Annotated in this window: 99 protein-coding genes and 6 tRNA genes (1 of these 105 running past the window's edge); 49 read left to right on the top strand and 56 right to left on the bottom strand. The window is 67.9% G+C overall.

Annotation, left to right across the window (positions count from 1 at the left end):
• On the top strand, positions 1-294 hold a 294-nt coding region (locus GVV77_RS18190), incomplete at its 5' end, for a hypothetical protein (RefSeq protein WP_210252839.1).
• A gap of 69 nt (positions 295-363) precedes the next feature.
• Here the strand turns inward: GVV77_RS18190 and glgB are convergent.
• The 3 genes from glgB to GVV77_RS05165 are packed head-to-tail and all read right to left on the bottom strand — an operon-like array spanning position 364 to position 7,984.
• Positions 364-4,179 carry a 1,4-alpha-glucan branching protein GlgB gene (gene glgB, locus GVV77_RS05155; RefSeq protein ID WP_159617058.1) on the bottom strand — a complete coding sequence of 1,272 codons (3,816 nt, stop codon included), beginning with the start codon at positions 4,177-4,179 and terminating at the stop codon, positions 364-366.
• On the bottom strand, positions 4,179-5,945 hold the full coding sequence (gene treS / locus GVV77_RS05160) for a maltose alpha-D-glucosyltransferase (RefSeq protein WP_159617060.1): 1,767 nt from the start codon (positions 5,943-5,945) through the stop codon (positions 4,179-4,181). The genes glgB and treS overlap by 1 nt, the downstream gene beginning before the upstream one ends.
• Entirely contained in the window at positions 5,945-7,984 is a 2,040-nt protein-coding gene (locus tag GVV77_RS05165) for an alpha-1,4-glucan--maltose-1-phosphate maltosyltransferase (protein ID WP_159617062.1), read from the bottom strand. Before GVV77_RS05165 ends, treS begins: the two co-directional genes overlap by 1 nt.
• A gap of 134 nt (positions 7,985-8,118) precedes the next feature.
• On the opposite strand from GVV77_RS05165, the gene glgP reads away from it, so the two are divergent.
• Positions 8,119-10,731, top strand: a complete 2,613-nt coding sequence (gene glgP, locus GVV77_RS05170; RefSeq protein ID WP_159617064.1) for an alpha-glucan family phosphorylase — start codon at positions 8,119-8,121, stop codon at positions 10,729-10,731.
• 167 nt (positions 10,732-10,898) lie between these two features.
• Positions 10,899-11,759 (top strand): SGNH/GDSL hydrolase family protein, encoded by an 861-nt coding sequence (locus GVV77_RS05175; RefSeq protein WP_159617066.1) that lies wholly within the window; start codon positions 10,899-10,901, stop codon positions 11,757-11,759.
• Between the two features lie 130 nt (positions 11,760-11,889).
• Here the strand turns inward: GVV77_RS05175 and glgX are convergent, their stop codons facing one another.
• The 5 genes from glgX to GVV77_RS05200 all read right to left on the bottom strand — a co-directional run bounded on the left by glgX (position 11,890) and on the right by GVV77_RS05200 (position 18,443).
• On the bottom strand, positions 11,890-14,016 hold the full coding sequence (glgX, locus tag GVV77_RS05180; protein ID WP_159617068.1) for a glycogen debranching protein GlgX: 2,127 nt from the start codon (positions 14,014-14,016) through the stop codon (positions 11,890-11,892).
• A gap of 22 nt (positions 14,017-14,038) precedes the next feature.
• Positions 14,039-15,019 (bottom strand): 23S rRNA (guanosine(2251)-2'-O)-methyltransferase RlmB, encoded by a 981-nt coding sequence (rlmB, locus tag GVV77_RS05185; RefSeq protein ID WP_159617070.1) that lies wholly within the window; start codon positions 15,017-15,019, stop codon positions 14,039-14,041.
• 86 nt (positions 15,020-15,105) lie between these two features.
• Positions 15,106-16,548 carry a cysteine--tRNA ligase gene (gene cysS, locus GVV77_RS05190; protein ID WP_159617072.1) on the bottom strand — a complete coding sequence of 481 codons (1,443 nt, stop codon included), beginning with the start codon at positions 16,546-16,548 and terminating at the stop codon, positions 15,106-15,108.
• Positions 16,549-16,587: 39 nt separating this feature from the next.
• Entirely contained in the window at positions 16,588-17,811 is a 1,224-nt protein-coding gene (gene ispD / locus GVV77_RS05195; RefSeq protein ID WP_159617074.1) for a 2-C-methyl-D-erythritol 4-phosphate cytidylyltransferase, read from the bottom strand.
• Between the two features lie 149 nt (positions 17,812-17,960).
• Positions 17,961-18,443, bottom strand: coding sequence for a CarD family transcriptional regulator (locus tag GVV77_RS05200; protein WP_028280415.1), 483 nt, complete (start codon positions 18,441-18,443; stop codon positions 17,961-17,963).
• 252 nt (positions 18,444-18,695) lie between these two features.
• Here GVV77_RS05200 and GVV77_RS05205 point away from each other — a divergent pair, with 252 nt between their 5' ends.
• Complete coding sequence (locus GVV77_RS05205; RefSeq protein WP_159617076.1) at positions 18,696-19,226, top strand: hypothetical protein; 531 nt, start codon at positions 18,696-18,698, stop codon at positions 19,224-19,226.
• A gap of 95 nt (positions 19,227-19,321) precedes the next feature.
• Here the strand turns inward: GVV77_RS05205 and GVV77_RS05210 are convergent, their stop codons facing one another.
• Together GVV77_RS05210 and GVV77_RS05215 are read right to left on the bottom strand one after the other, a co-directional pair.
• Positions 19,322-20,002, bottom strand: a complete 681-nt coding sequence (locus tag GVV77_RS05210; RefSeq protein WP_159617078.1) for a response regulator transcription factor — start codon at positions 20,000-20,002, stop codon at positions 19,322-19,324.
• Positions 19,999-21,237, bottom strand: a complete 1,239-nt coding sequence (locus GVV77_RS05215) for a sensor histidine kinase (protein WP_246199658.1) — start codon at positions 21,235-21,237, stop codon at positions 19,999-20,001. Before GVV77_RS05215 ends, GVV77_RS05210 begins: the two co-directional genes overlap by 4 nt.
• A gap of 172 nt (positions 21,238-21,409) precedes the next feature.
• On the opposite strand from GVV77_RS05215, the gene phoU reads away from it, so the two are divergent.
• Positions 21,410-22,069, top strand: a complete 660-nt coding sequence (gene phoU, locus GVV77_RS05220; protein WP_159617082.1) for a phosphate signaling complex protein PhoU — start codon at positions 21,410-21,412, stop codon at positions 22,067-22,069.
• A 111-nt stretch (positions 22,070-22,180) separates the two neighbouring features.
• Here phoU and GVV77_RS05225 read toward each other — a convergent pair whose 3' ends face one another.
• Positions 22,181-22,930, bottom strand: coding sequence for a phosphoglyceromutase (locus tag GVV77_RS05225; RefSeq protein WP_159617084.1), 750 nt, complete (start codon positions 22,928-22,930; stop codon positions 22,181-22,183).
• A 68-nt stretch (positions 22,931-22,998) separates the two neighbouring features.
• Here GVV77_RS05225 and GVV77_RS05230 point away from each other — a divergent pair, with 68 nt between their 5' ends.
• Entirely contained in the window at positions 22,999-23,820 is an 822-nt protein-coding gene (locus tag GVV77_RS05230) for an O-methyltransferase (protein WP_159617086.1), read from the top strand.
• 23 nt (positions 23,821-23,843) lie between these two features.
• On the opposite strand, the gene GVV77_RS05235 is transcribed toward GVV77_RS05230, so the two are convergent.
• Both GVV77_RS05235 and GVV77_RS05240 read right to left on the bottom strand, forming a co-directional pair.
• Complete coding sequence (locus tag GVV77_RS05235) at positions 23,844-24,164, bottom strand: DUF2516 family protein (RefSeq protein WP_246018999.1); 321 nt, start codon at positions 24,162-24,164, stop codon at positions 23,844-23,846.
• A 4-nt stretch (positions 24,165-24,168) separates the two neighbouring features.
• Positions 24,169-25,335, bottom strand: a complete 1,167-nt coding sequence (locus GVV77_RS05240) for a trans-sulfuration enzyme family protein (RefSeq protein ID WP_159617088.1) — start codon at positions 25,333-25,335, stop codon at positions 24,169-24,171.
• A gap of 82 nt (positions 25,336-25,417) precedes the next feature.
• On the opposite strand from GVV77_RS05240, the gene tmk reads away from it, so the two are divergent.
• The 5 genes from tmk to GVV77_RS05265 all read left to right on the top strand — a co-directional run bounded on the left by tmk (position 25,418) and on the right by GVV77_RS05265 (position 29,872).
• The gene (tmk, locus tag GVV77_RS05245; RefSeq protein WP_246199659.1) at positions 25,418-26,065 is read left to right on the top strand and encodes a dTMP kinase; all 648 of its coding nucleotides are present in this window, start codon (positions 25,418-25,420) and stop codon (positions 26,063-26,065) included.
• Positions 26,062-27,222, top strand: a complete 1,161-nt coding sequence (locus tag GVV77_RS05250) for a DNA polymerase III subunit delta' (RefSeq protein ID WP_159617090.1) — start codon at positions 26,062-26,064, stop codon at positions 27,220-27,222. Before tmk ends, GVV77_RS05250 begins: the two co-directional genes overlap by 4 nt.
• Positions 27,219-28,787, top strand: coding sequence for an alpha/beta hydrolase (locus GVV77_RS05255; protein WP_159617092.1), 1,569 nt, complete (start codon positions 27,219-27,221; stop codon positions 28,785-28,787). The genes GVV77_RS05250 and GVV77_RS05255 overlap by 4 nt, the downstream gene beginning before the upstream one ends.
• Positions 28,788-28,895: 108 nt before the next feature.
• Positions 28,896-28,971, top strand: a tRNA-Thr gene (locus tag GVV77_RS05260).
• Between the two features lie 121 nt (positions 28,972-29,092).
• On the top strand, positions 29,093-29,872 hold the full coding sequence (locus tag GVV77_RS05265; protein WP_201291362.1) for a helix-turn-helix transcriptional regulator: 780 nt from the start codon (positions 29,093-29,095) through the stop codon (positions 29,870-29,872).
• A 211-nt stretch (positions 29,873-30,083) separates the two neighbouring features.
• On the opposite strand, the gene GVV77_RS05270 is transcribed toward GVV77_RS05265, so the two are convergent.
• The 7 genes from GVV77_RS05270 to GVV77_RS05300 form a co-directional block, all read right to left on the bottom strand.
• Entirely contained in the window at positions 30,084-30,923 is an 840-nt protein-coding gene (locus GVV77_RS05270; RefSeq protein ID WP_159617094.1) for an aldo/keto reductase, read from the bottom strand.
• A 74-nt stretch (positions 30,924-30,997) separates the two neighbouring features.
• Complete coding sequence (locus GVV77_RS05275; protein ID WP_159617096.1) at positions 30,998-31,447, bottom strand: hypothetical protein; 450 nt, start codon at positions 31,445-31,447, stop codon at positions 30,998-31,000.
• A gap of 6 nt (positions 31,448-31,453) precedes the next feature.
• A complete protein-coding gene (locus GVV77_RS05280; protein ID WP_159617098.1) occupies positions 31,454-32,110 on the bottom strand; it encodes a bacterial proteasome activator family protein in 657 nt (218 codons plus the stop codon).
• 157 nt (positions 32,111-32,267) lie between these two features.
• Positions 32,268-32,477 carry a YbdD/YjiX family protein gene (locus tag GVV77_RS05285; RefSeq protein ID WP_159617100.1) on the bottom strand — a complete coding sequence of 70 codons (210 nt, stop codon included), beginning with the start codon at positions 32,475-32,477 and terminating at the stop codon, positions 32,268-32,270.
• On the bottom strand, positions 32,477-34,753 hold the full coding sequence (locus tag GVV77_RS05290) for a carbon starvation CstA family protein (RefSeq protein WP_159617102.1): 2,277 nt from the start codon (positions 34,751-34,753) through the stop codon (positions 32,477-32,479). Before GVV77_RS05290 ends, GVV77_RS05285 begins: the two co-directional genes overlap by 1 nt.
• 131 nt (positions 34,754-34,884) lie before the next feature.
• The gene (locus GVV77_RS05295) at positions 34,885-35,097 is read right to left on the bottom strand and encodes a hypothetical protein (protein WP_159617104.1); all 213 of its coding nucleotides are present in this window, start codon (positions 35,095-35,097) and stop codon (positions 34,885-34,887) included.
• Between the two features lie 89 nt (positions 35,098-35,186).
• Positions 35,187-36,158, bottom strand: a complete 972-nt coding sequence (locus GVV77_RS05300) for an NAD(P)H-quinone oxidoreductase (protein WP_159617106.1) — start codon at positions 36,156-36,158, stop codon at positions 35,187-35,189.
• Between the two features lie 63 nt (positions 36,159-36,221).
• Between GVV77_RS05300 and GVV77_RS05305 the strand changes: the two genes are divergently transcribed.
• Together GVV77_RS05305 and GVV77_RS05310 are read left to right on the top strand one after the other, a co-directional pair.
• Positions 36,222-36,309, top strand: a tRNA-Ser gene (locus tag GVV77_RS05305).
• 482 nt (positions 36,310-36,791) lie between these two features.
• Complete coding sequence (locus GVV77_RS05310; protein ID WP_159617108.1) at positions 36,792-41,249, top strand: ExeM/NucH family extracellular endonuclease; 4,458 nt, start codon at positions 36,792-36,794, stop codon at positions 41,247-41,249.
• Between the two features lie 270 nt (positions 41,250-41,519).
• Here GVV77_RS05310 and GVV77_RS05315 read toward each other — a convergent pair whose 3' ends face one another.
• Positions 41,520-43,484 (bottom strand): FAD/NAD(P)-binding protein, encoded by a 1,965-nt coding sequence (locus GVV77_RS05315; RefSeq protein WP_159617110.1) that lies wholly within the window; start codon positions 43,482-43,484, stop codon positions 41,520-41,522.
• A gap of 97 nt (positions 43,485-43,581) precedes the next feature.
• Between GVV77_RS05315 and GVV77_RS05320 the strand changes: the two genes are divergently transcribed.
• Complete coding sequence (locus tag GVV77_RS05320) at positions 43,582-45,663, top strand: prolyl oligopeptidase family serine peptidase (protein ID WP_159617112.1); 2,082 nt, start codon at positions 43,582-43,584, stop codon at positions 45,661-45,663.
• A gap of 108 nt (positions 45,664-45,771) precedes the next feature.
• Positions 45,772-45,859: transfer RNA gene (locus tag GVV77_RS05325), tRNA-Ser, on the top strand.
• An 81-nt stretch (positions 45,860-45,940) separates the two neighbouring features.
• Here the strand turns inward: GVV77_RS05325 and GVV77_RS05330 are convergent.
• Entirely contained in the window at positions 45,941-48,055 is a 2,115-nt protein-coding gene (locus GVV77_RS05330) for a RecQ family ATP-dependent DNA helicase (protein WP_159617114.1), read from the bottom strand.
• Positions 48,056-48,153: 98 nt separating this feature from the next.
• On the opposite strand from GVV77_RS05330, the gene GVV77_RS05335 reads away from it, so the two are divergent.
• The 3 genes from GVV77_RS05335 to GVV77_RS05345 all read left to right on the top strand — a co-directional run bounded on the left by GVV77_RS05335 (position 48,154) and on the right by GVV77_RS05345 (position 51,228).
• Entirely contained in the window at positions 48,154-49,560 is a 1,407-nt protein-coding gene (locus tag GVV77_RS05335) for a phosphomannomutase/phosphoglucomutase (RefSeq protein WP_159617116.1), read from the top strand.
• A 64-nt stretch (positions 49,561-49,624) separates the two neighbouring features.
• Complete coding sequence (locus GVV77_RS05340; protein ID WP_159617118.1) at positions 49,625-50,638, top strand: pirin family protein; 1,014 nt, start codon at positions 49,625-49,627, stop codon at positions 50,636-50,638.
• Between the two features lie 209 nt (positions 50,639-50,847).
• Entirely contained in the window at positions 50,848-51,228 is a 381-nt protein-coding gene (locus GVV77_RS05345) for a thioredoxin family protein (RefSeq protein ID WP_159617120.1), read from the top strand.
• A 78-nt stretch (positions 51,229-51,306) separates the two neighbouring features.
• Here the strand turns inward: GVV77_RS05345 and GVV77_RS05350 are convergent, their stop codons facing one another.
• The gene (locus tag GVV77_RS05350) at positions 51,307-53,193 is read right to left on the bottom strand and encodes a phosphoenolpyruvate carboxykinase (GTP) (RefSeq protein ID WP_159617122.1); all 1,887 of its coding nucleotides are present in this window, start codon (positions 53,191-53,193) and stop codon (positions 51,307-51,309) included.
• 292 nt (positions 53,194-53,485) lie between these two features.
• Between GVV77_RS05350 and GVV77_RS05355 the strand changes: the two genes are divergently transcribed.
• Positions 53,486-53,558: transfer RNA gene (locus GVV77_RS05355), tRNA-Arg, on the top strand.
• A gap of 150 nt (positions 53,559-53,708) precedes the next feature.
• Positions 53,709-55,127 (top strand): dihydrolipoyl dehydrogenase family protein, encoded by a 1,419-nt coding sequence (locus GVV77_RS05360; RefSeq protein WP_159617124.1) that lies wholly within the window; start codon positions 53,709-53,711, stop codon positions 55,125-55,127.
• A 3-nt stretch (positions 55,128-55,130) separates the two neighbouring features.
• Here the strand turns inward: GVV77_RS05360 and GVV77_RS05365 are convergent, their stop codons facing one another.
• The 3 genes from GVV77_RS05365 to upp all read right to left on the bottom strand — a co-directional run bounded on the left by GVV77_RS05365 (position 55,131) and on the right by upp (position 57,503).
• Positions 55,131-55,670 carry a SixA phosphatase family protein gene (locus GVV77_RS05365; protein ID WP_159617126.1) on the bottom strand — a complete coding sequence of 180 codons (540 nt, stop codon included), beginning with the start codon at positions 55,668-55,670 and terminating at the stop codon, positions 55,131-55,133.
• 57 nt (positions 55,671-55,727) lie between these two features.
• Positions 55,728-56,549: a winged helix-turn-helix domain-containing protein gene (locus GVV77_RS05370; protein ID WP_159617128.1), complete on the bottom strand. Its 822-nt coding sequence runs from the start codon at positions 56,547-56,549 to the stop codon at positions 55,728-55,730.
• A gap of 318 nt (positions 56,550-56,867) precedes the next feature.
• Entirely contained in the window at positions 56,868-57,503 is a 636-nt protein-coding gene (gene upp, locus GVV77_RS05375; protein ID WP_159617130.1) for a uracil phosphoribosyltransferase, read from the bottom strand.
• A gap of 23 nt (positions 57,504-57,526) precedes the next feature.
• Here upp and GVV77_RS05380 point away from each other — a divergent pair, with 23 nt between their 5' ends.
• The 6 genes from GVV77_RS05380 to GVV77_RS05405 all read left to right on the top strand — a co-directional run bounded on the left by GVV77_RS05380 (position 57,527) and on the right by GVV77_RS05405 (position 64,220).
• Positions 57,527-58,039, top strand: coding sequence for a nucleoside deaminase (locus GVV77_RS05380; RefSeq protein ID WP_159617132.1), 513 nt, complete (start codon positions 57,527-57,529; stop codon positions 58,037-58,039).
• A 57-nt stretch (positions 58,040-58,096) separates the two neighbouring features.
• On the top strand, positions 58,097-58,582 hold the full coding sequence (locus tag GVV77_RS05385) for a pyridoxamine 5'-phosphate oxidase family protein (RefSeq protein ID WP_159617134.1): 486 nt from the start codon (positions 58,097-58,099) through the stop codon (positions 58,580-58,582).
• A gap of 74 nt (positions 58,583-58,656) precedes the next feature.
• Positions 58,657-58,746 (top strand) — tRNA-Ser (locus GVV77_RS05390).
• Positions 58,747-59,023: 277 nt separating this feature from the next.
• Positions 59,024-61,069: a tetratricopeptide repeat protein gene (locus GVV77_RS05395; RefSeq protein ID WP_159617136.1), complete on the top strand. Its 2,046-nt coding sequence runs from the start codon at positions 59,024-59,026 to the stop codon at positions 61,067-61,069.
• A gap of 6 nt (positions 61,070-61,075) precedes the next feature.
• Positions 61,076-62,575 carry a PIN domain-containing protein gene (locus GVV77_RS05400; protein ID WP_159617138.1) on the top strand — a complete coding sequence of 500 codons (1,500 nt, stop codon included), beginning with the start codon at positions 61,076-61,078 and terminating at the stop codon, positions 62,573-62,575.
• A 358-nt stretch (positions 62,576-62,933) separates the two neighbouring features.
• Entirely contained in the window at positions 62,934-64,220 is a 1,287-nt protein-coding gene (locus GVV77_RS05405; protein ID WP_159617140.1) for a hypothetical protein, read from the top strand.
• 93 nt (positions 64,221-64,313) lie between these two features.
• Here GVV77_RS05405 and GVV77_RS05410 read toward each other — a convergent pair whose 3' ends face one another.
• The 4 genes from GVV77_RS05410 to GVV77_RS05425 all read right to left on the bottom strand — a co-directional run bounded on the left by GVV77_RS05410 (position 64,314) and on the right by GVV77_RS05425 (position 67,267).
• Positions 64,314-64,778 carry a hypothetical protein gene (locus tag GVV77_RS05410; protein WP_159617142.1) on the bottom strand — a complete coding sequence of 155 codons (465 nt, stop codon included), beginning with the start codon at positions 64,776-64,778 and terminating at the stop codon, positions 64,314-64,316.
• Positions 64,779-65,286: 508 nt separating this feature from the next.
• A complete protein-coding gene (locus tag GVV77_RS05415) occupies positions 65,287-65,718 on the bottom strand; it encodes a hypothetical protein (RefSeq protein ID WP_159617144.1) in 432 nt (143 codons plus the stop codon).
• On the bottom strand, positions 65,715-66,467 hold the full coding sequence (locus GVV77_RS05420; RefSeq protein ID WP_159617146.1) for a hypothetical protein: 753 nt from the start codon (positions 66,465-66,467) through the stop codon (positions 65,715-65,717). Before GVV77_RS05420 ends, GVV77_RS05415 begins: the two co-directional genes overlap by 4 nt.
• Before the next feature lie 155 nt (positions 66,468-66,622).
• Positions 66,623-67,267 carry a hypothetical protein gene (locus GVV77_RS05425; protein WP_159617148.1) on the bottom strand — a complete coding sequence of 215 codons (645 nt, stop codon included), beginning with the start codon at positions 67,265-67,267 and terminating at the stop codon, positions 66,623-66,625.
• A gap of 497 nt (positions 67,268-67,764) precedes the next feature.
• Between GVV77_RS05425 and GVV77_RS18480 the strand changes: the two genes are divergently transcribed.
• On the top strand, positions 67,765-67,893 hold the full coding sequence (locus GVV77_RS18480) for a hypothetical protein (RefSeq protein WP_281350582.1): 129 nt from the start codon (positions 67,765-67,767) through the stop codon (positions 67,891-67,893).
• 87 nt (positions 67,894-67,980) lie between these two features.
• Here GVV77_RS18480 and GVV77_RS05430 read toward each other — a convergent pair whose 3' ends face one another.
• Positions 67,981-68,757, bottom strand: a complete 777-nt coding sequence (locus GVV77_RS05430; protein ID WP_159617150.1) for a type 1 glutamine amidotransferase domain-containing protein — start codon at positions 68,755-68,757, stop codon at positions 67,981-67,983.
• Between the two features lie 183 nt (positions 68,758-68,940).
• Positions 68,941-69,303, bottom strand: a complete 363-nt coding sequence (locus tag GVV77_RS05435) for a hypothetical protein (protein WP_159617152.1) — start codon at positions 69,301-69,303, stop codon at positions 68,941-68,943.
• Here GVV77_RS05435 and GVV77_RS05440 point away from each other — a divergent pair.
• A complete protein-coding gene (locus tag GVV77_RS05440) occupies positions 69,243-70,442 on the top strand; it encodes a cupin domain-containing protein (RefSeq protein ID WP_159617280.1) in 1,200 nt (399 codons plus the stop codon). The genes GVV77_RS05435 and GVV77_RS05440 overlap by 61 nt on opposite strands.
• Positions 70,443-70,449: 7 nt before the next feature.
• Complete coding sequence (locus GVV77_RS05445; protein WP_159617154.1) at positions 70,450-71,346, top strand: sucrase ferredoxin; 897 nt, start codon at positions 70,450-70,452, stop codon at positions 71,344-71,346.
• Between the two features lie 37 nt (positions 71,347-71,383).
• Here the strand turns inward: GVV77_RS05445 and GVV77_RS05450 are convergent, their stop codons facing one another.
• Positions 71,384-71,833: a DUF4352 domain-containing protein gene (locus GVV77_RS05450; RefSeq protein WP_159617156.1), complete on the bottom strand. Its 450-nt coding sequence runs from the start codon at positions 71,831-71,833 to the stop codon at positions 71,384-71,386.
• Between the two features lie 273 nt (positions 71,834-72,106).
• Between GVV77_RS05450 and GVV77_RS05455 the strand changes: the two genes are divergently transcribed.
• Positions 72,107-72,349, top strand: a complete 243-nt coding sequence (locus tag GVV77_RS05455; RefSeq protein ID WP_159617157.1) for a hypothetical protein — start codon at positions 72,107-72,109, stop codon at positions 72,347-72,349.
• Positions 72,350-72,399: 50 nt separating this feature from the next.
• Here the strand turns inward: GVV77_RS05455 and GVV77_RS05460 are convergent, their stop codons facing one another.
• The 6 genes from GVV77_RS05460 to GVV77_RS05485 form a co-directional block, all read right to left on the bottom strand.
• Positions 72,400-73,248 carry a phosphodiesterase gene (locus GVV77_RS05460; RefSeq protein ID WP_425483342.1) on the bottom strand — a complete coding sequence of 283 codons (849 nt, stop codon included), beginning with the start codon at positions 73,246-73,248 and terminating at the stop codon, positions 72,400-72,402.
• A gap of 58 nt (positions 73,249-73,306) precedes the next feature.
• The gene (locus tag GVV77_RS05465; protein WP_159617158.1) at positions 73,307-74,437 is read right to left on the bottom strand and encodes a glycosyltransferase; all 1,131 of its coding nucleotides are present in this window, start codon (positions 74,435-74,437) and stop codon (positions 73,307-73,309) included.
• The gene (locus GVV77_RS05470) at positions 74,427-75,770 is read right to left on the bottom strand and encodes a family 1 glycosylhydrolase (protein ID WP_159617159.1); all 1,344 of its coding nucleotides are present in this window, start codon (positions 75,768-75,770) and stop codon (positions 74,427-74,429) included. Before GVV77_RS05470 ends, GVV77_RS05465 begins: the two co-directional genes overlap by 11 nt.
• Before the next feature lie 117 nt (positions 75,771-75,887).
• Entirely contained in the window at positions 75,888-76,121 is a 234-nt protein-coding gene (locus GVV77_RS05475; RefSeq protein ID WP_159617160.1) for a hypothetical protein, read from the bottom strand.
• Positions 76,118-77,662, bottom strand: a complete 1,545-nt coding sequence (locus tag GVV77_RS05480) for a methyltransferase domain-containing protein (RefSeq protein ID WP_159617161.1) — start codon at positions 77,660-77,662, stop codon at positions 76,118-76,120. Before GVV77_RS05480 ends, GVV77_RS05475 begins: the two co-directional genes overlap by 4 nt.
• A complete protein-coding gene (locus tag GVV77_RS05485) occupies positions 77,659-79,113 on the bottom strand; it encodes a bifunctional cytidylyltransferase/SDR family oxidoreductase (RefSeq protein WP_159617162.1) in 1,455 nt (484 codons plus the stop codon). The genes GVV77_RS05480 and GVV77_RS05485 overlap by 4 nt, the downstream gene beginning before the upstream one ends.
• A gap of 151 nt (positions 79,114-79,264) precedes the next feature.
• On the opposite strand from GVV77_RS05485, the gene GVV77_RS05490 reads away from it, so the two are divergent.
• The 7 genes from GVV77_RS05490 to GVV77_RS05520 all read left to right on the top strand — a co-directional run bounded on the left by GVV77_RS05490 (position 79,265) and on the right by GVV77_RS05520 (position 89,267).
• Complete coding sequence (locus GVV77_RS05490) at positions 79,265-79,726, top strand: 23S rRNA (pseudouridine(1915)-N(3))-methyltransferase RlmH (RefSeq protein ID WP_159617163.1); 462 nt, start codon at positions 79,265-79,267, stop codon at positions 79,724-79,726.
• Between the two features lie 86 nt (positions 79,727-79,812).
• Positions 79,813-80,475, top strand: coding sequence for a DUF4232 domain-containing protein (locus GVV77_RS05495; protein WP_159617164.1), 663 nt, complete (start codon positions 79,813-79,815; stop codon positions 80,473-80,475).
• A 49-nt stretch (positions 80,476-80,524) separates the two neighbouring features.
• Positions 80,525-85,459: a DNA glycosylase AlkZ-like family protein gene (locus GVV77_RS05500; protein ID WP_159617165.1), complete on the top strand. Its 4,935-nt coding sequence runs from the start codon at positions 80,525-80,527 to the stop codon at positions 85,457-85,459.
• A gap of 47 nt (positions 85,460-85,506) precedes the next feature.
• Positions 85,507-86,331 carry a DNA-formamidopyrimidine glycosylase family protein gene (locus tag GVV77_RS05505; RefSeq protein ID WP_159617166.1) on the top strand — a complete coding sequence of 275 codons (825 nt, stop codon included), beginning with the start codon at positions 85,507-85,509 and terminating at the stop codon, positions 86,329-86,331.
• Positions 86,331-87,245: an RluA family pseudouridine synthase gene (locus GVV77_RS05510; RefSeq protein ID WP_159617282.1), complete on the top strand. Its 915-nt coding sequence runs from the start codon at positions 86,331-86,333 to the stop codon at positions 87,243-87,245. Before GVV77_RS05505 ends, GVV77_RS05510 begins: the two co-directional genes overlap by 1 nt.
• Before the next feature lie 56 nt (positions 87,246-87,301).
• Entirely contained in the window at positions 87,302-87,943 is a 642-nt protein-coding gene (locus GVV77_RS05515; RefSeq protein WP_159617167.1) for a DedA family protein, read from the top strand.
• Positions 87,944-88,388: 445 nt separating this feature from the next.
• Positions 88,389-89,267 carry a hypothetical protein gene (locus GVV77_RS05520; RefSeq protein ID WP_159617168.1) on the top strand — a complete coding sequence of 293 codons (879 nt, stop codon included), beginning with the start codon at positions 88,389-88,391 and terminating at the stop codon, positions 89,265-89,267.
• A 43-nt stretch (positions 89,268-89,310) separates the two neighbouring features.
• On the opposite strand, the gene GVV77_RS05525 is transcribed toward GVV77_RS05520, so the two are convergent.
• Together GVV77_RS05525 and GVV77_RS05530 are read right to left on the bottom strand one after the other, a co-directional pair.
• Positions 89,311-89,727: a DUF7793 family protein gene (locus tag GVV77_RS05525; RefSeq protein WP_159617169.1), complete on the bottom strand. Its 417-nt coding sequence runs from the start codon at positions 89,725-89,727 to the stop codon at positions 89,311-89,313.
• On the bottom strand, positions 89,728-90,534 hold the full coding sequence (locus GVV77_RS05530; protein WP_246199661.1) for a class I SAM-dependent methyltransferase: 807 nt from the start codon (positions 90,532-90,534) through the stop codon (positions 89,728-89,730).
• Positions 90,535-90,616: 82 nt separating this feature from the next.
• Between GVV77_RS05530 and GVV77_RS05535 the strand changes: the two genes are divergently transcribed.
• Both GVV77_RS05535 and GVV77_RS05540 read left to right on the top strand, forming a co-directional pair.
• On the top strand, positions 90,617-92,146 hold the full coding sequence (locus tag GVV77_RS05535) for a glycosyltransferase family 39 protein (RefSeq protein WP_159617170.1): 1,530 nt from the start codon (positions 90,617-90,619) through the stop codon (positions 92,144-92,146).
• A 32-nt stretch (positions 92,147-92,178) separates the two neighbouring features.
• On the top strand, positions 92,179-92,724 hold the full coding sequence (locus GVV77_RS05540) for a GNAT family N-acetyltransferase (RefSeq protein WP_159617171.1): 546 nt from the start codon (positions 92,179-92,181) through the stop codon (positions 92,722-92,724).
• 17 nt (positions 92,725-92,741) lie between these two features.
• Here GVV77_RS05540 and GVV77_RS05545 read toward each other — a convergent pair whose 3' ends face one another.
• From GVV77_RS05545 to GVV77_RS05560, 4 genes are read right to left on the bottom strand one after another with little or no spacing between them, the layout of a single operon-like run.
• Entirely contained in the window at positions 92,742-93,251 is a 510-nt protein-coding gene (locus GVV77_RS05545; protein WP_159617172.1) for a GNAT family N-acetyltransferase, read from the bottom strand.
• A gap of 23 nt (positions 93,252-93,274) precedes the next feature.
• Positions 93,275-93,706, bottom strand: coding sequence for a VOC family protein (locus GVV77_RS05550; RefSeq protein WP_159617173.1), 432 nt, complete (start codon positions 93,704-93,706; stop codon positions 93,275-93,277).
• A gap of 27 nt (positions 93,707-93,733) precedes the next feature.
• Positions 93,734-94,933: an acyl-CoA dehydrogenase family protein gene (locus GVV77_RS05555; RefSeq protein WP_159617174.1), complete on the bottom strand. Its 1,200-nt coding sequence runs from the start codon at positions 94,931-94,933 to the stop codon at positions 93,734-93,736.
• A gap of 42 nt (positions 94,934-94,975) precedes the next feature.
• Positions 94,976-95,752: an SDR family NAD(P)-dependent oxidoreductase gene (locus GVV77_RS05560; protein WP_159617175.1), complete on the bottom strand. Its 777-nt coding sequence runs from the start codon at positions 95,750-95,752 to the stop codon at positions 94,976-94,978.
• Positions 95,753-95,886: 134 nt separating this feature from the next.
• Here GVV77_RS05560 and GVV77_RS05565 point away from each other — a divergent pair, with 134 nt between their 5' ends.
• From GVV77_RS05565 to GVV77_RS05580, 4 genes are all read left to right on the top strand, one after another.
• Positions 95,887-96,972, top strand: a complete 1,086-nt coding sequence (locus tag GVV77_RS05565) for a glycoside hydrolase family 76 protein (RefSeq protein WP_159617176.1) — start codon at positions 95,887-95,889, stop codon at positions 96,970-96,972.
• 194 nt (positions 96,973-97,166) lie between these two features.
• Positions 97,167-98,216: an iron ABC transporter substrate-binding protein gene (locus GVV77_RS05570; RefSeq protein ID WP_159617177.1), complete on the top strand. Its 1,050-nt coding sequence runs from the start codon at positions 97,167-97,169 to the stop codon at positions 98,214-98,216.
• A 27-nt stretch (positions 98,217-98,243) separates the two neighbouring features.
• Entirely contained in the window at positions 98,244-99,809 is a 1,566-nt protein-coding gene (locus GVV77_RS05575; RefSeq protein WP_159617178.1) for an ABC transporter permease, read from the top strand.
• A gap of 16 nt (positions 99,810-99,825) precedes the next feature.
• Positions 99,826-100,929, top strand: coding sequence for an ABC transporter ATP-binding protein (locus GVV77_RS05580; protein WP_201291365.1), 1,104 nt, complete (start codon positions 99,826-99,828; stop codon positions 100,927-100,929).
• A 24-nt stretch (positions 100,930-100,953) separates the two neighbouring features.
• On the opposite strand, the gene GVV77_RS05585 is transcribed toward GVV77_RS05580, so the two are convergent.
• On the bottom strand, positions 100,954-101,538 hold the full coding sequence (locus tag GVV77_RS05585) for a YdeI/OmpD-associated family protein (protein WP_159617179.1): 585 nt from the start codon (positions 101,536-101,538) through the stop codon (positions 100,954-100,956).
• Positions 101,539-101,709: 171 nt separating this feature from the next.
• Here GVV77_RS05585 and GVV77_RS05590 point away from each other — a divergent pair, with 171 nt between their 5' ends.
• From GVV77_RS05590 to tgt, 3 genes are all read left to right on the top strand, one after another.
• A complete protein-coding gene (locus GVV77_RS05590) occupies positions 101,710-102,249 on the top strand; it encodes an NUDIX hydrolase family protein (RefSeq protein WP_120165723.1) in 540 nt (179 codons plus the stop codon).
• A gap of 99 nt (positions 102,250-102,348) precedes the next feature.
• Positions 102,349-103,200: a DUF6707 family protein gene (locus GVV77_RS05595; protein ID WP_201291366.1), complete on the top strand. Its 852-nt coding sequence runs from the start codon at positions 102,349-102,351 to the stop codon at positions 103,198-103,200.
• A gap of 47 nt (positions 103,201-103,247) precedes the next feature.
• Positions 103,248-104,525, top strand: a complete 1,278-nt coding sequence (tgt, locus tag GVV77_RS05600; protein WP_159617181.1) for a tRNA guanosine(34) transglycosylase Tgt — start codon at positions 103,248-103,250, stop codon at positions 104,523-104,525.
• A gap of 37 nt (positions 104,526-104,562) precedes the next feature.
• On the opposite strand, the gene GVV77_RS05605 is transcribed toward tgt, so the two are convergent.
• The 8 genes from GVV77_RS05605 to GVV77_RS05640 all read right to left on the bottom strand — a co-directional run bounded on the left by GVV77_RS05605 (position 104,563) and on the right by GVV77_RS05640 (position 111,441).
• Positions 104,563-105,225 (bottom strand): LytR C-terminal domain-containing protein, encoded by a 663-nt coding sequence (locus tag GVV77_RS05605; protein ID WP_159617182.1) that lies wholly within the window; start codon positions 105,223-105,225, stop codon positions 104,563-104,565.
• Positions 105,218-105,517 (bottom strand): type II toxin-antitoxin system VapB family antitoxin, encoded by a 300-nt coding sequence (locus tag GVV77_RS05610; protein ID WP_120165727.1) that lies wholly within the window; start codon positions 105,515-105,517, stop codon positions 105,218-105,220. The genes GVV77_RS05605 and GVV77_RS05610 overlap by 8 nt, the downstream gene beginning before the upstream one ends.
• A 97-nt stretch (positions 105,518-105,614) precedes the next feature.
• The gene (rbsD, locus tag GVV77_RS05615; protein WP_159617183.1) at positions 105,615-105,998 is read right to left on the bottom strand and encodes a D-ribose pyranase; all 384 of its coding nucleotides are present in this window, start codon (positions 105,996-105,998) and stop codon (positions 105,615-105,617) included.
• A complete protein-coding gene (locus tag GVV77_RS05620; protein WP_159617184.1) occupies positions 105,995-106,951 on the bottom strand; it encodes a ribokinase in 957 nt (318 codons plus the stop codon). Before GVV77_RS05620 ends, rbsD begins: the two co-directional genes overlap by 4 nt.
• Positions 106,948-107,889, bottom strand: coding sequence for a substrate-binding domain-containing protein (locus tag GVV77_RS05625; RefSeq protein ID WP_159617185.1), 942 nt, complete (start codon positions 107,887-107,889; stop codon positions 106,948-106,950). Before GVV77_RS05625 ends, GVV77_RS05620 begins: the two co-directional genes overlap by 4 nt.
• A gap of 41 nt (positions 107,890-107,930) precedes the next feature.
• Positions 107,931-108,902 carry an ABC transporter permease gene (locus tag GVV77_RS05630; RefSeq protein WP_159617186.1) on the bottom strand — a complete coding sequence of 324 codons (972 nt, stop codon included), beginning with the start codon at positions 108,900-108,902 and terminating at the stop codon, positions 107,931-107,933.
• Positions 108,899-110,431, bottom strand: a complete 1,533-nt coding sequence (locus GVV77_RS05635) for a sugar ABC transporter ATP-binding protein (RefSeq protein WP_159617187.1) — start codon at positions 110,429-110,431, stop codon at positions 108,899-108,901. The genes GVV77_RS05630 and GVV77_RS05635 overlap by 4 nt, the downstream gene beginning before the upstream one ends.
• Positions 110,428-111,441 carry a LacI family DNA-binding transcriptional regulator gene (locus GVV77_RS05640; RefSeq protein ID WP_159617188.1) on the bottom strand — a complete coding sequence of 338 codons (1,014 nt, stop codon included), beginning with the start codon at positions 111,439-111,441 and terminating at the stop codon, positions 110,428-110,430. The genes GVV77_RS05635 and GVV77_RS05640 overlap by 4 nt, the downstream gene beginning before the upstream one ends.
• Positions 111,442-111,555: 114 nt before the next feature.
• Here GVV77_RS05640 and GVV77_RS05645 point away from each other — a divergent pair, with 114 nt between their 5' ends.
• On the top strand, positions 111,556-112,425 hold the full coding sequence (locus tag GVV77_RS05645) for a hypothetical protein (RefSeq protein WP_159617189.1): 870 nt from the start codon (positions 111,556-111,558) through the stop codon (positions 112,423-112,425).
• Positions 112,426-112,490: 65 nt separating this feature from the next.
• Here the strand turns inward: GVV77_RS05645 and GVV77_RS05650 are convergent, their stop codons facing one another.
• Complete coding sequence (locus GVV77_RS05650; protein WP_159617190.1) at positions 112,491-113,006, bottom strand: glutathione peroxidase; 516 nt, start codon at positions 113,004-113,006, stop codon at positions 112,491-112,493.
• Positions 113,007-113,187: 181 nt separating this feature from the next.
• Here GVV77_RS05650 and GVV77_RS05655 point away from each other — a divergent pair, with 181 nt between their 5' ends.
• Complete coding sequence (locus GVV77_RS05655; protein WP_159617191.1) at positions 113,188-114,108, top strand: oxygenase MpaB family protein; 921 nt, start codon at positions 113,188-113,190, stop codon at positions 114,106-114,108.
• A 136-nt stretch (positions 114,109-114,244) separates the two neighbouring features.
• Here the strand turns inward: GVV77_RS05655 and GVV77_RS05660 are convergent.
• Positions 114,245-114,329 (bottom strand) — tRNA-Ser (locus GVV77_RS05660).
• A 96-nt stretch (positions 114,330-114,425) separates the two neighbouring features.
• On the opposite strand from GVV77_RS05660, the gene GVV77_RS05665 reads away from it, so the two are divergent.
• Positions 114,426-115,343: the 5' portion of an HNH endonuclease signature motif containing protein gene (locus GVV77_RS05665; RefSeq protein ID WP_159617192.1), read on the top strand. The gene runs 540 nt beyond the window's last position; 918 of the gene's 1,458 nt are visible here — the first part of the coding sequence; it begins with the start codon at positions 114,426-114,428; its stop codon lies off the right edge, out of view.

Consider the following 115,343-nt stretch of genomic DNA (forward strand, 5'->3'; position numbering starts at 1 on the left):
AACCAATCAAAAAACAATCGGTATCAACAAACTTGGCACACTATTGAGTTCTCAAACAACAGGCACTACCGGCACCACACAACCCGACAAAACCAGGCCATCCTCGCTCCGGAGCAACTTTACAAGCCTACCCGCACCCAACCATCCCCGCAAATCGGCTGGTTTCCACCGTTCCGGCTGTTTCCAGCTGGACCCCCAACCGGCTGGATTCTGGGATCGACAGATCCCGTACCCAACCGTTCTTGTGGTCGCCATCCGACCGAGAACTTCGATCAGCGCGGATATAAACACTAGCACCCTTGAGCGCTGAATGTAAACCTCCGCCGGACCTCGGTGAGGCCCGGCGGAGGCCGGATAAGCGGGTTACGCCTTAGCGGTCCGGGGCGCCAGGTACAGGACACCCAAGGGGGGAACGCGCAGATCCGCATGGGCCGGCTGGCCGTTGTGCCCACCTTCGATGGCGGTGATGGTGCCGTTTCCGACCCCTGACCCGCCGAACTGCTCTGCGTCGGTGTTGATGACCTCGGTCCACTCCCCCGCCCAGGGCAGGCCGACGCGGAAACCCTCGTGCGGGCCGCCGGCGAAGTTGGCGATGCAGACGAGCGGGTTGCCCTGGTGGTCCCACCGGATGAAGGAGAGGGTGTTGCGTCCGCCGTCGTTCTCATCGATCCACTGGAAGCCGGCCGGCTCGTTGTCCCGTGCATACAGCGCCGGGGTCTCCCGGTACACCGTGTTGAGCGAGCGCACGAGTTCCTGCACACCGCGGTGCGGCGGGGTATCGCACAACCACCAGTCGAGGCCGTGCTGTTCCGCCCATTCGGACTCCTGGGCAAACTCCGAGCCCATGAAAATCAGCTGCTTGCCCGGGTGGGCCCACTGGAAGGCAAGGTAGGCCCGCACATTGGCCAGCTGCTGCCAGCGGTCCCCGGGCATCTTCCGCAGGAGGGAGCCCTTGCCGTGCACTACCTCGTCATGGCTGATGGGGAGGAGGAAGTTCTCGGTGTATGCGTACACCATTGAGAACGTCGCCTTACCGTGGTGGTAAGACCGGTTGACCGGGTCTTCGGCCATGTACTGGAGGGTGTCGTGCATCCAGCCCATGTTCCACTTCAGCCCGAAGCCCAGACCGCCTGCGCTCGTTGGCCGGGTGACGCCCGGGAACGCCGTGGATTCCTCAGCGATCATGACGATCCCCGGTGCCCGCTTGTACGCGGTGGCGGTCACTTCCTGGAGGAAGGAGATGGCCTCAAGGTTCTCCCGTCCGCCCAGCCGGTTGGGCCGCCACTGGCCTTCCTCCCGCGAGTAGTCGAGGTAGAGCATGGAGGCGACCGCGTCGACCCGCAGCCCGTCGATGTGGAACTCCTCAAGCCAGTACAGGGCATTGGCGACGAGGAAGTTCCGCACCTCCCGGCGCCCGAAGTCGAAGATCAGCGTTCCCCAGTCCATGTGCTCGCCCAGCAGCGGGTCGCCGTGCTCGTAGAGGGTCCCGCCGTCGAACTTGGCCAGAGCCCACTCATCCTTCGGGAAGTGCGCCGGAACCCAGTCCATGATGACGCCAATGCCGGCCTGATGGAGCTTGTCGACGAGGTACTTGAAATCGTCGGGGTGCCCGAACCGGGACGTCGGCGCGAAGTACGACGTGACCTGGTAGCCCCAGGATCCGCCGAACGGGTGCTCCGCGACGGGCATCAACTCGACGTGCGTGAATCCCTGCCAGGTGACGTACTCGACGAGCTGCTCCGCGAGGTCGCGGTAGCTCAGGCCGACGCGCCAGGAGGCGAGGTGCACCTCATAGACGCTCATTGGCCCGTTGTGCGGGTCCTTTGAGGCGCGTTCGGTCATCCAGGCGTCATCTTCGAAAGCATAGCGTGACTCAACGACGCGCGAACCGGTCAGCGGAGGCACCTCGGTGCCGCGTGCCATGGGGTCGGCCTTCTCCCGCCATTGCCCGTCGCTGCCGAGGATCTCGTACTTGTAGACGGCACCGGCCTGAGCGCCGGGGATGAAGATTTCCCACACTCCCGAGCTGCCGAGCGCGCGCATGGCGTTGATGCTGCCGTCCCAGCCGTTGAAGTCGGCCTTGACCCGCACGGCTCGAGCGCTGGGCGCCCAGACGGCGAAGGAGACGCCGTCGATCGCCCCGAGCACCGAGGAGTAATGCCGGACGTGGGCGCCCAGGGCGGTCCACAGGGTTTCGTGCCTGCCCTCGGCAATGAGGTGCATATCGATCTCGCCGAGGGTTGGGAGGAACCGGTAGGGGTCATCCACCAGCTGGGGCTCGCCGTCGTAGGCGACCTCCAACCGGTAATCCGGAACGTGGCCCGGAGTTTCCGCCGCGACTGTCCCGACCCAGACTCCATTGTGCTCGTGCGTCAGCTCTGCCCGCCCACTGCCGGTCACGACGACGACGGAACGCGCCAGCCGGCGCAGGGTGCGGATGGTGACGGTCCCGGAATCGTCGAGGTGCGCACCGAGCACCGCATGCGGCTGGTGGTGCATGCCGTCCGAGACCTGCTGCAGCACATCCTGCGGCACCGGGATGGGAGTGGGGTCCGACGGCGGACCGGAGGACGCCGAGGTGCCCTTCGGCGCGCCGGATGCGGAACCTCCGGCCAGCGACGACGACGCCGGCGCACCACCGCGAGCTGGTCGGGTGCCGGAGGTGGAGCCGGCACCCGATTCGGCTCCGGTGGGAGCGGGCGGTGCGGTAGGGGGCTCGGCCGCGGCACCTGAGGAAGCGGGAGTACCGCTGGGCACCGCGGCCGCCATGACGCCTACGGGCACGGCCAGGGGCTGCCCGGTCAGGGCGTGGCGGACGTCGCGCGCCGGCATTTCAACCCACTCGGGCCGGTTCCGCAGTTCGTAGACCACCTCGTAGAGGGCCTTGTCGAGCCAAAGTGCCCGGAACAGGGGCGAAGCGGGATCGACCTCGCCGCCCGTCTCGGAGGCATATCCGGCAAGGAATGCCGAGGTGGCCGCGGCGGCCCACTGCTCACCGGCAAGTGCCTCCGGAGAGCCTTCGGGTGATGCGCCGCGGGACGCGGCGGCGTATTCGAGGGAGCGGACCATGCCCACGACGTCGCGCAGCGGCACATCCGGGACGCTCCGCTCGGCGGTGGGACGAAGCGGTTCGCCTTCGAAGTCGAGCATGAGCCAGGAGCCGTCCGGGGCCCGCAGGATCTGCCCGAGGTGGAGGTCTGCATGGATCCGCTGCAGGGCGGGCAGCGCCTCAAGTCCGCGCACCTGGGCGAGGACGGCCTCGATGTCATCTTCAAGCGGCCCGACGGCCGTGCCTGCCTCGGCCCAGGCCCATTCGATGCGCCGGGTGAGTGCATCCTTGAAGGCCTCCTGCTCGGCGGCGGAGGCCTGGCTGCTGCCGAAGGCTCCCTCAAGCTGCCGGTGGATCCGCGCCACGAGGGCGCCGAGTTCGTGGGCCTCTGCGCTGAAGTCGGTTCCCGCCGAGGCGGCCAGGGCGGCGACGCGCCAGGCGTCGGTGCTGTCCTCGATAAAGTCGCGCAGCACGCTCAGGTGGCCGGTGACGTGATTTCCGGGCTCCGCGTGCGGCAGCTGCCATTCGCCGGTGACCCAGCCGAAGGTGGCCGGTACATCGGTTGAACCTCCAGCCGTCAGCCCCGCGCACACCTCGACGTCGGGGCTCTTCCCCGCCGCGAGCACGCGGAAGAACTTCACGATCATCGATGACGGTCCGGAGCCGACGACGACCGAGGTGTTCGACTGTTCGCCCTTCAGCACCTTGATCGGCTGCTTCGGGGTGGGTGCCGGCAGGTTCTCGAGGGCCAGGCCCTTCACGCGTCCGTCGGCGCTGGCGCCCGAAACGCGCATCAGCTCGACCCAGGCGTTAACGAACGCCGGGTCGTGGGTGGCGTCGTAGACCCAGCGCCTGCCGAGTTCCGGATGGTCAATCTGCCCGACGAGCCCGGAGGCCGCCTCCGGAAGAGGCTCCGCCCGGTAGCTGAGCGGGACGTGGACGACGTCGGTGCGCCGGCCGGAGCCGACGGCGAGGAAGTTGACCTCGAGGGCGGCCTGGCCGGTCGGATCGTCCAGGACGGTCCCGCCGACAACGGTGAGTGAAATGTCCTTGCCGCGGGCCGGGAACCAGCGCTGTGCCGGGAGCCACTCGGTGAGGATTTCTGGAAGGAAAGGCGTGTGGGTTCCCATTACTTAATAGCCTCCGGGATAGGTATGACTGGCAGCGCCGCAGTGTGGGGCGATGCGCTGTTCGAGCTTGCCGATCGCAGCCGGAGCCAGTAGAAGGCATGGCTTCCAAGGGTCAGGGTGATGTTGCCGTCCTGGGCGAAGGCCGGGAAGGGCATTCCGCCGAACAGGTCCCGCAGGCCCCGGCCGGCGAATTCGGGCAGATGAAGGTTTGCTGCAACGGGGTGCTGGGAGAGGTTAAAGATGCAGAGCACCACTTCCGGACGCTCGGCCTCGGAGTTGCCCTCGTGGACCTCACGGACGAACGCGAGGACGGAATCCGCCTCGGTGGGCACATTGCGGTAGTCCCCCAGCCCGAAGGCCGGGTTGGCCCGGCGGACGGCCAGCATCTGGCGCATCCAGTGAAGCAGGGAGCTGGAGGTGGCAAGCTGCGCCTCAACGTTGACGTGGTTGTAGTGGTACACCAGGGACTGCACCACGGGCAGGTACAGCTTGCCCGGGTCGGCGGTGGAGAACCCGGCGTTGCGGTCGGGGTTCCACTGCATCGGGGTCCGGGAGGCGTCCCGGTCCTCGAGCCAGATATTGTCCCCCATGCCGATCTCGTCCCCGTAGTAGAGGAACGGGCTGCCCGGCAGGGACAGCAGCAGGGCGTGGATCAGCTCCACCTCGGACCGGGAGTTGTCGAGCAGCGGCGACAGCCGGCGCCGGATGCCGACGTTGGCGCGCATCCGGGAATCCGGCGCGTACCAGCCGAGCATCGCCTCGCGCTCTTCGTTGGTGACCATCTCAAGGGTGAGCTCGTCATGGTTGCGCAGGAAGGTCCCCCACTGGGCTCCGCCGGGGATCGACGGGGTCTCCTTCATCGTCTCGATGATGGGGGCGGCCTTTTGGTCCCGCAGCGCGTAGAAGAGCCGGGGCATGATCGGGAAGTGGAACGCCATGTGGCACTCCGGCCCGGTCTCGTCACCGAAGTATTCGACGACCTCCTCCGGCATCTGGTTCGCCTCGGCGATGATCACGCGTCCGGGGTAGTTCTCGTCGACCATGGCGCGCAGGTCCTTGAGGAACTCGTGCGTCTTGGGCAGGTTCTCGCAGTTGGTGCCCTCCTCCTCGAAGAGGTAGGGGATGGCGTCGGCACGGAACCCGTCGATGCCCTGATCGAGCCAGAACCGCACCACGTTGAAGATCGCCTCGATCACCTTCGGGTTTTCGAAGTTGAGGTCCGGCTGGTGGCTGAAGAACCGGTGCCAGAAGAACTGTCGGCGGACCGGGTCGAAGGTCCAGTTGGACTCCTCGGTGTCGACGAAAATGATGCGCGCGTCCTGGTACTTCTCGTCGGTGTCGCTCCAGACGTAGAAGTCGCCGTAGGGGCCCTCGGGGTCCCGGCGCGACTCCTGGAACCAGTGGTGCTGGTCCGAGGTGTGGTTCAGGGGCAGGTCGATGATGACGCGTACGCCGCGGGCGTGCGCCTCGGCCACCAGCCGCTTGAAGTCGCTGATGGTGCCGAACTCATCGAGTACGTCGTAGTAGTCGGCGATGTCGTAGCCGCCGTCGCGCAGCGGTGACTTGAAGAACGGGGGCAGCCAGAGGCAGTCCACGCCGAGCCACTGCAGGTAGTCGAGCTTGTCGATCAGCCCGGAGAAGTCACCCGACCCGTCGCCGTTGGCGTCCGCGAATCCCCGCACCAGTACTTCGTAGAAGACGGCCTTGCGGTACCAGTGGGGGTCGTGCGCAAGTCCGGGTGCATTGAGTTGGAAGGGGTTGGGCACTAGTGCTTCCTCCTGACATAGAGAATGTGTGCCGGTTCCACATGGGCGTCCAGCCTGACGTAATTATGTTCGCCCCAGTTCCAGCTCGAACCGGTGAGGAGGTCGTCGACGCGGAACGTGCCGTCCTCGTTGCGGTCGCCCGGATCGATCGACAGGGCGTCGAGATTGAGGGACACGGTGCTCTCCCGGGCACTGTGAGGATCGACGTTCACCACGATGATGAACGTGTCCTTGCCCTCCGCGGTCTCCTTGTGCTTGGAGAACACGACGGTCGCAGAGTCGGTGCTCGAATGCACCGTGAGGTTCTCGAGATCACCGAGCGCGGGGTGCGCGCGCCGGATGGCGTTGAGGCGCGTCAGATACGGGGCCAGCGAACGCCCCGCGGCCTCGGCCGCCGCGTAGTCCCGCGGACGGTATTCGAACTTCTCGTTGTCGATGTACTCCTCGGCGCCCGGGCGGGCGACATGCTCGAACAGCTCGTAGCCGGAATACACGCCCCACAGCGGGCTCGCCATTGAGGCAAGCACGGCGCGGATCTTGAAGGCGGCCGGTCCGCCGAACTGCAGGAACGCGGTGAGGATGTCCGGGGTGTTCACGAAGAAGTTCGGCCGGAAGTACGGTGCCGAGACCTTGCTGACCTCGGTGAAGTACTCCTCGATCTCCGTCTTGGTGTTCCGCCACGTGAAGTAGGTGTAGGACTGCTGGAATCCGGCGCGCCCCAGGGCGTGCATCATCGCGGGGCGGGTGAAGGCCTCGGCGAGGAAGACGACGTCGGGGTGCTGAGCATTGACCTTGCCGATGAGCCACTCCCAAAACTGGACCGGCTTGGTGTGCGGGTTGTCGACGCGGAAGATCTTCACGCCGTGCTCCACCCACAGCAGCACGATCCGCAGGATCTCCTGCGGCAGGCCCACCGGATCGTTGTCGAAGTTGATCGGGTAGATGTCCTGGTATTTCTTCGGCGGGTTCTCCGCGTAGGCAATCGACCCGTCAACACGCGTCGTGAACCACTCGGGGTGCTCGGTGACCCAGGGGTGGTCGGGGGAGGCCTGAAGCGCGAAGTCGAGGGCGACCTCAAGGTTGAGCTCCGCGGCCCGCGCCACGAAGGCGTCGAAATCCTCGAAGGTGCCGAGGTCCGGGTGGATGGCGTCGTGGCCGCCGGCGGCCGAGCCGATGGCCCACGGCGAGCCGGGATCCCCCGGGGCCGCGGTGAGGGTGTTGTTCGGGCCCTTGCGGTGCGTTTCACCGATGGGATGGATCGGGGGCAGGTAGACGACGTCGAAGCCCATGGCCGCAACTGCGTCGAGCCGCTTGGCGGCCGTGCGGAAGTTGCCGGAGATCCACCGCGCGTCGGCGGCGTCATACTCGGCGCCCTCGGAGCGGGGGAAGAACTCGTACCAGGCGCCACGTCCGGCCCGGTCGCGCTCCACCAGAATGGGGTAGGCCTTCGACGGGGTCACCATGGAGCGGATCGGCTCGCGCTCGATCGCATCGAGGATTTCGGGGGTGCTGCCTGCCGAGAGGCGTTCCTCGACGCTGAACGCCGTGTCCTTGAGGGTTGCGGCGGTGCGGCGGAACAGCTCGGCGTCGCGGGGTGAGCGGTCAGCGGCGGCCCGGGTGAACAGGGCGGCCCCTTCGGCGAGCATCAGTTCGACGTCAACGTTCGCGGCGATCTTCACCGTCGCATCGTGGACCCAGGTCCCGTAGAGGTCGGACCAGCCCTCGATGGTGAAGGTGTTGAGTCCGACGGTGGTGGGGCGGAGCAACCCCTGCCACCGGTCCAGGCCTGCGCCCACCGGCTGCAGCCGGATCCGCTGCGCTTCCTTGCCCTCCGGGCCGTACAGCACCGCTGAAACACCCAGTTGATCGTGGCCTTCACGGAACACGGTCGCGCCGACGACGATGTCCGCCCCGGGCACCGCCTTGGCAGGGAATTGGCCGCCCTCGACGACCGGGCTGACGCCCGTGATGGGAATGCGGCCGAACCGCAGGCCTTCCGCATACGTGCCTTGACGTGGTAGTTCGCTAGATAGGGTCACCCACAGCACGTTAGCGAGTATTGAAGCGAAATGCTAAGGGGGCTTGGCGTAATACAACGAGATGTTCGGCGATTACGTAAGCGGTTACGCCCGTGGCTCCCCCAGCGGAACGCAAGTGCGCTAGCGTAACCAAAGTGAAGGCAATCCGTAGATTTACAGTCCGAACCGTCCTCCCCGAAAGCATTGCCCCGCTGGGCAAGCTGGCGGGCAATCTGCGCTGGTCCTGGCATCTGCCAACAACGCGCCTGTTCGAGGACATAGACCCTGCGGCCTGGGAAACGAGCAACCGCGATCCCGTGACCTTCCTCGGCTCGGTGACGCGCGAGCGCCTGCAGCAGCTCGCCGCCAATGAGGAGCTCGTCGCCCGCATCCAGCAGCTCGGCGCCGACCTCGACAGCTACCTGACCGAGCCGCGCTGGTACCAGTCCCTCGGCGAGGACGCTCCCCGCTCCATCGCCTACTTCTCCCCCGAGTACGGCATCAGCGCCGTGCTGCCCCAGTATTCGGGCGGCCTCGGGATCCTTGCCGGCGACCATCTCAAGGCGGCCTCCGACCTCGGGGTGCCCCTGATCGGCGTCGGACTGCTGTACCAGGCCGGCTACTTCATGCAGTCGCTCTCCCGCGATGCCTGGCAGCAGGAGACCTATCCCGTGCTTGACCCGGACGGGCTTCCCCTCACTCTGCTCCGCGAGGAGGACGGCACGCCGGCCCGCGTGGTCCTCCCGCTGCCCAACGGGCGGCAGCTGATCGCGCACATCTGGCGCGCCGACGTCGGCCGCGTTCCGCTGCTGCTGCTCGACTCCAACCTGCCCGCCAATGACGAGGCGGCGCGCACCGTCACCGACCGGCTGTACGGCGGCGGCGGGGACCAGCGCCTCCAGCAGGAACTCCTGCTGGGCATGGGCGGGGTCAAGGCACTGCGCATCTTCCAGCGCCTCACCGGCGCTCCGGCGCCCGAGGTGTTCCACACGAATGAGGGCCACGCCGGTTTCCTCGGCATCGAGCGGATCCGCGAACTGATGGATCCGGCCAGCGAATCGCCCATGAGCTGGGAGGAGGCCCTCACCGCGGGCCGCGCCTCCACGGTGTTCACCACCCACACTCCGGTGCCGGCCGGCATCGACCGCTTCGAGCGGGCGCAGATCGAGCACTTCTTCAACGCGGGCCTGGCCCCGTCCGTGCCGACCGACAAGGTGCTGGCCCTGGGCGCCGAGAACTACGAGGGCGGCGACCCGGCCAAGTTCAACATGGCGGTCATGGGCCTGCGGCTGGCGCAGCGGGCCAACGGCGTCTCCAAGCTGCACGGCGAGGTGTCCCGCGGCATGTTCTCCGGTCTCTGGCCGGGGTTCGACACCCGCGAGGTGCCCATCACCTCGGTGACGAACGGCGTGCACGTCCCCTCCTGGGTCGACCCGCTGATCGCCGACTTCGCCCGCGAGAACTTCGGGGCCGAGTCGGTCCTCGACCAGCGGTGGGCCCGCGTGTACGACGTCGCCGACGAGAAGATCTGGGCGCTGCGGCGGAGCATGCGCTCCAACCTCGTCGACGACGTCCGCGGCCGCCTGCGCTCCTCTTGGAAGAAGCGCGGGGCCGCCGACGCCGAATTGGCATGGACCGATACGGTGCTCGACCCTGATGTGCTGACGATCGGGTTCGCCCGCCGCGTCCCCACCTACAAGCGCCTGACCCTCATGCTGCGCGACCCCGCCCGGCTCAAGGCGCTGCTGCTCCACCCCGAGCACCCCATCCAGCTCGTGGTCGCGGGCAAGTCCCACCCGGCGGACGAGCAGGGCAAGCGCATGATCCAGGACATGGTGCGATTCACCGACGATCCGGCGGTCCGCCACCGGATCGTGTTCCTGCCCAACTACGACATCGCCATGGCGCGCGTCCTGTTTCCCGGCTGCGATGTCTGGCTGAACAACCCGCTGCGCCCACTGGAGGCCTGCGGCACCTCCGGCATGAAGGCGGCGATCAACGGCGGACTCAACCTTTCGGTGCTCGATGGCTGGTGGGATGAGATGTACGACGGCGACAACGGATGGTCAATTCCAACGGCCAACAACGGAGCCTCCGCCGACGAACGCGACGACATCGAGGCGGCGGCGCTCTATGACCTGCTCGAGAACCAGGTCGCTCCACGTTTCTACGGTTCGGTGACCGCTGCCGCAGCCGGTTCGGCCGGCCCGTCGGAGCCGTCGCTCGACGGCATCCCGCACCAGTGGATCGCCATGATCAAGCACACCATGGCAACCCTCGGCCCGGCCGTCTCGGCCGAGCGTATGCTCCAGGACTACGTTGGCCACCTGTACCAGCCGGCCTGGCGGGCCGGCCGGGATGCCTCCGAAGATCGGTACGCGCTGGCACGGCGCACGGCCGCGTGGCGCACCCGCATTCAGGGCGGCTGGCCCGCCGTCCAGGTGGAGCACGTCGATTCCCTCGGCGTGAGCGAGGATCCGCAGATCGGCGACGCGCTCACGGTCAACGCCTACGTCGCCCTCGGCAATCTCGATCCCTCCGATGTTGCGGTGGAGGTTGCGTACGGCCGGGCCGCCGGTGACGACGAGCTCAGCGATGTGACTCTGGCCGAACTGCGGGTCGCCGAGAACCTGGGCAGCGGGCGGTACCTCTTCACCGGGGACACCCGGATCGAACACTCGGGTTCGTTCGGCTACACGGTCCGGGTGCTGCCGCGGCACGCGACCCTGGCCTCCAGCGCCGAACTCGGGCTGGTCGTCAACGCCTGACCTCCGGTGGGCAGCGCCGCCTGGCGGTGCTGCCCACCGATCCGCCGGCCCCCGGACCGGCTCCGCGGAGAATGCCTTCCTCCCGTCGGTTCCAGCCAGACGGCGGAATGAACCGCGACCTGTGGCAGATCGGACCGCCTGAGCGGTACGCGGAGTAGCTTTGGGGCATGACTACTCCCCGCACCCAGCTCAGGACCCGCTGTTCCCTCATCGCCGCCCTGACGGTGGCACTCGCCGCTGCTCCTGCCGCCGTTCCGGCGGCGGCGGCCCCCAAGGCCCCGGTCGACTACGTCGCACTCGGCGATTCATACGCCTCGGGCTTCGGCGCGGGATCCTACACTGCTTGCGGCCAGTCGCCGCTGGGCCTTCCCGGAGTGCTGGATTCGAAGAAAAAGGTGGAATTGACGGCCAACGGTACCTGCGCTGGTGCGGCCGCCACCGTGGTGCCCGGCGGGGCCGTCGATGTTCCCGAACAGATTGCCGGGCTTGTGGCCGCGGGCAAACTCGGCGCCCGAACAAAACTTGTGACTCTCTCAGTGGGTGGCAATGACGCCGGTTTCTCGACCGTGGCCGGCACGTGCGCCGTCCAGCCCCTTGAAGCCTGTGCCCGCGCGCTCCAGCTGAGCTCCGCCGCCGCGCAGACGACCGTGGCTCCGAAGCTCGACGCCGTGTATGCCCAGCTGCGGGCCGCAGCCCCCAATGCCGTGGTGGTGGTGACCGGTTATCCCCACCTTTTCTCACCGGAGTCCTCCGGCCCGGCCCCGTTCCCGGCCGCGGCCCAGCAGCTTTTCAATGACGCCACCGACACGTTGAACGCGGTCATCGCTTCCCGGGCCGCTGCCGCGGGATTCACCTATGTGGACGTCGTGGATGAATTCGCCGGGCACGGCGTCGGATCGCAGGATCCATGGATCACCTTCACCGGGTTCACCGCTCCCGATGACCTGCATCCGACGGCCACCGGGTACTCCAAGGGCTACCTCAAGGCCGTGCGCAGCGAGGTGAATCTCGCACAACTGCGGAAGTAGCTGCGCAGGGAGTCACTGGGCAGATATTGCCCGGTGACCGTGACAGGTCGGTGGGCATAAGGCACCCTAAACCGGCGTCCCGTTCACTGGCGAGGCTGGGTCAGTGGTCAGGCCCGGCTGACGAGCCCGTTCAGGAGGCCGAACGGCCCACGTACCTCTGACACAGATAGACGGCGACCGAATTGGCCGCCAGGGAGTCAGACTCCCCCAGGGAGATACGGGCCCCGGACCGACGCAGCGCCGGATCGGCCGAATCGAAAGCCAGTTCCATGGTGGTGGCCCTCGCCTCCGCCAGGCCCTGTCCCTGCAGGATCCAGGCGGCCGGAAGGTGGATCTTGCGGTCCGTGAGCGAGCCATTGACCGCGATGAGGGCCCCGGCCTGCCCGTCCGGATCGGCAAGCATCAACTGGACCACCCGGGTGGACGGGTCATCCCAGTCGGCCGGAGTCATGGGGAGGCCCGAGGCGTTGAACCACAGCAGCGCCGAATCGGCGACCCGGCCGGGAAAGGCCGGCGACTGCCCGGCGAGGAACCGCCGGCGGATCCGAAGCAGCGCACGCGTGGCGGTGATCATCCGTTCCGCCGCGGCGTCCTGCTGCCAGGAGATCCACGCGAGCTCGTTGTCCTGGCAGTAGGCGTTGTTGTTGCCCCGCTGGGTCCGTCCGAGCTCATCGCCGGCAGTGATCATGGGAACTCCGACCGACATCAGCAGCGTGGCCATCAGGTTCCGGGCCGTCTGCTCCCGTGCGGCGATGATCGCGTCATTCTCGGTGCGGCCCTCCGCACCGTGGTTGTAGCTGCGGTTGTCGTTGGAGCCGTCGCGGTTTTCCTCCCCGTTGGCCTCGTTGTGCTTCCGGTCGTAGGCGGTGAGGTCCGCAAGGGTGAACCCGTCATGGGCGGTGACAAAGTTGATCGAGGCAAGCGGGGTCCGGCCCGAGTGGCGGAACAGGTTCTGCGACCCGGCCAGGGAGTCGGCGAGGCGAGCCGGTGAGCCGGCGTGCCCTCCTGCCCGCAGCGAGGCCTGGTCCCGCAGCCAGAAGTCGCGGGCCGTGTCCCGGAAACGGTCGTTCCAGTCACCCCAGCCCTGTGGGAAGTTTCCGGTCTGCCAGCCGCCCATGCCGACATCCCAGGGTTCGGCGATGAGCTTCGTTCCCCGCAGCGCGCTCGATGCGCCGACGGCGACCAAGAAGGGATGCCGCGGAGTGTAGGTGTTTGTCTCGTCCCGTCCCAGGGTCACCGCGAGGTCGAACCTGAAGCCGTCGATCTGGAACTCCTCGACCCAGTACCGCAGGGAGTCGAGCGCGAACTCGATCACCTTCGGCTGCGAGAAGTCGAGCGTGTTGCCCACTCCGGTGGTGTCGAGGTACCGGCCCGCACCGTCGTGCCGGTAGTAGTCGGTGTCGCCCAGACCCCGCCAGCAGAGGGTCGGGAGGTCCTTGCCGCCCTCGGCGGTGTGGTTGTAGACGACGTCGAGGATCACTTCGAGGCCGGCCTCATGCAGCGCCTTCACCATCGACTTGACCTCCGCGAGGACCGCCGCCGGGCCCGCGGCCCGTGCCGCCGCGGTCGCGTACGCCGAGTGCGGGGCGAAGAAGCCGAGGGTGTTGTAGCCCCAATAGTTTGAGAGGCCGAGCGGCCCGAGGTGGGGTTCGTCGATCGAGAAGTGGACCGGGAGCAGCTCGACGGCGGTTACGCCCAGTTCGAGCAGGTACTCGATCATCACGGGGTGGGCCAGGCCCGCATAGGTGCCGCGCAGCTCCTCGGGAATCCCGGGGTGCAGCTTCGTCAGTCCCTTGACGTGCGCTTCGTAGATAACGGTGTCACGCCACGGCCTACGCGGCCGGGAGGAGCCGCCCCAGTCGAAGGATTCCTCAACGAAGACCGAGAAGTACACCGGGTCCTCCCCGGTCCCGCCGGCCTCTTCCACCTCGATGGCGCGCGCGTACGGGTCGAGCAGCAGCTGTCCCGGGCCCGGGCCCGGACTCGGGGGCAACGGCTCGCCGGTCGGCCAGAACCCGTAGCGGGCGCCCGGAGGGATCGGGCCGACCACCCCGTGGTGGACGCCGCCGTCGAGTCCGGGCAGCGTTTCGAAGGCCCACCGGCCGTCCTCCCGCTGAAAGTGCACGTCAATCGAAGGGATCGACGGCGCCCACACCGCGGCGTTGACGTGGAGACCATCCGAGAAACGGCCCTTGAGCCGGTGCATCCCCTGCGGGAATTCACTGGAGGCGACGGGGGCCTGCTGCGACATGCTCATGACGGGATCCGGCTCGGCGCGATCAGGCGGAACGCTGGCGAGAGATTTCGTAAAGGCTGATTCCCACCGCCATTGAGGCGTTGAGCGATTCCATGGCTGAATCGATCGGGATCGAGACGATCTGGTCGCAGTTCTCGCGCACCAGCCGGGACAGCCCCTTGCCCTCCGACCCCACCACCAGGCACACCGGATCTTTTCCGAGGGTCAGCTCCGGCAGCGAGATGTCGCCGTCGCCGTCGAGCCCGAGCACAAAGATGCCCTTGTCCTTGAACGACTTCAGGGCCGAGTTGAGGTTGCCCACCCGGGCCACGGGCACGCGGACGGCAGCTCCCGCACTGGTCTTCCACGCGGAGGCGGTCACGCCGACGGAGCGCCGCTCCGGCACGATCACGCCGTGGGCGCTGAAGGCGGAGGCCGACCGGATGATGGCGCCGAGGTTGCGCGGGTCGGTGATTCCGTCAAGGGCGATGAACAGGGGCGCGTTCGCAATGTGGCCGCGCTTGAACTTGTCCACCGTCTCGTCGACCAGGTCGAGCGCATCGGCGTAGTCGTAGGGCGGGATCTGCAGCATCAGCCCCTGGTGCACCGCACCTTCGGTCATCCGGTCGAGTTCGGGCTTGCCGGTTTCCATCACCGGGACGCCGCGTTCGGTGGCGAGCTTGAGCGCCTCCCGGACCCGGTCGTCCATCTCGACGCGGATGGCCACGTGGAGCGCCTTGGCGGGGATGCCGGCGCGGAGCGCCTCAACCACTGAGTTGCGGCCGGTCACGATTTCCTCGGTGGCCTTGCCCTTCCGGCCCGAACCGGGGTTCTTGCCGCCGCCGCGCTTGGCGGCGGAGCGCTCGGCCAGTTCCTTGGTCTTGTACGCCTTGTGGTACGGGCGGTCCTCCGCCTTCGGGGTGGGGCCCTTGCCTTCGAGCGCCTTACGGCCGTGGCCCCCCGTGCCGATGGTGGGGCCCTTTTTCAACTTGCGCACCGCGCCTGGACGTCCGTGACTGGCCATGGGGAAACACCTTTAAATAGAGGAAAAGTCTCCACCAGTTTACGCGGACCACACCCGGAGGCATTCACGGACGGAAACAGGTGCGTTCAGCGGCCGGCGATGCTCCACTCGGCGCCGTCGGCGGAGTCCTCGACGGCGATGCCGGCGCCGGCCAGCGCGTCCCGGATGGCGTCGGCACGGGCCCAGTCCTTGGCGGCGCGGGCCGCCTCACGCTCGCGCAGAGAGGACCGGATCAGGGCGTCGAGTGCGGCGGTCTGTTCGGTGTCGGCCGTCCCGGTGTCGGTGGCATCATCGAGCCCGAGGACGCGGACCATCGCGGCGACCCCTGCCTGCGCGGTGCGCGCCCCCTCGGCGTCGCCTGCCGCCAGGGCCGTGTTGCCGGCCCTCACGGTTTCGTGAAGGACGGCGAGGGCCTGCGGGATGTTCAGGTCGTCATCCATCGCGTCTCCGAAGGCCTCCGGCAGGTCCGCCGGCGCACCGGCGGCCGGCCCGAAACGGGTGAGGGCCTTGCCCAGGAATCCATCGATCCGGTCGACCGCTGCCGCCGCTTCCTCGAGCGAGGACGGGCGGTAATCGAGCACCGACCGGTAGTGGGCCTGCCCGAGGTAGTACCGCACCACGCGCGGCTTGGCGCGGGCGATCATTTCCTCGGGGCTGACCGTGTTGCCGATCGACTTGGACATTTTCTCGCCCTCGAAGGTGACAAGGCCGTTGTGCATCCAGAACTGCGCGTACCCGCGCTTGGCGGCGCGCGCCTGAGCCAGCTCGTTCTCGTGGTGCGGGAAGCGCAGGTCGAGCCCTCCGCCGTGGATGTCGAACTGCTCCCCGAGGTATTTGTGCGTCATTGCGCAGCACTCGGTGTGCCAGCCTGGCCGTCCGGCACCCCAGGGGCTGGGCCATGACGATGAGGCAGGGTCGGTGTCCTTGTGGCCCTTCCACAGGGCGAAGTCCCGCGGGTCGCGCTTGCCGCGCGGGTCGGCGTCGGTGGCGGCCTGCATGTCGTCGATGTTCTGGTGGGTGAGGGCGCCATACTCGGGCCAGGAGCGGACGTCGAAGTACACATCCCCCGATCCGTCGGGGGCGGGATACGCGTAGCCGGTGTCGATGAGTTCCTGGATCAGGGCCTGCATCTCCGGAATGTGGCCGGTGGCCCGCGGTTCGTAGGTGGGCCGGCGTACCCCGAGGGTGTCGTAGGCCCGGTTGAACTCGAGCTCATAGCGGTAGGCCAGCGCCCACCACTCCTCGTTCCGGATACCGCCCGGCGCCGGTTCCCCGTCGTTGAAAGAGGCCTTCGACTTTTCGAGGATCTTGTCGTCGATGTCTGTGACGTTCCGGACCGAAGTCACCCGGAACCCGCGGGCCTCGAGCCAGCGGGTCAGCTGGTCGAACACGATGGCCGAGCGGACGTGGCCCACGTGCGGCATGCCCTGAACGGTGGCACCGCAGTAGTAGAGGCTGACGGCTCCCGGGGTCAGGGGGACGAAGTCCCGTACCTCGGCGGTGGCGGTGTCATACAGTCTCAGGCTCACTGCACCAGATTAGCCGAACCGCCGCCGCCCACCGGGCTGTTACCCGGTATGAACGACGACGGCGGTGGCCAGCGCGGCGATGCCCTCGCCACGCCCGGTCAGGCCGAGACCGTCGGTGGTCGTCGCCGAGACGCTCACGGGTGCGCCGGCCGCCGCCGAGAGGACCGCTTCGGCCTCACTGCGGCGGGCGGCGAACCGGGGACGGTTGCCGATCAGCTGCACGGCGATATTGCCGACGCGGAAGCCCGCCCCCCGGACGATCGCGGCCGCCTCTGAAAGGATTGCCACCCCGGAGGCCCCGGCGAGTTCAGGGCGGTCGGTGCCGAAGTGGGTGCCGAGGTCGCCAAGGCCCGCCGCGGAGAAGAGCGCATCGGCGGCGGCGTGGGCGACGACGTCGCCGTCGGAGTGGCCCGCCAGCCCGCGCTCGCCCTCCCAGGAAAGGCCCGCGAGCCACAGGGGGGCCGGCGCATCCTCCGGGGCATAGGCGTGGATGTCGGTGCCGATACCGGTCCGGGGCAGGGGCGCCGCCGGGGGCAGTGCGCTTTCGGTCATGGGGGCCTCTTCGGGGTCGGCGGTGGGTGCAGGGGGCGTGCCGGCCGCAGTTTGAACGAGCGTTTCGGCGAGCATCAGGTCCAGCGGGGTGGTCACCTTGAAGGCGGCCGGGTCGCCCTCGACGGTGACGACGGGGGTGCCCGTGGCCTCGATGAGCATCGCGTCGTCGGTGATCAGCGGATCCCCGGCGCCGGTGCCCGCGTGCGCCTCCCGAAGCAGGCGCGCGGTGAAGCCCTGGGGTGTCTGGACGGCGCGCAGGCCGTCCCGGTCGGGAGTGCCTTCAACCCGGCCGCCGCGCACGGCCTTGACGGTGTCGGCCACCGGCACCACCGGGATCACCGCGTCCGCGCCCGCCGCGAGGCGGGAAACCACGCGCCTGAAGACCTCGGGCGGGGTCAGGGCGCGTGCGGCGTCGTGGACGAGGATGACCGGAGCGTCGGTGGAAAGCGCGGCGATGCCCGCCCGCACCGAGTCGGCCCGGCTGGCTCCGCCGTCGACGACCCGCACCGGGACCGCACCGGGGAGGCCTTCCGCCACCGACCGCAGGACGGCATCACCGGCGGGGATGACGACGGCGATTTCCGCGGCGACACCGGAGTCGAGCACCGAGCGCAGGGACCGCTCAAGGAGTGTGAGGCCTCCGCAGAGGACGCGGGCCTTGGGGATTCCGTGTCCCAGCCGCTGCCCGGAACCGGCGGCGACGATCACCACGCCCGCCGTTCCGGCTGGATGCGTGCTGGGAGGAAAAGGCGCTTTCGGGGAAGGCGTGGGGCGGGAGGACACCAAATCACCCTACGGCAGCCGAACGCAAAAGAAGGACCCCCCTCAGGGAGCCCTTCTTGTGCCTATGGACCTGCCGCCTAGGAGGCGAGGACCTCGTCGAGAACGCTTGCGGCCTTCTCTTCGTCGGTCTTCTCCGCCAGCGCGAGTTCGGAGATCAGGATCTGCCGCGCCTTGGCGAGCATCCTCTTCTCCCCGGCCGACAGCCCGCGGTCGTGATCACGGCGCCAGAGGTCGCGGACGACCTCGGCCACCTTGATGACGTCGCCGGATGCAAGCTTCTCAAGGTTCGCCTTGTATCGGCGCGACCAGTTGGTCGGCTCCTCGGTGAACTCGGCACGCAGTACGTCAAAGACGTGCTCCAGGCCTTCCTTGCCCACCACATCACGAACCCCGACAAGGTCGACGTTTTCTGCTGGTACTTCGATCGTTAGATCACCCTGTGCCACCTTGAGCTTGAGATACATCTTCTCTTCGCCCTTGATGACGCGCATCTTGATCTCTTCGATCTTCGCTGCGCCGTGGTGAGGGTAAACAACTGTTTCGCCAACCTCAAAAACCATGTGGACTTTCCCCTTTCCCGCAAGTCAGTTTATCACGGCGGCGACACGCCGACGGCGCGTTTTCGCAGGTCAGCGGCCTCCAACGGACCGGTTTCGCTATGATTCGCCTCTTGACGCGGCGGCGAATCGATGATCGGGCCCTGTCACGCGCGGCGAAACGGACTCCGCCAAACGGGCGCTTTGGCGATAGTGTGTTTCTAGTTTCACCACCCACCCCCGGCGCCGTGCCGGAAGACCCCAGGAGTTTGAGCTGTGAGAATTGCACCGAACCGCCGAGTGCAGCAGGCCGCCGTCGCCGGCGTCGTGCTGGCCATGCTGGGGATCACCGGCTGCAGCGTGATCAACGAGCAGTCAACCACCCGTCAGTACGCGGCGTCCGACGGCATTGTCGAGAACCTCGGCCCGGTGGAGCTGCGGAACATCCTGATCATCTCCACCGACGAGGGCGAGCCGGGGACCCTCCTCGGCACCGCATTCAACACGAGCGACGATCCGGTGCAGCTCACCATCGAGGGTGAGAACGAGACCTCCGAAATCACCATTGACGGCGGCGACAAGTACGTGTTCGAAGATGAGGTCGACGACGACGGCACCCTCGAGGGCATCAGTGAGATCCCGGGCTCCCTCGTCGACCTCGACTTCACCGTCGAATCCGAGACCGCGACCTATGGCGTACCGGTGCTCGATGGAACCCTGGCGGAATACCGCGAGTTCGTCCCGGGCGGATACACTCCGGAGCCCAGCGAGCCGGCCGCGACCGAAGAGGCCCACGGGGGCGAGTAGCTCCCCTCCGCCAGGCTGAGCCGGGGCCCAGTCCGGGCCCCGGCTCAGCGATTTAACCCCGGGACAGGACCCCTAGGGTCAGGTCTCCGACCCGCTCAGGGCTCGAACTTGTACCCGAGGCCGCGCACGGTGATCAGGTGGCGCGGCGCGGAGGAGTCGGGCTCGATCTTTCCCCGCAGCCGCTTGATGTGCACGTCGAGGGTCTTCGTGTCGCCGACATAGTCGGCGCCCCACACCCGGTCGATCAGCTGGCCGCGGGTGAGTACCCGGCCGGAGTTGCGCAGGAGCATCTCCAGTAGCTCGAACTCCTTGAGCGGCAGCGCCACCTGGGTGCCCTCGACGCTCACGACGTGCCGTTCGACGTCCATGCGGACCGGACCAGCCGAGACAGTGCCGGAGACGAGTTCCTCGGGCTCCCCCTGCCGGCGCAGGACCGCCCGGACCCGGGCGACGAGCTCCCGGGACGAGTAGGGCTTGGTGACGTAGTCGTCGGCGCCGAGCTCGAGCCCCACCACCTTGTCGATCTCCGAGTCCTTCGCGGTCAGCATGATCACGGGGACGCTTGAGCGCTGCCGCAGCTGACGGCATACCTCGGTCCCGGAAAGCCCCGGCAGCTGGAGGTCGAGCAGGACGAGGTCCGCCCCCGCCCGGTCGAATTCGGTGACCGCGTCGAGCCCGTTGTCGACGACGGCGACCTCGAAGCCCTCCTTCCCCAGCAGGTACGACAGCGGGTCGCTGAAGGACTCCTCATCTTCGACAATCAAAATCCGGGTCAAGCGCTCACTCCCTGCTCCTGGGCGTTGGTTCCGCCCTTTTTCTCTGGCTTTGAATCCGGCTGCGGTGTCGGCTGGGCGGCCGGCTGGGCTTCGGCGCCCTGCCCGTCGTCGGCCGATTCCATCTCGGGAAGCCGGACGGTGAAAGTGCTGCCCTGCCCGGCCATCGACCAGACGGTCACCTCGCCGCCGTGGTTGGAGACCACATGCTTGACGATGCTCAGCCCCAGACCCGTACCTCCGGTCGACCGCGAGCGCGCCGCGTCGATGCGGTAGAAGCGTTCGAAAATGCGTTCCTGTTCCTCGGCCGTGATCCCGGTGCCCTGGTCGGTGACCGAGACTTCGGCCAATCCGTCCCGGGAGCGCAGGCCGATCCCGACCCGGGTCCCCTCCGGCGAGTAGCGGATGGCGTTGTCGATCAGGTTACGGAACGCCGTCATCAGCTGGTCGGGGTCGCCGAAGACCGGCTCGTCGACGGTGCCGCGGACGACGATCTCAATGGAGTTACTCTCTGCCGGGAGCCGGTTCCGGTCGACGGCCTCCTGGATGACGGTGTTGAGGTTCACCGGCTTGCCCTTGCGCACGATGTCGGCGCCCTGCAGCCGGGAGAGCTCGATGATGTCCTGCACCAGGGCGGAGAGCCGCCCCGATTCCTTATGCATCCGCTGGGCGAACCGGCGGACCGCCACCTCGTCCTCGGCCGCGTCGTCAAGGGCCTCGGCCAGCAGAGAGATGGCGCCCACCGGGGTCTTCAGCTCGTGCGAAACGTTGGCGACGAAGTCGTTGCGGATCTCCTCGGTGCGCGTGATCTCGGTCCGGTCATCGGCCAGGATCAGGATGTACTCGGCGCCGAGGGAGGCGACGCGCACCTGCAGGATGATGGTGCCCTTGCCGAGCGGGCCGCGCGGCAGTTCGAGCTGCTGCTGCTCGATCACGCCGTCGCGGCGGACACGCGCCGTCAGGTTCAGCAGCTCGTCGTGCACCACCGTGTGTCCCCGGACCAACCCGAAGGCGTAGGCCGCGGGGCTGGCGCGGACGACGCCGTCGATGGCGTCGACGATCACGTAGGCGCGTCCGATGATGGAGAGCACCTCCGCCGCACCCTCGGGAAGGGTCGGTTCGTCATCGAAGAGGAGCTGGCTGTGCTTGGCCTCGCTGGCCCGGTAGGCCAGCATCCCGAACACGCCAAGGGCCAAGCCGACGAGCCCGGTGACCAGGCTGAGCAGTACTGGGTCCACGGTCATAGCTTATGCGCTGGAATCCCGGCCGGGCCCGCATCCGGTGGCAATAGGCGGGTGGTTCAACTAACGTTCACCTAAAGCTGCGGGAACGTTCATGAGGGGCTGAAAAGCTGGCCCGCGGACCTGTTCCCGCAGGTGAGTAGAAACTTCCTACGGAAAGGACGCCCACGTGCGTAAGGTTTTTCAGGCCGAACTCCACCAGATTGGCGAGGAACTGATTGAGATCTCGCAGCTGGTGTCGGAGGCCATCCAAAAAGCCAACAGCGCTTTCCAGGGTGCCGATACCGAGCTTGCCCAGGAAGTGATCGCGGCCGATGCCCGCATCGACTTCCTGCAGAACTCCCTCGACGAGCGGGCGATCGACATCCTTGCGCTGCAGGGGCCGGTCGCCAGCGACCTGCGGATGATCGTCGGGGCCCTGCGCATGAGCGCCTCCCTCGAGCGGATGGGTGATCTGGCCCGGCACGTGGCCCAGCTGGCACGCCTGCGCTACCCGGCCCACGTCATCCCCGAAAAGATCCGGCCGACCTTCGATGAGCTTGCCGTCCTGGACATCCAGATCGCCGGCAAGGTCACCGAACTGCTGGAGACGCGGAACCTCGACCTCACCAACGAGATCAACGCAGCCAACGCCCGGGTGAACGAGCTTCACGCAGGGGTGTTCAAGGCCGTCGCCGCCGCCGACTGGAACGAGTCGGCGCCGACCACCGTCGACGTCACCCTCGCCAGCCGGTACTTCGAACGCTTCGCCGACCACGGGGTTTCCGTGGCCCGCAAGGTCACCTACCTCGTCACCGGCGAGTGGCAGCCCAGCGCCCCGCTCAACTGAGCAGCGTGGACTGACGGCGTGAATTGACGGCGTGAATTGAACAGCGCGGACTGAACAGACGACGACGGCGGCTTCCGGAAGGAAGCCGCCGTCGCCTTTAAGCTCAAGTGCCTAGTGCTTGCCCTGGTTGGCCACGGCCCGGATTGAGGCAGCGGCGGCCTCGGCGTCGAGGTAGGTGCCACCGGCCTTGATCGGGGTGAGGTTCTCGTCCAGTTCGTACACCAGCGGAATGCCCGTGGGGATGTTCAGGGCGGCGATGTCCTTGTCGCTGATCCCGTCCAGGTGCTTCACGAGGGCGCGCAGCGAGTTGCCGTGCGCGGCGACGAGCACCGTCTTGCCGGACAGCAGGTCCTTGCTGATATCCGACTCCCAGTAGGGCAGGAACCGGTCGAGGACGTCCTTGAGGCACTCGGTGCGGGGCAGGTCCTCGCCGAGGTCCGCGTACCGCGGATCGTTGCTCTGGGAGTACTCGCTGGAGTCCTCGAGCGGCGGCGGCGGGGTGTCGTAGGAGCGGCGCCACAGCATGAACTGCTCCTCACCGAACTCGGCGAGGGTCTGGGCCTTGTCCTTGCCCTGGAGGGCACCGTAGTGGCGCTCGTTGAGGCGCCAGTTGCGCTTGACGTCGATCCAGGTGCGGTCGGCGGCCTCGAGGGCGAGGTTGGCCGTAATAATCGCGCGCTTCTGCCGCGAGGTGTAGACGATGTCCGGGAGGAGGCCCTCCTCGACAAGGAGTTCACCGCCGCGGATCGCTTCCTTACGGCCCTTTTCCGTCAGTGCCACGTCGACCCAGCCGGTGAACAGGTTCTTTTCGTTCCACTCGCTCTGTCCATGGCGCAGCAGAATCAGTTTGTGAGAAGTCATGGGTCCTAGTCTGCCGTATCCGGCGCCGGCGGGCATCCGTGCACCTGTGGTGCAAGTACCCTTGGACGGTGCACTTTCACCTCCGCGCCGGGAAGCCCGTAGGCGCCATCACACGCGGAACCACGAATCCCAACCGGCTCCGCCGGGTCGACCGGTGGCTGGCCGGGCCGCAGGCATGGCGCCTGCGCCGCGCGGAGGACCCCCTCGTCGTCGACCTCGGCTATGGCGCCGCACCGGTGACCGCCGTCGAACTGTTCGGCCGGCTGCGCCGGGTGCGCCCCGACAGCGAACTGATCGGCATCGAGATTGACCCGGCCCGGGTCGAGGCGGCGCGGCCGCTGGAGCGGGCGGGCCTCAGCTTCCGCCAGGGCGGCTTCGAAGTTCCGGTGGCCGGACGCCGCCCGGTGCTGGTGCGCGCGTTCAATGTGCTCCGCCAGTACGACGAGGAGGACTATCTGGCGCACTGGGACACGGTGCGGTCCCGGCTCTCCGAGGACGGGCTGTTCATCGACGGAACGTGCGATGAGATCGGCAGGCGGTCAACCTGGGCCGCCATCGACCGGCACGGTCCAGTGTCACTGAGCATCTCGATGCGCTTCGGCGCCTTCTCCCTGCCCTCGGACGTCGCCGAGCGCCTTCCGAAGGCCCTGATCCACCGCAACGTTCCCGGCGAAAACATTCACCGCTTCCTGCTGGCGATGGACCGGGCCTGGCTTGATGCGGCTCCGCTGGCCGCCTTCGGGGCGCGCCAGCGGTGGACGGCGATGTGCGCGGCGCTGGCGGAGGCAGGCTGGCCCCTGCTCGACTCGCCGTCGCGCTGGCGCCTCGGCGAGGTCACCGTGGCGTGGAGCGCCGTCGAGCCGGCCGGCACAGCCGGGCTGGCAGCGTAGAGGTCGGTATAGCTCCCGGGGCCTTACCAGGGGCCGTACGGACCCTGGTTGCCGCGGCCGCGGATCTCGCTGACCGCCGGCTTCACGTCGGCGAGGTAGACGCACGCGGCGACGACGGCGACCAGCTTGAACAGGCCGAATCCCGGGCTGAGTGCGCTGAAGATGCCGACGACCACGGCGCCGCCGGTGATGGCCATCCAGAAGCCCTTGGTGCGCTTGAGGGTCGCCTCAAAGGACGCCGCCGGGCGCCGCACGCAGTCGGCAAAGGCCCACAGCTCGAGACCCAGCGCAACATAGCCAAGAACGAGGTACAGGTAGAACTCGAAAGTCAGGATGATACCCACGGAGTTAGCTTAGCCGCTGGGATGCCTTGAGCGCGTTTTCGAGGTCCGCCCACAGATCCTCGACATTCTCGATGCCCACCGACAGCCGCACGAGGGCCTCGGGGACCGTGGCCGGCTCCCCCGGCTGGCGGCGCCGGCGTTCGATGAGGGATTCGACCCCTCCGAGCGAGGTTGCCGGCAGCCACAGGCGCACCGCCCCGACCAGCGCTTCGGCGGCTTCGACGCCCCCGGCCGGCTCGATGCAGACGATGGCGCCGAATCCGCTCAGCTGCGCCTTGGCCCTTTCGTGGCCGGGATCCTGCGGCAGTCCGGGGAAACGGACGCGGTCAACCGCCGGGTGGGCGGAGAGCCGGGCGGCGAGTTCGGCCGCGTTGGCCTGCGCCCGTTCCATCCGCACCGCCAGGGTGCGCAGCCCGCGCAGCGCCAGCCACACCTCGAAGGGACCGGCGACGGCGCCGTGCAGGGTCCGGTGGGCCAGCAGCCGCTCCCGCAGGGCAGGATCGGAGGTGGCGAGCGCCCCCAGGACGACGTCGGAGTGGCCCGAGAGGTACTTGGTCACCGAGTGCAGCACGATGTCGACCCCGGTCGCGAGCGGCCGGGAGAGCAGCGGGGTGTTGAAGGTGTTGTCGGTGACGACCAGCGCCCCGGCGGCGCGCGCGGCATCGGCCAGGCGCGTGGTCTCGGCCACCTCGAGCATGGGGTTGGTAGGGCTTTCCAGCCAGAGCATGCCTGCCGGTGAGCCGGGCAGCGCGTCGATCTCGCGCAGCACGGCGTCGGTGTCGGCGATGTCGACGGTGCGCAGTGTGAATCTGCCGGAGGCCGCCTCGGCCGTGGCGAGGCTGACGGAACCGGCGTAGGCGTGGCGCGGCATGATGACGGTGCCGCCGGCCGGCACGAGGGAGAGGGCCGCGGCGGCGGCGCCCAGCCCGGAGCTGAACACCAGGGCAGGGAGGGCCGCGCCCTCAAGCCGGCCCAGCGCCTCTTCGAAGGGGTCCCAGCTCGGGTTGGACATGCGCCCATAAATCCGGTCGCCCGGCTCCGGCGCCCGGGTTTCGTGGAAGGTCGTCGACAGCACCAGGGGCGGGTTGGCCGGGGCGTCATGCTCCCGGGCGGGCCGACCTGCCGCGACGACGACGGTATCGGGAGCCAGGTCGGGGTCGGAATTAGCCATGGGGAAAGGGTAGCCCGGAGGGTTTGTCCCTGCCGCACCGGCGGCGTCGGCAAGTGGGGGCGGCACTCGGTAGGCTGGGCGTGTGACTCTGTCGAATCCGCATCCGCTGCCGGGGCTTTTTATTGCTTTCGAGGGCGGCGACGGCGCGGGCAAGTCGACCCAGGTGGGCGCGCTGGTCCGGGCGCTGGAGGCCGAGGGCGTCCCCGTGGTGCGGACCCGCGAGCCCGGCGGCACCCCGGTGGGCGAGAAGCTGCGGGCCCTGGTGCTTGAACACGGGCAGGGCGAGATCGACGCCCGGACCGAAGCGCTGCTGTTCGCCGCCTCGCGTGCGGCCCACGTGCAGCAGGTGATCCTGCCCGCCCTGCGGCGCGGCGACGTCGTCGTCTGCGACCGGTACATCGACTCCTCGGTGGCATACCAGGGCGCGGGCCGCGGGCTGGGTGCCCGGGATGTCGAGGACCTCAATGTGTGGGCGGTCGGGGGGCTCCGGCCGGACCTGACCGTGCTGCTCGATGTGGAGCCGCAGGAGGGCCGCAACCGGCGCACCGCCGGCGATGCCCCCGAGGACCGGATGGAGTCCGAGCCCGACGACTTCCACGCGCGGATCCGCAGCGCCTTCCTCGAGGCGGCCGACCGCGATCCGGCCCGCTACCTGGTGCTCCCCGCAGCCTCTCCCGTCGGCGACCTGGCCCGGCGCGTGCTGGCCGCGGTCCGGGAGCGCCTCGCGTGAGCGTCTGGACCGACCTGCGCGGGCAGGAACCCGTGGTGGAGCAGCTGCAGCGGGCCTCCCGGTCCGGCGCACCCACCCACGCCTGGCTGTTCACCGGCCCGCCCGGGTCCGGCCGTTCAAACGCGGCGCGGGCGTTCGCCGCGGCCCTGCTGTGCGACCGGGACGTGACGGAGCGGGGCTGCGGCACGTGCAAGTCCTGCCGCACCGTGCTCGCCGGCTCGCACGCCGACCTGACCAACGTCACCACCGAGAAGGTCACCATCACCATCGACGAGGCGCGGGAGCTGGTGCGCAAGGCCCAGGACAAGCCCTCGACCGGCCGCTGGCGCGTGATCATCGTCGAGGATGCCGACCGCATGCAGGAACGCAGCACCAACGTGCTGCTGAAGGCCATCGAGGAACCGCCTCCGCGGACCATCTGGCTGCTGTGCGCCCCGAGCCCCGGCGACGTCCTGGTCACGATCCGCTCGCGCTGCCGCAGCGTCAGCCTGCGCCTGCCGCCGGTGCGCGATGTCGCCGACCTGCTGGTGCACCGTGACGGGATCGATCCGGCCACCGCGGAGGCGGCGGCACGGGCCGCCCAGAGCCACATCGGGGTGGCCAAGCGGCTCGCCACCGACGACGGCGCCCGTGAGCGCCGCAACCAGATTGTGCGGCTGCCGCTGACCCTGCGCTCGGTCTCCGGGGCCATGCAGGCCGCGGCTGACCTGGTGAAGCTTGCCGAGGCGGAGGCGCAGAGTTCCTTCGAGCAGCGCGACGCCTCCGAGCGGGCCGCCCTGCTCACCGCCCTGGGCGCACCGGAATCGGGAACCCTTCCCCCCTCGATGCGCAGCCAGGTCAAGCGCCTCGAAGAGGACCAGACGCGGCGGGCCAAGCGGTCGAAAAACGACTACTTCGACCGCGCCCTGACCGATCTGATTTCCTTCTACCGGGATGTGCTGATGCTCCAGGTCTCCAGCGGCCGCGACCTCGTCAATGAACCGCTGCGCCCCGAGCTCGAGGCCTTCGCGCGGCGGGAATCGGCGGAGGACACCCTGCGGCGCATCGACGTGATCAACGAGGTGCGCGAACGCCTCGTCAGCACCAACGTCTCGCCACTGCTGGCGATCGAGGCGATGGCCGTCGGCCTCCTGTCCCGGAAGGACCTTGCCTCATGACCGAGAATCCCGGGCGAACGCCCCGGCTGCGCCGCTGGGTGGCCTCCGGTGCAGCCGCGGCCCTGCTGCTCTCGGGCTGCACGCTGCTGCCCGGGCCGTCGGCGGACAAGGCCCCGGACACCGGAGCCGTGACGGCGGACCCGGACGCCGTCGGCGACGTCCCCGCCGGCCTTGAGCCCTTCTACAGCCAGGAGGTGGAGTGGGAGCCGTGCGAGGACGACTTCGCCTGCGCCCGGGTGGAGGTCCCCCTGGACTACAGCGACCCGGGACGGGCGACCATCGAGGTCGCGGCCATCCGTGCCGACGCGACGAAGGGTGAGCCGCAGGGCACGATCCTGGTCAATCCGGGCGGCCCGGGTGGGTCCGGGTACAACATCGTGCGGGACGCCCTCGACCGGGTGGTCAGCGACCGGCTCCGCGGGGGCTACGACGTCGTCGGATTCGACCCGCGCGGAGTCAACCGTTCCTCGGCGGTCGAGTGCCGCACGGACAAGGAGCAGGACGCCGCCCGCGAGGAGTTCATTCCGGCCGACACCCCCGACGGGGAGGCGCTCGAGCTGCTGCGGGCCGAGGCCCGGGAGTATGCCGACGTCTGTGCGGAGCGGACCGGGGAGCTGCTCGGTTTCGTCGACACGGACAGCGCCGCCCGGGACATGGACATCCTCCGCGCCCTCGTGGGCGATGCGAAGCTCAACTACCTTGGCTTCTCCTACGGCACGCAGCTGGGCGCCGCCTATGCCGGGCTGTTCCCGGAACGCTCCGGCCGCCTCGTGCTCGACGGCGCGCTGGACCCTGCCCTGAGCAACGAGCAGGTGACCCTGGGGCAGGCCGCCGCCTTCGAGAAGGCCCTGCGCGCCTATGTCGCCGGATGCCAGGCCGGGGACGACTGCCCGCTGCCCGGCGACGTCGACGCCGGCGTCGCCGCCCTGCAGGACCTCTTTCAGGAAGTCGAGGAGAACCCAAAGCCGGCCGAGGACGGGCGCCTGGTCACGATCGGCAGCTTCGTGCAGGGCTTCATCCTTCCCCTGTACGACGACTCGAACTGGCCCACGCTCACCAGCGCGGTGAACACCGCCCTGCAGGGCGACTACACCGACATGATGTACCTGGCGGACCTCGCCTTCGAGCGGGAGGCCGACGGCACCTACAGCACCAACGCGACCGACGCCTTCCTCGCGGTGAACTGCCTCGACTACCCGATGGTGTCCGATCCCGACCAGATGCGCCGGGACGAGGCGGCGCTGGTGGCGGCGTCGCCCACCTTCGGTGCGTTCCTCGCCTACGGCGGGCTGACCTGCGAGGCATGGAAGTACGGCCCGGTGGGAGAACCGGCCCCTGCCAGAGCGCCGGGGGCGGACCCGCTGCTGGTCATCGGGACCACCGGTGATCCGGCCACCCCGTATGAGTGGTCCCTGGCCCTGGCGGAGCAGCTTGAGTCCGCCGTGCACGTCACCTGGGAGGGTGAGGGGCACACCGCCTACGGACGCTCCAACGACTGCATCACGGACATCGTTGATTCCTATTTCCTCGAGGGCGCTGTCCCCAAGGACGGGGTCCGCTGCTGAACGGGCAAGCCCGGGCACAGGTGGGCGTGCTTTTGACCACCGGGCGCAGGCTCTTATAGAGTTGCTTCTTGTGGATTGAGGGACCAATCGGTCCGGCTCATGAAGCGTGCCTCCTTAGCTCAGTCGGTAGAGCGTCTCACTCGTAATGAGAAGGTCGCCAGTTCGACTCTGGCAGGAGGCTCCACCGGAACCCCGCGCTTCGACGAAGCCGCGGGGTTTTCTGTCTCCGCTCCCGCCATCACGCCCTCAGGGAAACGCCTTTACGCCCGGCGGCGTTGGAGGGATCATCGACTGCGGGAGCTGATGTGGAAAAGATTAGAAACACCATCGACGGCGCAGCGCTGAGCGCCGCCCACTTCCTCAGCGCCAAGGCGTCAGACCCGATCTCCCTGGGCGACGTCGCCGACCACGTCGGGTACAGCCCGTCCCATCTCGTGCGCCTCTTCGAATCCGTCGTAGGAGTGCCGCCCGGACGATACCTGGCCCAGCTGCGCTTCGAACGAGCCAAGACCCTGCTGCTCACCAGCGGTGAGCCGGTGCGCGACATCTGCTTCGAGGTCGGCTTCACCTCGCTGGGCACCTTCAGCCGGCGTTTCGCCGAGGGTGTCGGGTACAGTCCCGGGCGCTTCCGGGTGCTGCCCCACATCCTCGCGGACCATCCACCGCGCCCCCTCCACCTGCCCACCGGACTTACCAGCGGAGGAACCATCTCCGGGGTGACCGTCCTGAGCCGCGCGGCCACGGAGGCCGTCGGGCCCAACCCCGCCCTGTACGTGGGGCTGTTCACCACGCCCTCGGCGAAGGGCCGGCCCGTGACCAGTTCACTGCTCGACGGCGTCGACACCTTCGCGTTCGTCAATGTCCCGCCGGGGAGGTTCTGGGTGCTCGCCTCGGCCCTGCCGGGTGCGGCCGAGCCGCTGCGGCAGCTGGTCCCGCTGCGCAGCGTGTACGGCAGGACGATGCGGCCGATCCTTGTGGGGCGGGGCGCACCACACCACCATGTCGCCATCGAGCTGGAGCCGGCCGAGGAATGGCAGCTGCCGGTCCTCCTCGCCGTGCCGGCGCTCGCCTCGGCCGGGACCTGACGCAGCCCCGGCCGGGGCGCGCCAGCCTCAGTTCATCGCGGGCCCGGTCTGGCCCGAGCGCATCCGGGGCACTGTCGCGCGCCACCCGGCTGAAGACGCAGGAAGGCCACCCGGCACACCGGGTGGCCTTCCTGCAAGGGACAAGGTCCCTTGATGTGGCTTAGCCTACGGAGCCGCGCGGGCTCGGCCCACGCGCGGCGCCTGGCTGGAATCAGGCGAAGTCCGCCGTCGCGGGGTCGGTTCCGATACGGCCCGCCTCACCCTTGTCCAGCGCCGAGATGGCCTGGATGTCCTCGTCGGCGAGCTCCACGTCGAGTGCGGCCCAGTTCTCCGCGATGCGCGACTCGGTGACCGTCTTGGGGATCACGACATTGCCGAGGGCGAGGTGCCAGGCGAGGACAACCTGGCCCGGGGTCGCGCCGCGCTTGGCGGCGATGTCCTTCAGCACGGGGTCCTCGAGAAGGCCCTTGCCGGAGCCGAGGGGCGAGTAGGCCTCGTGGAGAATGTCCTTCTCCGCGTGGAAGGCCCTCAGCTCGGGCTGGCTGAAGTAGGGGTGGGACTCGACCTGGTTGATGACCGGCACGACGCCGGTCTCGTCGATGATCTCCTGGAGCGCCTCGATGGTGAAGTTGGAGACGCCGATGCTGCGCACGCGCCCCTGCTTCTGCAGTTCGATGAGCGCCTTCCAGGTGTCGAGGTACTTACCCTGCTTCGGCTGGAGCCAGTGGATCAGGTACAGGTCGAGGGTTTCGAGGCCCAGCTTCTCCATCGACTCATCGAAGGCCCGCAGGGTGCTTTCGTAGCCCTGGTCGGAGTTCCAGAGCTTGGTCGTGATGAACAGATCCTCAGTGGGGATGCCCGAGGCCGCGATCGCACGTCCTACCCCGGCCTCGTTCCCATAGATCATCGCGGTGTCGATGTGGCGGTAGCCGGCCTGGAATGCCTGGCCCACCACCTTCTCTGCGGTGTCGTCCTTAACCTGCCACACGCCAAAGCCGAGCTGGGGGATCGAGAGTCCGTCGTTGAATTTCAGTTCCGGTGATGTAGTCATAGGGACCTAACTAATCACATCCGGCAGCTATTTCACAACGTCAATCTTCAGCACCCTTAGTACCGGTAGTGTGCCTAGCCCGGAAGCTGACGTTCCGCTTCGAGCACGTCCTCAACCACAAGTTCGGCGCGCCGCCGGACGTTGTCGAGCCCGGCCGAGGCCACGCCCCACCGCTCCCCGTCCAGGCGCGTCATGGCCGCGGCCTCCGCCGTCGTGGCAAGGGTGTTGCCGGCGCGGGAAAGAGCCCGATGGACCGAAATGACGGCGCCGGGGATATCGAGGCCCTCGCTGGGCCATCGAGCCTGGGCCTGGGCGCACACAGCGCGGACCCGTGGCAGCAGGTCCCCCAGCTGGTTGGCGACGGCGACGAGTTCGTTGTACACGTCGTCGTCCTCGACCCCCTCGAGGATCTGGTGGTACCGGTCGAGGCCGCGGCGGAACCGGTCGTGGGCGCGGCGCCACACCCCGTTTCCCAGGTCGGCATCATCCTTGCGGCCCTGCCGGGCCGCAGCAAACAGTCCCATGGTCCGCTAAAGGTATTGGCCGGGCCCGCGGTGCTCCGGGTCCGCCGGTGCCTGCTTGCCCGGGGTCCGGACGGGTTCGCCGTCCGCGCCGACGACGACGCCAGGGGCGATGACGGTACCCGGCGGAAGCTGGCGGAGCTGGAGCTTCGCGGCGAGTTGCTGGTTGGCCATCTGCTGGGCGGCGAGGGCCGTCTGGATGCCGTGGAAGAGACCCTCGAGCCAGCCGACGAGCTGTGCCTGGGCAACCCTCAGCTCTGCGTCCGTGGGGACGGAATCCTCCTCGAAAGGCAGGTTGATGCGGTGGAGTTCCTGCACCAGTTCCGGCGCGAGGCCGTCCTCGAGCTCCTTGACCGAGCGTTCGTGGATCTCGGCGAGGCGGGTGCGGCCGGCGTCGTCGAGCGGTGCCGAGCGCACCTCCTCGAGGAGCTGCTTCAGCATGGTGCCGATCCGCATGACCTTGGCCGGCTGGTCCACGAGATCCGCCAGCGACGCGCGGGCCGGCCCGGGTGCGTCCGAGGCCGATCCCGGCGCGTCGGGGCCCGACCCCGGGTTATCGGAGGCCGAGCCCGGCACCGCGGGCCCGGACAGCGGGCCGTCGCCGCCAAGTACCGGTTCGGAGTCGGGGACGCCGGATGAAGAACTGCCTGGCTGCTGTTCGGTCATGGGTTTATGTTCTCACGGGCGGCCGGAGGGGTGCTGGTGACGCTCCGCCGGCTCCGCACGTGCCGACCCGTGAAAAGGACCGGCCGGAGACGTCCCCCCAAGGGCATCTCCGGCCGGCCCGGTCGGTGGGCGCGTAGCCGCGCCGTTCGGTGGGAGCCTAGCAGCAGCGCCCTTCGGGGTTGGCGTCCTGGCGGTCCGTGCGGTCCCGCCAGAACTGCCGCTCGGTCATGGGCGGCTCGGAGCAGTGCGAGGCCTCGTGGTGCTCAAGGTACGCCGCGTAGGCGTTCTCGCCCAGCACGCCCTTGAAGAACCACGCCACCCCGCGTGCCGCGTCCCGTGCCCTGCCGAGGGCAGTTCCGGTACTCATCAGTGACCGGACCTTACCGGGCGCTTGGTGGCCCCGAGCGCGTTCCACTGCGCCTCCAGCTCCTTCTCGGGCGGGGTCGGGATCAGCCCGGCCGGCGCGTAGGTGCGGGAGGGCACCGGCGCGTCCTCGGTCTCGACTCCGCCGCCGTTGCGGTAAGCCTTGATCGTGGCGAGGATCGCCGTGATGATCACGATGATCGCCAGCGTTACGAAGACAATGGACAAGGTGCCCTGGATGAAGGTGTTGGTCACCACCTTCTCCATGGCTGCGGTGTCCGCGGCGTTGCCGAAGCTCTCCTCACCGGCGGCGAGGGCGTCCTTGAACGCGTTGTGCTGCGCCCAGTAGCCGATGGCGGGCACCGGGGAGAAGATCTTCAGGAACGACGCCGAGATGGTCACCACGGCGGCGAAGGCCAGCGGAAGCGCGGGGATCCACAGGTACTTGAAGGCCCCCTTCTTCGCGCAGATCGCCATGCACACGGCCAGCGCGATGGCGGCAAGCAGCTGGTTGGCGATGCCGAACAGCGGGAACAGGGTGTTGATGCCGCCGAGCGGATCGGTGACACCCATGATGAGGATCGCGCCCCAGCCGGCGACCATGATTGCCGTGCAGAGCCAGGCCCCGACCCGCCACGAGGTGTCGCGGAAGCGGGGGATGAAGTTGCCGATGCTGTCCTGCAGCATGAACCGCGCCACGCGGGTTCCGGCGTCGACGGCGGTCAGGATGAACAGCGCCTCGAACATGATGGCGAAGTGGTACCAGAACGCCATGGCTCCCGATCCCCCGAACAGGCCTTGCATGATCTGGGCGATGCCGACGGCAAGGGTGGGCGCCCCGCCGGTGCGGGAGACAATCGATTCCTCACCGACGTTGCCGGCCAGTGAGGTCAGCGCCTCCGGGGTGAGGTTCACGCCGGTCAGCCCGAGGCCGTTGACGAAGGCTACAGCGCCCTCGACCGTTCCTCCCGTGGCCGCTGCGGAGGTGTTCATGGCGAAGTAAATGCCCCGGTCGATTGAGAGGGCGGCAACGAGGGCCATGATCGCGACGAAGGATTCCATCAGCATGCCGCCGTACCCGATGAAGCGGGTCTGGCGTTCCTTCTCGATCAGTTTCGGCGTCGTCCCCGACGAGATCAGGGCGTGGAAGCCCGACAGCGCGCCGCAGGCGATGGTGACGAAAAGGAACGGGAAGAGCGGGCCGGGGACCACCGGGCCGGTGCCCGTTGCGGCGAACTCGCTGATGGCGGGAACGCTGATCTCGGGGCGGGTGATGATGATGGCCACGGCCAGCAGCACGATGGTGCCGATCTTCATGAAGGTCGACAGGTAGTCACGGGGTGCGAGGAGCAGCCAGACCGGCAGGACCGCGGCGATGAAGCCGTAGATGATGATGCCCCACGCGATGGTGACGCGGTCGAGGGTGAAGAGCGCGACGCCCCATTCCGTTTCGGCGATCCAGCCGCCGGCGACGATGGCGAGCATCAGCAGGGCGAAGCCGATCAGGGAGACCTCGGTGACCTTGCCCGGGCGCAGGAAGCGCAGGTAGACGCCCATGAACAGCGCGATCGGGATGGTCATGGAGACCGAGAAGACGCCCCAGGGGCTCTCGCCGAGGGCGTTCACGACGACCAGGGCGAGGATGGCCACGATGATGATCATGATAGTCAGGGTCGCGATCAGCGCCGCCGTACCGCCGATGACGCCGAGTTCCTCGCGGGCCATCTGGCCCAGGGAGCGGCCGCCGCGGCGCATTGAGAAGAACATGACGAGGTAGTCCTGCACCGCGCCGGCGAGGATCACCCCGACGATGATCCACAGCGTGCCGGGAAGATAGCCCATCTGGGCGGCGAGGACCGGGCCGACGAGCGGGCCGGCGCCGGCGATTGCCGCGAAGTGGTGCCCGTAGAGCACGCGGCGGTCGGTGGCCACGTAGTCCTTGCCGTCCGCCTTGTACTCGGCGGGGGTGGCACGACGGTCATCGGGCTGCAGCAGTTTGCGCTCGATGAACTTGGAGTAGAACCGGTAGGCGATGAAGTAGGTGCTGACCGCCGCGAAGACGAACCAGATGGCGTTGACGGTTTCGCCGCGGACGATGGCCAGCATGATCCAGGCGATGCCACCCAGCAGGGCGATGCCCAGCCAGAGCGCGATTTTGGCCGGTGTCCACCGGCGGTCCTCCGCGTCAGCCACCGCCGCGTCGATCGCGGTGGGCGGAAGATCGGGGTCGGTCTCGAGCACGCCTTTGTGCCCGTGCGCCCCGTTGTGCTTCTCACTCATGATGCTCCTTGGAATACGAGTGGTGTGATGCACACGAAGGTAGCAACCTACTGAGGTGCACGTCACATCTCAAGGCGCCGACGGGGCTCTCGTCGCCGAAGGGCACCGCCGGTGCGGTGAACGGTACGGCCTCAGCGGCCGTCGTTGTCCCGGGCGTTCGATCCTTCGCTCAGGCTGGCATGGGTGTGCGTGCGGGGGTCCTCGCCCTCGTTGGCGGTGTCCTGCGGGCCGCTGTCGACGCCGTCGGGAACCTGGTCCGCGAGGTTCTCGGTGAAGCTGTCGGCGGCCTGCGCCAGGCCGCTCTTGTCCTTCTCCCCCGCGTCGTCGTTGGCACTGGATGTCATGGTGTTCCTCCTCAGTCCGGTTGGACGCCTCAAGATTCGCACACTCCCCGCCCGCAAGGAAGCATGCCGATGGTCCCGGCGGAGGTTGACTAGACGGTCAGGAGGATCTTGCCCGTGTGCTCTCCGGAATCGAAGTACTCATGGGCGGCGGCGGCCTCGGCGAGGGGGAAGGTGCGGCCCACCAGGGGTCGTACGCGTCCGGCTGCGACCAGCGGCCAGACCTCCCGTTCCACGGCGGCCATGATCTCCGCCTTCTGCTGCGGCGGCCGGGCCCGCAGGGTGGATCCGGCGATGCTGGCCCGCTTGGTCATCAGGGCTCCAAGGTTCACCTCGGCCGTCGTGCCGCCCTGGAGGCCGATCACCACGAGACGGCCGCCGACGGCGAGCGCGGAGATGTTCCGCTCCAGGTACTTCGCTCCGACGACGTCGAGGATCACGTCGGCGCCCGCGCCTCCGGTCGCCGCCCGGGCCTCTTCCACGAAGTCCTGCTCGCGGTAGTTGATGGCGGCAGCCGCGCCCAGGGATGCCGCCAGCTGCAGCTTGTCCGGCGACCCCGCGGTCACCAGCGGCACTGCCCCGAAGGCCCGGGCGAGCTGGATGGCCATGGTGCCGATGCCGCCGGCGCCGCCGTGGATCAGCACGGTCTCCCCGGCCTTCAGGCCCGCCGTCAAGAACAGGTTCGAGTACACCGTCGCGGCGGTCTCCGGAAGGGCGGCGGCCTCAACCAACTCCAAACCGTCCGGCACTTCAAGGACCTGCCCGGCCGGCACAGCGACCTTCTCCGCGTAGCCTCCGCCGGAGAGCAGTGCCACTACCTCGGCGCCGGCCGGGAGGGCGGAGCCGTTCGGGTCGGAAATCCTGCCGGAGACCTCGAGGCCCGGGTATTCGGAGGCGCCGGGCGGCGGCGGGTAGACCCCGCGGCGCTGCTGCACGTCGGCCCGGTTCAGGCCGGCGGCGACGACGTCGATCACCACCTCGCCCGGCTTCGGCTCCGGCTCCGGAACCTCCCGCAGTTCGAGCATTTCCGGTCCTCCCGGACCGCGGATGACGACTGCTTTCACGGGCGTTCTCCGATCGATTTGGGATTTGGGTGGGGCAGGTTCCCATGAAACACTACTCAGTGGGGAAGGTTGTCCGAGCGGCCGAAGGAGCTGGTCTTGAAAACCAGTGGGCGGTTACCCCGTCTCAAGGGTTCGAATCCCTTACCTTCCGCTCCCTGAAGGAACGGCCCCGGCAGCAGCCGGGGCCGTTCCTTTTTCGTGGGTCGGCCCCTCTTTTTTCGTGGGTCAGCCCCGCCGAAACTGCAGATAACCACCCTTCGAACGCGCCATAGCGTGGTGAGCTGCCAACTCGACGCGGGGAGGCCGGCGTCGCGCCGACGTGGTCGGCCCCCACACGCGCGAAACCGCAGATAACCACCCTCCAGGCGCGCCATAGCGTGGTTACCTGCCAACTCGCTGCGCCGGGCGATGTGCGCTGTCAAGATGCTCCGCGAAAAGTCCAGTAATTGCCTCCCCGCCACTTCCCCGGAGGCTACCTCTTGTTCACCCTTAGTTAGTTGGATTATCACTAGTCACGTATGTCACAGGTGACCCATACTGTCTAAGCCATCACCAACCGCCGTCCGGACCATCAGTGCGGGCCCGCGGACTCACCGGCTGAACACCAGCCAGTCTCAAGGAGAGTTCTACCGAATGATCAATTCGCCATGGAAAGGCGCGCTGTGCTCGGTGCTGACGGTGGGACTGCTCGCCGCGCCCGCAGCAGCACTCCCGGCAAGCGCCGAGGAAGCGACGCCGGCCAGCACGGGCGGCGTCGTCATCAACGAAGCGTATGTAACGGGCGGCAGCACCGGCGCGCCGTACGTCAGCAAGTTCGTTGAGCTGTACAACCCCACCGACACCCCCGTCAGCGTCGACGGGTGGTCCCTGCAGTACCGGTCCGCGACCGGCACCGCCGCACCCACCGGCATCACTCCGCTGACCGGCACGATCCCCGCCCGGGGGTACTTCCTGGTGCAGGGCTCAAGCAATGGAACGACCGGCCAGACCCTCCCCGCTCCGGACGTCAAGGGCTCACTCAACGCCAGCGGGAGCTCCGGAACGATCCTCCTGTCCCGCCAGGCCGCCGCCGTGAACCCGTTGCCCACCGACTCCGTCGTCGGCCACGCCGCCGTGGTGGACCTGCTCGGCTACGGGACTTCCAACACGTTCGAGGGCGCCCGGGCGACCGGCCCGAGCGGCGGGCAGAGTTCGATGAACCGCACCAACGGCGCCGACACGAACAACAACGCCGCCGACTTCACCCTCGCGACGACCGTAACACCCACCAACTCCACAGGGACGGCGACGCCGCCTCCCGTGGAGCCGCCCGTCGAACCTCCGGTCCCAGGGCAGGTCGTCCCCATCCGCGAGATCCAGGGCACCGGCACCGAGACCCCGCTCAAGGGGACCACGGTGACGACCCGCGGCAAGGTCACCGCCGCCTACCCCACCGGCGGTCTCGCCGGCTTCTACCTGCAGACCGCGGGAACCTCAGCGGCCGAGGGGCAGAACGCCTCGGACGCCATCTTCGTCTACTCCCCTGCCACCGTGGGCTCCGTTGCCGCCGGCGACTTTGTCGAGGTCACCGGAACGGCCGGTGAATTCTTCGGCCTGACCCAGCTCACCGTCACCGCCGGCGGAACCACGAAGCTCGCCGAACCGGCCGAGGAGGTCAAGGCCGCGGCACTTTCGCTGCCCGCAACCGACACCGCACGCGAGGCCTACGAGGGCATGCTCTTCCAGCCCGCCGGCGACTTCACGGTCACCGACAACTACGCGCTCAACCAGTACGGCGAGATCACCCTCGCCGCCGGCACCACTCCCCTGCTGCAGCCCACCGAGGCCGCGGCACCGGGCACGCCGGAGAACGCCGCCGTCGCCGCGGACAACGCCGCCCGCCGGATCGCACTCGACGACGGCGCGACGACGAACTTTTTCAACGACGCCAACCGGGACAAGCCGCTTCCGTACCTCACGATGGACCAGCCGGTCCGGGTGACGTCGAACGCGAAATTCACCTCGCCCGTCGTACTCGACTACCGCAACACCGCCTGGAAGTTCCAGCCGCTCACCGAGCTGACGCCCGCCAACGCCGGCACCGTCCAGCCGGTGGCCTTCAGCGGCGAGCGCCCGGCGAGCCCGAAGGACGTCGGCGGCTCGCTGAAGCTGGCGTCGTTCAATGTGCTCAACTACTTCCCCACCACCGGTGACCAGTTCGCCTCCTGCACCTTCAACAACGACCGCCAGGGCAACCCCATCACGGTGCGCGGCGGCTGCGACGTGCGCGGAGCGGCGAACGCCGAGAACTTTGAGCGCCAGGAAGCCAAGATCGTCAAGGCGATCACCGGGCTTGGCGCCGACGTCGTGAGCCTGGCCGAGGTCGAGAACTCGGCCAAGTTCGGCAAGGACCGGGACAGCGCCCTGGCGACGCTGACGGCGGCCCTGAACGAGCAGACGCCGGGGGTCTGGGACTACGTCCGCTCCCCCGCGGCGCTGCCGGCGCTGGAGAACGAGGATGTCATCCGCACCGCGTTCATTTACAAGTTGGCGGCGGCCAAGCCCATTGGCGACTCGGTCATCCTCGATGACAACACGGTCTTCGCGAACGCACGCAAGCCCCTCGCGCAGGCCTTCGAGACCGTCGACGGCGGCGAGGAGAGCCGCTTCCTCGCGATCACCAACCACTTCAAGTCCAAGGGCTCGGGCCCGCGCACCGGGGAGAACGCCGACTCCGGTGACGGGCAGGGCGCCTGGAACGCCGCCCGCGTCCTCCAGGCCCGCGCCCTCGTCGGGTTCGCCGACCGGCTCAAGGCCGACGCCGGCACCGGCACCGACAAGGTGTTCCTGACCGGTGACTTCAACTCCTACTCCGCCGAGGACCCGATGCGGGTGCTCTACGACGCCGGGTACGTCAACCAGGGCATCAAGACCGGCGGACACTCGTACGTGTTCGGCGGACTGGTCGGCTCCCTCGACCACATCCTCGCCTCCCCTGCCGCCGACGCCACGGTGGCGGGAGTGGACACCTGGAACATCAACGCCGTCGAATCCGTCGCGCTTGAGTACAGCCGCTACAACAGCAACATCACCAACTACTACGCACCCAATCCCTACCGCTCCAGCGACCACGACCCGGTGATCGTCGGAATGAACCTGGGCGACGGCACCAGCGAACTGAACCTGCTGAACATCAACGATTTCCACGGGCGCATCGACGCCAACACTGTGCGCTTCGCCGGCACCGTCGAGAAGCTGAAGGCGGCCTTCCCCGAAGGCAGCTCGGCGTTCCTCTCGGCCGGAGACAACATCGGCGCGTCGCTGTTCGCCTCGTCGCTGCAGCAGGACAAGCCGACCCTGGATGTCCTCAACGCGCTGGACCTGCGCGCCTCCGCCGTCGGAAACCACGAGTTCGACGGCGGCCTGCAGGACCTTCTCGGCCGGGTCGACGAAGCCGCGGACTTCCCGTACCTCGGCGCGAACGTCTACGCCAAGGGCACCCAGGACCCGGTGCTCGACGAGTACACCCTGCTTGAGCTCGACGGGGTCGACGTCGCCGTCATCGGTGCCGTCACCGAGTCCACGGCCACCCTGGTGAGCCCGGGCGGCATCGCCGACATCGAGTTCGGTGATCCGGTGGAGGCCGTCAACCGCGTCGCGAAGGAGATCGAGGCGCAGGATCTCGCCGACGTGATCATCGCCGAGTACCACGACGGCGCCGGGGACGGTGTGGTCGAGGGCGGAACCATCGAGGAGGAGGTCGCGGCCGGCGGAGCGTTCGCCGACATCGTCACCCTCACGGACCCCCTGGTCGACGCGATCTACACCGGGCACACCCACAAGCAGTACGCGTGGGACGCACCGATTCCGGGTGCCGAGGGCAAGACCCGCCCCATCGTGCAGACCGGCTCCTACGGCGAGTTCATCGGACAGATCACCCTGACCGTCGACAGCGCGACCGGCGACGTCGAGTCGTACACGGCCCGCAACGTCGCCCGCACCACGGAGGCGAACGACACCCTCGTCGCCACCTACCCGCGGGTCGCGGAGGTCAAGCGCATCGTCGACGCGGCCCTGGCCCAGGCGGCCGTCATCGGCAGCCAGCCGGTGGCATCGGTGACCGCCGACATCACCACCGCCTTCATCGGGACCACCCGTGACGACCGGTCCTCGGAATCGACGCTGGGCAACCTCGTCGCGGACTCCCTCAAGGCCAGCCTCTCCGCCCCCGAGCGGGGCGGCGCCGAGATCGGCATCTCGAACCCCGGTGGACTGCGCAACGAGCTGTACTACGGGGCGGACGGCGTCATCACCTACGCCGAGGCCAACGCGGTGCTGCCGTTCGTCAACAACCTTTGGACCACCACGCTGACCGGTGCGCAGCTCACCGCGCTGCTCGAACAGCAGTGGCAGCCCGAGGGCAGCTCGCGGTCGTTCCTGGCCCTGGGCCTTTCGGACAACGTCAGCTACACCTACGACCCGGCACGCGAGCGCGGCTCACGGATCACCTCGGTGACGGTGAACGGCGAGCCTATCGACCCGGCGCGCGGCTACCGGATCGGCACGTTCAGCTTCCTCGCGCAGGGCGGCGACAACTTCACCGCCTTCAAGGACGGCACCGACGTACGGGACTCCGGGCTGGTGGACCGCGACGCGTGGATCTCCTACCTGAAGGCCAGCAGCCCGCTGTCGCCGTCCTTCGACCGCCGCGGCGTGCTCGTGCAGAACGCACCGACGACGGTCCAGGCCGGTGGCCAGGCCTCCTTCACGGTGTCGAAGCTCGACCTGACCTCGCTCGGAAGCCCGGTGAACACCTCGCTCAGCGCGGCGCATGTCGGAGCGGACGGCGTCCGCGTCGATCTCGGGAACACCCCGGTCACGGCCGGGTCGGCCGCCGTCACGGTCACCATCCCGACGACGGCGAACGGCCCCGGGCGGATCGTCCTCACCGCCGCCGAATCGAAGACCACGGTGACGCTGTTCGTCACGGCCGAACCCGTGGTCGTCGAGAAGCCGGTGTGCGGCAAGGGCAACGGGCCCAAGGCCGACAAGCCGGTCAAGGGCGACGACAAGCCCGGCAGCAAGAAGTGCACCCCTCCGGGTCGCAGCTGACGGTTCCAGCCCTGACGTAAACCTCCGGGCCTGTGCGGTGATCCGCGCAGGCCCGGAGCTGTTTAAGGGGCGGATCACCACGCCGTCGAGCCTTCCTCACCACCGCCGAAACTGCAGCTAACCACCCTTTGGACGGCGCAGAGCGTGGTGACCTGCAAACTCGACGGGGGGAGGGCGGCGCAGAGCGTGGTGATCTGCACACTCGACGGGGGAGGACGACGGCGCAGTACGTGGTGATCCGCACACTCGACGGGAAGAGAGAGGGATAGGTCAGGCGCGGGCATCCGCCGTCTGCAGGTCCGGGGAGTCCCGGAAGGACGCGATCAGCGCCTCCGCAATCGCGTCGGCATCCTGCAGGGTCCGAGCCCCCGCGTTGAGGGAGGCCCCCGCCTCGGCCGCGATCGCCGCGCCCCACTGCACCGAGGCGAGCTGCAGCCCGCACACGTACAGCCCGGGCTGCGCTTCGCCGGTGCCGCTGAGCGGCCGGTAGGGCGGCAGTGTCACGTCCAGTCCGGCCGAGACGACGGGCACCCCGTCCTCGGCCATCCGCAGGTGGGGACGCACCACGCCCTCCTCGAGCATCTGCCGCATCAGCACCGACAGGCTCGTCGATACCTGGTTCGCCGGCATCATCGCCTCGACCAGATACCCGGCAGTGAAGCCCGGGTCCCCGACCCACGGCGAGGAGGCCCGGAAGACTCCGTCGTCGGGGTCGAGGGCGAACAGCGGGTTGGGCCCGACGAACCGCACCAGGTCCGCCCGGACCAGGGCCGCGAGCTGCGCGATGCGAAGCGGCGGCGGCCCGCTGGCGAGGCCCTCGACCAGCGGCTCGAACCAGCCGCGCAGCTCGGCGTACCAACCCGAATCGGTGAGCCCGCCGTCGGCGACGACCTGCTTGATCACGGTCCGGCCGGCGTTCATCGCCCCGATCGCCATCTTCAGTGGGTCGTCCTCCCCGCGGGCGGAACCGGCTGCGTCCTCATCGAGATAGTTCAGCACCGCCTCGGTCAGGGCGGCACTGTCGGCGAAGCGCCGGCCGGCGAACGGCTGCGCCAGGGCCTCGACGTTCAACTGCAGTTCCGCCGGCACGTTGCGGTCAAGGAACTCCTGAAGCGCCGGCAGCCAGCCCGGCCCGGCGATATCCAGCGCGGTCCGCAGCTCCGCGAGCGCGGCGTCGGCCGGGCGGAGGAAGGCGTCGGGCCGGACGCGGGCGAGGGTGCGGTAGTACGCCGCGAGGACGTCGCGGTGCAGCAGCGGCCAGACGTCGTGATCGAATCCGGGCTGGATGCCGGCCTCCGCGAAGGCGCCGAGGGTCTCGACGGTGCAGTAGGAAAGGCTGATGCCCCGGGGGATGTAGCTCGTAATGGCGGCCTTCGCCCGGTAGGGGACGCCGCGGCGGGAGGCCGCGATCAGCACCGGTTCACGCCCCGACGGCGTGTAGGCGAGCTGGCCGCTGCCGTCGTCGGTGAACCGTCCCCCACGGCCCTCGGTCAGCTGGATCATGACGTCGAAGAAGTTGAGCCCCAGCCCCCGCACGAGCACGCTCTTGCCCGCGGGAAGCCGCTTCCAGTCGAGGTCCCCCGGCACGGCAGGCGGCCAGTACTGAAGCCCGTACCGCGCCGCGCCGTCCTGCAGCACACCCTGCTCGGGGTTGAGGCGTGCGGGAAGGTGCCCGAGGGCGAGAACGACGCCGTCGACGCCGAGGACCTCTCCCCCGTCGAGCTGAAGCTCCCACCGGGCACCGGCACGCCGGAGCGAAAGCGCCTCCCGCCGGTGGTGGATCACCGTCACGCCCTCGCCGGGATCGGCAATCAGCGCCGCGTACACCCAGGCCAGGTAGCGCCCGTAGAGTGCGCGGCTGGGGAACCCGGCGCTGCCGACCCGCGCGGCTTCGGCGGTCTCCTCCGGGGTCAGGCCCTCGACGCCGCCGGCCTCGGCCAGTGTGCGCCAGGAGTCGAAGTCGACCGGTACCGGTGACGCCGGAACCTCCGCCGCCGCCTCGCCGACCGGCACCACCGTGGGAAAGAGGGAGGGAGTGTTCATCAGGAACAGCCGTGACTGATCGGTGCGCCAGACGTGCCCCGGACCCGGGTCGAACGGGTCCACAATGTGGATGGTGAGGGGCTCCTGGGGGCCGGCGGAGGCATTCCGATGCGCTATCAGGCGCTCCAGGACGGAGGTGCCGCGGGGCCCGCCACCGATAACGGCAACTTCCGCGCCCTCCATGCTGATCATGGCCCAAGCCTATCGAACCGCCGGGGTGGTCCCGGCCGGGCCGCCCCGCGCCCGCGCCCCCACCCCCGCCGGGGATGGCACTGCTTAGGATGGCATTATGAACAGCGCACCCGAGCAGACCACCGCCGACGACGAGTTCCTGTGGCTCGAGGACATCTACGGCGAGCGCCAGCTCGAGTGGGTGCGCTCGCAGAACGCGGTCACCGAGGGAATGCTCATCGATCCGGGGTTCCTCACGCTTGAGGGCGGGGTGCTCGAGGTCCTGGACTCCACCGACCGGATCCCGATGGTCGCCAAGCGCGGCGGCCACTACTACAACTTCTGGCGCGATGCCGCCCACCCCAAGGGCCTGTGGCGGCGCACCAGCTGGGAGAGCTACCGCACCGAGGACCCGGAGTGGGAGATCCTGCTCGACGTCGATGCCCTGAGCGCGTCCGAGGAGACCGAGTGGGTGTGGGGCGGGGCCCTCTTCCTGCGGCCCCCGGAGGGGCAGGAGTACACCCGCGCGCTGGTCGTGCTCTCCCCAGATGGCGGCGACGCCGCCCGCTACCGGGAGTACGACGTCACCACCCGGTCCTTCATCGAGGACGGCTTCGACATCCCGACGGCGAAGAGCCGAATCAGCTGGGCCGGCCCGGATGCGCTGTACGTTGGCACGGACTTCGGTCCGGGCTCCATGACGTCGAGTTCCTACCCGCGCACCGTGCGCACCCTCACCCGGGGACAAGACCTCTCCGACGCCGAGCTCTACTTCGAGATTCCCGCCGAGCACATGATGGCGGTCGTGGTCCACGATTCGACGCCCGGGTTCGAGCGGGACATTGCCATGGACACCATCGACTTTTATTCGCACCGCACCCACGTCCGGCGCGGCGGGGAGTGGGTCCAGCTTGACCTGCCCGACGACGTCAATGTCTCGCTTCACCGCGAATGGATGGTGCTGCGGCCGCGGACCGACTGGAGAGTCGCCGGCACCACGTTCCCGGCCGGATCGCTGCTCGTCATCGGCTTCGAGGACTTCCTCGCCGGCGACCGGACGCTGCGGGTGCTCTTCACGCCCGACGCCTCGACGTCGCTGCAGTCCTGGAGCTGGACCCGGAACTACCTCCTGCTGAACCTGCTCCGCGATGTCTCCTCGGAGATCCTCATCCTCGACCCGGCCGACGGGTGGTCCGCGGAGTCCCTCGACGCACCGGCCCTCCACACGGTCGACGCCTATGCCGTGGACGACGAGGACGAGGAGGCAGGCGACGACTACTGGGTGGTCTCGACCGGTTTCCTCACCCCCTCGACACTCAGCCGCGGCACCATCGGCTCGGACCATCGGCCGGTGAAGGCCACCCCGTCCTTCTTCGATGAGAGCGCGTACGCCGTGGAGCAGCACTTCGCGCTGTCCGCGGACGGCACGAAGGTCCCCTACTTCCAGGTCGCGGCGAAGGACCTGGTGCTCGACGGCGCGAATCCGACGCTCCTGTCCGGTTACGGCGGCTTCGAGCACGCCCTGACCCCGGCCTACAGCGGCGTCATCGGCAGGGGCTGGCTTGAGCGCCGCACGCCGGATGGCCGCGCCGGGGTGTACGTGCTGGCGAACATCCGCGGCGGCGGCGAGTACGGCCCCGGCTGGCATGCCGCGGCGCTGCAGGAGAACCGGCACCGTGCCTACGAGGACTTCGCCGCCATCGCCCGCGACCTGGTGGAGCGTGGAGTCACCGTTCCGGCGCTGCTCGGCTGCACCGGCCGCAGCAACGGCGGCCTGCTGGTCGGCAACATGCTCACCAGCTATCCGGAACTGTTCGGCGCGATCTCCTGTGGCGTGCCGCTGCTGGACATGCGCCGCTACACCAAGCTCTCCGCCGGGTACTCCTGGATCGCCGAGTACGGCGACCCGGATCAGCCCGAGCAGTGGGAGTTCATCCGCACCTTCTCCCCGTATCACCTGCTGCGCAGCGGAGTGGACTACCCAAAGACCCTGATCTGGACCGCGACGAGCGATGACCGGGTGGGGCCGGTGCAGGCCCGGAAGATGGCGGCGCGCATGGAGGCCCTGGGCGTGAAGGACGTTTGGTTCCATGAGGCGCTCGAGGGCGGGCACGCCGGGGCCTCCGACAACCGCCAGGCCGCCCGCATGCACGTGATGAGCTACGAGTTCCTGTGGAAGGCGCTGACCGATTCCCTGTAGCAAGAAGTCCGGGCGGCCGCCGGTGTGCCGTACCGTCCAGGCGGGGCGGGACTGTTTTGCTTGTGGCTGCCCCTTCTGGGTAACCTTGGGTGGCTAGCAATAGCCGCTGGAGACGTGCCAGAGCGGCCGAATGGGCTTCACTGCTAATGAAGTGTGGGCCTAAAGCCTACCGGGGGTTCAAATCCCCCCGTCTCCGCACTACGAGCAAAAGACCCCCTGGGAACAGGGGGTCTTTTGCGTTCTCCGGCCCTGTGCCCACGGTTCAGGCGCGCACGGTTCAGGCGCGCAGCGCCAGCGCGAAGGGCAGCACCGCTTCGGCACCGGCCTGCCGCAGGGCCCGACCGGCCACGGTGAGGGTCCACCGGCTGTCCGCGAGGTCGTCGACCAGCAGCACGGGCCCGGGATTCGCGGCGAACCAGGCCGGTCCCTCTGCCGGCACCTGGAAGCGGTCCCACACCGAGGCGAGCCGGAAGGCGCTGTTCCCGCCGGGCCCGCCCTCGGGCCAGCCGTTGGGGGTGCCCAGCGTGCCCAGGTAGGGGATCCGGCCGACCCCGGCGAGCGCCTGGGCGAGTGACCCGATCAGCTCGGGGTGCCGCCGGGAGGGCATGGCGACGACGGCGACCGGCCGGGCCCCCCAGTTCCACTGGGAAAGGACCTTGATGCACGCCTCGATGACGCCGGGCTCCAGCGGGGCATCCGGGGTGGTGTCGGCCAGCAGGGAGCGCAGCTGGGTTCCCCAACCGAGGTCGGTCATACGCGCCAGCGACCTGCCGGCGGCACTGACCTCGTCGGGCTTCAGCTTGCCCTTCACCGGCACGCCGAGCTTGTCCATGCCCGAGGGCCACTGCCCGCGCGGCTCGAGCTCGACCCCGACCCTGCTCAGGGCCTGCTGAGCGTTATCGGAGGCGTCATGGTTCACTTCGTCGGAGTACCACCGGCCGGCGCAGTTGTCGCAGCGCCCGCAGGGGGCGGCCGTCGGGTCGTCGAGGGCATGGGCGAGGAACTCCATCCGGCAGCCGGAGGTGTTCTCGTAGTCGAGCATTGAGCGCTGCTCAGCGATGCGTGCCTGCTGGATGCGGGTGTAGCGGTCGGCGTCGTAGCCCCAGGGCTGCCCGGTGCTCTCCCACCCGCCGGTGACCTTGCGGACCGCCCCGTCGACGTCGAGCACCTTCAGCAGCAGCTCGAGCGGTGACCGTTTGAGGTTGACCCGCGCCTCAAGCGCCGGCGTGGACAGCAGGGTGCCCGGCTCCAGGGCGGCGAGGACCCGCTGGGCGGCATGCTCGGAGGGCATCGAGGCGGTGGCGAAGTACTCCCAGATGTCGCGGTCCTCGGGCCCGGGCAGCAGCAGCACATCCGCGTTCGGGGTGCCGCGCCCGGCGCGGCCCACCTGCTGGTAGTAGGCCACCGGCGAGGAGGGGGCGCCGAGGTGGACGACGAATCCGAGGTCGGGCTTGTCAAAGCCCATCCCGAGGGCGCTGGTGGCGATCAGCGCCTTGACCTCGTTGTTCTTCAGGGCCGCTTCGGCCGCCTCCCGGTCCGCCGGATCGGTGCGGCCGGTGTAGGCCCGCACGGGGTGGCCGTTCTCCCGCAGCAGGCGGGCGGTGTCCTCGGCCGCCGAGACGGTGAGGGTATAGATGATGCCGCTGCCGGGCAGGTCGTCGAGGTGGGTGAGCAGCCAGGCCAGGCGGGAGCGCGGGCTCGGCAGGCGCAGCACACCCAGCCGCAGGGAATCCCTCGAGAGCCTGCCGCGCAGCGTGAAGACTTCGGTGCCGCCGGTGCCCAACTGCTCCTCGACGTCGTGCACCACCCGGGTGTTCGCGGTGGCCGTGGTGGCAAGCACCGGCACTCCCTGCGGAAGGGTGCCAATGAGGTCGCGGAGGCGGCGGTAGTCGGGGCGGAAGTCATGGCCCCAGTCCGAGATGCAGTGGGCCTCATCGATCACCAGGAGTCCGGTGCGCCGGATCAGTTCGGGAAGCTGCCGTTCCCGGAAGGCGGGGTTGTTCAGCCGCTCGGGTGAGACCAGCAGGACGTCGACCTGGTTCGCCTCGAGCCGCGCCGTCACCTCCTGCCACTCCGTCTGGTTGGCCGAGTTGATCGCCTCCGCGCGGACGCCGGCCCGGGCGGCGGCCGCCACCTGGTCGCGCATCAGGGCGAGCAGCGGGGACACAATGAGTGTGGGCCCGGCCCCGCGCGAGCGCAGCAGCAGGCTCGCCACAAAGTAGACGGCGGACTTGCCCCAGCCGGTGCGCTGGACCACCAGGGCGCGGCGGCCGCCCTCTACCAGCGCCTGGATAGCCTCGAACTGTCCGTCGTGGAAGCGGGCATCCTCACGGCCCACGAGGGTGCGGAGAATTGCTGTCGCCTGGTCATACAGGGTGATCGTGTCGGCCATGGGCCAAGTATTCCAGCCGCCACCCCCGGAAAAAGACCGGCGGCGCGTATCTGCACAACCCTGGTGAGGGGCGGCGGGTGTGCCGATAGACTTCGGGCGTGAACACTTCCTCGGATCTCTCAGCGTCCTTCAAGGCCTACGACGTGCGCGGCATCGTCGGGGAGACAATCACCGTCGAAACGGTCACGGCGGTCGGTGCGGCCTTCGTGGATTCCCTCGGCCTCGCGGGACAGACCGTCCTCGTCGGCGGTGACATGCGGCCCTCCTCCCCCGAGTTCTGCACTGCCTTCGCCAAGGGCGCCACCCGGCGCGGGGCCGACGTCCTGCTGCTCGACCTGATTTCCACGGACGAGCTGTACTTCGCCAGCGGGATGCTCAACGCGGCCGGGGTGACCTTCACCGCAAGCCACAACCCCGCCCAGTACAACGGGATGAAGATGACCCGCCCGGGCGCCGTCCCGGTCTCCTCGGAGACGGGCCTGTACGAGGTGCAGGCCCTCGCCGAGCAGTACCTCGACCGCGGCTTCATCCCCGCCGTCGAGAAGCCAGGGCAGATCGGCGTCCGCGACGTCCTTGAGGAGTACTCACGGTTCCTGCGCGCGCAGGTCGACCTCTCCGCCTCGCGTCCGCTCAAGGTGGTGGTCGACGCCGGCAACGGGATGGCCGGGCTGACCACCCCAGCCGTGCTCGGGGACAAGCTGCTGCCGGCCCTGCCGCTTGAGATCGTCCCGCTCTACTTCGAGCTCGACGGGACCTTCCCGAACCACCCCGCGAACCCGCTGGAACCGGAAAACCTGAGGGACCTGCAGGCCGCCGTGGTCGAGCACGGGGCCGACATCGGCCTGGCGTTCGACGGCGACGCCGACCGCTGCTTCGTCATCGACGAGAAAGGCGAACCGGTCTCACCGAGCGCCATCACCGCGATGGTCGCCCGGCGCGAGATCGCGCGGGCCCGGGCCAACGGCGAAGAGACTCCCGTCATCATCCACAACCTGATCACCTCACGCGCCGTCCCGGAACTTGTCCTCCGCGAAGGCGGCCGGCCGGTCCGCACCCGGGTGGGTCATTCCTTCATCAAGGCGCTCATGGCCGAGGAGGGCGCGGTGTTCGGCGGAGAACATTCGGCCCACTACTACTTCCGTGACTTCTGGTTCGCCGACACCGGAATGCTCGCCGCCATGCACGTTCTGGCGGCCCTTGGCGAGCAGGACGGCCCGCTGTCCGAGCTGGGTCGCGAGTACGAACCGTATTTCTCCACGGGCGAGGTCAACTCGAAGGTCGCCGACGTGCCCGCGGCCATCGCCCGCGTCCGTGCCGAGTTCGAGAACGACGGCGTCAGCGTCGACACACTCGACGGCGTCACCTTCACTGCCTCCTCCGGGAAGTGGTGGTTCAACCTGCGCCCTTCAAACACCGAGCCCTATCTTCGGCTCAACGCCGAAGCCGTGGATCCGGAAACGCTCCACGATCTCGCCGACCGGGTCCTAGCCCTGGTCCGCCGCTGAACCGGCGGCAACCGGAAGCGGACGGCCCTCAGGCGGCCGCTCCGCACCCCTGATGGAGACACCCATGAGCAACCTTGAACTCGATCCAACGCCCGTTGTGTGCAGCAGCGGGGACGACGCGCGCGGCCGCGTCGACATCCTGCTCCCGCGCGAGGTCCCGCTCGGGGGTCCCCGGGCCATGCCCGTGCGGCGCACGCTGCCCCAGCGGGACCGCTCACTGATCGGCGCCTGGTGTTTCCTCGACCACTACGGGCCCGAGCCGGTGCGCGAAGGGGGCGGGATGTCGGTCCCCCCGCACCCCCACACCGGGCTCCAGACCGTGAGCTGGCTCTTCGCCGGCGAGATCGAGCACCGCGACAGCGCCGCCAATCACGCGTTCATCCGGCCGGGCGAGCTGAACCTCATGACCGCGGGGTCGGGGATCTCCCACTCGGAGGTGGCGACCTCCGCGGCCCCGGTGATGCACGGTGTCCAGCTGTGGCTGGCCCTCCCCGACGCCTTTCGGCACACCGAGCGCGGCTTCGAGCACTACGCTCCGGAACCGGTCTCCGGCGACGGCTACACGCTCTCGGTGTTCCTGGGGGGCCTCGGCGGGTCCACCTCACCGGTCACCACCTACTCGCCCCTGCTGGGCGCCGAGCTCCAGCTCGCGGCCGGGCGGAAGGTCTCCTTCGACGTTTCCCCGAAATTCGAGCACGGCATCCTCCTCGACAGCGGAAGACTCGAGGTCAACGGCTCGCCGGTCGCGGCCGGCGAGCTCGCCTACCTCGCCCCCGGAGATGCCGCGGTGGAGATCACCGCAGCCGCGGATGGGCCGGTCCGGATGCTCCTCATCGGCGGGGAACCGTTCGGCGAGGACATTGTGATGTGGTGGAACTTCGTCGGCCGGACCCACGAGGAGATCGTGGAGTTCCGGGCCGCGTGGACTGGCGAAATCGAGCCCGGCGCGGCGCCCCCGGACGGCGCACCGCGCTTCGGCCTCCCCGGGGACAGCGGGCTGCGGCCCCTACCGGCGCCGGCACTTCCCAACGCGCGCCTGCGCCCTCGGCAGAGGGACGGCGGGCGGCGGAACTCCTGAGTCCTGCGGGATGCCTCAACTAGTCTCACGCTTGTAATTTGCTCAAATCGTGAGAACTGGATAGCCTTGGATGCAGTTTCAGCTGCCTCCTGTGTGCGGCGGGACGCAGGGATCCCCGTTCCGGCCCGGATTCCGAAATCTGCGGGCACCCCGAGATGCATCTGGGCCGCTGCAGCCGCACCTATCCACCCCACCCAAGGAGTACCCCCATGGCAACCATCGACATCACCGAGGCAAGCTTCCCCGAGACCATCGAGAACAACGACATCGTGTTCGTCGATTTCTGGGCCGACTGGTGCGCGCCCTGCCGGCAGTTCGCGCCCGTCTACGACGCCGCTTCGCAGCAGCACGACGACGTCGTCTTCGCCAAGGTCGACACCGAGGCCGAGCGCTCCCTGGCCGCCGCCGCGGGGATCACCTCGATCCCGACGCTGATGGCGTTCCGTGAGAACGTGCTTGTCTTCTCCCAGCCCGGCGCGCTGAACTCCTCGCAGTTCTCCGAACTGGTCGACGCCGTCAAGGGCCTGGACATGAAGGCCGTCCACGAGCAGGTCGCCCAGCAGCAGTCAGCCGAGCAGAACGCCAACTGACCCGCGGCACCCGCGCCGGTCATAAGAACACGAAGCCCCCGCCTCCTAGGAGGAGACGGGGGCTTCGTGGTGTTCCGCTCAGCTCAGCTGGAAGCGTTCCTTGAGCTCGATGAGCTGACCGCGCAGCTCCTCGGGCAGGGATTCGCCGAAGCGGTCGTACCACTCCTCGATCCCCTTGAGTTCGGCGGCCCACTCCGCGGAGTCGACGTGGACGGCTGCCTCCACCTCCGCCGGGGTCATATCCAGCCCGGTCAGGTCGAGGGCGTCGGGGGTGGGCACGAACCCGATCGGAGTCTCGATCGCGTCGGCGGTTCCCTCGATGCGTTCGATGACCCACTTGAGCACCCGCGAGTTGTCCCCGAATCCGGGCCAGGCGAATCCGCCGTCGGCCGTGCGCCGGAACCAGTTGACGAGGAAGATCTTCGGCAGCCGCGCCTGGTCGGCCTTCGAACTCAAAGTGATCCAGTGCTTCAGGTAGTCTCCGGCGTCGTAGCCGATGAAGGGGAGCATGGCCATCGGATCTCGGCGCACCAGGCCCACCTCCCCGGCGGCCGCCGCCGTGGTCTCGGAGGAGAGCGTCGAGCCCATAAAGATTCCGTTTGCCCAGTCGCGCGACTGCGTGACCAACGGCACGGTGGTCTTACGCCGGCCACCGAAGAGGATGGCCGAGAGTTCGACGCCGTCGGGCCGGTAGTATTCCTCGGCCAGCATGTCGATCTGGTCGATGGGGGTGCAGAACCGGGAGTTGGGGTGGGCCGCGGGCACTCCGGACTCGGGTGTCCAGTCGTTGCCCCGCCAGTCAGTGAGGTGCGCCGGGGTCTCGTCGGTCATACCCTCCCACCAGACGCCGCCGTCGTCGGTGAGGGCAACATTGGTGAAGATCGAGTTGCCCTTGGCGATGGCGCGCATGGCGTTCGGGTTGGTTCCCCAGCCGGTGCCCGGCGCGACGCCGAACAGGCCGGCCTCGGGATTGACCGCCCGCAGTTCGCCCTCCTTGCCGAAGCGCATCCAGGTGATGTCGTCGCCGAGGGTTTCGACCTTCCAGCCCTCGATGGTGGGGTCGAGGAGTGCGAGGTTCGTCTTTCCGCACGCCGAGGGGAAGGCTGCCGACAGGTAGTAGCTCTTGTTCTGCGGAGAGGTGAGCTTGAGGATCAGCATGTGCTCGGCCAGCCATCCCTCGTCCCGGGCCATGACCGAGGCGATCCGGAGGGAGTAGCACTTCTTGCCCAGCAGGGCGTTGCCGCCGTAGCCGGAGCCGAAGGACCAGATCGAACGCTCCTCCGGGAAGTGGACAATCCACTTGTTGTCGTTGCAGGGCCAGGGGACATCCGTTTCACCCTCGGCCAGCGGCGCGCCCAGGGAGTGAAGCGCGGGGACAAAGTCTGCGTCGAGCTCGGTCATGCGGTTCAGCACGTCCGTGCCGATCCGGGCCATGATGCGCATCGAGGCCACCACGTAGGCGCTGTCGGTGATCTCCACCCCGAACTTGGGATCCTCGGCGTCAAGGTGGCCCATCACGAAGGGGATGACATACATCGTCCGGCCCCGCATCGAGCCGTTGAAGAGGGTGCGCAGCTTGCCCTTCATCTCCGCCGGGTCCATCCAGTTATTGGTGAAGCCGGCCTCACGCTCGTCCTTGGAGCAGATGAAGGTTTGCTCCTCGACCCGGGCCACGTCCTTCGGATCGGAAAACGCGGCAAAGGAATTGGGGAAAGTGTCGGGATTGAGGCGGACAAGCGTTCCGGCTTCGACGAGTTCGTCGGTGAGCCTGGTGTTCTCGGCCTCGGACCCATCCACCCAGTACACGCGGTCGGGCTGGGTGAGCTCGGCGGTTTCGGCGACCCAGGCGAGCAGGCGGGCGTGGGTGGTCGGCGCCGCGGTGCCGTCCGTGGCCGAAGCGGCGTGCCGGTCCGAGCCGGCACCTCCCTGGTGACCCTGATCCTGCTGGCGCACGGGATTGCCCATTAGTCTTCCCTCCGTTGGGTGCGAGATGTGCTTCGATGCTAAAGGCGCCTCACGAGCCGTCCGGGGCCTTTTTTCGTCGCCGCCCCGAGGCCCGGCGACGAAAAACCCTGAAATGACGCGGATCACAAAATGATCTGAACGCACTTATGTGATTAAGGTCACATAGACCGGTCTAGTTGAAACAGGGCCTTCGGCGCAATTAGGCGGTACCGCGATTTGCCTGTAAAGTTGGTGAAGGCTAAACAGCCACCCGGCAGGACAAGCAGCGTTACCGCTGAACTGCCCGCCGGATGCGTGCGTAGCTCAACGGATAGAGCATCTGACTACGGATCAGAAGGTTGGGGGTTCGAATCCCTTCGCGCGCACTGGAGAACCAAGCGTAAGACGTAAAAAGCCCCGGTCATCGGCCGGGGCTTTTTCGTGCCCTCCGGCGGCACGCACTCCCCGACCGTAATTTTTCCCCCGCTCCAGGCCCCGCCATTGCCTTGCCCATATACAGGTGGAAAGCTCTGCACATGAGCGAACCACAGGAAACCGATGTCATCGTTATTGGGGCCGGATCCTCGGGCGAAAATGTCGCCGGGAGGGTGGTGGCCGCCGGGCTGAGCTCGGTGCTCATCGAATCCGAGCTTGTAGGCGGGGAGTGTTCCTACTGGGCGTGCATGCCCTCCAAGGCCCTGCTGCGCTCCGGGACCGTCCTCAACCGCGCCCGCGAGGTCTCAGGGGCCAAGGAGGCCGTCACGGGGAAGCTCGACGCACAGCAGGTCCTCGAGCGGCGGACCCGCATGACCAACAACTGGGACGACACCTCCCAGGTGGACTGGGTGAACGGCGCCGGCATCACGCTGCTGCGCGGCTCGGCCCGCGTCTCGGGCGAGCGCACGGTTGAGGTGCAAATGGACGGCGAGACCACCACTGTCACCGCCCGCCACGCCGTGGTCTTCGCGACCGGCTCGACGCCGAACGTTCCGCCCGTGGAAGGCCTCGCCGGCCTCGACTACTGGGGAACCCGGGAAGCCACCTCGGCCAAGGAGGTGCCTGAACGCCTCGTGGTCCTCGGCGGCGGCGTCTCCGGGGTGGAACTCGCGCAGGCGTACGCCCGGCTCGGCTCCCGGGTCACCGTGGTGGCCCGGCACAAGCTCCTCAGCAACTACCCGCCGGAGGGGGTCAAACTCGTCGAGAAGGGCCTGCGGCGGGACAACGTGGAGATTCTGACCGACACCGCTACGGAGTCCGTGCGGCTCGACGACGACGGCCGGTTCGTCCTGACCCTTGCCGGCAACCGGCACGCGACCGGGGACAAGCTGCTCGTCTCCACCGGCAGGACCGCCAATACGAGGGGCCTTGGCCTCGAGGAACTCGGGCTGGATCCGAAGACACTGACCTTCGACCCCACCGGGCGGGCCGTGGACGGGCCCACCTGGCTCTATGCGGTAGGGGACGCCGCCGGACAGGTACTGCTCACCCACCAGGGCAAATACGAGGCCCGGGTCACCGCCGACGCGATCGTGGCTCGGGCCGCGGGCACGCTGGGCGATACGGCCGAGGAGTGGAGCAAGTACACCTCAACGGCCAACAAGTACGCCGTCCCCCAGGTGGTGTTCACCGATCCGGAGATCGCCATGGTCGGGCGGACGGCCGAGGCGGCGCAGGCAGACGGCCTCCGGGTGTCCGAGACCTCGCTGCCCATCAATGTCGCCGGAACCTCGATCCACTCCGACAAGTACACCGGCTGGGCAACGATGGTCGTCGATGAGGACCGCAAGGTGATCGTCGGCGTCGCCTTCACCGGGCCCGACGTGGCCGAACTGCTGCACTCGGCGACCATCGCCGTCGTCGGGGAGGTCCCCCTGGACCGGCTGTGGCATGCCGTGCCGCCGTACCCCACGGTCAGCGAGGTGTGGCTGCGGCTGCTTGAGAAGTACGGCCTGTAGGACCTACCTGCTGGCGGAGCGCGCCCGCCGGACCACGAAATCCGTCACGGCGGCGTCCCGCCCGTCGAGTTCGGCCCAGTCGCGGTCATGCTCGAGAACCGTCAGGCCCGCTGTGGGGTAGTGCGTGGCCATCTCCATGACGGCGTCCTCATTGGAATCGACCGAGGCAAGGCGCATCGCCAGATCCTGCACACCGGGCATGTGGGCCACCACGAGCAGGCTCGTCACGGTTGAAGGCACCGCGTTGATCAGGGCGAGGATCTCAACCGCCCGGGCCGCGTAGAGCCCTTCCTCGAGCTTGGGGGTCGGCCCCTTGTCTCCCAGCTCCTTGCTGACCCAGGTGCACGTCTGCCGGGCCCGCAGGGCCGTGGAGCACAGGATCAGGTCGGGGACGGCGTCATTCTCCACCATCCAGCGCCCGGCCAGCGGCGCATCGAGGTGCCCGCGCGTGCTGAGCGAACGCTCGTGGTCGGCCACTCCGGCCCCCCACTCCGCCTTCGCGTGGCGCAGCAGCATGAGCCGTTTCAGGTGATGGGATGCCATATGCCGAATTCTATCGGCCTCCCGGACCGGGAGGCCGGGTGCGGGCTTCCGGTCCGCCTAGATGGAGTATTCGGGTGCCGCCCAGACAATGACCTCGGGGTGGTCGTAGAACCGGTACCCCTGGCCGCGTACGGTGCGGACGGTGTTCGCGAGGCGTCCGAGCTTTGAGCGCAGCCGGCGGATGTGGACGTCGATCGTGCGCTCGTTGGGCACCTCGTCGGCGTTGCGCCACAGGCCGCTCAGCAGTTCCTCGCGGCACACTGTGCGGGCACCGTTCTCCACGAGGTAATTGAGGAGCTCGAATTCCTTGAAGGTGAGGTTCAGGGCCTGCCCGTCGAGGTGTACCTCGCGGCGCGAGAGGTCGATCAGCACCCCGGTGGGCCGGGGCGCGGAGGCGTGGGGATGCACGCCGTGGTGGTCGGGGCGGGGACGGCGGACGGTTGGGTCACCGAGGGCCGCACGGACGACGTCGATGTCCGAACCCGGCGCGTCGGCCGGCGCGAGCGCCACGGCCGCATGGCTTTCAGCAGTGGGTACCAGCGACCGGACGTAGGACCGCACATCCTGGGCGAGCCGGGAGAGGGTGGTGCCGTTGGCGGCGGCCGTCTCCTCGTCGAGCGCGACGTACAGGACGAATCCCCGGGCACTGGTGTCCCCGGTTACGGCCTGCGGCCCGGGAACGCCGTTGGGCGTGACGACGGGGGTGGGCGCAGTCATCGGATGCGCCTCGGAGCCGACGGCCTGGAGCGGCCGGTACGACGGCGGGGCGGTAGATGCGCCGGGGCCGTACGGGTAGCCAGTGCCGTATTGCGGCCTGGATGCGCCGCGGTTCTGCTGGGTGCGGAGGGAGATGTGGACGTAGCCCGAAGTTACTGACATGAAAACAACCTCAAAGTGGGTCGCCGTCGTAACGGCGCGAATGCTTGGGGGGAAGCCTGGCCCGGACGAAGCTGGGGTGGTGCCCGCCGTGGACCGGTGATGCAGAAACAGGTTGGGGTAGATCTGTTACGCGTGCATTCGACAACAGCGCGATCCCGCAACGGACGCGGTATCCGCAGCGGCAACTGCGGCTGCAGATGCTGTTGAGTTGGTGTTCACAGGAGAGATTATTGCACGTCACATTGTGTTACGCGCAAGTAACAAAGGCCCTAATTCCGCGGAATGGCGCGGATTTAGGCGGGTCAACGCGACCTAAAGTCAGCCGACGACGCCGTACAGGCGGTCGCCGGCGTCGCCCAGACCCGGGACGATATAGGACTTGTCGTTGAGTTTCTCGTCTATCGAGGCAAGTACAATCGTGACATTTTTGTCCTCGAGTTCCTCCTTCAGAGCCGCGAGGCCTTCGGGGGCGGCGAGCAGGCAGATGCACGTGACGTCGGCGGCTCCGCGCTTGAAAAGGAACTTGATTGCCTCGCGCAGCGTGCCGCCGGTGGCGAGCATGGGATCGAGCACGAAGACCTGGCGTCCGGTGAGGTCATCGGGCAGCCGCTCGGCGTAGGTGATGGCCTCGAGGGTCTCCTCGTTGCGGGCCATGCCCAGGAAGCCGACCTCCGCCGTGGGCACGAGCCGGGTCATGCCTTCGAGCATGCCGAGCCCGGCGCGGAGGATGGGGACCACCAGCGGGGTCGGCTTGACCAGCCCGATGCCCACCGCCGTCTCGACGGGGGTCTCCACCCGCACGGGTTCGACCCGCACCTCCCGGGTGGCCTCATAGGCGAGGAGGGTGACCAGTTCCTCGGTCAGCAGCCGGAACACCGGCGACGACGTGTTCTTATCGCGGAGAACGGTCAGTTTGTGGGCCACAAGGGGATGGTCGACTACCAGTACGCGCATAGGTCAAAAGTACCATTGGGAGCATGACCATCCCTTCGGCCGGTGCCGCCTCCGATCACGTGCGGTGGATGGGCCTCGCCCTGGCCGCGGCCGGGCGGACGGGCCTGGCCGCCGACGCCGGCAGCGCCGACGTGCCGATCGGCGCCGTCGTCGTCGACCCGGACGGCACCGTGGTCGGCATCGGGTGGAACCAGCGCGAGGAATTGGGCGATCCGACCGCCCACGCGGAGGTCCAGGCGATCCGGCAGGCCGCCGGGGTGCTGGGAAGCTGGCGGCTCGAGGGCTGCACGCTGGTGGTGACCCTTGAACCGTGTGCGATGTGTGCCGGGGCGTCGGTACTCGCGAGGATCCCCCGCGTGGTGTTCGGTGCCTGGGATCCCAAGGCGGGGGCCTCCGGATCGGTGTTCGACGTGCTGCGCGAGCGGCGGCTGAACCACTGGACCGAGGTCTTCCCGGGCGTGCGCGAAGCCGAATGCGCCGCATTGCTCAAGGACTTTTTTGCCGCCCACCGCCCGGGTGCCGCCGACGCGCGCTGATGCCTAGGCTGGTTCAGCACAGAACTTTCAGTGCGCCCGCCAAGCGAAGGAGCATCGATGGATACCCAGCAGGAAGGCATGCAGGAACTGCGGAAGATCCTGGATAAGGCCGACATCGCGATCCTCACGACCACTAACGCGCAGGGGCAGCTGGTCAGCCGCCCGCTGGCGGTGCACGGCAAGGACTTCGATGGCGACTTGTGGTTCTTCACGGAGGACCCCTCTCCGAAGGCCGACGAGATCCGGGCCAATCCGCAGGTGAACGTGTCGGTTAGCACCGGGAAGGGCTACCTCTCGATCGCCGGCACCGCCTCCCTGACCCGGGACCAGGCGAAGATCGACGAGCTGTGGGGGCCTTCGGTGTCGGCGTGGTTCGAGAACGGCAGGGACGATCCCGCCGTCGCCCTGATCAAGGTCGACGCCGACACCGCCGAGTACTGGTCGATGGACGCCCCGCGGGTCGTTTCGGCGGTCAAGATGGTGAAGGGGCTTGTTACCGGAAGCAAGCCGGACGTGGGGAAGAACGAGGTCATCGACCTCTGAAACGTCCGGCTCCCCGGGCCGTGCGGCGCCCTGTTTTGGGTTCGGGCCCCTCAACCCGGTAAAGTAGCGGCGTTGGTGACGTGTCCGAGCGGCCGAAGGTGCAACACTCGAAATGTTGTTTGGTGTAAAAGCCAACGTGGGTTCAAATCCCACCGTCACCGCCACCTGAGAAGGCCCTGCTTCCCCTGTAAACAAGGGAGGCAGGGCCTTTTGTCTTGCCCCTACTGGACCCTGCGGTAACGCAGCAGTAACGGATTTTTCGGGGAGGGTCAGTTGCGATCAACTGCCCCGGCTGCGGGGAATGAATGCTGGCCTGCGACCAGAACCCTGTCTGCGTCTTACGGCAGTAGTCTGATGCGGAGTCTGTCTTTAAACCCGACCTAACATTCAGTGGCTGCGTAATTAGCGTTGGGTAACTCCCATGCATGAAAGGGGAAGCGTTTGGCTATCGAGTGGCCTTTGCTGGCGAAGACTGCGTTGCCGCTGGCAGGACAAGTCGCTTCATCAGCCCTTGGAAGTCTCACACTCCCGTGGCAAGTGTCGTGGCGCACTACACGCAGGGCCGGCCTGTATGGCGTGAAGGTTCGTTTCTTCCGGCTTCATCGCCTGCTGAAAGAACTGGAGGTTCTCCAAGCCTTTCATAAGGGCGATTGGGATCACTTGAAGGAAAACGAGGCAGCCTTCGCTGAGCTCATCAAGCATGAGCTCGACGACGCGAAAGTCACAACGCTGTTGAAGATACTGGCCGAAAGCTATGTGGCAAGCCTCAAGCCTGCCGAAGCCACTGCGGTCCAAGGGCAAAAGATCGAGACCCTTGTAACGTCAACACATCAAGCAACAAGCCAGCGCATTGATGCTCGAAACTCGGACGATGCGCGTTTCGAGCCAAATCTCCGGTTCCTGAGCCGTTTCCGGGCCGTGGAGGCAAAGGACCTGACGTCGATCTGGCCGAACGTCACCAGAGCGGTCGCTGAGATCGTCATATCTCCAGACCCAAAGCAAACAATTGAGGCATGGGCAAGTCGCCGACCAGCATGGATGAACGACTTACCAACCGCAGCCGAGTGCTGGCTGGGAAACCTCGCCAGGGACTACGGAGCTCGCGTAGCCGCTGCCGGCTTTTATGAGGAGGCGCTTGCTAAGGGAGCAGTCCCAAGGAGCTATTGGAAAGCGAAGCAGGCCATGTCCGCCGGTCCTCTAGATCAGGAGAACCTACAAGAGTTGTTGGCCGGCGAAGCACCCCACCCACTTCTAAGCGCGCTCATATCCGCCGCCGAAGGAGACGCAGCTGGCTTGCGCGAGCATCTTGAGGGTTGGCGGACCCAGATTCCTGAAGACGACTGCCTGCGTCGGCTCTTGCTGGTCGACGCATTGAACGCTCTGGGAGGTCACGACGAAGCAACAACCATAGCTACAGCGACTGCCGACATGTACGGAACCGGCACTGCCCACCTCCATGCTGCACAAAATCTTCTGGCTCGGGCTTCCCGCCGGAGTCAGCCAAACTACCTGGGGGATCTGCAGGACGGACTCCGCCATGCCCTCATCGCCAGAGACGTATACCGCAACTGCCGGGTCGACAGCACGGAAGCAGTACTGACCACCATGCGCGCGTACAGCCTCCTCGGAGACAACACGAACGCGTGGAAGACGCTCCAAGGTCCCCCTGAGGGGACGGCCACAGAACAAGAAGCGTCAAGCGACACCATACTGACCGAGTCCTGCCTGCTATCGGCCGAGCTCGGAAAGTTCACTCATGCGCGGGACCTCATTGCACATGTCAGTGATCCAGGTGTAGTAGCCCAGGTAGAAGCGTTGGTTGCCGACTCCGAAGGCAATACCGTCGAGGCCAACACCTATTGGACAGCGGCTTTCAGCCACGCCTCCGACCCTGGGCTAGGGCTGTCCATCGCCAGCCGCATGGCCCGAAAAGGACTGCAAATACCCGTAGCCGCATGGGAGGACCGAGCCCGCTCGGAAATTGGCGATCTGCGATTGATCTCTGAAGTCTTCCGAGACGTTGAAGGCAGTCTGCAGCGCGCCCGCTCACGTCAACTCGAAAGCAGGCAGGTATTAACTTCTTTGATTGACTTCCATGTCGAGCGGGGAAATCTAGCGGAAGCCGCGGCGACCGCTGAGCGCGGCGCGAAGCGATGGCATGACCCGGAACTGTGGCTGAGCGCAGCCCAGTTTCACCACGATCAAGAGGACTACGCCGAAGCAGCCCGGTGTGCAGAAAGCAGCCTTCACGCCGGCGGCAACATCTGGATGGGTCGGACACGTGCCTACCGGATTCTTATAGAGGCCAAATCCGCCTTGGGTGAAGTCTCGGAAGCGTCCGAGTATGCCGCTCAGCTCTTTACCCAGAGACCGGACGACCCTGATACACAATGGGCCCTGATCACCTGCCAGTACTTAGCCGCAGATGTCGACGGAGCGTGGGACACATACAAGAATCGGTCGAATGAGCCGTCGCCCCGATCTTAAAGTGAAGTGCTGATCTGGCTCCGTCTGAGCCGGCAGTTCGCCAATCCATTTGACATAGATCGTGCCTTAGATCTTGCCGAGCAATGGACGGACGAGGAGGAAGTATGCGCAAACGCACTTATGGCCATACTGCTTTCCGAAGCTCCAGCTTCAGACAGGACCGTCGCCACTCAACAACGCTTCGAAGCGACGCTCGATAAGTTCAATGAGGACTTCCCGCGAAGCCAGTTCCTTGAACCTAAGCAGTTCGACTCAGACAATCCGATGGATTTGCTTGACCAACTGGTGGACAGGCTCCCCGATTACAGCGAACAAGAAAGCCAAATAAACGAGGGACTACTCCCCGTGGGGATGGCTGCCGCGATACACAATCGGTCGTATGCGGAGATCATCCTGAGTGGAGGGGCGGGTGTGATCTACGGAGGAAATTCATCAACCCTAGAGACGGAACTGGAAGATATCAACCAGTCCGACGCTGTCGTTCTGGACACAACGGCTATGTTCAGCTTGGTTCTTCTCGACGACGACATCTCGAGGATCCTGTTGGGAACCTTCTCTTCGGCGATGACCACGATTGAGCAATACCGCGACGCACTGGCCGCCGCAGACCCTACAACGTTCCGTTCCGAACTTTCCGTGTATAAAGACCCTGAAACCGGCCGGGCCAGATTACGCAAAACCGCGGCAGACGAGCTTGAAACGCGCAAGCATAGGGCCAAGTCCCTACTCGAATTGTTTAACAGAACTCAGCGCATCAGCAACCCGAATCTGCTTCGCGCACCGCGGGACAATCGCTTACTGCCATGGCTCTCAGCACTAGATCTAGCCGAAAGGCGCCGCGTCGTCTTCTGGTGCGACGACCGGGCGATGCGGAACCTTGCCTCCCATAGCGGCGTGAATGCCATGAGTACACTCGCAGTTCTCGAAACCGCCAGGAAGAGCGGGTCCCTAGACCCCGAACTGGTTGACGTTGCCGAGGGTGTCTTGATTCATAACCGTTATGTTGGCGTGGCTTTCAACCCAAGAATTTATACTCTCGCTGCTGAACTGAGCAGTTGGCGCCCGCATGGAACTGCTGCAGCCATCTTGAAGCACGGCTTCGCTGATGCAGACGCTTTGATGAGCTTTGTCCTTACCGCCATCCAGCATGTTCTGGCGGCACCGGAAGACGTTCGGGATTGGGTTAGCGTGGGGGCCCAATGGCTGGTTTCGGTCACGGGCGAGCCAAGCAAAGCTACGGAAGCCCTTGTACGTTGGCTATGGCAGCTTTCAGGTCAACGCTGGATGACTCCGGATCTGTTGGTCTTTGCAATCGACGGTGTTAGAAGCGCAATGAACAAACTCGAGGGTGTATCGGATCCTCTTCCTCAGGCCATGATCCTGTTGTACGGCGACCTTGCTGAACGAACGAATGAGAGGTTGGCCACCCAGTTCCTGACAGGCTTAATCTCTCGTACGAGCTCAGAAGACAAGGGCATAGTCCTCAAAAACATCCTGATGAGTTGATGCGTCATTCTTCTTCCCGACGAGTGACGTCTACCCTCCACTCCCGCAGAGGCAGTTCATGACCTGGGTTAGGACATGTCGCCCATCCGCCGGCGCCGAGAAACAGCAGAGGGGGCACTTCCGCTCGGTGTCCAAGACCCGCTGGCGGATGTTCCCGACTGGGGGTACTCGGACGGCTACCAACTTGAGACGTGGCGGCGACGGTGCTGCTCGTCCCCAACGTCAGCACGGCTTAATCCTCGGCACACTCCGAATCACAACATGACCGACATTATGTTGTGGATAGACTGCGCACTCTCGGCCGAACAAGCGGCCGGCAGCGTGGTCGGTCTCGCATGACGATCCTTACACTAGGCCCATGTCCGACGTCGAAAGCGACTCCTCAGCCGACCAGCATCCTGATTTCAATGCTGGAAGTAGGTTTCTTTACAAGTTGAAATATCAACCCAGTCTGGACTGGTCAACTCACGGTGACGAATTTATATCGCGATTAGGGGAAGCGCTCGCTGAATCAGTCGGTCATCCAATGACACGAAGCTCGATGCGCTCTATATCAACCAGACCGACTCCTCCGTATCGGCGATATGAGTTCCATGGTCTCGAACTTCGTACCGCCCTAGCAGCCTTCCCCTTAGCTGATGGAAGTTGGTGCCTTGGCTTGGAGGCGGCGAGCCCCGAGGAAGCGAGTCTTGATGGACGCCTCTGGGCGCCGGCAATCCGCAGAGCCGAGGTCGACCTCGGTCACACCACCGAACGCCCTTGGTGGGCAGTCGTCGTGCCGGTTAACCCATTGGCGCTGGGCATAGTCACCTTCGATGAAGAGTTCCCGATTCCCGACATCGAGCTAAGGCGATCAGCTAACCCCTACACCCGTTACCGACGTACGCCTGGCCCGCGTCCCCTTGGTGGCGGTGGGAGTATCGAGGTTGTCTATCCGATCGTGATGCACGGCAAAGCCTTCGGTTATCGATGGGAAGACGTGGCCAAACGGGCAAACGCTCAGGTTCTTGACACTTGCGCATGCCTCACACTGGGAACCGGCGCACTGTGGGAAGTCACCACGCTCCCGCAACCGCACGAGCTCGACCCGGCGTCGCTTCACCAAGCCGAAGATCCATCGCTCAGAAACATCAACACCGCCGACTACAACCTCAGCACTCTCACCGCTTCGTCGACTTTCATTGCAGCCGCGTTGGCAAAAATGCAGGCCGAACCGGAAGTTGCAGAACTGATTGCAGCCTATTACCACGCCCGCAGTATTGAGGAGACCAGCCAGTCTATGGCCGCAGTCGTGTACGTCAGCATCATCGAGACTATCGGCAGCCGTTCTACTCCCCTAAGTCCATGCCTCTGCTGTGAGAATTGCAATCAAAAAATCGGCTTTGCGAAAAGGTTCCGTGAGGCACTGAAACTGGTGGTGCCGGAAAACGAAGCTAAGCGTCTCTCCAAGCTATACGAAAAAAGATCACGGACCGCTCACCAAGGAACACTCCACGGGTCAGAATTCCGTCTTTGGAGTATGCCCAATAGTTTCATGCAGGACCCAGCAGACCACTTCCTCTACAACGAGGTGTGGCATGTCCGCGCTGCGGCGGGCAAACTCCTTCGCCTGTTAGTTGGGGACGGGCTGCCCACCTCGGCATAAGCACCTCACTCTGCCGAATGATTGTCATCACGCCCTCCGTGGATGTGCCCTCATGCCTCATGTCGTCTCTCGAATCCGACCCCTAGACCGGCCTTAGATCGGTGGCAGCATCATCCCGGCCAGTTTCTTGACGGCGGGAGCTGTATCACGTCTCAAACGTCTGTCGAGAACGACTTTCAGCTCGGCCGCGAGGATCTCGCGGCGCAGCGTCCTGAGCAGCTCGTCGGTGCTCATCCGTTGGAACATCCCCTGAGCAGTTGCTTCAGTGAGTGGCTTATTCGACCTCACAAGCGGCGGCAGCTTCATCCCGGCCAGGCTTCTCACCTCCGGCGAGGTCTTCCGGCCCAGCTGCTCATCCAGGGTCACCTTCAGCCGCGCGGCGCGGATCTTCCGGCGCAGCGCACCGATGGGATTGGGAGGTGCCGCCGCTTCCGTCTCCGCGTGCGCGCCTTCCTCCACGTCCTGATCCTTACGACACAACGGGCTAAGGCTGACCGCGCTCGACCGGCGAACGTATTCGAAGGCTTTGACCGTGACCGGGTATCCCTCCTCGCTCAACTCCAGAATGCTGTAAGTGGTTTGCCCCAGTCGCTTCAGTGAGTGACTGGTTCGACTTCACGAGCGGTGGCAGATTCATCCCGGCCAGACGCTGGACCTGCGAGGACGTCTCGCAGGTCCAGCGTCTGGCCGAGGGTCACGGAACTACGAAGTGCCGATTCAGAAGGCACTCACGTCAGTCGCAGTCGTAGTGGCTGCTGCATTCGAGTCGATGAATATGGAGCAAAGTGTGCTCCTAAAAGAGCTGACCGTAACGAATGAAGCCACGGAGTCAGCGCCTGCAGCAGGAGGATTCAGACCGTACTTCGACCCAAAACGGCCCAATAAGAATCCACGGGCACGGTACTTCAGCAACGCTGTCTATGCTACAAATGATCGCGCCATGATCGGCGGCGAGGGACTTCACTGGTAGGCAGGACACAGCTATCCTAATCAAGGGTTGCCTTTCCTTGACCTTCAGCTTCTCCAGCGGCTCCTATCAAATTTTGCGAGGACCGCAGCTCACTGCTTATTCATTGAAGAGCGTGAAACGCCCGGAGTCTGCTCTGCGGATGATGAAGTCCAGATCCCCGTCGAGAAAGCCGATGAGGATGTCCTCAAGTTGCTCGTCGGCGGATTGCTGCCTACCGGAAGCATCGGAATTGCCGTGGTTCTCGACATGTCCCACGACAACCACGGGACGCCCGTAGGAGGGGAACAGTGCATTCCTCATGGAAACTTTCCACTCGATCACGTCCCCGAGTTGGAATTTTTCTCGATCGAGATATTCAGAAGCGACAGATTTCAATGTATCGACATACCGGGGCTCCGCTGCTGCCTCCTCGTAGGCATTAATGAACTGCTCGACAGAGGCCTGAGGCTGGTTTCCTTGGCTCAACGCGGCGTGGTCGGGATCGGAGCCATCAGCATCATCCGGGGCTTCGTCAGGAAAATCAGTCATTTCCGGGCCTCAGCTTCCTGATGAAAGAACGGGTTATATCTCTGACTGAAAGCGGCCCGCGAGGCCAATGAACTTGATTCGTCGGTGATTGTGTACTTGAAGCCTGGGCGTACCGATTCAAACGATGTCGAGCCTCGGCCGATCTGCTCGGCAAAAGAGAGCAGCTCGGTCTTTGGCGAGACGGCTAGCTTTTTGGACTGGCCTGCAACGGGGTTGCGAGGCCGCCCCACGTTCAGCTCGTTGAGTCGAGCAAGGGACATCCACTCCACCTGGTTCTCAATGGCTTGCTTGAAGGCGGCAGCGGATCCAAATTCGGGTAGGTGTCCAGCTGAGTCCGCAAGCATCTCGTACTCATCCGCAAAGCGCTGCTCCCGGTAGTACAACGCTTGGAGGACATATCGATCAGGCAGGGGAGCCGCAGTTAAGGCCTTTATGACTTCGTGTAGGTCGCGCGCGAGGCTCTTTGCCTTCCTTGCGGGCTCAAAAAGAGCCTCAACCAGTGCAGCGCGTGCGACCTTGAGAAGAGCGGTTTGCAGCTCGGAAATATCGCTGTAGCTGCTTAGCTGGTAAAGGAACTTGTTGTGAGTTTCCCAAAGTCTCAGCCGTCGTACGCTCGGCTCGGAGCCGAGAAGCGATTCAAGTAGGAGGTGAAGTTTGGGGCCGATTATCCACAAGAGTTGACCTTCTGCGACGTCGCTCTGAGCCAGTTGGTCGATCCCTAGACTTTTGAGAAGGGTGAAGTCGTCCAACCGATCGGGAGGTACCGAAATGAGCCCGTCCAGGTTCCACCGGCCAGGTTTACTTACTTGATACCCATCATTGGTGCGTATTAGAGGACGTAGGGCACGAAAACTGCGCTCCTCACCGGTCAGGTTCCCTAGGAAGCCCACGAGCTGACCCGCGCCTACCATTGCGTCTGTCCTTCCAGCCAAAGGTTCATTGCTTGTGCGGGATCTTCGTTCCCGGTTGGGACAAGTATCGCTCGAAGGTGGCTCAAGTGTCGTTTCTTCTCGTGGGTCGGTAAAAAGACATCATCTCTGACCCAGGGTTCGTACGACTCGAAGTCGTCCTGCGTCATGAAGACTTTGACTGGTTGAAGTGTGTGCATCGCTGTGGAGCCATGAGCGATCCGACCCTCCCAGGTCCACCAGCGCGGCTCGGCCCGCGGTGAACTGAGGTCAATATTCGGTACCGCGGCCTTAACTGGTTGTTGCCCAGCGGTGTAATCCTTCGACGATCCGTTGTATTCCGCATTACCCCACTGTTGGAAGGCAAGAGCGAAGGCAGGTACGCCGTGTGAGTGGCGTGCCACGAAGGTTTTCAGTGTGCTCTGCGCTAGAGGCGGCGTGGTGACAACATGACCATGCCACAACCCACCCGTGTCGAAAGGCGACACAAGACTCTCGTCCGTGGATGGGCGTTCGTAGCCAACAACTTGGTCGCCATAGTCGGGGTCACAGCGGCCAAGGTAGAAGTAGGCAGACGGCCTAATTCCGAGTCCCATTTCGGCCTCACCTGTTTTCGCTGAGTTCGGCAGGAGGTTGTGCATGTTGCGAAGCCGATTCAGAAGTACCGTGCGCCAATGAATCGGCCCACCTGCGGTATTCGCACGTGCTCCTTGTACCCACACTTCCAAGCGCACACCCCATTCGGTCTGCCGTAAACCAACTGATCGTCGTAGTACACATCATAGTGCTCTCTGACAAGTGGCGGACGAGCGCAGCAGGCGGTCGGTGATTCGATGAGCTAATCACGAGTCCGTGCGATCCCTCGACACTATGCTTACCGCGAAGGGTGTGGAGCACACGTCCGCCGTTTACCCGGAGGGCCGCCACAACGACGACTGCTGGGTGCCGCGGATCGCTGACTCGTTCGGTCTCCACTCGGACCGGGTACGCGAGGCGCTCGCCGCCGACGCTACTGCGCCTACCGTCAAGGCCTCCCTCGACGCAACAACCCGCACGGTGAGCGTTGCGGCGGAGGACAACACGGGCATGGCCCGGATCGAGTACTCCTTGAACCGGAACAACGGCTCGTTCGCCGCCTATGAGGCCCATCACCATCGGAGACCAGGCCGTGACGGTCTATGTGCGTGCGGTCGAAGCCGCCGGCAACGTGAGCGGCGTCGTCACGGAGAAGTTCCTCCCGTCGAAGGCCCAGGGCGGCAAGCGCTGACCTAAGCCGGACAAACGACCGGCGGTCGCCCCATGCTCTGGGCGGCCGCCGGTTTCCGTGCTCTACAGGCGTTGGTGCGGGCTAGGCCTAGTGCTCCGCTGCTACGTCAGCCTTCTTAGCTTCTTTTTCAGCGTCCTTCTCGGCGCGCAAGGCCTGGGCCTCGTGCTGCTCCTCGGTTTTTTCCTGGTGGATGACCTCCGCCAGGAGCTTCTCCATCTCCTTGGCCACGCCGGCGGCCGAGGCAGGATTCTGGCCGGTCACCAGCCGTTCGTCCACCACGACCTTCTCCTCGAAGACATCGGCGGAGACGTGGGTGGCGCCCTGCTCCTCAAGCCGGTCGGCCAAAAAGAACGGGATGACCTTGTCCTTCCCTGCGGCAACCTCCTCCTCGTTAGTGAAGGCCGCGACCCTCCGCCCCTCGACGAGACGGAACCCGTTGTCCAGTTCCACGTTCACTAGGCCGGCCGGCCCGTGGCAGACCGCTCCCACCACACCGCCGGCGTTGTAGACGCTCGCTACCAGGTTCTGCAGGCCTTCGCTGTCCGGGAAGTCCCACATGGTGCCGTGGCCGCCCACGAGGTAGACGCCGTCGTACTGGTCGGCATTGACGACGTCGACGCGGGCTGTGTTGTAAAGGCCGGCACGCGTGGTCTCGTCCTCCGTGAAGGCGACCTGGATAGGGTCATCCTTGTCCACCTCGTCGCGCGGAGGCTGGCCTCCCTTGATCGAGGCAAAGTCGACGAAATGCCCGGAATCCTTGAAGACCTTCCAGGGGTGTGCAGCTTCGGCCACGTTGTAGCCGGTCTTCTCCCCGGTGTCGCCAATCTCGGAAACGCTGGTCAGTACCATGAGGATTTTCTTCATGAAGTGCTCCTTTCGTCCGACTTCCACCCTACGCCCCGCCCTCTTCGGGCCCTCCCTCCCGCTCTTCCACTACTAGCGAGCAAGAATTTGTGGGCTGTTCCCTCGGCTGATCTGTGCCGATAGGGTGATCTCAGCGTCATGCCCCGCCCAGCGGGGTGATCAGGTACGAGGAGTATTCGACTCTCAGGAGGAAATATGACTGAACCACAGCAGGATCCCAGCGAGCAGGAACTCGCGGCGGGCGGTGACACGACCGGTGTCCCAAGTATTCAGGACGGCGGGGGAGCCGACGGCGGCGCAGACGGCGGTGCCGATGGAGGCGCAGACGGGGGTGCAGACGGCGGCGCTGACGGCGGAGCCGATGGAGGTGCAGACGGCGGTGCCGACGGCGGAGCCGATGGAGGTGCAGACGGCGGTGCCGACGGCGGAGCCGATGGAGGTGCAGACGGCGGTGCCGACGGCGGCGCCGACGCGGGTGCGGGCATCTGAGCTTGAGTACTCCTCCTGACGACCCCACGCGTTCTGGCGCTGGGGTTCTGGAGTCACGCCTGATCGACATCGACCGCGAGAAGTTCGCCCGCGAGGTCTGGGGGCAAACAGCGTTGCTCACGCGCGGCGTGGGCGACTTCTCGGACCTGTTCTCCGCCGACGCCGTCGACGAACTGATCTCCCGCCGTGGCCTGCGCACGCCCTTCCTCCGCGTCGCTAAGGAGGGCACGACCTTTCCCGACTCATCATTCACAGCACCGGCCGGCGTCGGCGCCACCATCTCTGACCAACTCGACGACACCGCGCTGTGGCGGAAGTTTGCCGACGGCGCCACCCTCGTCCTGCAGGCACTGCACCGCACCTGGGAACCCATCGCGGAGTTCAACGCCCGGCTGAGCACCGAACTCGGACATCCGGTGCAGGCCAACGCCTACATCACCCCGCCGCAGAACCGCGGGTTCGACGACCACTACGACGTCCACGACGTCTTCGTCCTGCAGATCGAGGGCACCAAGCGATGGATCATCCACGAACCGGTCCTCCCCGACCCGCTACGTGATCAGGTGTGGACCGACCGCCGCGCCGCCGTCGCCGACGCCGCAAAAGGCGAGGCTTACATCGACACCGTGCTCGAGCCGGGCGATGTCCTCTACCTGCCGCGCGGCTGGCTGCATGCCGCCCAGGCGCAGGGCGAGGTCTCAATCCACCTCACGCTCGGCATCCACAGCTGGACCCGCTATGCACTGGCCGAACAGCTCGCCCAGGCCGCGCTTGCGCTGCTCCGCGACGATCCCGAGATGCGCCGGACGCTCCCTCTAGGCGTGGACGGACCGGCCGGGGAGGTCGGCGTCGTCCGGAAACGCCTAGCCGCCGCCGTTGCCGAGGCCGATTCCGCCCCCTTGTTCCACCGCACCCGGCGGGGACAGGGACGCCCGGCCCCGCTGGGACCGCTGGCTCAGCTCGCGGCCGTCCAGGGCCTGGGGCCGGAATCCGTGGTGCGGCTTCGCGGTGCGCTTGACGCACGGCTCGAGGGATCGCGCCTGAGCACCCGGGTGGGCTGGCTCGATTTTCCCGAGACCGATCTGCCGTCCGTGGAGCGCCTGCTCGACAGCGGGACTCACACCGTGCTCGATCTCGGCAGCGAACTCGTCGAGAGGCTGCTGGGCGCGGGGGTCCTCGTTCCCGCGGAACAATGACGTCGCGGTGACCGCTCCCGAACGCTTTTTCTGCGCCACCAGTGCCCGGGTGCGGGACGACCCGATGGCCGGCACAGCGCCGAACGATGTCGTCTGGGTGCTCATCGAGTACCGCGGCAGGTGGCCGTTCAACGGCTTCGACGGCCTCACCCTTGAGCCGGACACGAAGGCCCTCGTGATCGCCGCCGCCCAGGCCGCGCGGGCGCGGGTGCTGCTGGTGCGGCGGCACGGCCGCCGTCGGCGCGAAGGGCCTCAGCGATGGGCCGTCCTGCGCCATGACGGTTCCGGTGCCCATCGGCAGCTTTGGGGGTCGTGGACGCGGGAAGAAGACCTGGCTGACATCGCCGCGGCCCTCAGCAGACCGGGCGAACTCGGCCACCCGCCGGTCCTCCTCGTCTGCGCCCACGGTCTGCACGACACCTGCTGCGCGGTTCGCGGACGGCCCGTGGGACGTGCCTTGGAGGAGCGCTGGCCCGAGCTGGTGTGGGAATGTTCGCACGTCGGCGGCGACCGGTTCGCGGCAAATGTCGTCGTCGCCCCCGACGGCGTCTACTACGGCGGCCTCGATGCCGAGTCGTCGGTGGCCACGGTCGAAGGACACCTCGCCGACTCCATCCAGGCAGAGTACCTGCGCGGCTACACCGATCTCCTCCAGCCCCAGCAGGCCGCTGTCGCTGCCGCGCTCGAACGCTTCGGTCCGGCGGGACGGCTCGACTATACGGTCGCCGGGACCACCCGCCACGGTGACCGCTGGCGGATCCGCCTCACCGCTCCCCCGCCCCATCCGGCACAGATCGACGTCGAACTGCGGACCTACCGCGCCCCGCCGGAACGGCTGACCTGCCGCGCACCGGCGCCCGGCTCGGTCATCGTGTACGAAACGGTTTCGATCACTGCAGAGTGAAGCGTCGGTGCGTCCACCGGCCGGGGGCTTCAGGCTCCTACTCGACCGCACCCTGGTAGAGAGCGTCCTCGCCGGCCGCGGTTGGATCCGTAATCTCCAGCTGGATGAGGTCCGCATCATCAGCGGCGATGCCGTAGGCAAACTGCGCCGTTTGCGTTTCGCCGGGCGGGATCGTCGAAAACAGTTCCCCGCCGATGCCCGTGTCTGAATCAACCACGGGCTGAACCGCTGTTCCGGAGTCGCCGGCGCGAACGGTGGGCAGGTTCATCAGGCCGCCGTCCACTTCTGCCTCTCCGTTGTTGACCACCGTGATCTCGAAGACCGCATAGCGGCCTTCTACCGCGCCGGGGGCACTGCCGGAAGCGGACTGGAAGCCTCGGGATTCGACGGTCACCTCCACGCCCCCTTCGAAAGTCACGGTGTCGCCGAACGCCGCACTCTGATTGGCGGGCATCTCCCCGATGGCGTCCTGGGTCGCGGAAGGCACGCCCCCGGGTGATTCTGTGGGCTCCGCCCCGCCGCAGGCCGACAGGCCGATTCCGAGCGATAGAGCAGCGGTAAGGGCGAATGAGTTCTTCATGATTCCTCCAAGATGGAGCCGCTGACGGGAACCCTGGCAGCGTACCTACATTCTAATTTCCGGATCCTCCGGTTTCACCTACATTTCCCTGCTCACCGGTGAGAGCGTTGGGCCCTGCCTCGCCTGTCAAGGGAACCACCGTGCTGCAGCAGCCGTAACCACGGGGCGTAGGCTTCCGCCATGAGAGATGACCGCGCCAATGACGCTGAGGTGTGGGCGAAGCTTTCCCCGCGCACCCAGGACCTCCTCAAAGCCGATCCAAATGCACCGCTGACCGCCGACACCCTGGAAGAGCTCACGCACGTCGGCACAGCAGACTGGTGGACCAGCGTATCCCGGGACTCCGGACAGCTCCGGCTGCCCGGGCACTTCCAGGATTACGTCACGTCTCTGGACCGGCGCGGCGGCGACGTCAACAGCTGAGCCTCGGTTCCGGTGGCGGGCAGTTCGGGGGGGGCCAGCTTCCGGCAGCATCACCGCTTGCGGATCGTGCCGCCCACACCCGCAATCCCCAGCCGCCGCTGCACCTCCTCGGGGGAAACGTACTGCCCCACCGTCGGAAAAGAGCCAATCGGCACCACCGAGTTGATGATCGTACCCGGGTAGACATGCACCAGGTTGAGGGCCTGGGCGCCGTCCCGCCCCCGTGATCCACCCAGCTCCACGCTGAGGTCCTGCGTGTAGCAGGTGGCCGAGGCCACCGACACCGGAATCCCGGCGAAGGTCCCGGCGGAGGAGTAGTGGAGGTGCCCGCCGAGGATCAGCCGGACGTCCGAATCGCGAAGCGCCGCCCCAAGCAGGTCCTGGCGCCGCAGCTCCGTCAGGACGGCGAGGTCCTGGATCATCGGCACCGGCGGGTGGTGCATGGCCAGGACGGTGCCCTCCGGGGCGGGATGGGCGAGCTGCTCAGCCAGCCACTCGAACTGCTCGGCGCAGATCTCCCCGTGGTGGTATCCCGGGACCGAGGTGTCCAGCGTGATCACGCGCAGTCCGCCCAGCCGGTAGCTTCCGTAGAGCGGCGCCTCCTCCCGGGGCTCTCCGAGCAGGCCGGTGCGCATCCCGGCCCGGTCGTCGTGGTTTCCCATCAACCAGATCGGCTGCGCACCGAGGCGTTCCGCGATCGGCTCGACGATGCCGCGCAGCCTCGCGTACGCCTCCGGATGCCCCTTGTCCGCCAGGTCGCCGGTGAAGATCAGGGCCTCCGGCTCGATGCCGGAGGCCTCCATCTGCTCAAGGAGCGCAGCCAGCCGCGCCCCGCTGTCAACCCCGCCGTACAGCAGCCCATCCGCCACCATATGGGTGTCGCTGAGATGCAGAATCACGTGATCTGCCGGTGGATGCTCTCGCGACACCGCGGGTCTCACTCGATACTCCTTCTGCTCAGGCCGTCGCTTCCTCCGTCTCGGCGGGATGCATCCGGCGCGAGAACACAAGCTTCTCCATCGAGCCGGCGATCCGGTCCCAGTGGTGGTGTCGAAGCAGCCGTTTCAGCTCGGCCGACGGCGCACGGCCGGCCCGGCCCACAAGCCGACCGCACGCTGCGGCGAACCCGTCGCCGTCGTCCTGGAGGTCGACGACGCCGGTGAAGTCGGCGACGACGTCGGGCACCCGGGTCGACACCACCGGCAGCCCGCAGGCGAGGTACTCGAGCGTCTTGGTGGGGCTGATCGAGCGGGTCGCCTCATTGAGGGCGAAGGGCATCAGGGCGACGTCGAGTTCGGCCATCAGCCCGGGAAGGTCCGCGTAGGACTGCTGCCCGAGGTAGCTGATGTTCGGCGCCTGCGGCAGGTCGGCCGGGTCGATCTTGCACACCGGCCCGATCATGTGGATGTCCCACTCCCGCAGCCGGGCCGCGAGGTCCGCCAGGAGCCCGAGGTCGAGCCTCTCGTCGAGGACACCGACGTACCCGGCCACCGGACGCTCCCGGTTCCGCTTCGCGTGCCGGCCGGCGGCGGCGTAGTGCTCGGTCGACACGCCGCTGGGCACGAGGTGCGCATCCTCCCGGCCCTGCCTCACCACCGAACGGTGAAGTGAACGGCCACCGGCGAAGACGACGTCGGCGCGGCGGAGCGCCTGGCGCTGGCGCACGATGAGCTCCGGTGCCGCGTCCTTGAATGCCGCGAGGTCGTCCATCACGTCGTAGACGAGCGTTGTGGGCGCCAGGGCCAGCGCGGCCTCGAGGGCCAGCGGAGTGTAGATCCACACGACGCGCTCGCCGGTAGGCGCGCCCATCAGCTGCGGGAGCTGCTCGATGTAGTCGGGCATCACCTCGTCGAAGAAGCCGACGTGTCTTCCCTGTTCGGGAATCTCGAGCCAGACACGGGTCAGCCCATCCACCTCGGAGGTGCCGAGGCGGTTCCAAGTCACCTCGACGCCGGCCGGGGTGAGGGGCTCCTCGACAAACCAGGTGGTGCGGGCCGGAGCCTTGCCCAGCCGCGACATGAGCTGCTGCGGGCGCTGCCAGACCCAATCCCACCGCAGGTGCGACAGCACGATGAGTTCACTTTGCATCGACGATCCTCAATTCCATTCGAGTGGTGGTACGGGGAAGGCTGGAACCGATATCGGTGCTCGGGGGCAGCGAGAAGTTCCAGTGGGACATCTGCGGGAAGTACCCGCGCAGCCACGTATTCACGGGCTCCGCGAAGGAGTAGGCCGGCAGGTCGACGGCCCGCACGCCGGCGGCGGCACGGGCATACGCGGTGGACATCACCGATTCACGGCGGTCCAGCTGTTCATCGAGCCAGTAGACGCCGACCGGGTCGATGTGCCCGTCGCAGCGGAACAGCAGCGAGTCCCAGTCGGTCGAGTCGATAACGGGGAACCAGCACAGGCCGTCGACGACGACGCCGCGCGCCTGCGCCTCCTCGCACTGCTCCAGCACATACTTGAGCCAGCTCGCCCGGTCGCCCGTGTGTCCGCGGACGTTCGTTTCGGTGATGGCGCAGGGAAGGCCGTAGCGCTCCCAGTACTGCCCGATCTGGTCGGCCAGCGGAAGCGGCGTCGGGGTCGGGGCCGTCCCGCCGTCCACGGAGAAGTTCCACTGGCAGTGGGCGTAGTAGTCGAGGCCGAGCACGTCCACGAAGCCCGGCTCAAGGCCCTGCAGCCGCTCCCCTCCCACCGGGGCGAGGTCGCGGCCGAGCTGGCTCTCGGGGTCATAGCCCCGCCCAAGGAAGCTGTCGAGCACGAGGAAGCGGCGCTCGTTGGCCATGTCGGCGTACGCCCGGCCGGGGGCGTCGGATCCGGTATGGAATTCGCAGGTGTCGACCCACACGTGCCGGGCCTCCGGCAGCAGCTCACGGTAGAGGCGGCTCGCCTCCCCGACGGCGGGCAGGACGTTGGCGAGAAGGTCGATGAAGCCCTGGAGTCCCGAGTGGTAGGGCGGCCAGATGGCTTCATGCCCGGACAGGAAGAGGGTTGAGAAGGGCTCGTTGAAAAGCGTGTACTCCCCCACCCACGGGTAGCGGCGGGCGAAGGCCTCGGCGTAGCGCAGGTAGACCGGACCGAACCCGGAATCGGCGAAGCCGCCCTCCAGCCAGGTGGGATAGCTGGTGTGGTGGACGAGGTCGACGATGGGCCGGAAGCCGTTATCGCGCAGGTGGTTCAGCACTTCGTCCGTCGCCGACCAATCGAACACGCCCTGGACCGCCTCGACACGGTGCCACCGGACCGGGTAGCGCAGCCGGGTGATCCCCGAGCGGCGCAGCAGGTCGAGGTCCTCCCGCCAACGGACATCGTGTTCGGTGGTTTCAAAGATGTCGCGGTCATGGGCCGGCAGGAACGTGCTCTCGAACCCGCCGATGATTTCGATGGGCGGTCCGGGCGGGTTGGTGCTGAATGCCATGCGGCCCTCCTGACGGTTGCGGAGGCGGAAAGGCCTCCGGCTGAAGCTGAATCTCCGAACAGTCAAATGGCTTACTATTCCAGGGCGAGGAAAAGTCGTGCTTACCTTTCGACCCGGTCACACCGGGCGCCGGCCAAGCTCCTCGTAGACGGTGTCGAGAAGTTCGGCGGCGCGCAGGTTGAGCCGGCGCGACTCGTCCAGATCCGCATCGAGGCGGATCACCTCGGCACGCAGGTCCTCGACCTCCCGCTGGAGGGCGGGGATGGCGTCGATTCTCCCCAGGATCCCGGGAACCGCCGCCCGGAGCAGTTTCCGCCCCGGCCCCCTCAATCTCGCAAGCACAGCATTCACGATTCCGCCCTCCTGACAATCACCCTGCGGACCTCGGCCCCTGCCGATTCCGACAACGGAACATCCGCTCGTTCGTCGATCTCCATCCCGTACCGGGCCAGCTGTTCTTCGAACCGGCGCCACTCAACGGGCCGGTACTCGATCCAGCTTGGGGATCCGACCTCGCCGCCGATGCCGACCTCGACGTGGGCCCGTGCCCCCGGCTCCGCCAGCAGGTGCTTCACGAGTTGGAGGGTCGTGTCCCAGCCGAGCGGGCTGAGCGCGTTGAAGAGCTGGTTTCCATACACCTGAACCGGCCCCGGCAGCTCCGTGCACTGCCTGCGCAGGCGCATCGCGTCCCGGGCCATGTAGAGATTCGTGTGCTCGTACCGGAGCCGCCCGCCCTCGTCGCCTGTGCCGCGTGCGAACACCAGGGCGGGCCTGCTGTAATCCACCCCGAGCACCGCATGTCCCTGCCCGGCGAGGTATCGGGCATCGGCGCCGAGGCCGCAGCCAAGGTCGAGCACGGAGGACCCGGGGGCGAGCCGGCCCGCGGTGGCGAGTGCGAAGGCCGACGGCGGCGGCGTGGGATCGGCGGAGATCTCGGCCCGGTGGTGGTCCTCCCAGTTCTCGCGGTCGACGTCGAAATGGTTGAGCCACCAATAGAACCGCCGCCCGGCCGAGGGCGGAGTGACGAACCGGAAGGCCGGGTCGGGGGTCCGCCAGCCGGGACCGTAGATGGCGGTGAGCATCTGTTCCGGCTCCGCGGGACCCGGAAGCATCCTGCCGTTGACGTTCACCGGCTTCAGCGGCAGGACGGTCACCTCGTCGGCGCGTTCACGCGCGTGGAAGGTGCCGTGGAACCAGCCGGAACAGATGAAGTAGGTGAAGATGTCGAGGTAGAAGCGGTCGGTGACGGTTCCGCCCGGGTACATCAGCTGCAGGTGTCCGCTGGAGTGCCGCACCACCTCGTGGCCCTCCTCGATGAGCATCCGCTCGAGCTCGTAGCTCTCGAGGGCGACGTCGGAGGGATTTTCGTGCCGGCTGAGGTAGGCAAGATCGGCGTCGTCGTCGCTGGGGAGAATCCGTCCGTCGCGCACCGGGCCCAGCAGGGTTCCCCCGGTGACGAAGAGCTCGATCCCGGCCCGGTTCCTTACCAGCTCAATGAGCCGTTCGGCTTCGTCAAGGACCCCCTCAAGGAGTGAGGCCTCGCGCCCCTCGAAGGAGCGCGCGATCCTGCCCCATTTATTGACCACCAGCGGGATGCCGGTGGCCGGCTCGCACAGCAGCAGCTCGGTGTCGCTCTCGTCGAACTGGACGGGCTGCTCGCCGCCGATCAGGGTGCCGTCGCGTTCCACCGCCAGCCGCGCCCTGCCCCGAAGCCGTTCTGCAAGCGCCGGGGGCCATTCGACCGTCACGCCGTCCCAGCCGGAGCCTTCCTCGGGTACCCGGAACGTCCAGATGCGCCGCCCCGCGAGCAGGACCGAGACGGCCGAGCCCGGGGCGAGCTCCGTTCCGGTGACGGTCAGGCTCTTGGTGTCGGCGGCAAAAAAGGCGCTCACTTCGCGGTTTCCAGCGGGACGTGCAGCGGATCGGTTGCGGGCAGCCGGACGTCGAAGACCTGCCCGGTGAGGTCCGAGGCCAGCACCTGCGCGCTGACACGGGCAACCTCCCCGGCCTGGACCAGCGAGTGCTCATCCTCGACGCCGAAGGCCTTCACGCGCATGGGCGTCGCCGTCCGGCTGGGGCTGATGCAGTTCACCCGGACGCGGTCCTCACCCCACTCGTCGGCGAGCGCCTGCGTCAGATTGACGACGGCGGCCTTCGTCGCCGAGTACACGGTGTACTTGGCCCGGCCGCGCGTGTACGAACTCGAGGAGTAGAGCAGCAGCGAGCCCTGCGAACCGGAGAGATACGAATAAGACTCCTGGGCGACGACGAACGCGGCCATTAGGTTGACGTCGACGTCGTGCCGGATCTGCTCGTCGCTGAGTTCGGCCAGGGCCCCGATGGTCAGCACGCCTGCGGTCAGGACGACATGGTCGATCCGCCCATACATCGCCGACACTCCGGCGAGCGCCCGGGCTACCGAGGTGCGGTCCTCAACGAAGGTGCCCGAGCCGGTGCGGCTGTGGCAGACGACATTGGCACCCTCGGCGTCGAGCTGTCGGGCCAGTTCCTCGCCAATGCCTGAACTGCCGCCGAAGATGACGACGGTGGCACCGCGCAGGCTGGAAACCGGGAACGGCACCGGTTCGGCCGTCTGGTTCTTCAGCTGGAACAGCTTGTCCGCCAAGTGGATGTCGATGGGGTGGGTGATCTTGATGTTCGCCTCATGGCCGGGGACGACGATGATCGGCACGTCCGGGCGGTACTTCAGCACGACGGAGCAGTCATCGGTGGCCGTGAAGTCGGGATCCTGCCGGGCCCGGGTGTAGGCGTCCAGAATGGTGTCCCATCGGAAGGCCTGGGGAGTCTGCCCGCGGCGCAGCGAGGACCGCGGCGGAACCGCCCGGATGATGTTCGACTCGTCGACCTCGATGATGGTGTCGGCCGACGCGATGCCGGTGTCGACTGCCTCATAGGTGTCGAGCGCGTCAATGCACGCGCGGATGATTGAGGAATCGACGAGCGGGCGCACCGCGTCGTGGAAGATCACCTTCGCGCCGGGCTCCGCGATGGCCTGCAGCGCCCGGAAGGAGGTGTCGTTGCGGTCGAGGCCCCCCTCCAGGATCGAGGAGAGCCGGGGAAAACGGGAAGCGGGCAGGAGTTCCCGGGCGCGGGCCATGCTGCCGGGGTCCATCATCACCAGGATCTCGTCGATGCCCGGGCAGGTCGAGAAGATTTCGACGGTGTGCTCAAGGCTGGTCCTGCCGGCGATGGGGACGAGCTGTTTGGGGATGTCGAGCCCCATCCGTGTGCCGACTCCCCCGGCGAGGATGACGGCGATCGTCCGCCCGCCGGGCGCTGATCCTCCACCCGGTAGCTGTTTGCTGTCCTTGGAATGCGCCATCTCTCCACCTGCCTTCGGGTTCCATCGGAATTTGGTAAGCGTACTGATATTTTTCTGCGGGGTCATTGTTTTTGTTCACCTCCGCGACGGTTGCGCTTTGCCCCCCGTTAACCCTTCGGGGGGCCCCCTTCCGGGGCGGTAGCCTGAGGAAATGGCAATCCGAGTACTGGCCGTGGGCCGGAAACATGAGAGCTGGGTTTCCGACGGAATTGCCCGCTACGAGAAGCGCCTCAAGAAACCCTTCGACCTGTTCTGGCAGTTCCTCCCGCACTCGGCCCGCGAGGGGGACGCCGCCCGGGCCGAGGAATCGGAGCGGCTCCTGGCCAAGACCACCGAGGCGCGCGAGTACGTGATCCTGCTTGACGAGCGGGGCAGGTCCATCGACTCGCCCGCCTTCTCCCGCACCCTGGGCGGCGCCCTGGACGCCTCCCGTCCGGTGACCTTTCTCATTGGCGGCGCCTACGGCGTCGATGACACGGTGCACCGGCGCGCCGATTTCGTCCTGTCGCTGTCGAAGCTCGTGTTCCCCCACCAGCTGGTCCGGCTCATCCTCGCCGAGCAGGTCTACCGTGCGCAGGAGATCGCCGGGCGGCGCTCCTACCATCACGAGTAGGTCCCTTCCATAACGATCGGGGAACTCAATCGGCGGCACGGGCTCCGCCTCGTGCGTCACACGGGCACCACGTCTAGTGTTGCTTCATGACTTCGGGTAAACCGCACTGGATTATCGCCGCAGCGGCCATCGGCACCGCCACCCTGCTTGGCGCGTGCGCGCCGGCGGCCTCCGAACCCACCGGGGCGCAGGCCCCGGCGGCCTCGGAGACAGCGTCGGCGTCGCCCTCGGAGACAGCGTCGGAGGCGCCTTCGGCAACGCCCGCGCCGTCGCCCTCCTCGTCGCCCTCGTCGCCTCCTGAGGCGGATCCCGAACCGACCGCCGGCGACGGCGGGGTGTGCACCGCGGCCGAGCTGTCCGGCGCGGTGACCACCGAGCCGGGTGCAGGCGCCGCCGGCAGTGTCTACCGGACCCTGACGCTCACGAACACCTCCGGTGCCGCCTGCGACATGGCCGGCTACCCAGGGGTCTCCTACGTTGACGCGGCCGGCGCACAGATCGGCGCGCCCGCCGACCGGGGTGAGCCGGGCACGGCCTTCTCACTCGAGCCCGGCGCCTCAGCGACGGCGGTGCTGCGTCAGGTCAACGCGGGCAACTACGGCGCCGACTGCGGTGCGGTGCCCGCCGCCGGGGTGCGCGTCTACCCTCCCGGCGCCACCGACTCCCTCGTCCTGCCGCAGGAGACCACCGCCTGCTCCGCCTCATCGATCGTCCTGATGACCGTGGGCGCCCTGCAGCCCGCGGGCTGACCCGGCGGCCGCCCCTTCCATCCCACGCCGGGGGGGCCCGGAGTGAGGAATGTCAGCAGACTCGAATGTCGGCGATCTGGGGGATGATGTTGGGGTGACATCGGTGTTGAGCAGGTTCACGCCGGCGACCTCGGAGTGGTTCGCCGGCGCTTTCTCCGCGCCCACCCCGGCTCAGGAGGGCGCCTGGAAGGCCATTTCAGCCGGATCGAATGCCCTGGTGGTGGCGCCGACCGGATCGGGCAAGACCCTCGCGGCGTTCCTCTGGGCCCTTGACCGCCTGCTGGTGGATGGGGAGCATACGGATCCCGCCTCGAACGGCTCCACCGGCTCGAAGAAGGCACCGGCGGTGCCGGCCCGCAGCACCCGCGTGCTCTATATCTCCCCGCTGAAGGCGCTCGGGGTCGACGTCGAACGCAACCTCCGCGCCCCCCTGATCGGCATCACCCAGACGGCCCGGCGGCTGGGCCTTCCGGCGCCCTCCATCACCGTCGGGGTGCGGTCGGGTGACACCCCCCAGGCCGAACGGCGCGCACTGCTCACCCGCCCGCCCGACATCCTCATCACCACACCCGAGTCGCTCTTCCTGATGCTCACGTCGAAGGCCCGGGAAACCCTTTCCGAGGTCCACACCGTCATTGTCGACGAGGTGCATGCCGTCGCCGGCACCAAGCGCGGCGCGCACCTGGCCGTGTCCCTGGCCCGGCTCGATGCCCTGCTGGGCAAGCCGGTGCAGCGGATCGGGCTCTCGGCCACCGTCGAGCCCCGGGAGACCGTGGCACGGTTCCTCTCCGGCAACGCTCCGGTGGAGATCGTCGCTCCGCCCTCGGCCAAGAAGTGGGACCTGACCGTCTCCGTGCCGGTGGAGGACATGACCGAGCTGGGCGGTGCCACCGGGGGTCCCGGCGGGACCGACGGCGACGCGGTCCCGCAGGCGAGCATCTGGCCGCACGTCGAGGAACGCATCGTCGACCTGATCGAGGAGAACCGCTCCACCATCGTCTTCGCGAACTCCCGCCGGCTCGCCGAGCGCCTCACGGCCCGGCTCAATGAGATCCATGCCGAACGCCTCGAGCGCAACTCCGTCTGGGCCGCCGGGGACGCGCCGGCCGGAGATGCTTCAGCCGGAGACGGCCCCGGCGGGGCAGCCGATGCGGTACCGGGTGCCGCAGAACTGGACGCCGCTGGACCGTTTTCCCGCGGCGTACCGGCCGCGGCGCCCGTTTCACCGCCGGCCCAGATTCTGGCGCAGGCAGGCCAGAGCGCGGGCGCCGAGCCGCTGCTCGCCCGCGCCCACCACGGGTCCGTGTCCAAGGACCAGCGCGCCCTGATCGAGGACGACCTGAAGTCCGGGCGGCTGCGCTGCGTGGTGGCGACCAGCTCCCTTGAGCTGGGCATCGACATGGGCGCCGTCGACCTCGTGGTGCAGGTCGAATCGCCGCACTCAGTGGCCAGCGGCCTGCAGCGGGTGGGCCGGGCAGGGCACCAGGTCGGCGAGGTCTCTCAGGGTGTGCTCTTCCCGAAGCACCGGGGCGACCTGGTGAACACCACGGTGACGGTGGAGCGGATGCTGGCGGGAAAGATCGAACCCCTCGCCATTCCGGCCAACCCGCTGGACATCCTGGCCCAGCAGACCGTGGCCGCCGCCGCGCTGGGCACCATCGACGTCGAGGAATGGTTCGACGTCGTGCGCCGGTCCGCGCCGTTTGCCACCCTGCCCCGCTCGGCCTTCGACGCCACCCTTGACCTGCTCGCCGGGAGGTACCCCTCCGATGAGTTTGCCGGGCTGCGCCCCCGGATCATCTGGGACCGGACCGAGGGGACGATCACCGGACGCCCCGGCGCCCAGCGCCTCGCCGTCACCTCCGGCGGCACCATCCCCGACCGCGGCCTGTTCGGCGTCTTCCTCGTCGGCTCCGAGGGCGAGGGGGCGCGTGCCGGCGGCCGGCGGGTCGGGGAGCTGGACGAGGAGATGGTCTACGAATCGCGGGTGGGCGACGTCTTCGCCCTTGGAGCCACCAGCTGGCGGATCGAGGAGATCACCCACGACCGGGTCCTCGTCTCCCCCGCCTTCGGCCAGCCCGGCAAGCTGCCGTTCTGGAAGGGCGACTCGCTGGGCCGGCCCGTCGAGCTGGGCCGGGCGCTGGGCGCCTTCGTCCGCGAGATGTCCTACGCACCGGAGGACCAGGCCCGCGAGCGCTGCCAGCGGATCGGGCTCGACGAGTGGGCCTCGGGGAACCTGCTGACCTACCTTCGGGAGCAGCGCGAAGCCACCGAGGTGGTGCCGAACGACCGCACGCTCGTCGTCGAACGCTTCCACGACGAGCTCGGCGACTGGCGCGTCGTCCTGCACAGCCCGTTCGGCATGCCGGTGCACGCACCGTGGGCCCTGGCCGTGGGAGCGCGGCTTGAGCAGCGGTACGGCATTGAGGGCTCCGCCATGGCCTCCGACGACGGCATCGTGCTGCGCGTGCCACTGATGGAGGACGAGCCGCCCGGCGCTGACCTCTTCCTCTTCGACGCCGACGAGCTCGACGGGATCGTCACGGCCGAGGTGGGTGGCTCCGCACTGTTTGCCTCGCGCTTTCGGGAGTGCGCCGCCCGGGCGCTGCTGCTGCCCCGGCAGAACCCCAGCAAGCGCAGCCCGCTGTGGCAGCAGCGGCAGCGGTCGGCGCAGCTGCTCGACGTCGCCAAGAAGTACCCGACCTTCCCGATTGTCCTTGAGACCGTGAGGGAGGTCCTCCAGGACGTCTACGACCTGCCCGCCCTGAAGGAGCTTGCCGCCTCCCTTGAGCGCCGCGAACTGCGGATGGTCGAGGTCACCACGCAGCAGGCCTCCCCCTTCGCCCGCTCGATGCTCTTCGGCTACGTTGCCTCCTTCCTGTACGAGGGGGATTCCCCCCTCGCGGAGCGCCGGGCCGCCGCCCTCTCGCTGGATCCCACTCTCCTCAACGAGCTCCTGGGCCGGGCCGAACTGCGCGAGCTGCTCGACGCGAAGGTCATCGCCGAGACCGAAAGCGAGCTGCAGCGCCTCCGCCCGGACCGGCGCGCCCGCGGCATGGAGGGCGTCGCGGACCTCCTGCGCCTCCTGGGCCCGCTGAGCCTTTCCGAAATCGCCGAGCGCCTCGAGAGCACCGAAGCAGCGGCCGACGGCGAAGCCGCCGCCGCGCCGCGGGCCACCGAGGCCGAGGCGGCCGCCCTGGTTGAGCCGCTGCTGCGCGCGAACCGTGCCCTTCGGGTCTCCATCGCCGGCGTGGAACGGATCTCGGCCGTCGAGGACGCCGCCCGGCTGCGCGACGCCCTCGGGGTCCCCCTGCCGATGGGTATCCCGCTGGCCTTCATCGAACCCGTCGCCGACCCGCTGGGGGATCTCGTCAGCCGGTATGCCCGCACCCACGGGCCCTTCACCGCCGCGGAAGCGGCGGCCCGGCTCGGCCTCGGCGTCGCCATCGTGGCGACCGCCCTGCAGCGCCTCGCCGCCGACGGGCGCACCGTCGAGGGCGAGTTCCGGCCCGCCGAGGCCGCCCCGGATGACGGGGAGACCACCGTCGTCCACCCGGCCGCCCCGAGCGAATGGTGCGACGTCGAGGTGCTGCGGCGGCTGCGGCGGCGCTCCCTTGCGGCCTTGCGGCAGGAGGTGGAGCCGGTCGACCCGGCCGCCTACGGACGGTTCCTTCCGGTCTGGCAGCATGTCGGCTCCACCCTGCGCGGACTCGACGGTGTGGCAACGGTGGTGGACCAGCTCTCCGGCGTGCCGATTCCCGCCTCGGCCTGGGAGCCGCTCATCCTGGGCCAGCGGGTAGCCAACTACTCTCCGGCCATGCTCGATGAGCTCACCGCCACCGGGGAGGTGGTCTGGTCGGGTGCCGGATCGCTCGCCGGAAACGACGGGTGGATCGCCCTGCACCTCGCGGAAAACGCGCCTTTGACCCTCCGCCCCGACCCGGCGTACGAGCCCTCGCCGCTCTCCGCGGCGCTGCTCGAACTGCTCGGCGGCGGCGGAGGCTACTTCCTGCGCCAGCTGAGCACCGCCCTCGACGTCGACAGCGTCCCCTCCGAGGCCGACCTCGTCACCGCCCTGTGGGACCTGGTGTGGGCCGGGCGCGTCAGCAACGACACCTTCACCCCGGTCCGGGCACTGCTGGCCGGCGGCCGGACCGCGCACAAGCAGCGCCAGCCCCCGGCACGCGCCCGCACCTCCCGGGCGGGGCGGCTGGGCCGCGCACCGGGGCGTTCCCTCACGAACAGTTCAATGAGCCTGGCCGGCGGGCCCGACGGCGTCTCCGGGTACCAGCGCGCCACCCCGCCGGTCGCGGCGGGACGCTGGAACCTGCTGCCGCCGGTTGAGCACGAGTCGACCCTCCACGCCCACGCCACCGCCGAACTGCTCCTTGACCGCTACGGTGTGGTCACCCGCGGAGCGGTGGGCAGCGAAGGGGTGCCCGGCGGCTTCGGCCTGATGTACAAGGTGCTTGCACGCCTTGAGGAGATGGGCCGGTGCCGACGCGGCTACTTCATCGAGAAGCTCGGCGCGGCCCAGTTCGCGGTGCCCTCGACCGTGGACCGGCTGCGTTCCTTCAGCGCTGACAACGATCCGCGCTCGGAGGCCGCCGGGGGGCCGTCGCCCACGGCGACGGCCCTGGCCGCGACCGACCCGGCCAACCCGTACGGCGCCGCCCTCGCCTGGCCGCAGGCCGAGGGAGGGCACCGGCCCGGCCGCAAGGCCGGCGCCCTGGTCGTGCTCGTCGACGGTGAACTGGTGCTCTACGTCGAGCGGGGAGGCAAGACGCTGCTGGTCTTCACCGAGGACCAGCCCACCCTCGACGCGGCCGCCGCCGCCCTCGTCGGCGTCATCCGGCGGGGCGCGGCCGACAAGATGGCGCTGGAGAAGGTCAACGGCGGGGAGATCCTCGACACCGGGGTGGGCTCCGCCCTGGCCGCCGCCGGTTTCTACACAACACCCAAGGGGCTGAGGATCCGTGCTTAGAAAACGCATCGGCGTCCGGCGGCACATCAACACTCAAGGGGAAATCCGTGCCTGAGGGGGATACCGTCTGGCGGGCCGCCCGCGACCTTCACGCGGCCCTCGCCGGAAAGGCGTTGACCCGGTGCGACATTAGGGTGCCGCGCTTTGCCACGGTGGACTTCACCGGTGACACCGTCGAGGAGGTGGTCTCCCGGGGCAAGCACCTGCTGATCCGCGGAGGCGGCGGCGGAGACGCGGAAGGGTGGGACATCCACTCCCACCTGAAGATGGAAGGGCTCTGGCACGTGTACGCCCACGGCTCCAAGTGGCGCCGGCCCGGTTTCAAGGCCCGGTGCGTGCTCGAGACGGCCGACAACGTCGTCGTCGGCTTCGAATTGGGTTTCCTGCGGGTCCTGCCTCGCTCGGGCGAGGAGGAGGCCGTGGGCTACCTCGGGCCGGACCTGCTCGGCGCGGACTGGGACCCCGCCGAGGCGCTGCGGCGGCTCTCCCTTCAGCCGGAACGGCCGCTCGGCCTGGCCCTGCTCGATCAGCGCAACCTGGCGGGCATCGGCAACGTCTACCGCTGCGAGCTGTGTTTCCTGGCCGGGGTCCACCCGCTGACGCCCGTCGGCGAGGTCCGGAACCTGCCCCGCATCGTCGACCTGGCCAAGAAGCTGCTCGAGGCGAACAAGCTGCGAAGCACCCGCGCCACCACCGGCAACCTGCGCGGCAACAACCTGTGGGTGTACGGCCGCTCGAACCGCGGCTGTCTGCGCTGCGGCACCCCGGTGGTCCTCGAACAGCTTGGAGACAACGAACTCGAGCTGCGGGACCTCTACTACTGCCCCCACTGCCAGCCGCCCGGCGGCGGTGGCCGTACCCTTGAAAGGTGATGAAGTCCCCCCTTCCGGTGCGCAACGGAGTCAATGCGACCCGCCTCCGCCTGCCCGACGAAGGGCCGTGGTCCACGGCCCTCGAGTACATCCTTGACCGCTTCGACCATGTGAACCCCGACGGCATCGCCGAGCGGTTCGACCGCGGCGAGGTGGTGGCCCTGGGTGGAACCGTGCTCACCCGGGAGACCCCGCTGACCGACCACACCTTCATCTGGTACTACCGCGAGCTTCCCGTCGAGGAGCGGCTCCCGGTGGAACTCGGCATCCTCCACCAGGACGATGACCTGCTGGTGGTCGACAAACCCCACTTCCTGCCGACGACCCCCGGCGGAATGTACGTCGCGGAGTCGGCGCCGGTGCGCCTGCGGGTGCAGCTGGGCCTGCCCGACCTGATCCCCATGCACCGGCTCGACCGCATGACCGCCGGCATTTTGATGTTCTCGGTGAACCCGGCGACGCGCGGCAAGTACCAGCTACTCTTCGAGAACCGCCAGATCCGCAAGGAGTACGAGGCAATCGCCCCGGTGCGGCCGGAGCTCGGACTGGATGCGGCGCCCCTCACGGTGCGCAGCCGCATCGTGAAGTCCCGCACCTACCTGCTGGCCCAGGAGGTCGAGGGCGCCCCCAACACCGAGACGGCGGTGAGCCTCCTCGAGCAGGCGGCGGGCGCGGGCCGGTACCGGCTGCAGCCGCACACCGGCAAGACCCACCAGCTTCGGCTGCACATGGCCGGGCTGGGGCTGGGCATCCTCAACGACCCCTTCTACCCCGTCCTGAAGCCGCAGGCGGCCGATGACTACTCGAAGCCGCTGCAGCTGCTCGCCAGGAGCATCTCCTTCACCGACCCGCTCAGCGGCGCCGAGGCCTTCTTCGAATCATCGCTGCGGCTCTCGGAGTTCCCCCCGAATTAACCGGGGCTTGGCCCGACGCCTCTGCTTTCCCCACCGGCGGCCTGTAGGTTGGGTGAGTGGAGATCCCCGGCCCCGACCTGGCTATGCCGCTCTACTTCCTGCTCATGTTCACCATTATCGTCGTGGACGTGATCCTGCCCATTGTGCCCTCGGAACTGATGGTGATCGCCGCCGGCACCATGGCCTCGCATGGGAACCTCTTCCTGCCTGCGGCCGTCCTCGTGGCGACCACCGGCAGCTGGGTCGGCGACCTGGCGCTGTTTGTGCTCTTCCGCCGCCGCCTGACGCACTGGCTCGACCGCTTCCGCTGGGGCCGGTCGGTCCACGGCGGGCTCCGCCGCGCAGTTGAGAAGGCCGGCAAGTCGCCGACCTACGCCGGGCTGGTCGCTGTGCGGTTCCTGCCCGGCGGCCGGACCGCCAGCGTCGCGGCGGCCGGCATCGCCGAGGTCGCGCTCCGCCCCTTCATGGTCCTGACCGCCCTGGGCGCGTGCCTGTGGGCCGCGTGGCTCCTGGGCCTTGGCTACCTCACCGGCGCCTCCACCGGACTGCCGCTCTGGGTGAGCGTCGTGCTGGGAACCGCCGTCGGGACCCTTGTGGGGCTCGTGACCGCAGCCGTTCTTGGCCTGCGCCAGCGCCGGAGGGCCAGGGCCGCCGGCGCCGGGGAGACCGGAGGGACGGCCGGCGCGGATTCGCCGTGATCCCGCCTACCCACTTCCGCCCGCCGCCGCGCGGAAGTGGGTAGGCTGAACGCGAGCGCGCCGGACAACCCGCAGCGCAGCACCCGTCGAAAGGGAGGCAGTGAAGCCGACGCATGAGGTGAAGGTCCCGCCTGCGCCCTCGGTTCCTCCGACGGTGTCCGCGGCTGAAGAGGGTCCCAGTGGCCCGGGCGGCGGGGCTCGCCGCCGATTCCGAACCGTGGCCTCCGCCCTTGGAGGGCACCGGGCTCGCGGACGGATCCACGGCATGACCTCCGCCCTTGGAGGGCACCGGGCTCGCGGACGGATCCACGGCATGACCTCCGCCCTTGGAGGGCACCGGGCTCGCGGACGGATCCGGGCCGTGACCTCCGCCCTTGGACCGGGCGGGGGACGCCGACGGGAATCGTCCCGGCCGGCCGCTCCGCGCGGCAGCGGGCGGGGAAGAATGCCCGCCTGGACGGCCGCGCCTCAGAATCGCCTTGCGGCCGCTGCCGCCCACGTCAGAGCCTGGGATCCGGACCTGCTGCGCGCTGTTCTGGTCTCGCTGGCCGCAGTGGCCTGGCTCCTTGCACCGGGCGGACGCGCGTGGGATCCATTCCAGTCCGGGCCGCCGCTGCCGGGACCGACCCTGCTTCTTCCCGCCGCGGGTGCCCTGTGGATCCGGGTCCTCATCGACCTGGCTCTATGCGTCTACGTGCTGTACCAGTGGCTGCCCTCGCAGCGCCGTAAGGAGCGTCAGCGCCGGCTCGGCTGGACTCTCGCCTCGGCATTCGTGCTCCTCATCGCGATCCGGCTGAGCGGTCCGGAGGAGCTGCAGACCCTGGCGGCGGCGATCGTCGTCCTGCTTCTCGGCGTGCTGCTGACTACCCTGGCCACACTGCACCGCTACCCGGCGGAGGGCCGGATCGAAGGCGCTGCAGTCGATGTACCCCTCGGCCTGCTGCTGGGCTGGACCATCATCGAGACAGCGGTGCACGCCGCCGCGCTGGCCGACCGGCAGGGGACGGATCTGTTCGACCTTGGCGCTCAGACCTGGGCCCTGATCGCCGTCGGGGTGGTGACCGTCGGCACGGCGGTCCTGTGCAGTATGGGCAGGGGGCACCTCAGCGTCGCCCTGGCGGTGGTCTGGGGGCTCATCTGGCTCCTCTTCGACCGGCTCTTCGGCGAACCCGCGTCCGCACCGGTTGCCTTCGCGGCCGGCCTCGCCGTCTTCCTGCTGCTGATCACCGCCGGTTCCCGGAGGCACCGGGTGGACCATGAGCGCCGGCGGCGGCTGCGCGCTCTTCAGGACGCCGCCCGGCCTCCCCTCAACCTCGCCGGATAGCACCGGAAGGCCATGGCCCAGTCCGGTGGTTCAGTCCGGTGGTTCAGTCCGGTGCCTCTGTTGCGTCGGGCCGTATCAGCCAGTCGAGGGCGATGTCCCGCGAGGTGAAGAAATGGGTGGGGCACGGCGGGCTGTGAAGGCCGAGGAAGAAGTTGGCAAGGAGCCGGTCGACCGGCGAGGAGCCCAGCAGCGCAATCCGTGAGGCACCGCACGGGATGGAAAAAGTGCTGCGGGCTCCCCTGCTGACCGACCGGGTGGTCTCCATGTCGACGAGCATGGGGTGGGAGGTGTCCGCGCAGAGCAGGTTGACGACGTCCATGGCCGCCCGGGCATCGGCCGAGGCGATGTGGATGCCGCGGTCCCACTTCAGGTGCAGGACGCCGTCCGGCCGGAGTTCAAGCGTGCCCTTCCCGCCTTCGATCGGCAGGGGCGCCGTGGATTCTCCCGACGGGGTTTCCATTCAGGCCTCCTTCCGCGGCTGCAGCACCGCAAAGTATCCGGGGATCGGTGTTGACTCGGCGGTCTCGGAGGGAACGGCGTGGATGACGGCCGGTCCGTCGGCGAGAAGCGTCCATTGGTCTTCGGGGAAGGCGGCCCCGCGTTCGGTGGCGCCGAAGTGGCCGGGGCGCGGCAGCCCGGCGATGGCGCGCTTCAGGCCCGCCGGGATATACCCGGGGGCGGCCCCGAGCCGTTCGACGTACTCAAGGGAGCTTCCCGGAAAGTTGGTTTCGGTGAGGAATACCCGCCCGCCGCGCACGGAGGTGCGGAGATTGGCGGCCATCACCGCCTGTGACCGGGGCGGCAGGACGTGAAGGACCCCGCGGACGAAGACATTGCATGCCCCACGGTGGGGGGAGACTGCGGCGCCCGGTTCGGTGGCATCGACGACGGCGAAGGAGACATTGGTCAGGCCCGCGGCCTCCGCCTCGGCACGGGCGATGGCACTGGGAGACACATCGACGCCAAGCGCCTCGGGAAAGATGCCGGCCAGCCAGCGGGTGAACGACCCGTTGCCGCAGCCGACGTCGATGACCGGCAGCGACGTGTCGAGGTGGGCCCGGAGTGCGTCGGCGTACTGTTCCCGCTCCGCATCGGAGGCGGAATCCCAGAGCACCTGCCCGCCGGCACCCGTGGTCCGGATGTCTTTCCAGTACCCCTCCCACGCCCGGTGGGGATCCCGGGGCGCCCGCGCGGCCAGCCACGCGATCCTCGGCACCAGCCGTGCCCTGTTCAGCAGTCGAACGGCCGCGCTATCTCCTTTTGTCACATGCGTCACTTTGCCACTTCGGCAGGGGTGCGGCCAGCCCGACCCGCCGGTGCCTGCCGGGCGGCGGGGTTAGGCTGGCGGGGTGAACACGCAGGCCCGGGCCCTTCCCGCCCGTTCCGGCGGCGCAGCGGAGCGCGGACCGGAGCTGCCGCCCCTCGCCCGCTTCCCGGTGTTCGCCGCGATGGCCGCCCTCGGCGTCCTTCTCACAGCGTCCAGCGCGGCGTACGGCTACCACCGCGACGAACTGTACTTCCGGATGCTTCCCCCGGCGTGGGGCTACGTGGACCAGCCCCCGCTCACCCCGCTGCTGGTGAGGCTGTTCAGCTTCCTCGTCGCCGATGAGGTGTGGGCCATCCGGATTCCGGCGACGCTCGCCGCCGTCGCCTCGGTCCTCGTGGTCGTGCTGATCACCCGGGAACTCGGCGGCGGCCGGGCCGCCCAGTCGCTGTGCGCGTGGGCCTACGCGTTCGCGACGGCGCCGCTGCTGTTTGGGCATGTTCTGCTTACCTCTTCCCTCGACCTGGTGTTCTGGCCCGCCGTCGTCCTGCTGATGATGCGCGCCGTCCTGCGGGAGCAGCCGGCGTGGTGGCTGGCGGCGGGCGTCGTCGTCGGACTGGCCATGTACAACAAGCTGCTGATCGCCGGGCTGCTGGTGTCCCTGGCCGTGGGCCTGCTCCTTGCCGGCCCGCGGTGGGTGTTCCGCTCGGGCTGGGTCTGGGGTGCGGCGGCGCTGGCGCTCGCCATTGGTTCGCCGAACCTCTTCTACCAGGCGGCGCACGGCTGGCCGCAGCTTGAGATGGGGGCGGCGCTCGCGGAGAACAACGCGGCCGAAACCCGGGTGCTGATGTGGCCCTTCCTGTTCCTGACGCTCGGGCCTCCCCTCGCCGCGGTCTGGGCCGCGGGCGCCGTTGCCCTGCTGCGCCGGCCGCAGTGGCGGACGGTCCGGTTCACCGCCGCCGCCCTGCCGGTCCTGCTGGCCCTGACCTTCCTCGCGGGCGGGCAGATCTACTACCCCTCGGGTCTGCTGACAGTGCTGTTCGCGGCCGGCTGCGTGCCCACCGCTGCCTTCCTGGCCGCCGCCCGGGTCCGGTGGCGGGCGCTTGCCGCGGGAGCCGTCGCCCTCAATGCGGCGGTGGCGGCCGTCATCTCCCTGCCGGTGCTGCCGGTGCCCGCCCTGGCGGCGAGTCCGGTTCCGGACATCAACCAGGTGGCTGCGGACTCGGTGGGCTGGCCGGTGTACGTGGAGCAGGTCGCCGCCGTGTACCGCTCCCTGCCCGGGAAGGACGCCGAGGGTGCCGTCCTCATCGCGAGCAACTACGGCGAAGCCGGGGCACTGGCGAGGTACGGACCCGCGCTGGGGCTGCCTCCTGCCTACAGCGGGCACAACGAACTCCAGTTCCGCGGGAGACCGCCGGACACCGGCGGCGCGGTGATCGTCGTCGGGGGCCAGGCGTCGCTGGCGCGCACCCTCCTTGAGAACTGCCGGAGCGCCGGAGTGCTCGATAACCGCGTCAGCGTCGACAACGAAGAGCAGGGCCAGGAAATTCTCGTCTGTTCCTCCCCTGCATCCGGCTGGCGGGAGCTGTGGCCGGCCTTCGCCCACTACGACTAACGGTGGAACTGCCGGTAGAGGAGGATGGTCGGATGACACCGACAGCGAATCCCTGGCGTTCCTCCGCGGCAGGGGCCGGGGACGTCCGGCTCGTGCGCCTGCCACCGGCCGCCATCCATGCCCTGGCCGACGGCGACCTTGCCGCCGCGCAGCGCCTGACGCCCGAGGTGCTGACGGACCATGTCGTCTCCAGCGGCTGCCGCGCCGTGTGGAGGATGCGCAGCCGTCAGCTCCTCGCGTCCCCGGGCGACGCGGACTGGATCACCCGGCTCATCGTCCATGCCTCCGGGACCACCGTGGGGCGGGCGGGCTTCCACGGACCGCCCGTCGACGGGATGGTCGAGGTTGGATACGAGGTGGATCCCGGGCACCGGCGGCGCGGCCACGCGCGGGCGGCCCTTCGGATCCTCCTCGACATCGCCGACGGCGAACCCGGAGTTCACACGGTCCGCGCCTCGGTCCGGCCGGACAACCTGCCCTCACAGCGCCTGGTCGACGCCTTCGGTTTCCAGGCGGTGGGCCGGCAGTGGGATGAGGACGACGGATGGGAAACGGTGCTTGAACTGGGCCTGGCCTGACCTGGGCGGCAGGGGCCCTATGCCAGCGGGCGGCTGAGCACCACCCGCGGCCACCGGGCCAGACCGGCGGCGGCCTCCTCTGCAACGACCTGTTTCAGGCCGGGCCCCAGCGCGTCGTCCGGCACGTCCCGGAAGCCCAGCCGCCGGTAGTACGGGGCGTTCCAGGGGACCTCACTAAAGGTGGTCAGCGTGAGGTTTCCAAGCCCCTGCCCGCGGCCCCAGTCAGCAGCGGCGTCGAGGAGGCGCCGTCCGATCCCCTGCCGGGCGCAGGAGGGGTGCACGCTGACCTGCTCGACGTGGGCATTGGCGCCGACCCGCTTGACCAGCAGGTAGCCCACCGGGGAGCCGTCAGAGCCGACGGCGGCCCAGGCCCGGCCTTCCGCGGCGAACACGGCGAGCTCGCCCACCGACAGCGGCTCGTCCTCGGCGATCTCCACCATGCCGAGCGCCCGGAACGACTCCCCTGCGGCTCGCTCGATCTCGCGCAGGGCCTCAAGCTCGGAGAGTGCCGCGCTCCGGATCCGCACTCCAGGCGACGCGGCGTCCGGTGTCAGGGGTTCCCCGGCTTGGGGTCGAGTTCCTGGAAGAGGGTGAGCTGAAGCCCTGCCGGAGCGTCGAGCCGGGAGTTGAGCGAACGCCACGGCGTCTCGCGTGGTTCGGCGATCAGTTCGGCTCCGGCCTCGACGAGCCGGTGCGTGGTGCCGGCGGCGTCGTCGACCTCAAAAGCGATCCGGATCCGCGCGCTCGGCCGGCCCTCCGCCTCGACGCTGTCGATCAGTCGCACCTGGGCCGGATTCGACAGTTCGAGGGTGGCACGGCCGGCGTCGAGGATGCTCACGCGGGCGCCGCCGGCACCCTCGTAGGCCTCCTCCTCGGGCATGCCCAGCACGTCCCGGTAAAACGCCAGCGCCGCGTCGTAGTCCTCCGCACGCACCACGACCCGCAGCTGCCGCACCGGACGGGCGGGCTCCTTCTCCGTCATGGCCGCAGTCTAATCCTCTCCGGCGGCTCAGACGATGGCCGAAAGCCCTGTGAGGGCCCGCCCCACAATGAGGGTGTTGATCTCGTAGGAACCCTCATAGGTGTAGATGGCCTCGGCATCGGCGAAGATTTTCGCCATACCGTAGTCGGTCACGATCCCGTTGCCGCCAAGAATGCTCCGCCCAAGGGCGACAGTCTCACGCATGCGGGCCGTCGTGTAGGACTTCGCCAGGGCCGCCTGGGGCATGCCCGGGCCCTCCGGGGTGCCCGCCGATCCCGGGCCGTCCTGCAGCTGGGCGATCCGGGCCATGAGGGCCAGGCTCGCCGTCGTATTGCCGAGCATCGTCACCAGCTGGTCCTGGATCAGCTGGAAACTGCCCAGCGGGCGGCCGAACTGGTAGCGCTCCAGCGCGTACCGGCGGGCGACGTCGTACGCGGCCAGCTGCTGTCCCACCGCCTGCCAGCCCACGAGGATGCGCGAGCCGAGGAGCAGGCGCCGGGTGTCGGAGAAACTGTCGATCCCCTCGAAGCGGTCGGCTTCGGCCACCCGCACATCCTCGAGGACGATATCGGCATTCTGCACGGTGCGCAGGGCGATCTTGTTCTCGATCGGGGTCCGGGTGACGCCGGGCAGGGTGGCATCGAGGATGAAGCCGCGCACCGCCGACGTCTCGGTGTCGCGGGCCCACAGCAGCATGTAGTCGCAGAACGTCCCGTTGCCGATCCACCGCTTGGCTCCGTTGAGGATCCAGGTGTCCCCGTCGCGGGTGGCCGTGGTGGCCATCCCGCCTGCGATATCGGATCCGTGCTGCGGCTCGGTCAGGGCGAACGCCCCGGTGATGCGCAGGTCCATGGCGGCCTGGAGGAGCCGGCGCTTCTGGTCCGGGGACCCGAACTGGTGGAGCGCCTCGACGAAGAGGTCGTGGTGAACCATGAAGAAGGTGGCCAGGGAGGTATCGGCGCGCGTCATCTCCGCGATGACCATTCCGCCGAAGAGGTGGCTGTAGCCCTGCTGCACCGGTGTGCTCAGTTCGAGTGCCGCAAGTTTCGGCAGGATGTCGTGCGGGAATTCGGCCCGGTTCCACCAATCCCCCGCCGACGGTGCCACCTCCTTGGCGAGGAAGTCGCGCACGTCGTCAAGTTTCGCCCGCTCGGAGGCGCTCAGCAGCGACTCGAAGCCGAGGAAGTCAGCGGCCGGAAGGTTACTGGTGTCGAACTGGCTCTCCATTGAGCAGTCCTTTCGGTTGGGCGGCCGGAGGCCGGGAAGGAGTTACCGCGGACCCATGCGGATGGCGCCGTCGAGCCGGATGGTCTCGCCATTGAGCATCTGGTTCGCGACGATCGAGGACACCAGCGCGGCGTACTCGGAGGGCTTGCCCAGCCGGGAGGGGTGGGGCACCTGGCTGCCGAGGGAGTTCTGGGCCTCCTGCGGCAGGCCCGCCATCATCGGGGTCTCGAAGATGCCCGGGGCGATGGTGACGACCCGGATCAGGTGCCGGGCGAGCTCCCGCGCCAGGGGAAGCGTCATGGCGGCGACCCCGCCCTTCGAAGCGGCGTAGGCGGGCTGGCCGATCTGGCCGTCGAAGGCCGCGACGGAGGCCGTATTGATGATCACTCCGCGCTCCGGGGAACCTCCAGCCCCCTCAACGGGTTCGACGGCGGCCATCGCCTCGGCCGCCAGCCGGATGACGTTGAAGGTGCCGGTGAGGTTCACGGCAATCACCCGCTCGAACTGCTCCAGCGGCAGCACCCTCTCACGGCCGAGGACCTTCCCGGGGGTGGCGATGCCCGCGCAGTTCACCAGGACCCGCAGGGGTGCCCGTTCCCCCGCGGCCGCGACCGCTGCGCCGACCTGCGCGGCGTCGGCGACGTCGGCCGGGACAAACTGAGCGCGCGGGCCGAGCCGGCCGGCGGCCTCGGCCCCGGCGGAGGAGGGAAGGTCAAGGAGGACGACGAAGGCGCCCTCGTCGATCAGCCGCTGGGCCGTGGCCAGCCCCAGCCCGGAGGCGCCGCCGGTGACCAGTGCCGCCGAACCCGCTACATCCATGAAAGAGCCCCCTGAAGAAATGTGCATGCTGCCCCATTCAGCGTACTGTGATGCCGCCCACACCGCATCCGAAGGAGGCAGAACTGGGCAGAATGCTCAATCCGGCAGCGGAGCCGGTTGGCTAGGGTGGTCTTATGCTCACCCCGCCGGATTCTCCGGGGCCGGACACGCCTGCGTCGCGGGCACAGGCGGCCGCCGAGAGCGTCGAAACCCTCTTCGCCGCCCGCGCGTTCGGCCTGCCCGGCAACCGCCTGGGCCGGATTGCCTTTCCCCGTCCCGGCGGGCGCGGCCTCGCCTGGCACTACTGGTGGCAGGCACACTATCTCGATGCCCTCCTCGACGGGCACCTGCGCCTGCGCACCCCGAATCCGGCAGGTGCGGACGCCGCCCTGCGGCGCGCGGTGCGGCTGGCCCGGGGCATCCGGCTGCGGAACGGCGCACGGTGGACCAACTCCTACTTCGACGACATGGCCTGGCTCGCGCTCGCCCTGCAGCGGCTCGACGGCTGCCTCATCGACGCCGGCCGGCGCCCCCGCCACCGGCCGGCCCGGGCCGCCCTCGGGGCGGCGCTGCGCTCGGCCGTCACGCCGGAGCTCGGTGGAGGGGTCTACTGGAATACGCGGCGCGACTTCAAGAACACCCCGGCAACAGCCCCGGCCGCCCTGTATTTCGCCCGCGCCGGAGATTCGAAGCAGGCCGCCGGGCTTCTGGCCTGGCTGCGCCTGCGGCTCTGGGACGCGCAGTCGGGGCTTTACCTCGACGGCATCCAGCGCACCGCCGACGGCGAAAAACTGAGGCGGGCGGTCTACACCTACAACCAAGGGCCCGTTCTGGGCGCCCTGACCTCCTTAGGCGGCGGGCACAACCTGCGGCAGGCGGAATCCCTTATCGCCGCGGTGCGGGCCCGGCTCACCACCCCGGAGGGTTCCCTCCGCACGCACGGGTCCGGCGACGGCGGCCTGTTCACCGGCATCCTCACCCGCTACCTCGCGGAGGCGGCGCTCACGCCGGGCCTGGCACCCGATGCCGCGGGGACCGCCCGGAACCTTGTCGAAGCGACGGCGGCCGCCCTGTGGGAGGGCCGCCGCAGCGTTGGATGCGCTTCGATCTTCCCTTCGGCACCCGGGACCGCCGCCGCCCCGCCGGTCGACCTCTCGACTCAGCTCCAGGCCCTTTTGGTCTTTGAAGCCGAGGCACGGATCGAACGGCAGGCCGCATGATCTCGCGGGTTCCGCGGGGCATGGTGGAGGAATAATTACGTCACACGAACGTGACGAAAAAGGTGTGATTTCCGACACCTAAGTGGTGAAATAGGAATAAGTTAGGACATGCTTACCTATGTGTGAGGGTTCACACTCTAGTCCTGCCGGTCCAGCCCAGCCGCTGCCGCCCGCCGTTTTGTTGAAAGGCTCCAATGATTTTCAGTTCCAAGCAGGTTCAGCCCGCCGCGCTCACGGCCGCCCTGCTTCTTGCCCTGACAGCCTGCGGCTCGGGAGCGGCCTCCGAACCCGCCGCCGAAGAGGGTTCGGACTCGGCCGCCGAACTCACCGTGTACAACGCGCAGCACGAGTCGATGACCCAGGCCTGGGTCGATGAATTTACCGAAGAAACCGGGATCGAGGTGACGGTCCGCCAGGGCAGCGACACCGAAATGAGCAACCAGATCCTGCAGGAGGGCGAGAAGTCCCCCGCAGACGTGTTCATTACTGAAAACTCCCCGGCCATGACCCAGGTAGAGAACGCCGGACTGTTCGCCGACATCCCCGCGGCCGTCCAGGAGAACGTTCCCGAGGAGTACCGTCCCACCACCGGCAAGTGGACCGGCGTCGCCGCCCGCTCCACACTGTTCGTCTACAACCCGGACAAGATCTCCGAGGCCGACCTGCCGACGTCGATTATGGACCTCTCCGACCCGAAGTGGGCCGGACGCTGGGGCGCCGCTGCCGGGGGCGCGGACTTCCAGGCGATCGTCTCGGCCATGCTCGAGCTTGAGGGCGAGGAGGCCACCGCCGAGTGGCTCGCCGCCATGAAGGACGGCGCCAAGATCTACCCGAAGAACGGTGCCGCCATGAAGGCAGTGAACGCCGGCGAAGTCGATGCCGCCGTGATCTACCACTACTACTACACCGCCGACCAGGCGGGCACCGGCGAGAACTCAAGCGACCTCGAGCCCTACTACTTCAAGGGCTCCGACGCCGGAGCGTTCGTCTCGATCTCCGGAGCGGGGGTGCTGAAGTCCTCCGACAATCAGGACGCCGCCAACCAGTTCCTTGAGTTCATCACCAGCAAGGAAGGCCAGGAGACCCTGAGCACCGGCAGTGACTTTGAATACCCGGTCAGCGCCGAGGTCACCCCCCGCGAGGGCCTCGTCCCGCTCGCCGAGCTTGAGGCGCCGGTGGTCGATCCGGCCAAGCTCAACGGCGAAAAGGTTGTCGAATTGATGACCGACGCCGGGCTCCTCTAAGGGGCGGGAAGGCACAACCGGGCCACCATGGCCACAGCTGAGCGGATCCGCGAAACGGCGGGCAGGAGCACCGGCTCCCGCCCGCCTTTCGGCGTTTCCGCGACGGCCGTGCTCGTCACCCTGGGAACGCTGATCCCGCTCGGCTTCGTGGTCACAGTCACCGCCACCACCGGCTGGGAGACCGCCGTCGACCTGATCGTGCGGCCCCGGGTGGGTGAGCTGCTGTTCAATACGGTCGCCCTGGTCGTCCTGACGGTTCCGGCCTGCATCGTCCTCGGGGTGGCCGCGGCCTGGCTCGTCGAGCGTACCGACCTCCCAGGGGCGCGGACCGCCTCGCTGCTGCTGGCCGCCCCGCTAGCCGTGCCGGCGTTCGTCAACAGCTACGCCTGGGCCGGCACTCTCCCGTCGCTCTCGGGCATTCCCGGCGGCGTCCTGATCTCGGTGCTGAGCTACTACCCGCTGGTGTACATCCCGGCGGCGGCAATGCTGCGGCGGCTCGATTCCGGCCTTGAGCAGTCGGCGGCCTCCCTCGGAATGGGCCCCTGGCGGGTCTTCTTCCGCGTGGTCCTTCCGCAGCTCCGGCTCGCCGTCGGCGGGGGCGCCCTCCTGGTGGGCCTGCATCTGCTGGCCGAATACGGGGCCTACTCTATGATCCGGTTCGACACCTTCACCACGGCGATCCTCCAGCAGTTCCAGTCGACCTTCAACAGCGCCGCCGCAAACATGCTCGCCAGCGTCCTGGTGGTTCTCTGCCTGCTCCTGCTGCTGGCCGAGTCCACTGCCCGCGGCAACGCCCGCTACGCCCGGATCGGGCCGGGGGTCGCCGCGGCCCCGGCCGCCCGGCCGCTGGCCCGGTGGAAACCCGCGGGGGTCCTGTTCGTGCTGGCGCTCATCGTGCTGGCACTGGGCGTGCCGCTGGTCAACGTGGTCCGCTGGCTCATCGCCGGCGGCACGGCGGTCTGGGAGGTCGACGAGCTCGCCACCGCCCTGTTCCAAACCCTCGGGTACGGCGTCACCGGTGCCGCCGTCACGGTTCTCGCCGCGTTCCCCATCGCGTGGCTCGCCGTGCGCTACGGCGGCCGGTTCGCCCGGTTCCTCGAGAGCAGCAACTACATCACCAGCTCAATGCCGGGGATTGTTGTGGCGCTGGCGTTCGTGACGGTCACCATCAACTTCGCCTACCCGCTCTACCAGGAAACCCCGGTGGTGATCGCGGCCTATGCGCTGCTGTTCCTGCCCCGGGCCCTGGTCAACCTGCGTGCCGGCTTCGCGCAGGCCCCCCGCGAGCTCGAGGAGGCCGCCCAGGCGCTGGGCACGCGCCCGCTGGGCGCCTTCATCAAGGTCACCCTGCGCCTCACCGCCCCGGCGGCCGCCGCGGGGGCAGCGCTGGTCTTCCTCGCCGTCTCCACCGAGCTGACCGCCACCCTGGTGCTGGCACCCTCGGGCGTCACGACCCTCGCCACCCGGTTCTGGGCGCTCAGCTCCGAGATCGACTACGCCGGGGCGGCCCCGTACGCCCTGCTGCTGATCCTGCTGTCCCTGCCCGTGACCTACCTGCTGTACCGGCAGTCCCAGAAGGCGGTTGGCCAGTGAGCGGGGATGGCACGGCATGACCACCTCCCCCCTGCTCCCGGCCGTGAACCACCTCGAACTGCTGGACGTCACCAAGTCCTTCGGCAGCACCGAGGTGCTGCGCGGGCTGACCCTGTCGGTGCAGAAGGGCATCACCACGGCCATTGTTGGACCCTCAGGATCCGGAAAGACGACACTGCTGCGCATCATCGCCGGTTTCGAGTCCCCTGACTCGGGCGTCGTGGAGTTCGAGGGCGGCATCGTCGCGGGCGGGCCCGGGCACCCCGTGCCGGCCCACAAGCGCAACATCGGCTACGTGGCGCAGGACGGCGCCTTGTTCCCCCACCTCTCGGTCGGCGAGAACGTGTCGTTCGGCCTGGACCGCCGCGACTTCCCGCGCCGGGCCGCCCGCGCGCGCGTCGCGGAGCTGCTCGGCATGGTCTCGCTCGAGGCCGGCTACGCGGACCGCCGGCCGGACCAGCTCTCGGGCGGCCAGCAGCAGCGGGTGGCGCTGGCCCGGGCCCTGGCCCGGGAGCCCTCCCTGATGCTCCTCGACGAGCCGTTCTCCGCCCTCGACGCGGGCCTGCGGGTCGCCACCCGCAAGACCGTGGCGAAGACCCTCGCCGAAACCGGCGTGACGACCATCCTCGTGACCCATGACCAGTCCGAAGCACTCTCCTTCGCCGACCAGGTCGCCGTGATGCGCGGAGGTGTCCTGGCGCAGGTGGGAAACCCCTTCGTCGTCTACACCCGTCCGGCCGACCGGGCGACGGCGGAGTTCCTTGGTGACGCCGTCATTCTCGAGGCCCACCTCCAGGGCTCGCTTGCCATGTGCGCGCTCGGTGGCATCCCGGTGCGCCGGCCCACCTGCCAGGGCAGGGTGCAGCTCATGCTGCGTCCCGAACAGATCCGGATTGCCGAGGACGGTAATATCCGCGGCACCGTCGTGGAGACCGATTTCTTCGGCCCCGAGGTGACGGTGAAGATCCGCCTGCACGGCAGCGCAGGGCCCACCGGGGACGGTACGCAGGGCATGAACGGCCAGACGGTGACCATCCGGCACTGGAACGCCGCCATGGCGCGGGTGGGCACCGAACTGCGCCTCCGCGTGGTCGGCGAGGGCGTCGCCTTCCCCGCCTAGGCACGGCGGGGCGGCGCCGAGGCCCTACCGCTTCTGCGGGTACGGTGTTTCCCCGCGCTCGAGCATCCCCACGAAGCGTTCGACCGCCCGCTGCCGCCCCGCCGGGGTGTGTACCTGCCCCAGCCGAAAGATCAGGGCATACCGGTTCTGGGAGGACAGCCCGTCGAAGGCCGCCTGCGCCGGGGGGCTGGCGGCCACCGCGGCGGCGAGGTCGTCGGGCACCACCGCCGTGGCCGGGCCGGCGTACGCGCGGTCCCACCGCCCGTCCGCCCGTGCCGCCTCGACCGCTGCGAGGCCGGCCGGCCGCATCCTCCCCTCGGCGGTGAGCCGCTCGATGGAGGCGCAGTTGCGGATCGACCAGATGCTCTTCGGCGTGCGCGGTGTGAACCGTTGGAGGTAGCTCTCGGAGTCCCTGCCCCGCCGCTGCCCGTCGATCCAGCCGAAGCAGAGCACCTCGTCGAGCGCCTCCGCGTAGGTCAGGGTGGTGAGCGTGCCGCCCTTCTTCGTGAGGATCAGCCACACCCCACGGGAATCCGCGTGCTCCGCCTCAAGCCACTGCGTCCACTCCCGGACGCCGGGGAGGATAAGTTCGGGCAGATCGTCGGCCATGGCGCCACTGTATGCCCGCCCGGTGCCGCGCGCCAGCGCCGGAAACGCCTGCCGGGAGGACCGAAACTGCACCTCCCGAAACGGAAAGCGGGACGGCCCGGGCTTTCAGCCGAGGGCCGAAGGATAGCGCGCCGCTGTTCTCCGGGGCCGTTCCTGCTATAAAACTTGGTTATGAATGTGCGCACTCCCGACCCCAATCCAGGCTGGCTCTCCGAAGAGGATCTTTACGAGGCCCGCCGCCGGCTCCCGATGGTCTACGTTGAGGCGATCCCGGTCCGGTGCGATGCCCTGGGCTACGTCAACGAGGTCGGGCTGCTCCTGCAGGCCAACGCCGAGGGCGAGATGGTGCGCACCTTCGTCTCCGGGCGGGTGATGTACCGGGAGACCATCCGCGCCGCTCTCCTGCGCCATCTCGAAAAGGACCTCGGCCCCCTCGCCCTGCCGCAGCTCCCGCCGTCGGTGCTGCCGTTCACCATCGCCGAATACTTCCCCTCCCCCTCAGAGACCGGCCTGACCGACGACCGCCAGCACGCCGTCGCCCTGGCCTACCTGATCCCGGTCACCGGGGAGTGCAGTCCGCGCCAGGACGCCCTCGAACTGTCCTGGCTGACGCCCTCGGAAGCCCTCAGCCCCTCCATCCAGGCGGAGCTGTCAGGCGGCCGCGCGGACCTGCTCCGGCAGGCCCTGGCCCATGCCGGGTGGGGCCGCTAGTCGGGCTTCGGGACGCCGTTCCCGTATCTTTGTTTAGGCACAGGTCAGCGGAACGCCCTGATGCCACACGCGGGGGCAGCTGAGCGAGGTACGAAAAAAGTGGAAAAAAACACTCTCCAGGCACGGCCCGTCGTGGCCGAGGCTGTCGCCGCCGGCCAGCGCATCGCGCTTCCGGACGGCTCCGGTTACGTCGAGGTGGGCAGCGTCGACATCGAGTCCGATGACTTCGGCGTTCCCGCCGTCGTCGTCGCCACCCTGGCCGGTGGGCGGACGCTGCGCATCGCCAGCGGATCGGTGGTGTCGGTGGAGGCCGCAGGAGGCGCCCCGCTGGTTCCCGCGGTGGCCGCCGACGACGGCTCGCCCGAGGAGCTGGTGGCCCAGGTCGCCGTACTCCACCCCGGCAGTGAGCGCGTCGGCGAACTGGCCGAGCGGCTGGCGCGGGGCATCAACTTCAAGTCGGGCTCGAACCTCCAGGACCTTCACGACCTCGCGCTGACCCTCTTCGTCGACCGGGGCGACACCGACAGCGCCCTGAAGACCGCGGACCTGCTCACGGACCTCGGGTTCGATGGCAACTTCGGCCGCTGGAAGTGGATCGAGAGCGCGCTGGCCATGGCCGCGTACCTGACCCGCGGTGACGAGGCGCGGTCCGCGGCCTACTCCGCGGCGCTGAGGGTGGCCGATGAGTCCGAGACCGACCCGCTGCGCGCCAAGGTCAACGCGGCGGTGCGGCAGCGCCAGCTGAACGACCCCAACCTTTACGACCCGGAGATCCTGCGGGCCACCGCTGCCGGCAACCGGGCGGCCGAGAAGGACTGGCGGGTGCTGCGCCTCGGCGTCCTGCTCTACCTGCGGGCGCACGGCGGCTCCGAGACGCTCAGCCGCGAGGTGCTCGACCGGCGCATCGCCAACGAACTCAGCGCCGTCGCGGGCCTCGCCAGCGCCTCCTGAGCCGCGCCGCGGACGGGAGGGCCCACGGTAGCTGGCAAAATGGACAGGTGCATCCACAGTCCCAGCAGTCGTCCTTCTCGTTCACCGTCGGCGCCCGGTTGGAGGAAACCACCGGCCGCCCCGACGGGCAGGCACGGCGGCACGGCCGCACCGGGGTGATTTCGACCCCGCACGGGGAGATCGCCACCCCGGCGTTCATCCCCGTCGGCACCAAGGCGACCGTCAAGTCCGTCCTGCCCGAGTCGATGAAGGACCTCGGCGCCCAGGCGCTGCTCGCCAACGCCTACCACCTGTACCTGCAGCCGGGCCCCGATATCCTCGACGAGGCCGGCGGCCTGGGCGCCTTCATGAACTGGCCCGGGCCCACCTTCACCGACTCGGGCGGCTTCCAGGTGATGAGCCTTGGATCCGGGTTCAAGAAGGTCATCAATATGGACGTCCCCTCCGGGTCGGAGGCGGCCGGCGCCGACGACCGGGTGGCCGCCGGCAAGGAACGCCTGGCGCACATCGACGACGACGGCGTCTGGTTCAAGTCCCACCTCAACGGCGACCGGCACCGCTTCAGCCCGGAAATCTCAATGCAGGTCCAGCACCAGCTCGGCGCCGACGTCATGTTCGCCTTCGATGAGCTCACCACGCTGATGAACTCCCGCGGCTACCAGGAGGAATCGCTGGAGCGCACCCGGTTGTGGGCGGAGCGGTGCATCGTCGAACACGAGCGACTCTCCAAGGAGCGCAGCCACCGGCCGTACCAGGCCCTCTTCGGGGTGATCCAGGGCGCCCAGTACGAGGACCTGCGCCGGAAGGCCTCCCAGGACCTCGGCTCAATGAACTTCGACGGCTTCGGGATCGGCGGGGCCCTGGAGAAGGAAAACCTTGGCACGATCCTTGGCTGGTGCAGCGAGGAGCTGCCGGAGGACAAGCCGCGGCACCTGCTGGGCATCTCGGAGCCGGACGACCTGTTCACCGGGATCGAGAACGGCGCCGACACCTTCGACTGCGTCTCTCCCACCCGGGTTGCGCGGAATTCGGCGTTCTACACCCCCGACGGCCGCTGGAACCTTTCCAACGCGCGCTTCCGGCGGGACTTCTCGCCGCTCGTCGAGGGCTGCGACTGCTACACGTGCACCAACTACACCCGCGCCTACATCCACCACCTGTTCAAGGCGAAGGAAATGGTCTCGGCCACCCTGATCTCGATCCACAACGAGCGCTTCGTGGTGCGGATGGTCGACGACGCGCGGGCCGCCATCGCCGACGGAACGTTCTACGACCTCAAAGCCGAAATCCTCGGGCGCTACTACGCCTCGTCCCCGGCACGCTGATCCGCGGCGCCACCGCTCTCCCGGTTCAGGCCGGCGGTCATTGCGCGGGTGCCGGCGTCGCCGGGGCGAAGCAGACGAGGCCGCCCGGGGCCTTGTCGATGCTCTCCGCGGGGGCGATCGCGGCGAAGCCCGAGCCGAGGACAATGTCGATGGTGCGCCCCTTCCGCTTGTCCACGACATAGACGGACTCGGGAATGGTGCGCTGGAGGGTGAAGGCATTGGCCGTCCCGTCCGGGCCGGAGACGATGATGGCCGTCATCCCGGTGGGATCGACCGCCCGGTTACCGACCTCCGCGACCATGAAGGCGCGCTCCCGCAGCTGGCCCGCGGCGGTGCCGGCCAGGCCCTCGATGTCGGTGCTGTTGTACACATTGACGGTCACCGAACTGGGGTCCTGATAGTCGAACGGGCCGGCCGGGCAGGATTCGGTGGCCCGCGGCGTGGGCTCGAGTGCGGCGATGCGGATGTCCCCGCGGTTGATGCCTACCGCCGTGAAGGCCGCAGCGCCCAGCAGCCCCACCAGCAGCAGCAGGACGATGCCGTGGCGGATCCGTTTTGAGTTGAGGGCGCGCCGGTCCCGCTCCTCCGCGGCGAAGACGGCTCCGAGGTCGGTTTCGGTGACGATCCGCTGTCCGTGCCACTCCGTCGGGTCCCTGCGGGCGAGGGCCCGGGCGCGGCGGCCCGAAGGCTCCTCAGCCATCGATCACAAGCACCCGCGCGTGCAGGATGGTGCGCTGGTGGAGGGCCGTGCGGACGGCCCGGTGCAGCCCGTCCTCGAGGTACAGGGTGTCCTGCCACTGGACGACATGGGGGAAGAGATCCCCGAAGAATGTTGAATCTTCCGCGAGCAGGGCCTCGAGGTCAAGGGTGGTTTTCGTCGTCACCAGCTCATCGAGCCGGACCTGCCGGGGAGGGACCTCTGCCCAGTCCCTTGGGGACACATGTCCGTGGTCGGGGTAGGGTCGGCCATCGCTCACAGCTTTAAAGATCACTGATACAGCCTATGGAAAACAGGCGCGCAATGGAATATAAGCCCCCGCGGCCGCCGATCCGTGGCCAAAGGGTTACCTTTGGCCACGGATCGTCCGCCTAGAAATCCACTCCGGATTGAAGGACCACGTTGGCGTACGGGGTGGCCTCCCCGGTGCGGATCACCAGCCGCGCCGTGGGCAGCAGGGCCTTGAGGTCCTCGTGCGGAATGGCGCGGGGAGTGAGCCCCTCGGCCCGCACCCACTCCCCGGCCACGCCGTCCTGCGCTTCGGTGGCGATGATGCTGTCTTCGACGACGATCTCTGCCAGCACCGCCCGCAGCACTTCCGTGAACCGGGGGATTCCCCGGACCAGGGTGAGGTCGACGGTCTGGACCGTTGCGGGGATGGGCAGGCCGCTGTCGGCGATGACGACGAGGTGGCCGTGGCCGAGGCCCGCGATGGCCGCGCTGAGGGCGGGGTTCAGGATGCCGCTGCGTTTCACTGGACTGGCTCCGCTTTGCTTGGCTGTCCTTCGCCCGGCTCCCCCGGCAGGACTTCGCCCAAGGCCGGGTAGGAGGGCTGCGCGCCCGCGGACCGGACGGCGTATGCCCCCACCCGGGCGGCGAAGGCCGCTCCCTCCATCAGCGAGTCGCCTGCGGCGAGCCGGGCGGCCAGCGCTCCGACGAAGGCGTCACCGGCCCCGGTCGTGTCCACCGCGGCCACCTTGGGCGCCGGGACCGCCCGGATGCTGCCATCGGCGGCCACCAGCGCGCCCTCCGCGCCGAGCGTGACGACGACCGAGGGGAAGCCGGCCGCGGCAAGGCCCTCGATGACGCGGCGGTGATCCCCCGGCGCGGGCGGGTCCGGAACCCCGAGCTGGGCCAGTACCAGCGTGCCCTCGTGCTCGTTGACCACCAGCGGGTCGGCGGCCAGCATCGCTGACCGGTCGAGGTCGATCACCGGGGCGAGGTTGAGGATCACGCGACCCGTCGCCAGCCGGATGGCTTCGGCCACCGCGGCGGCCGGGATTTCGCCCTGCAGCACGACGACGCCGGCACCCGAGATCAGCTCCCCGCTGGCATTCACCACGTCGCTTGTGACCTCGGCATTCGCGCCGGGAATCACGACGATCGAGTTTTCGCCGTCATCGGACACTTCGACCACCGCCACCCCGGTGCCTGCCTCCGCCGGGTACAGGGCGAGGTCGACGCCGGCGGCCCGCAGCCCGGCCAGGGCCGCATCCGCGTACGCGTCGCCGCCGACGGCGCCGATCATCGTGACCGGCGCCCCCAGCTTCGCGGCCGCTACGGCCTGGTTCGCGCCCTTCCCACCGGGCAGGACGGTCATGGACCGCCCCAGAACGGTCTCACCCGGTTGCGGGTGGCGTTCCAGCGTCACGACGAGGTCCGCGTTGATGGACCCGACGACGACGATGCCCGATGCCTTGGTGCTCATTCGGTGAATTCCCCGACGTTCTCCTCGTTGACGGTGGTCACCGGCACGGGGACCGTGGACTCGACCTCTTCGTCGTTGAGGAGCTGTGCAAGGACCTCGACGGACCGCTTGCCGAGCTCGGCGGGCTGCTGGGCGATCGTCGCCGTCATCGTGCCGGCCTCGATCGCAGCAAGGCCTTCCTCGGTGCCGTCGAAGCCGACAACGCTGACCTCGCTACCGGCCCGGTCGCCCAGTGCCTGGATCGCGCCCAGGGCCATCTCGTCGTTTTCAGCGAAGATGCCGGTGACGTCGGGATTGGACTGCAGCAGGTTGGTCGCCACGTTGAGCGCTTCGGCGCGGTCGAAATTCGCCGTCTGCTGTGCCACGACCTCGATGTCAGGGTAGGCCGCGAGCCCTTCGGTGAACCCGGCGCCGCGGTCACGGCTTGCCGAGGTGCCGGCCACGCCCTGGAGGACGATCACCTTCCCCTTCTCGCCCATCGCGCGGGCGAGTTCCTCGGCTGCCTGCTTGCCGCCTGCAACGTTGTCGCTGGAGACGAGCGACTGCACCTCGGCGCCGTTGACCGCACGGTCGACGGCCACGACGGGCGTCCCGTCCTCGACGAGGGGGCTCACCGCGGCCGCTGCGGCGTCGGAGTCGACGGGATTGATGATGACGCCGTCGGTGCCGCTGGTGGCGGCGGTAGCGAGCTGGTTGGTCTGCGTCGCGGAGTCGTTCTGGGCATCGATGACATCCAGGGTGATGCCGGCCTCGTCCGCCGCCTCCTGGGCGCCGTCGCGCAGTTCAACGAAGAAGGGGTTGTTGAGGGTTGAGACAGCGAGGGTGACGCTGTCGCCTTCGGAGGCGGTGTCGCCGCCTCCGCGGTTGCAGGCGGTGGCGGTGAGCAGGAGTGCGACCGACATCGTCAGCGCGGTTGCCTGGGAGGAGGAGAACTTCATTGTTGGATCCTTTGTTGGTGGGTTGGACGGTGGGAAAAGGTCTAGTGGCGTGCGCTCTTTCTCCGCAGCGAGTCGACGCCCACGGCGAGGGCGATCACGACGCCGATGACCACCTGCTGCCAGAAGGAGGAGACGTTGAGCAGGTTGAGGCCGTTGCGGATGACCACAAGGACCAGCGCGCCGATCAGGGTGCCGCTGATCCGGCCCACTCCGCCGGCGAGGGAGGCACCTCCGATGACGACGGCGGCAATGGCGTCAAGTTCGTAACCGACGGCCGCCTGCGGCTGCGCCGAGTCCAGCCGCCCGGACAGCAGCAGCCCCGCCAGCGCGGCGAACAATCCGGAGAGGGCGAAGACGGTGACCAGCACGCGGCGCACCGGGATCCCGGAGAGCCGGGCGGCTTCGGTGTTCCCGCCAACGGCATACATGTAACGGCCGATGACCGTGAAATTGAGGATCGCGGCAGCAACGAGTCCCGCGATAACGAGGACGACGATCGGCATGGGTACCGGTCCGATGTTGCTGCCGAGGAACGACACCGCAGGGGCGGTGGGGATGGGGCGCCCTTCGGAGAGGACGAGAGTGAGGCCACGGGCGATGCTGAGCATCGCAAGGGTGGCGATGAACGAGGGGAGCCGGCCGAACGCCACGGCGAGGCCGCTGACGGCGCCGCTGAGCGCTCCAAAGAGAAGCCCTCCGCCAAGCGCAAGCCATCCGGGCAGATCCGCCTGTGAAAAAATCCACGCCGATCCCATCGCGGAGAGCGCAGCGACGGATCCGACGGAGAGGTCGATTCCACCGGCAACGATCACGAAGGTGAGCCCGAAGGCCAACACCGCGATCACTGAGGCCTGGATCCCGATATTGAGCAGGTTCGGGCCGGTGAGGAAGTCCGGTGTGGCGATGAAGAGCGCGAGCCCGAGGACAAACAGTCCAACCAATGCTCCATTGTTGGCGAGGAACTTCGCGAACGTCGCCCCTCCGAGCCCTCGTCGGGCAGCTACCTTGTTCATGATTCGTCCTTCATCTGCTTGTCTTCGAGTTCGCGCTTTACGTCACGGACGGCAAGGGACATCACGGCGTCCTGGGTGGCGGACTCCGCCGGCACTTCTCCCGCGATATGCCCCCCGCTCATCACCAGGATCCGATCGGCCATGCCGAGCACCTCCGGCAGTTCGCTGGAGACCATGACGACGGCACCTCCGGCCGCGGTGATCGCGTTGATCAGTTCGTAAATTTCGACTTTGGCACCGACGTCGACGCCGCGGGTTGGTTCGTCGAGCAGCAGGACAGTCGATCCTGCGACGATCCACCGGGCGAACACAGTCTTCTGCTGGTTGCCTCCGGACAGTGCTCCGACCGCCTGGTCGAGCCCGGACATCCGGATCCGCAGCCTGTCGGCGACCTCCTGCGCCCGCCGGCGCTGACCTGCGAAGTCGACAATGCCTGCCTTCGCCGTCGCAGCGAGCGTTGCGTAGCCGATGTTCTCGTTGACGGCGGCACCGAGCACGAGTCCCTGCACCTTGCGGTCCTCGGGAACATGGCCTAGTCCGGCGCGGACCGCAGCACCAACGTTGAGCGGTGGGAGCTTCTTGCCCCGGACCCTCACGGAGCCCGAGGTGTACGGGTCGATCCCGGCGATCGCCCGGACCACTTCGGTGCGACCGGCGCCCACGAGTCCTGCGAGTGCGACAACCTCGCCTGCGTGCACCGAGAAGGAGACGTTGTTCACCATCCCCTTCGTGCTGAGGCCGCTGACCTCGAGGAGGGTCTCCGGCGCGCCGCTGAACTCCCGGCGCCGAGGGAACTGCTTGTCGATATCACGGCCCACCATCAGGCGCACGAGTTCGTCTTCGCTCGTTGTCGCGGGCACTTCAGCAATAAATTTCCCGTCGCGCAGCACGGAGACCGAATCCCCGATCGCTTCGATCTCGTCGAGGTGGTGGCTGATGAAGACCATGCCCACCCCGCGCTCCCGGAGGTCCTCGACCACCGAAAACAGCGCCGAGATTTCACGCTTGGTCAGTGCGGCGGTGGGCTCGTCGAGGATCAGCATCCGGGCGTTGAGGCTCAGCGCCTTCGCGATCTCGACGAGTTGCTGACGGGCGATGCCCAGTCCGCCCACGTGCTGGTCGACGTCGAGGTCGAGGCCGATGAGGGCCAGGGCCGCACGGGCGTCGTCTTTCATTTTGCGTTTGTCCACGAGGCCGAAGCGGCTGGGCATCCGTCCCAGCGCTATATTTTCGGCGATGCTCATTGACCCCACGAGATTGAGTTCCTGGTGGATGGTGGCGATACCGTGCTTCTCCGACGCTTTTGTGTCGGGGAGGTGGACTTCCTTGCCGTCAATGAGGATCCTGCCGCCGTCGGGCTGGTGGACTCCGGCCATCATCTTGATCAGCGTCGACTTGCCCGCGCCGTTCTCGCCCAGCAGCACCTGCACCCTGCCTGGCAGCACGTTGACGCTCACGCCGTCAATCACTGTCACAGGGCCGAACTTCTTGGTCACATTGTCGAGGGTCAGGATGGGGTTGCCGCTCATGGGTGTTGTCCTCTCTCGGGTTCAGGGGTGGAACCGCGGACGATCAGGCGGCTTGGGAGCACGCGGGAGGCGGGCGACCCGCCAGCGATGACGCTCGTGAGCATTTCAACGGCGATCCGTCCCATCGCGTCGACGTCGTGCGCGATGACTGTGAGGGCGGGATTGAGGAGGGTGAAGGCCTCGATGTCGTCGTAGCCGACGAAGGAAATGCCCGAGCCGATGGCCACACCGCGCTGGTTGCAGACAGCGATGGCGCCAATGCTCATCAGGCTGTCCGCCGCGAGCAGTGCCGTGGGAGGGTCTGCCAGCTCGAGGAGCGTCCGCGCTCCCGCCGCTCCGCTCGCGGCCTGGAAGTCTCCGAAGAATATGAGCTCCTCGGCGTCGTCCGCTCCGGTGCCGGCGATCGCCTGCCGGTAGGCGGTAAGGCGTTCCCTCCCGGTGGAGCTTGACTGGGGGCCGGCGATGTAACCGATGCGGCGGTGCCCCTGGGAGGCGAGGTGGCGGACGGCCTCATGGATGCCGGTGACATTGTCGGGGGTGACACTGGGAATGTCGGCGTTGTCGAGGACGCGGTCCACGAACACCACCGGGACGCCGCTGCCCAGCAGATTGGCGAGGTTTTCCTCGTCTCCCTGCGGAGCGGCGATCACGCCGTCGACCCGCTGGGACAGCATGACTTCGATGTAGCGGTCCTGCTGCTCGACACTTTCGTTGGCGTTGCCGAACAGGGTGAGGTAGCCGAAGTCCCGGGCCCGCTGTTCCACGGCGTGGGCGAGGTCGGCGAAGAAGGGGTTGCGGACGTCGGGCAGGAGAAGTCCGATCGTCTGCGTGCGGGTTTTCCGGAGGGATCTCGCCTGCGCATTGGGCCGGAAACCGAGGTGTTCCACGGCGGCCCCGACGGCCTTGCGTGCCTTGGGTGAGGTGGCAGGGTGGCCGGAGAGGACGCGGGACGCCGTGGCCTTGGAGACACCGGCCGCCTTGGCGACGTCCTCGATCGTTACGGCCCGCACCTGTGCTCCCTACGCCATTGTGGAATCGATTCCATGGAACCGATTCCACAAGTATGGGCGAGATCACGTGGATCGTCAACTGGGTGCAGGGGCTCGGGCGGAACATAATGGAGCATGCCTTCCTCTTTCGCTCCGCTCGGCCTGCTCCTCGACGTCGACGGCCCCGTCGCCAGCCCCCTCACCCGCACAGTCCCGTCTCAGATCATCGACAATCTACTCACGCTGGCGGCCGCTGGTTGGCCCGTGATTTTCAACACCGGCCGTTCGGATGCGTTCATCCGGGAACAGGTGATGGAACCGATGATGGCCGCCGGAATCCCGGCCGGAGTCCGCTTCCACGCGGTGTGCGAAAAAGGGGCATCCTGGTTCAGCTTCGACGCCGACGGTGCCGATGAAGTTCACGTGGACGGGGAACTTGCCCTGCCCGCAAGCTTCGGCGACGACGTCCGGGACCTCGTGGAGGAGAAGTACTCGGCGCTGATGTTCTTCGATGAGACCAAGCGCGCGATGGTCTCGGTTGAGCAGTCGCTCGACGTCAGCAGCGCCGACTACCTGGCCGGCCAGACCGAATTCGACGCCGATGCACTCGACATCCTTGCGAGCTACGACATGGGCGGAGTCCGGCTGGGCCATGAGCGGCCCGACAGCAACGGAGAGATCGGCTACCGCATCGACCCCACCATCATCTCCACCGACATCGAATCGGTCCGGCTGGGCAAGGACCTCGGCGCGGAGCGGGCACTGACCCTGCTGGCTCCCTTTGGTGAGGTTCCCACCACCTGGCGGACCGTCGGTGACTCACGGACCGACTACGCGATGGCGGACTACCTCTTCGCCAAGGGTTACGACGTCGCCCACGTCGACGTCCGGCCCTCAGACGGAGTGCCGGAGAAGCCGTACCCGATCCTCATCGAGGAGGGCCTGGTCAACGAGGAGGCCGGAGCGGCCTTCTTCGCAGGCTGCGTCGCCGTCCTCGCCAAGTAGGCCAGCGCTCGGGCTGCGGCCTTCCTCGCAGGCTGCGTCGCCGTCCTTGCCCGGTAGGGCGCTGCTTAGGCGGCGGCCTTTCGACAGGACTCGATCGCAGCGGCAATCTGGGGGGCGTCGGGCTCCACGGTGGGGGCGAATCGGTCGATGATGACACCTTCACGGTTGATGAGGAACTTCTCGAAGTTCCACCTCACCAGCCCGGGCAGCACCGACTTCGACAGGCCGGCGCCCTTGTACTCGGTCAGCCGGGCGTACAGCGGGTGCTGGTTCTTCCCGCGCACATCTGCCTTGCGCGTAAGGGGGAAGGTGACGCCGAAATTCATCGAGCAGAAGGACCGGATTTCGTCGTCGCTCGCCGGTTCCTGATTCATGAACTGGTTGCAGGGAACGCCGAGCACGACGAAGCCATCCGCCTCGTACCTCCGGTACAGCCGCTCAAGTCCCTCGTACTGGGGAGTGAACCCGCAGTTCGACGCCACATTGACCACCAGAACGATGTTGCCCCGGAAGTCACCGAAGGACCGCGTGGTGCCGTCATTCATGGCCAACTCGATGTCGTAGAGGTCACTTGTGGGCATGGCTGCTCCTCACTGGTCGTTACCGGTGAAGGATCTTCGTTCTTGGGCGCCCTTCGGATGGGATGCCCGGGCAGGGAACTTAGGGGAGGGAATTCAGGCAGGGAACTCCGCGGCCGTGGCCTTCGTGAAAGAGGTCAGCGGCATTTCTGCCCGCGCCGGTTTTTCAGGGAGACCTATGCTGATGGATTTTGTTGCGGCATGGCGCACTCAGCTGCGCACCACGTTCACCGCGGGCGATCCTGCTATTCCGCAGTGGCAGTTGGATCTGGAACAGGGCGACGACGTCGGTTACTTCGTTCCCGGGTCGGCTGTGTGGGCGGTTAACGGCTCGATGACCCCGCTCGTCGCCGGGATCCGCGCATTGCTACTCCAGACCCTCCATCCCGGCGCCATGGCAGGCGTCCATGCGCACTCCTCATTTCGGGAGGACCCCCTGGGGCGGCTGGCCAACACCATCCGGTGGATCTTCACCGTCACCTACGGATCCCGGCGCACAGCGCAGGAGGGATCCGCCTTCGTCCAGCGGCTGCATCAACGGGTCCGTGGCACCTACGTCGACAGCCGCGGCACCACCCGGGAGTATTCGGCCGCTGATCCTGCGCTCGCCCGCTGGGTTCACCTCGCCTTCACCGATGCGTTCCTCGCCGCGCACAAGGCCTACGGGGGGCCCATCCCCGGCGGGGGCGACCAGTACGTCGCCGAATGGGCGCAGGCCGGTGAGCTCATGGGGGTTGAGTCGCCACCGCGTTCGGAAGCGGAGCTGGCAGCACAACTGTTCGCCTTCGACCCTGAGCTGACGAACAGCGATCAGGTCCAGGAGGCCCTCGCGTACATCAGGCGCCCTCCCCTGCCTGCCTCGCAGCGGCTCGGCTATCGAGTGCTGTTCGCTGCGGCGGTCGCGACCCTTGAGCCGCGTCACCGGGAGATGCTCGGGTTGCGGGTGCCTTCCCTCGGGCCGATCCCGCTACCGGTCAAGGCGGCAACCCATGTTGTCCTGAAGGTGGTGCGTCTGGGGCTGGGGCCGGAGGGGCCAAGCGAGGCCGCCGCCCGCCGGCGGATCGCGCGGGTACGGGCAGCCGGATCCAGCCGACGGATTGCGTGACGGAGGCTCCAGGCCCGGGACGGACGCCGGGCTGAGGACCACGAGTGGATGGATCGAGGCTTCCGGCTCTCAGGTACCTGCCTCCCTGAGGGCATGAAATAAGCCCCGGCCGTTGAAGACCGGGGCTTATTTTCTGCGGAGGATGGGGGATTTGAACCCCCGAGGGCGTTAACCCAACACGCGTTCCAGGCGTGCGCCATAGGCCGCTAGGCGAATCCTCCTAATTTGGAGCAGATACCAGAATACCTAAACATGGGTCAGGTTCCGAATCGGCGCCATCCGCCTGTTTTGTCAGAGGGAGGTGATGGACTATAGGCATGGTCCAGCCAGCACCGGAAACCAAGGCCGACGAAGCCTTCGATCCAGAGTGGACGGCGCCCAGTTCGACCCTCGAGGACGGCTTGTTCTCGTACCTCGAGAACGAGCCGCTGTGGCTTGCGCACGAGCTTACGGCCCTTGACCCTGCTGCCATCGCTGAGCTGAATGCCGGTGAGGCTGTTGACACCCTTGAGAAGGTTGCGCGGCTGGAGAGGTGGCTTTCCGCCCTGAAGGCCCAAATCGTTCACCGCGTCGGCACCTCGATGACCGAACGCGCGCCGTCCGGAGTCGAGCACCGCCTGGCGTCGATGAACGCCGTCAGTGAGACCGCGTGCGTCCTCAACATTCCTGAGGGTACCGCCGGATTCCTCCTCAATGAATCGACCGCACTGGTCGAAGACTTCCCAACTTCACTCGAGGCGTTGAGCTCAGGGACGATCAACTACCAGCACGCACAGGTGATCATCCGGGAAAGCACTGGCATTCCTGCTGACGAACGGGCCGGGTATGAGGAATCCCTTTTGAGGGTGGCCCCGGACCTGACCCGTCCGCAGCTCGCGGTCCGGGCCCGACGGCTGCGGGAGAAGATGTGCCCTGAGGCAGCCGCCGAACGACGCACCAAGGCCGAGGCCGACCGGGCCGTCTGGCTGGAACCGGCTCCGGACGGCATGGCCTACCTCAGCGCGTTCCTGGGCGCCGAAATTGCCGTTGCCATGTTCGACCGGCTGACCCGTGCCGCACGCGCCGCGCAGGGCCCGAACGAGGCGCGGACCCTGGCCCAGCTGCGTGCGGATGCGCTGGCAGGTCTGGTGATCCAGGACAACCCGTCCCTGCAGGAGGAGGGGATTCTGAGCGGCATTCGGCCCCGGGTGCTCGTAACGGTTCCGGTGCTGTCCCTGCTTGGAGAGAGCAAGATG

It is taken from the genome of Arthrobacter zhaoguopingii (genome assembly GCF_009828605.1).
Taxonomy (GTDB): Bacteria; Actinomycetota; Actinomycetes; order Actinomycetales; family Micrococcaceae; genus Arthrobacter_D; species Arthrobacter_D zhaoguopingii.

Excerpts from the sequence above, each read along its gene's own strand:
- glgB (WP_159617058.1), bottom strand. The coding sequence starts at position 4,179 with ATGGGAACCCACACGCCTTTCCTTCCAGAAATCCTCACCGAGTGGCTC.
- GVV77_RS05175 (WP_159617066.1), top strand. The coding sequence starts at position 10,899 with ATGACTACTCCCCGCACCCAGCTCAGGACCCGCTGTTCCCTCATCGCC.
- glgX (WP_159617068.1), bottom strand. The coding sequence starts at position 14,016 with ATGAGCATGTCGCAGCAGGCCCCCGTCGCCTCCAGTGAATTCCCGCAG.
- rlmB (WP_159617070.1), bottom strand. The coding sequence starts at position 15,019 with ATGGCCAGTCACGGACGTCCAGGCGCGGTGCGCAAGTTGAAAAAGGGC.
- GVV77_RS05200 (WP_028280415.1), bottom strand. The coding sequence starts at position 18,443 with ATGGTTTTTGAGGTTGGCGAAACAGTTGTTTACCCTCACCACGGCGCA.
- GVV77_RS05225 (WP_159617084.1), bottom strand. The coding sequence starts at position 22,930 with ATGACTTCTCACAAACTGATTCTGCTGCGCCATGGACAGAGCGAGTGG.
- GVV77_RS05240 (WP_159617088.1), bottom strand. The coding sequence starts at position 25,335 with ATGGCTAATTCCGACCCCGACCTGGCTCCCGATACCGTCGTCGTCGCG.
- GVV77_RS05255 (WP_159617092.1), top strand. The coding sequence starts at position 27,219 with ATGACCGAGAATCCCGGGCGAACGCCCCGGCTGCGCCGCTGGGTGGCC.
- GVV77_RS05270 (WP_159617094.1), bottom strand. The coding sequence starts at position 30,923 with ATGACTACATCACCGGAACTGAAATTCAACGACGGACTCTCGATCCCC.
- GVV77_RS05275 (WP_159617096.1), bottom strand. The coding sequence starts at position 31,447 with ATGGGACTGTTTGCTGCGGCCCGGCAGGGCCGCAAGGATGATGCCGAC.
- GVV77_RS05280 (WP_159617098.1), bottom strand. The coding sequence starts at position 32,110 with ATGACCGAACAGCAGCCAGGCAGTTCTTCATCCGGCGTCCCCGACTCC.
- GVV77_RS05285 (WP_159617100.1), bottom strand. The coding sequence starts at position 32,477 with ATGAGTACCGGAACTGCCCTCGGCAGGGCACGGGACGCGGCACGCGGG.
- GVV77_RS05290 (WP_159617102.1), bottom strand. The coding sequence starts at position 34,753 with ATGAGTGAGAAGCACAACGGGGCGCACGGGCACAAAGGCGTGCTCGAG.
- GVV77_RS05295 (WP_159617104.1), bottom strand. The coding sequence starts at position 35,097 with ATGACATCCAGTGCCAACGACGACGCGGGGGAGAAGGACAAGAGCGGC.
- GVV77_RS05310 (WP_159617108.1), top strand. The coding sequence starts at position 36,792 with ATGATCAATTCGCCATGGAAAGGCGCGCTGTGCTCGGTGCTGACGGTG.
- GVV77_RS05315 (WP_159617110.1), bottom strand. The coding sequence starts at position 43,484 with ATGATCAGCATGGAGGGCGCGGAAGTTGCCGTTATCGGTGGCGGGCCC.
- GVV77_RS05320 (WP_159617112.1), top strand. The coding sequence starts at position 43,582 with ATGAACAGCGCACCCGAGCAGACCACCGCCGACGACGAGTTCCTGTGG.
- GVV77_RS05330 (WP_159617114.1), bottom strand. The coding sequence starts at position 48,055 with ATGGCCGACACGATCACCCTGTATGACCAGGCGACAGCAATTCTCCGC.
- GVV77_RS05340 (WP_159617118.1), top strand. The coding sequence starts at position 49,625 with ATGAGCAACCTTGAACTCGATCCAACGCCCGTTGTGTGCAGCAGCGGG.
- GVV77_RS05345 (WP_159617120.1), top strand. The coding sequence starts at position 50,848 with ATGGCAACCATCGACATCACCGAGGCAAGCTTCCCCGAGACCATCGAG.
- GVV77_RS05350 (WP_159617122.1), bottom strand. The coding sequence starts at position 53,193 with ATGGGCAATCCCGTGCGCCAGCAGGATCAGGGTCACCAGGGAGGTGCC.
- GVV77_RS05360 (WP_159617124.1), top strand. The coding sequence starts at position 53,709 with ATGAGCGAACCACAGGAAACCGATGTCATCGTTATTGGGGCCGGATCC.
- GVV77_RS05365 (WP_159617126.1), bottom strand. The coding sequence starts at position 55,670 with ATGGCATCCCATCACCTGAAACGGCTCATGCTGCTGCGCCACGCGAAG.
- GVV77_RS05370 (WP_159617128.1), bottom strand. The coding sequence starts at position 56,549 with ATGTCAGTAACTTCGGGCTACGTCCACATCTCCCTCCGCACCCAGCAG.
- upp (WP_159617130.1), bottom strand. The coding sequence starts at position 57,503 with ATGCGCGTACTGGTAGTCGACCATCCCCTTGTGGCCCACAAACTGACC.
- GVV77_RS05380 (WP_159617132.1), top strand. The coding sequence starts at position 57,527 with ATGACCATCCCTTCGGCCGGTGCCGCCTCCGATCACGTGCGGTGGATG.
- GVV77_RS05385 (WP_159617134.1), top strand. The coding sequence starts at position 58,097 with ATGGATACCCAGCAGGAAGGCATGCAGGAACTGCGGAAGATCCTGGAT.
- GVV77_RS05405 (WP_159617140.1), top strand. The coding sequence starts at position 62,934 with ATGTCCGACGTCGAAAGCGACTCCTCAGCCGACCAGCATCCTGATTTC.
- GVV77_RS05415 (WP_159617144.1), bottom strand. The coding sequence starts at position 65,718 with ATGACTGATTTTCCTGACGAAGCCCCGGATGATGCTGATGGCTCCGAT.
- GVV77_RS05425 (WP_159617148.1), bottom strand. The coding sequence starts at position 67,267 with ATGCACAACCTCCTGCCGAACTCAGCGAAAACAGGTGAGGCCGAAATG.
- GVV77_RS18480 (WP_281350582.1), top strand. The coding sequence starts at position 67,765 with ATGAGGCCCATCACCATCGGAGACCAGGCCGTGACGGTCTATGTGCGT.
- GVV77_RS05430 (WP_159617150.1), bottom strand. The coding sequence starts at position 68,757 with ATGAAGAAAATCCTCATGGTACTGACCAGCGTTTCCGAGATTGGCGAC.
- GVV77_RS05455 (WP_159617157.1), top strand. The coding sequence starts at position 72,107 with ATGAGAGATGACCGCGCCAATGACGCTGAGGTGTGGGCGAAGCTTTCC.
- GVV77_RS05465 (WP_159617158.1), bottom strand. The coding sequence starts at position 74,437 with ATGCAAAGTGAACTCATCGTGCTGTCGCACCTGCGGTGGGATTGGGTC.
- GVV77_RS05470 (WP_159617159.1), bottom strand. The coding sequence starts at position 75,770 with ATGGCATTCAGCACCAACCCGCCCGGACCGCCCATCGAAATCATCGGC.
- GVV77_RS05485 (WP_159617162.1), bottom strand. The coding sequence starts at position 79,113 with ATGGCGCATTCCAAGGACAGCAAACAGCTACCGGGTGGAGGATCAGCG.
- GVV77_RS05490 (WP_159617163.1), top strand. The coding sequence starts at position 79,265 with ATGGCAATCCGAGTACTGGCCGTGGGCCGGAAACATGAGAGCTGGGTT.
- GVV77_RS05495 (WP_159617164.1), top strand. The coding sequence starts at position 79,813 with ATGACTTCGGGTAAACCGCACTGGATTATCGCCGCAGCGGCCATCGGC.
- GVV77_RS05500 (WP_159617165.1), top strand. The coding sequence starts at position 80,525 with ATGTCAGCAGACTCGAATGTCGGCGATCTGGGGGATGATGTTGGGGTG.
- GVV77_RS05510 (WP_159617282.1), top strand. The coding sequence starts at position 86,331 with ATGAAGTCCCCCCTTCCGGTGCGCAACGGAGTCAATGCGACCCGCCTC.
- GVV77_RS05520 (WP_159617168.1), top strand. The coding sequence starts at position 88,389 with ATGCCCGCCTGGACGGCCGCGCCTCAGAATCGCCTTGCGGCCGCTGCC.
- GVV77_RS05525 (WP_159617169.1), bottom strand. The coding sequence starts at position 89,727 with ATGGAAACCCCGTCGGGAGAATCCACGGCGCCCCTGCCGATCGAAGGC.
- GVV77_RS05540 (WP_159617171.1), top strand. The coding sequence starts at position 92,179 with ATGACACCGACAGCGAATCCCTGGCGTTCCTCCGCGGCAGGGGCCGGG.
- GVV77_RS05550 (WP_159617173.1), bottom strand. The coding sequence starts at position 93,706 with ATGACGGAGAAGGAGCCCGCCCGTCCGGTGCGGCAGCTGCGGGTCGTG.
- GVV77_RS05555 (WP_159617174.1), bottom strand. The coding sequence starts at position 94,933 with ATGGAGAGCCAGTTCGACACCAGTAACCTTCCGGCCGCTGACTTCCTC.
- GVV77_RS05560 (WP_159617175.1), bottom strand. The coding sequence starts at position 95,752 with ATGGATGTAGCGGGTTCGGCGGCACTGGTCACCGGCGGCGCCTCCGGG.
- GVV77_RS05565 (WP_159617176.1), top strand. The coding sequence starts at position 95,887 with ATGCTCACCCCGCCGGATTCTCCGGGGCCGGACACGCCTGCGTCGCGG.
- GVV77_RS05570 (WP_159617177.1), top strand. The coding sequence starts at position 97,167 with ATGATTTTCAGTTCCAAGCAGGTTCAGCCCGCCGCGCTCACGGCCGCC.
- GVV77_RS05575 (WP_159617178.1), top strand. The coding sequence starts at position 98,244 with ATGGCCACAGCTGAGCGGATCCGCGAAACGGCGGGCAGGAGCACCGGC.
- GVV77_RS05580 (WP_201291365.1), top strand. The coding sequence starts at position 99,826 with ATGACCACCTCCCCCCTGCTCCCGGCCGTGAACCACCTCGAACTGCTG.
- GVV77_RS05585 (WP_159617179.1), bottom strand. The coding sequence starts at position 101,538 with ATGGCCGACGATCTGCCCGAACTTATCCTCCCCGGCGTCCGGGAGTGG.
- GVV77_RS05590 (WP_120165723.1), top strand. The coding sequence starts at position 101,710 with ATGAATGTGCGCACTCCCGACCCCAATCCAGGCTGGCTCTCCGAAGAG.
- GVV77_RS05605 (WP_159617182.1), bottom strand. The coding sequence starts at position 105,225 with ATGGCTGAGGAGCCTTCGGGCCGCCGCGCCCGGGCCCTCGCCCGCAGG.
- GVV77_RS05620 (WP_159617184.1), bottom strand. The coding sequence starts at position 106,951 with ATGAGCACCAAGGCATCGGGCATCGTCGTCGTCGGGTCCATCAACGCG.
- GVV77_RS05625 (WP_159617185.1), bottom strand. The coding sequence starts at position 107,889 with ATGAAGTTCTCCTCCTCCCAGGCAACCGCGCTGACGATGTCGGTCGCA.
- GVV77_RS05630 (WP_159617186.1), bottom strand. The coding sequence starts at position 108,902 with ATGAACAAGGTAGCTGCCCGACGAGGGCTCGGAGGGGCGACGTTCGCG.
- GVV77_RS05635 (WP_159617187.1), bottom strand. The coding sequence starts at position 110,431 with ATGAGCGGCAACCCCATCCTGACCCTCGACAATGTGACCAAGAAGTTC.
- GVV77_RS05645 (WP_159617189.1), top strand. The coding sequence starts at position 111,556 with ATGCCTTCCTCTTTCGCTCCGCTCGGCCTGCTCCTCGACGTCGACGGC.
- GVV77_RS05650 (WP_159617190.1), bottom strand. The coding sequence starts at position 113,006 with ATGCCCACAAGTGACCTCTACGACATCGAGTTGGCCATGAATGACGGC.
- GVV77_RS05655 (WP_159617191.1), top strand. The coding sequence starts at position 113,188 with ATGGATTTTGTTGCGGCATGGCGCACTCAGCTGCGCACCACGTTCACC.